The following is a 115,343-nucleotide window of genomic DNA, read 5'->3' on the forward strand; positions in this document are numbered from 1 at the left end:
TATTCCTATGGTTAAAGAGCAGATTAACATTCCTTTAATTGCTGCTGGTGGTATTGCCACAGGTCAAGCGATGCTTGCTGCTATGGTTTTAGGAGCCCACGGAGTTCAGGTTGGTAGCCGTTTTGTGGCTAGTAAAGAAAGTTCAGCTCATAATAATTTTAAACAAGTTGTTGTCGAGGCAAAAGAAGGTGATACCCAATTAACGTTAAAAGAATTAGCACCTGTAAGATTAATTAAAAATAAGTTTTATAACGATATTCAGGAATTGTACAAAACAGCTCCAACTCCAGAACAACTTAAAGAACTTTTAGGCAGAGCACGAGCAAAGCGCGGCATGTTTGAAGGCGATTTAGAAGAAGGTGAGCTTGAAATCGGTCAAATATCAGGCTTAATTCACGATATAAAACCTGTAGCTCGAATTGTAAAAGATATGCTAAAAGAGTTTCAAGAAGCCAAGCAAAATATCTTAAACATAGAAGACTACTACTTTTAGGGTTTAAGAATGTCTTATTATTCAGAGTTTCTTATTTAAGCGCCTGTCTATTAGTTCTTTATGTTTTGTTTTTAGCCATTTCCACTTGGGCTAAGCATCAACCTTAAATAAATTCAGAAGATAAAGTTTAAAAAACTAATACTAAAGTTTACTTTTGCGCCATGCAAATAAGAGATTACACCAAAGAGTTTAAATATAACTGGAAATTAGCAGCTCCAGTTATGCTTGGTATGTTGGGGCACACTTTAGTGAGTTTAGTCGATAATATTATGGTTGGACAGCTGGGTACTGCAGAACTTGCCGCGGTATCTCTGGGCAATAGTTTTATGTTTATTGCCATGTCTTTAGGGATTGGTTTTTCTACGGCCATTACACCTTTGGTAGCTGAGGCAGATGCCGAAAATGATTTTGCAAAAGGTAAATCGGCATTTAAACACGGTTTGTTTTTATGTACCGTAATGGGCGTTGTTTTATTTATTGTGGTCTTTTTTGCAAAACCTCTTATGTATTCTATGAAACAGCCCGTTGAAGTGGTAGAACTGGCTATTCCGTATTTAGATTTAGTGGCCTTTTCGTTAATACCTTTAATTGGTTTTCAGGCTTTTAAGCAGTTTAGTGATGGCTTATCTTTTACTAAATACCCGATGTATGCTAATGTTATTGCAAATTTAATAAACATACTTTTAAACTATATTTTAATTTTTGGAAAATTCGGATTTCCAGAGTTGGGTATTATTGGAGCGGCTTACGGTACCCTAATTTCCAGATTTATAATGGTGTGGTATTTATGGTACATCTTAAGAACAAAGAAAAAGTCGAAAGACTATGTTACCAATATTAAGTTTTTTGTGCTCAGTAAGTCTATGTTTAAAAAAATTATAAACCTTGGTATTCCTAGCGCCATGCAAATGTTTTTTGAAGTTGCTATTTTTACTGCTGCCATTTGGTTGAGTGGCATACTGGGCAAAAATCCTTTGGCTGCAAACCAAATTGCGTTAAACATGTCTTCCATGGCCTTTATGGTTGGTAGCGGTTTAAGCGTTGCTTGTATGATTAGAGTGGCTAATCAAAAAGGATTTAAAAATTATACAGAACTGAGACGAATTGCCTTTTCTTTCTTTTTTATGGGAACCTTATTAGCCATTTGTTTTGCTATTATTTTCTTTGTTTTTAATGAACAGCTACCTATGTTGTATTTAGATCTTGACGACGCAGAAAACTTTGCCGATAATACCGAAGTAATTGCCATTGCCTCTAAATTATTGATAGCAGCTGCTATTTTTCAAATAAGCGATACAATACAAATACTAGTATTGGGCGCTTTACGCGGATTACAAGATGTTAAAGTACCAACCATTATTACTTTTATATCTTATTGGTTAATTGGTTTTCCTATATGTTGGATTTTGGGAAAAGAAGAGGTTTATGGTAGTTTTGGCATATGGATTGGACTTATTGTAGGGCTAACCATAACATCTATTTTATTATCTTTTCGATTTAACTATTTAACTAAAAAATTAATTAGAATTAGTTAAAAGTGTCCAATTACAAGTTTGCAAGAACTTTAAAACACAACGGGTTTGGTGGGCTATTTAAAGATTTATCCCATTTACAAATTGAACTAAAACTATGAGAATTTTTACTGAAAGACATCAAATAATAGAGGTGCTACCGTGTGTTGGAGCAATTATAGATAAGCCTGACAGATTGAAGTGTTTAAGGTCTTTTAATTTTGAATTAGGTGATTAGTTAACCCCGCAATCTAATTGTTAGCGGTTTATTATTGAGTATGTAAAAGAGAATTATAAAATGGTTTTAAGTAATTTAAGAAATGAGACTATTGAACTTTTGGCTATTTTTGCATCTGTAGCTTACTAATTTAAAATATTTATGGTGTGTAACAAGCACTTTTAATTAAAATACGTATACATGACACTTCCAAAATTTATACTTGGCGACAATACCGAGTTTCCAAATGCTATTTATGTAATTCACACAGAGTTTCCTAGATTTATTATTAATCTTGAAGATGACGAAGTTGAATGGTTTGAAGATTTTGATGCCGAAGATGAAAAAGAGCTCGAAACCGAAACTGCAAATGCTATAAAATTGGCTACCGAGTTCTACGATAATGAGGTTGCCAAATACGAAGAATAATAGCGTAGGCATACTGTGGCATTCTTTTTTTAATTGAAGCGTAAAACAAAATAGCCTTCCAACTCCGCTTAAGACAAGCCGTAATTCCAAGACTTTTGGATAAGATTAAAAGACACAAAAATGATTGATAAACTTTTAGAATACGACACCAGCCTCTTCTTATTTTTAAATAATTTAGGAACCGAGCCTTGGGATAATTTTTGGTTAATTGTTACACACAAGCTCACTTTTGCTCCTTTGTATGCTTTTTTGTTGTATCTCTTATATAAAAAATTTGGAGCTAAAGCGCTCGTGGTTTTTATCATAATAATTACTTTAATGATAACCTTTACCGATCAAATCACTAATGTTTTTAAACGGGGTTTTGAGCGGCCAAGACCTTGTGGAGAGGCAGATTTAATCGATCAAATGCGTTTTATAGCCGTACGCTGTGGTAAGTATGGATTCTTTTCTGGGCACTCGTCAAACTCGATGGCAGCTGCCGTATTTGCTGGTTTAACCTTAAGGCCTTACTATAGAAATCTTATTTTTATTTTGTTGTTTTGGAGTGCTATTGTGGCTTACAGTAGAATTTATGTGGGAGTACACTATCCTTTAGATATTGTTTGCGGATTAACTTTTGGAGCTATTTCGGGATTTGTGTTTTACAAATTGGCACAATATATTTTGCATCGATTTGTAAACAATTAGTGTGCGAGCTTTAATAAATAATGCGCTGCAGCAAACGGTGTTGTTTTATTGTGTTCTATTAACTCTAGTTGTATTTCTAGCTCTTTTGCAATCTCAGGTTTGTTAAAAAAATCGAACTTTAATTGGTCTTCTATGGTTTGAATAAGCCAAAACTTATTTTGTTCGTTTCTATTTGTGTTGAAGTAATTATTTCGGGTAGTCAATTCTACGTAGTCCATAATAATTTGCCATATAGCTTCAATACCTTCATTGTTTAAAGCGCTACATAAGGTGACTTTGGGCTGCCATTTCGATTTTTTTTGAGGGTAGAGGTGGAGCGCTCTTTTAAAATTTTCTTGTGCGATTTTGGCTTGTTTTAGATTGTCGCCATCGGCCTTATTAATCGCAATGGTGTCTGCCATTTCTATAATACCGCGTTTCATGCCTTGTAGTTCGTCTCCCGCCCCTGCTAACTTTAGTAACAAGAAAAAATCTACCATGCTGTGTACAGTAGTCTCACTTTGCCCAACACCAACGGTTTCGATAATAATTACATCAAAACCAGCAGCCTCACATAAAATAATGCTTTCTCTAGTTTTCCTGGCAACCCCACCGAGTGATTTTCCAGAGGCCGACGGCCGTATATAAGCATTCGTGTCTTTAACCAAAGCTTCCATTCTAGTTTTGTCACCTAAAATACTACCTTTTGTAAGTGAGCTGCTCGGGTCTATGGCAAGAACGGCAACACGTTTTCCAAGACCTGTTAAATGCTTACCAAAGGTTTCGATAAAGGTGCTCTTACCAACACCAGGAACACCAGTAATACCAATTCTTATAGATTTATTAGCGTAAGGAAGGCACTGTTTTATAATGCTGTGGGCAATAGGGTAATGCTTTGTATTCTCACTTTCTACCAAAGTGATGGCTCTACTTAGTGCCGTTATGTCTTTTTGTAAGATCGATGATACTAAAGTGTCGGGGTTGATTTTAGTGCTGCGTTTCTTCTTTAGGTTTCTTATAGAAGTCTGATTGGTTATTTCTGATTGTGAAACCCCATTATTTTCTTTTGTAGATGTTTTTTTTTCTTTTCCCACGGGTTACTATCTTCTATTTAAGCGGAACAGAAACCTTTACATCATCCCACGCCATGGTTAAAAATAATTTATCTGTAGAATTATCAAAGGCTATAGTAAATTGTTCTACGGTGGTGTTTAGTTTTTCAACAGGAACATCCACATTTAAGACATCGTAATTAGGATCCCAATAGGGTTTCATCTCGTTTGTAACTCCCCAAGGGTACTGTTTAGAATTAAAAATTATGGTCCAAATGCTGTCTTTAGGAACGGTCCAAAGGGTATATTTTCCTTTTGGCAATGGCATGCCGTTTATATCGAGTGTTTTATTGGTTTCGAAGGTGGTTGCTTCGTTTGCACCTGTTCTCCAGACTTGGTTAAAAGGCACTAAAGCTCCAAAAATTTCACGTCCTTTTTTTGAGGGTCTGTTGTAAAAAACCTTTAATTTTAAATCATTTAGTTTAAATTCTACCGTGTCTTTTGGACTTAAACGTTTTGAGAAAATATTTTCTACAAAATAATTATAAGAAAATAAAGCTATAGCTATAAATAGTAATAAGAGTAATAGGCGTTTTAAAAAGGTGTTCATAAACGTGATGGTATTAAAGTATAAAGATACTTTAAATAATAATGATTAATAAAATTGAAACGTAGATTTATTTTGCTTTGTTGTAGGCTTATAAAAAATCCCAATAGTGATTATTGGGATTTTGAAAATTAGATTCATTTTAGGTGATGAGTTTTTGCTGTTGCCGTAATGTGTTTGTGGTATTTCACGATGAATTTCATGAGATTACCTGGATTCAACTGGTTTTAAGAACATCTAATTGCAGTATTTTAGTCCTCAACCAAAACCCATTCGCCTTTTGTAATTAAAGGTTCGGCTTGCTTGTATTTAAGAGTCTTGTTTTCCCCGCTCATAACATGTTTGATGGTAACCCGATCGTTACGACCAATTTTTGGTCGGTCGCGCACAATAGTTTCAACAACCTCTGGTTGGCGTTGGGTATTTCCAGCTGCTCTGTTTTGTGCAGAACGTTCATCAAGATTAGGAATTTCGTCTTTTTGAGTACTTAAATTTTCACGTTTTCGCGCTTTTGCTTCCTGAATAGTATCTTGAGTCTCTTGAGGTAATTCACCTTTAAATAAGAAAGAGATGACATCTTTATTGACTTGGTCTATCATGGCTTTAAACAATTCGAAGGCCTCAAACTTATAAATGAGCAAGGGATCTTTTTGCTCGTGAACAGCCAATTGAACAGATTGTTTAAGCTCGTCCATTTTTCGTAAATGGGTTTTCCAAGCATCGTCAATAATAGCCAGTGTAATGTTCTTTTCAAAATCGGTTACTAATTGTTTTCCGCCAGATTCATAAGCTTTTTCAAGATCGGTAACAACATTTAAAGTCTTTACACCATCGGTAAAGGGTACCACGATACGCTTAAATTTATCGCGTTGTGTTTCATATACATTTTTAATTACAGGGAAAGCAATATCGGCATTTCGCTCCATTTTTTCCTTATAGAAACTAAAAGCAGATTGGTATATTTTCGAGGTTATTTCTTGAGCAGATAGTTTAGCAAATTCTTCTTCAGAAATAGGCGAGCTCATAGAGAAGTATCGAATCAATTCAAACTCAAAATTCTTATAGTCGTTCGCACCTTTGTTAGTTTCCACAACACCTTCAGAAGTGTCAAAAATCATATTCGCTAAATCCACGCGCAAACGTTCGCCATTAAGGGCATTATAACGGCGTTTGTACACCACTTCACGTTGGGCGTTCATAACATCATCGTACTCCAGTAATCGCTTACGCACCCCAAAGTTATTTTCTTCAACTTTTTTCTGAGCACGCTCAATAGATTTTGAAATCATGGAATGCTGAATTACTTCGCCTTCCTTTAATCCCATGCGATCCATCATTTTTGCGATACGTTCGCTACCAAATAAGCGCATTAAATTGTCTTCTAGCGATACGTAAAACTGCGAGCTACCCACATCACCTTGACGACCAGCACGTCCACGCAACTGTCTATCTACACGACGCGAATCGTGACGCTCTGTACCCACGATGGCTAAACCCCCAGCGGCTTTCACCTCGTCTGATAATTTAATATCGGTACCACGACCAGCCATATTTGTGGCAATAGTTACCTGTCCTGGTTTGCCAGCCTGATCGACAATTTCGGCTTCTTTTTTATGTTGTTTCGCATTTAATACATTGTGCGGTATTTTACGAAGGCTTAACATTTTGCCCAGTAGCTCACTTATCTCTACCGAGGTTGTACCTATTAGCACCGGACGACCCGCTTGAGACAATTTGGTAACATCTTCAATAACAGCGTTGTATTTTTCGCGCTTTGTTTTATAAACTAAATCTTCTTTGTCGTCTCGAGCTATGGGTTTATTGGTTGGTATCTCAACAACATCTAATTTGTAAATCTCCCAAAACTCTCCAGCTTCTGTAACTGCAGTACCCGTCATACCCGCTAATTTGCGGTACATTCTAAAGTAATTTTGAAGGGTAACCGTGGCAAAAGTTTGGGTGGCGTCTTCAATTTTTACGTTTTCTTTGGCTTCAATGGCTTGATGAAGGCCGTCTGAATAGCGACGACCATCCATAATACGACCAGTTTGTTCATCGACAATCATGACCTTATTATCCATAACCACATACTGGGTGTCTTTTTCAAATAAAGCGTAGGCTTTTAGGAGTTGATTTAGGGTATGGATACGCTCGGATTTTACACCAAATTCCTTAAATAACTCTTCTTTAAGGGTGGCTTCTTCTTCTGCCGAGAGCCCTTGAGCTTCAATTTTGCCAATTTCAACACCAATTTCTGGCATGATAAAAAAGTCTGGATTATCGGCTCCAGAGATGTATTCAATACCTTTGTCTGTTAATTCTATCTGATTATTTTTCTCTTCAATAACGTAGTATAAGTCGGCATCAACCTTTGGCATTTCGCGGTTGTTGTCCTGCATATAAAAATTCTCTGTTTTTTGAAGCAATTGCTTAATGCCTTCTTCAGATAGAAATTTAATGAGTGCTTTGTTTTTAGGAATACCACGATACACTTGTAATAATTTAAAACCACCTTCTTTAGTATCGCCAGCCGAAATTAGTTTTTTAGCTTCGGCTAGTACGCCAGTTAAGTATTTTTGTTGCACCGAAACAATATCATCTACCTTAGGTTTTAACTCGTTAAATTCATGACGTTCTCCTTGCGGTATAGGTCCTGAAATAATTAATGGCGTACGTGCATCATCAATTAAAACCGAGTCGACCTCATCTACAATGGCGTAATGGTGCGGGCGTTGCACCAAGTCGTCTGGAGAGTGTGCCATATTATCACGTAAGTAATCGAAACCAAATTCGTTATTTGTACCGTAAGTAATATCGGCGTTGTAGGCTTTTTTTCTAGCATCGGAGTTTGGTTGATGGTAATCTACACAATCTACACTTAAGCCGTGAAACTCGAAAATTGGCGCCATCCAAGCGCTATCACGTTTGGCTAAATAATCGTTAACGGTAACCAAGTGAACGCCACGTCCTGCTAAAGCATTTAAATAAACTGGCAAGGTTGCTACTAGGGTTTTACCTTCACCAGTTTGCATTTCGGCAATTTTACCTTGGTGCATGGCAACTCCACCAATTAGCTGTACGTCGTAATGCACCATATCCCAAGTAATTGGTTTTCCTGCGGCATCCCAAGAGTTAGACCAGATGGCTTTCGTGTCGTCTAAAGTTACATAGGTTTTGTCGCCAGATAAGCCTCTGTCAAATTCGTTTGCAGTCACCGTAATACTGGTATTGTTTTTAAAACGTTTAGCTGTTTCTTTCACTACAGCAAAGGCTTCAGGCAGTATATCGTTTAAAGTTTTTTCTACGGCGAGGTAGGCTTCGTCTTCAATTTTATCAATTTCTAAATAAATATCTTCACGTTTATCAATATCCTCAGTAGCTTGAGCCTCTTTTAAAAGGGCTTCTTTTTTCTCGTAAAAAGGTTGACGCGTTTCGGATATTATAGCTTTAAATTCGGCTGTTTTTTCTCTTAATTGGTCGTGAGATAGAGCTTCTAAAGCTTTTTCAAAAGTCTTAACTTTTTCTACAATAGGCATTAACGCTTTCACGTCTTGTTTCGATTTGTCTCCAACAAATACTTTTAATACAGAATTTAAAAAACTCATGTGTATATATTTTATGTTTTTATTCTAAATGTTTTTATTAGCTATAAATGACTAAATACTTTTAAAAAAGTAGTGACTGTTATGAGTTGAAAAAACAGTAGATAAGGTCTTTATCTTAAGTGAATTATACTAATTATAAAACATCTAGCGGTTTATATTTTATTTTTCTATTCTCGAAAAGCACTCAAAGATACATTATGTTATGATTTTATAAAGATATAGACCGAAAAAAAAGCCTCAAATTGAGGCTTTTTAACTTTTTATTATTAATATTCGTCCTCGTTCCAGAGGTAATCTTCATCGGTTGGATAGTCAGACCAGATTTCTTCAATCGAATCATACGAGTCGCCTTCGTCTTCAATAGACTGCAAGTTTTCAACAACTTCCAACGGTGCACCAGTTCTAATAGCGTAATCTATCAATTCGTCTTTGGTAGCGGGCCACGGTGCATCACTTAAATACGATGCTAATTCTAAAGTCCAATACATGTTTTATGCGTTTTAATTTTTGCAAAAATAAAATTTTAGTTTATATGGGCAAGTAAAAAACAGATTATTTATTTTTTATTTTTCGAAAGTTATTTTTTACAAGTTTTAAATCGGTTCGTTTTTACTGTGTTGCATAAATATTTGCAATATTTTTATTCTTTTTTAGGGTGTTACCACAAGGGTCGGGCTTTCCGTTGCTAGTCCTCGCTCGTGCCTCGCTGTGGGCTTTTCTCTGCAATCCCTAACACAAATGGCATCTTATCAACTAATTTGGTCTTACTGTTAAAAAACGCAATATTTAAACAAGATGGTGTAAAAAGCACCAGAGCTTTTTAAACTGTATTTAGTTTAAGTTTTTTCTGGAATCCATTTAATTTCATTAGCTTCTAAATCGAATGCCAATTTTCTGGCTAGGACAAAAAGATAATCCGAGAGACGGTTTAAATACGTTAAGGCATTGGGTTCAAAAGGTTCATACTCGTATAATGCGGTTGCAATACGTTCTGCTCGGCGACATACACAACGCGCAATGTGGCAAAACGATACGGTTTGATGGCCTCCTGGTAGCACAAAATTCGTCATAGGTGGTAGTTCATCATTCATGGCGTCCATTTCTTGCTCTAAACGTTCGATATTAGCCAAGGATATTTTTTCGATATTTAAGCGTTCTTTGCCACTTTTTAGAACGGCTTTTTCAGGATCGGTTGCTAAAATGGCGCCAATAGTAAACAATCTATCTTGAATATGCATTAACAAGTTTTTATAGTGCGCATTAATGTCTTGATCGCGAATTAAACCTAAGTGCGAGTTTAATTCATCTACCGTTCCATAGCTTTCAATACGTATATGGTGTTTTGGTACGCGCGTACCGCCAAATAATGAAGTGGTGCCATTATCGCCTGTTCGAGTGTATATTTTCATGTTTTCAAAGTTATATAATTTCTAGCAAAGTTTGGCGCGCTTGTCCTGATGTTTTTTTGTGTTACTGCGTAAATAAATCTCAAACCATAGTCGTAAGCCATTCGTGAAAATTAGTGAAATTCGTGTCCAAAACAATTCCAAAAAAAAGCTATAAACCCATTTTAGTAATTTCAATTTCTAAAGGTAGTTAAGAACTATGAGATGTCTCAATCGTACTTCATTTCGACATGACAAATACGCATTGTTATAATTCGTGAAAATTCGAGAAATTCGTGTCCAAAACAATTCCAAAAAAAAGCTATAAACCCATTTTAGTAATTTCAATTTCTAAAGGTAGTTAAGAACTATGAGATGTCTCAATCGTACTTCATTTCGACATGACAAATACGCATTGGTATAATTCGTGAAAATTCGAGAAATTCGTGTCCAAAACAATTCTCTTATAATTCCAATAAGCAATCATATAACATTTAAACCTCTGCGAATCTCTGTGAACACTCTGAGAATCTCCGTGGAATAATTACTCGCCAAGGCGCAAAGGCGCAAAGTTTTAAAATTGGTATCAAAATAATTTTTAAGATATTGTAATCCTTCATAAAACCGCTGTGAAAGCTTGTATAATAGTTTCAATTTCTAAAGGCAGTTAAGAACTATGAGATGTCTCAATCGTACCTCATTTCGACATGACAAATACGCATTGGTATAATTCGTGAAAATTCGAGAAATTCGTGTCCAAAACAATTCTCTTATAATTCCAATAAGCAATCTTATCACATTCAAACCTCTGCGAATCTCTGTGTAAACTCCGTGAATCTCCGTGGAATAATTACTCGCCAAGGCGCAAAGTTTTAAAATTGGTGTCAAAATAATTTTTAAGATATTGTAATCCTTCATAAAACCGCTTTGAAAGCTTGTAAAATAGTTTCTATTTCTAAATGCAGTTAAGAACTATGAGATGTCTTAATCGTACCTCATTTCGACATGACAAATACGCATTGGTATAATTTGTAAAATTCGAGAAATTTGTGTTCAAAACAATTCTCTTATAATTCCAATAAACAATGATATAACATTCAAACCTCTGCGAATCTCTGTGTAAACTCCGTGAATCTCCGTGGAATAATTACTCGCAAAGGCGCAAAGTTTTAAAATTGGTGTCAAAATAATTTTTAAGATATTGTAATCCTTCATAAAACCGTTGTGAAAGCTTGTAAAATAGTTTCAATTTCTAAAGGCAGTTAAGAACTATGAGATGTCTTAATCGTACCTCATTTCGACATGACAAATATGCATTGGTATAATTTGTGAAAATTCGAGAAATTTGTGTTCAAAACAATTCTATTATAATTACAATAAGCAATCATATAACATTTAAACCTCTACGAATCTCTGTGGAATAACCCCTCAAACCCGAATAGTAAAATGCTCTTTAGCCTGCTCTTTTCTGAAAAAGACAAATCCCCAGAAAAAAGTATCGATAGTTACCTTAACTTTTGGATGTTGTTTTATGATTTCCCAAGCTTCTCGCATTTCCTTATTAGCATATATATTAGTAATAATAAAAACAGAATCGTTATGTGCTGTTTGGAAAAGGGTTTTAAAGTCGTTTAAAATGTTATTTTTATAAGGATTGTTGTTAAAGAAAATAAAATCGAACTGCTGTGAAGCTAATTTGGTAGCGAGGGCATCTAGATTCCCCGTGATTACATCGATATGGTCTAGATTGTTTTTTTTAAAATGGGCTCTTATAAATTGAGATGCAGTGGCACAGGTTTCTAGCGTAGTAATGTGTGCTTTTGGGTTTCCTAAATAAATAGCTTGAGTCGCAATACCACTTGATGTACCAACTTCTAGTACCGATTTAAATTTAAAATAGTTTGCAATTCGGTATAACAGTTTGGTTCTTTTGTAGCTTAGATGTGCATTCTTTAATGTTTGAGCGATAGGGTATTGTTTGTTTTTTAACACAAGATTACGATTGGGAAAAAGTGTTTTCTTGTAGTTTGCTATATTTTTATAGGCGGGATAATTGGTGTTGTTGTAAAAACACTGAGTCACCAAGCTGTACACAAAAGGGGAGTGCACACCATGTTGATTGGTGCTTTTTAATAAAAACTTGATATATTGGGTACTTGGGTAGCTCATTTTATGTCCATAAAGAATTATAAGATAGAGATGCATAACAATTTGAAAGCCATATGCCAGATTGGTCTCCAATTTGTTTTCTGTAGGTCAATGTGTAACATTTTTATAACATGTTGTTTAGTAAATGACAGGTATTTAGAGAACGAATACAAACGCATTCTTGTCAAGGCCTTATGTTTTGTATGTTAGTTTTTTTCGCTTAAACCTGATAGTTGTTAGCACTCTAAATTAATTTTTATCATGTGCTTATAATATTTTTAATAAAACGTTGTGACTTGAGCTCTTTGCTAGAAAATAAACTAGTCTTCTAATTTAGAAGATAACTCAAACCAGCGCTCTTCCTTAGCTTCAATAGTTTCAATAATTATTTGGAGTTCTTGAGACAGCGTGTTAATCTCATCTTGAGATAAATTTGGATTGTTAAATTTGTTTTCTAGTTCTTTTTTATCAAAAGTCAAGGATTTTATTTTGCTTTCAATATTATTGAGTTCTTTTTCTTCATTGTAAGACAATTTTTTGGTCTCATTTTGTTTCCAATCGCTTTTGTTTTTTTTCTCTTCAGTAACTTTTGGTGTTAGGGGCTGACTGTCTTCATAAATTCGATAATCGGTGTAATTACCTGGGAAATCTTCAACAATCCCTTCACCTTTAAAAACAAAAAGATGGTCGACCACTTTATCCATAAAGTACCTATCGTGAGATACCACAATAACACAACCCGGAAAATCTAATAAGAAACTTTCAAGTACGTTAAGCGTTACGATATCTAAATCGTTTGTGGGCTCATCGAGGATTAAAAAGTTGGGATTTTGTATTAAAACCGTGCATAAATACAAGCGCTTGCGTTCACCACCACTTAGTTTTTCTACAAAGTCGTATTGCTTTTTTCGGCTAAACAAAAAGCGTTCTAAAAGTTGTTGAGCACTAATCTGCCGTCCTTTTTTAAGCGGAATATAATCACCAAACTCTCTAATAACATCAATAACCTTTTGCTCGGGTTTAATGGTTATTCCATCTTGGGTATAATACCCAAACTTTACCGTTTCTCCTTTTGTGATTTTACCAGAATCTGGAGGTATGGTTTGCGTTAAAATATTTAAAAACGTGGTTTTCCCAGTACCATTTTTACCAATAATACCAACACGTTCGCCTTTTTCGAAGTTGTATTCAAATTGATCGAGAATCACTTTATCTTTAAAGGCTTTAGAAACCTTATGGAACTCTAAGATTTTAGTGCCTAAGCGTTCCATATTTAATTCTAATTGAACCTCGTGCTCCTTCCTGCGTTGATGCGCACGGTGTTTTATATCGGCAAAGTCATCAATTCTAGATTTCGATTTTGTGGTTCGCGCTTTGGGTTGGCGGCGCATCCAATTTAATTCTTTTTTGTAAAGCTGCTTGGCTTTTCCGGTTTCGATCGTTTCTTGTTCGATCCTAGCGTCTCTTTTTTCTAAATAATAGGAGTAATTGCCTTTGTAACTGTATAGTTTACCTTCGTCTAATTCTATAATTTCATTACACACGCGCTCTAAAAAATAACGATCGTGAGTAACCATAAACAAGGTGATATTTTCTTTGGCAAAAAAGGCCTCTAACCACTCGATCATTTCTAAATCTAAATGGTTGGTAGGCTCGTCTAAAATTAACAAATCGGGTTTATTAATAAGAGCAATGGCTAAAGCGAGCCGTTTTTTCTGTCCGCCAGAAAGTATATTTACCTTTTGATTTATATTTTTTAATTTAAGCTTAAAAAGAATTTGATTGTATAGCGTTTCGAAGTCCCAAGCTTGATGGCGCTCCATGGCATCAAAAGCGCTTTGATAGGCCTCGGAATCGTCTGGGTTTAAAAGGGCTTTCTCATAATTAGAAATCACTTTTAAAATGGGGTTATCACTTGTTAAAATGGTTTCTTCAATGGTTAAGGTGTCATCAAATTTAGGTTCTTGCGAGAGGAATGCCACCTCTATGTCCTTCCTGTAAATAATATGGCCAGAATCGGGTTGGTCATCACCCGCAAGGATATTTAAAATGGAGGTTTTTCCAGTTCCATTTTTAGCAACAAAAGCAATTTTTTGATCTTTATGGATACTAAAAGATAGGTTCTCGAAAAGCGTAAGCTCTCCGTAAGATTTCGATATGTTTTCTACAGTTAAATAATTCAAATTAGATGTTTTTTTACAAATAACGGACAAAAAACCATAACAACTTGTTTTCGGGTTATGGTTCGAATTTTAAAATTGTAATTATGGATGAGTTTTATGTTTATTAAAGTGTTTTATCAAATAGAGGTATCGAATAAATAAGGCGATTAAAAACGGTATTAATCCTATGGCAAATACTTGCACACCAATAAGCCAATGTAAAGTGAGTAGGCAGAGTAAAATAATTAATAGTTTTAAGTATTTAATAAACCATTGTGGTGTTTTCTGTTTTAAAAGTTGAGGTATCATGAATAAATTAAGAGCAAATGCCCAAAGTAAATTATAGTTTTGATGTGTTCCGGTGTGATCGGTAGCAAACCAAAGCAATAAAACAAGTACACCTGTAATACCCGTAAAAACAAATAGAGCAACATCTAACCATTGGGTTTGTTTTTTAGCTAAATGGTCTTTGTAAGTGATGTATAAGATGAAAAAGCCGAGAATGCCGAAAACAAATAACGGACTTAATATAAAAGCTCCAGAACTGGGGTTGTTTTTTTGTTTGTATAGCGTTCTACTTTCTTGAACTAGGGGTTCTTTATTGTTTTTAAAAGTGGCATTTTCAAAAAAAACATAAATGTTTTCGGGTAAAAACATATGTTCTTCCGGTGTTGCTTTTCTGTCTATTACAGACCCTAATGCTAAATCGATACCTAAGCTTCCCCAGGAGTTTTTGTTGAGGTTATCGTGAATTAGGTTGCGAAAGGTTTTTTGTTTAAAGTTTTCTGGTGTATTAAAAATAATACGGTCATTTGATGCTATAATGGCAACATCTCTAATTTTGGTTGCACAATTATCAAAAAAGAATTCATACAAATAGGCTCTGTTTTCTGGTTTGTAATTTTCGCTTAAAAAGTTGAAAAGCTTTTGTTTTTCAACTTGCGAAAAATTTAAATCTTGTTCTTTAATCGTTCGGTCAAAGTAGGTGTAAGCCGCAAGGAATCTATCAAAATTATCTTTGCTAATTAAATAGTTAAGTTGGCCTTTGGCGAATTTTAAGTAAAAATTTGGAGTGTTAAAATTATATTCTCCATAACCAAAAACCAAATCTATGTTGTTTACAGTGTCTTGAATCCTGAAAGCGCTATGGCCAAAGGCGTCGTTTAATGAGCTGCCGGGGCCAACAGTAAGCACACTAACTTTGGCTTGATTCGACAGAACAGGTTGTGCTAATAAAACTTTTGTAAATACAATAAAAAATAAAAAAAATACTGTTTTTTTCATTTGTTGTTTGGGTTTCTAGGCTGTTGTTTTTAAATTATGCTGGTTCTTAAAAATGCAAAATCCGAGAAATTAAGTAGGGAGTAACCATTTAAATATCACTGGATTGAATTTGTGTTTTAAGGCGAATTAAAACCGATTTGTCTAAGCGATTCATACACCGTTTTTTTATTTCGATAACCTTGCAAAAGTAAGATAATTGTAGTTGACAAGATTAATAAAGCCATTTAAAAATGTTGTTGAGTTTTAGAGTTCGTTAAGAAAGAGAATAATCTTAATCATTTTGGTTTTAGAATTTAGTGAATTATCAATTTTAGGGCATTTAATTGTTAAAATGAAGGTTTATTTTATTGGAATTTCTTTCAATTTGGTTAAAAAATCGTCTAATAATTGGTAAAATGAGGACATTATAGTTTCAACTTTGTTTTAAACCAAAATACTTTGTTTATTTACAGCACTAAATATAATTTAATGAAACAATATATTCCCAATGCGTTAACCTTGTTAAATTTATTTTGTGGTAGCGTTGCTGTAATTTTTGCAGTCAATGACAATTTTGTAGCGACGGCATTGTTTGTTTTTTTGGGTGTTTTTTTTGATTTTTTTGATGGCTTTGCAGCTAGAAAATTGAATATTCAAAGCGAATTGGGCGTGCAGTTAGATTCTCTAGCCGATATGGTAACTAGCGGATTGGTGCCCGGGATAATCATGTATAAGTTGTTAAATCTGTCTGGATTTAACTTGAGTTGCTTTACAATGGGTTTAACATCAGAACATGTTCTTAGTTCTTCTGAAATATCAGTTTTACCGCTTATTGGTTTGTTTGTTACATTAGCCTCCGCCTATCGATTAGCCAAGTTTAATATAGATACCGAACAGCAAAACTTTTTTAAAGGACTACCAACACCTGCAAATACGTTATTAATTGTTTCGCTTCCTTTGATTTTAGAGTTTCAAAATAACAACCTAATCAATACTATTATATTAAATCAATGGTTTTTAGTTGCCCTTACGGCTTTTAGTTGTTGGATATTAAATTCCAATATCAAATTATTTGCCTTAAAGTTTAAAGACTGGAGTTTTAAAAATAATGCCATTCGATATATTTTTATAATACTGTGTATTGTACTGTTAATTTTATTGCAATTTGCTGCGATTCCCATGGTTATTCTCTTGTATATTGCTATGTCGGTCGTAGATAATATAAGCTCAAAATAGAAGGTCATGGCATCAGGTTTTTTTGCTTTGTTCGACGATATTGCTGTTTTAATGGACGACGTGGTGGCTATGAGCAAGATAAGCACCAAAAAAACCGCAGGGATATTAGGCGACGATTTGGCTGTAAATGCCGAAAAGGCTACAGGCTTTGTTTCAGCAAGAGAATTACCTGTTTTATGGGAAATTACAAAGGGCTCGTTTCTTAATAAAGTTATTATACTACCTGTCGCCTTTTTACTTAGTGCTTTTCTCCCTTGGGCAATTACGCTAGTTTTAATTCTGGGTGCGGTGTATTTAGCTTACGAGGGGGCAGAAAAAATTATCGACTACGTTGTTTCAAACAAACCAGCTCCTGTTAAAGTTATAGATAAAGCTATTTCTAAGGAGCTTATATTAGAAAATGAGAAAGCCAAAATTAAGTCTGCCATTCTTACAGATTTTATATTATCTGTCGAAATTGTAATTATTGCTTTAGGCACTGTTTTAGATCGACCTTTATATTTTCAGGTGATGGTAGTTTCAATCGTTGCTATGGTGGCCACTGTGGGAGTTTATGGAACGGTAGCACTTATTGTTAGAATGGACGATTTTGGTTACAGACTCATAAAAATGAGTGGGAATAAAAAAAGCATTTCAAAATTTGTTGGAAATCTTTTAATTAAAGCATTGCCAAAAATTGTTAAAAGTCTATCTCTAATTGGCACCATCGCATTGCTTTTAGTGTCGGGAGGTATTATAACGCATAATATAAAAGGGTTTCATGATTTTTTAGAAATAATGCCCTCTTTTTTAAGAGATTTTTTAGTTGGTTTATTGGTTGGTTTGATAGCAGTTGTGGTCTTTAAAGTTTTCAAGGCTATTTTTGCTAAACGAAATAAATGATAATTCTATTTTTTATTTGTTGTAAAATGAATAAAGAATACGGGCTAAATAGGGTGACTTTTAATATTTGAAATAAGAATATAAATGACGTTGTGATTTTTTAAAAAGTTTGCTTTTTTTTGTTCGTAAAAAGGCTTTTCAAAGCACATTAATACCTTGTTTAATATGGGATTAAGACTTTGTTTTAGAGATTAAAAATTTCTTTGAAAAAAACTTTAAAAAAACACAAAACGGTGTGATGTATATTATATATATTATGTATATTTACGCCCGTAGAATACAAAATAATATCAGGTTGGGATTTTTAATTTATAACCTTAATTATTACAAGTGAAAATAACATAATAAATCAGGATGTCAATTTTATATTTTCATCCATTTTTTAAATCTAAAAATAATCTCTCGATTTGAAATTAAAACCATTTAAATCGAGTTAAAAAAGAAATTATAAATGAGGATTATATCAGAAATTATTGGCAATGCAAAAGGTAAGGATTTGTCTGATAAAAAAGTGGTTCATTTCGATTTAGAATGGTTTGAGACCACAAGAAAAGTATTACGAAAAACGGGAAGTGATGGACAAGAAATTGCTTTGCGTATTTTAAAAGAAAATTTTAGAATAAAGCACAACGATATATTCTTTGAAGACGACAATGAAATTATTGTAGCTAATGTGTTACCGGCCGATGCGGTAGTTTTACAACCCCAAACCATGTTAGAGATGGGTACCGTTTGCTACGAAATAGGCAATCAGCACATCCCAATTTTTATTGAGGATAACGAGGTTATTATTCCTTACGAAGACCCTATTTTTAATCTTCTAAATAAATCAGGTTACAAGCCTATAAAAGGAAAAAGAATTTTCGAAAATATGCTTAAAGCAACTCCAGAACACACCTTAACAAATGATACCTTAATAGACATGGATAGTCTATTTAGTAAAGTTTTATCCAATAAAAACTAAAATATATGAAAACAGATGCTCTTTTGAGTTTACTACACGTTGCAGACCCTAATTTACCAATTGGTGGTTATTCGCATTCTAATGGTCTAGAGACCTATGTTCAAAATGATATGGTAACTGACAAGGAAAGTGCCTTAGAATTTTTACAAAATATGCTTCATAATAATATTTTGCATAACGATGCTGCTTATGTGAAATTGGTTTATGATGCTATGCAAGCTAAGGATTTTAAGAAAGTTATGACACTAGACGCTGGATTAACAGCACTTAAAAGTCCGAGAGAAATTAGAGAAGGAAGCCATAAGTTAGGAGCGAGATTGCTTAAAATTTTCAAAACCAAAAATAATCATCCAGATTTATTAAAATTAGATAAGTATTTATCTGAAAACAAAGAGGTTGGTAATTATGCAATTGTTTATGGTGTTGTTTGTTTTGCCAGCAACATTTCGTTAAAGGAAGCCTTATCGGCATTTTATTTTTCTACTGCTGCTGGTATGATTACAAACGCAGTAAAATTAGTGCCTTTAGGTCAATTACAAGGTCAAGAAATTTTATTTACCATTCAAGAAGGTATTGGCGAGTTGGTAGATAAAACATTAAATCTAGATGAAAGCCTAATTGGTATAGCAAATGTTGGTTTTGATTTAAGATCAATGCAACACGAAAAGCTGCACTCAAGATTGTACATGAGCTAAACTAACATTATTATATAACTAAGAAATAATATCAGAAATGAGAAAATACGTAAAAATTGGAGTCTCTGGTCCGGTAGGATCAGGTAAAACAGCCTTGATAGAAACCCTATCAAGAAAAATGGCTAAAGATTATTACATAACAGTAATTACTAACGATGTTTACACCCGTGAAGATGAGAAATTCTTACAGCAAAACAGTCTTTTAGATGCAGATAGAATTGTTGGTGTAGAAACAGGTGGTTGTCCTCATACGGCCATTCGTGAAGACGCTAGTATGAATTTAGAAGCCGTAGATGAGTTGGCAGAAAGACATCCAGACATGGAGCTTTTATTTGTAGAAAGTGGTGGTGATAACCTGTCTGTAACTTTTAGTCCAGAATTGGTCGATTTAACAATTTTTGTTACAAGTACAGCTGCTGGTGAAGATATTCCTAGAAAAGGTGGACCAGGTAATACAAGATCTGATTTGTTATTAATTAATAAATTCGATTTAGCACCTTATGTTGGTGTAGATTTAGATAATATGAAGCGTGATGCCCTTGTAATGCGTAAAGGAAAACCTTTTGTGTTTACAAACTTAAAAACTGGTGAAGGCGTTGATGCTGTTATTGGTTGGATTAAAAAATATGCGCTTTTAGAAGACGTTGAAGAACCTGCAACAATTAAATAATATGGATAGGACAAATAAAAGACTTAGTGAGTTTAAATTATCCACAGAGATAGTTGATGGGTTTCACCGTTTAAAAGATCAATACTTCACTGTACCTTTTGGGTTATTGAGGTTTCATAAAAGATCGCATAATGACCCTTGGCAGCAATACATGATGAGAAGTTCATCGCCAGGAATTTTAAATAATGATTTTTATGATTATCAGATATCTGTAGCTAAAGACACCACTCTTGGCTTGGAAACACAAGCCTATCAGCGTATTTACACCATGCATGATGGGGGTAAAGCTGAGCAAGAAGTGCAAATTAATGTTGAAGAAAATGGTTTTTTACATTTTATTCCGCATCCTTTAGTGCCTCATAGAAATTCTAATTACGAAGCAAAGAACACCATACATTTAAAAGAATCATCAAAACTTATTTGGGGTGAGGTGATTACTTGCGGAAGAAAAGAACACGGTGAGATTTTTGAGTTTAAAAAATTATTGACCCACACAGAGATTTTTGTTGAAGATCAATTAATTTTTAACGATAAAGTATTGTTCGAGCCTGCTAAACTTGATGTAAATTCAATGGGACAACTTGAAGGATATACACATCAAGCTACTTTATTCTATTACAACAAAGGTGCCGATTTAGAGGCGCTTTATGATATGCTTTTAGAATTTACTGAAGGTGAGGACAACGTAGAATACGGTATGAGTACAACACTTTTAGATGCCGCAGTATTTAGACTTGTTGGTCAAAGTGGTGAGCAGCTATATAAAATTATCAAGAAAATTGAAGCTAAAATACTAAAAGCTGAAATAGAACAATATTAATTTTGTAGTTATCACAAATAAAAATGAGGTCTGTATCATGGTATGTGCATGATATCCTCTCATTTTAAATCGAATAATTTAGAAGAATAATTTTGATTTTTAAAAAAGTGGAATGCCTTTAGTGGTAATTCCACTTTTTTTTTCGAAGTCACTTGAAATAACTTCTTATTATCTCGTCTTTAATAGTTGTTTTTTGGTTTAGATTTGTACTTTTTTAATATTTTTACTTACTAAGAAAGCAAGCTAAAAATGAACTGGAATTTATGCTTCTCTAGGGGGAATATATTTTGCTTTCGAAAATACGGCATGGCATTAAGATGTACAATCATCTTTTTTAAACTGTGAGATGTTAAATAAAAATCTATAAAAGCTAAAAATAATGCTGACAAAAACTTTAAATCTAAGTGAAAAAGTATTCGATAAGTTAAGAGATGCTTACGAAAATCGAACGACTAATAAATACATTAGTTTCTTTTTAGTGATCCTTTTTTTATCGACCGCTTTTATGGGATTTTTGGTAAATTATGGTATTCTAGATTTAGGTGTTTTAAATACCTATTTAGCAAATCCATTATTTTCTATTGAAGTGCCTTTCGTGGCTTTATTGATGTTTGAGATTTTCAGCTTAATTTTCGTAATACCCAAATCGGTTTCAAAATCTGTTGGGAAACAGCTCGAATTACTTTCATTAATATTTATTAGAGGCGCCTTTAAAGAGTTTAGTCATATTAAAAATGTAAACCTAAGTGATTTAAATTTTGCCAACGCGCCAGAACCCATCTGGAATATGGTTTTTTATGCTTTCGGATCACTAATAATTTTTATTTTGTTGGGTTTTACCAACAGAATGCGAAAGCATACGCCTTTTGAAAATGCAGACGGCGATGCGCATACCTTCTATCAATCTAAAAAGCTATTGTCTATCTTTCTGATTATCGCTTTTATATTTATTATTATTGAAGATTTTGTTGTACTGATTACTACGGGATCCTATCAACCCTCATTTCAAACCTTTTATACTATGCTTATTTTTAGCGATATTTTAATACTTTTGATAGCTCTGCGGTACAGCATGGATTACTACAGGATTTTTAGGTATTCTGCGTTTGTAGTCGCAACTATTTTTATAAGGTTGGCATTATCTGTAGAGCCTTTTTACAATGTTCTTATCGGTATTTTTACAGCGGTTTTTGTAATGCTATTAACCTTGGTTTATAATTATTTTTTAAATCGGGAATCTAAAGAAACTAAAATGAGTTCTTAAAATCATCAAGAATGTAACGGGGCTGTCGTACTCGATATCTAATCGTTAAAAAGCAGGTTAAGATTAGTTTTAATCCCTTGTTTTAGCGTGTTTCTTGGAAAGCTAACCAAAAATTGAATAGATGTGGTGGCTTACCAAATAATCAGAGTGGTGATTGAGGGAGTTTTGCCGAAATAATTCAGGTTTAATAATGAGTAAATTCTAGTAAATGCTGATTGTTTTCGTGTTGTTACACCCCAGAATTTAAGCCGTTATACCAATTTAATTTTGAAATGTTGCATTGTTAATTTGGTGTAAAATGGTCTGTCATTTCAAAATCAAAACATTAAGAATACTAATAAAATTGATGTGCCATTTTAAAATGACACATCAATTTTACTGGGGTATTAAAAAAAACGAATTACACGTTTCTTTTTAGAGTTCTGTATTGATTAAGAAATAGTAGACTACCAGCGAGACTCATTAAACTCGCTAGAATAACGGCATAGTAAAACGTTCCTGAAAGGTCGTAAAGATAACCACCTGCAATAGGGCCTGTAATTCCGGCGATACCGTAGCCTATAAATACGTACGGATAAATTGTGCCCATTTTTTGTACACCAAACTCCTGAGCGGTTTCTTTGGCGAAAAGCACTAGATTTCCTCCAAAACCAAAACCTATAAGGACGGCAATAACAAGGTATGAATTATCTGATAATGGAAAAAGGTTAAGTGAAATAATCGCTGCACCTTGAAATAATAGCGCAAAGAATATACTTAAATTTGCGCCTATATGGTCGCTTACGAAGCCCCAAAAAACCCTTCCAAAAAAGTTTGCTATTGAAAATAAACCAACACCCACTAGAAGATTATGGTTCGAGATGGCGTGTTGCGCACCAAGAACTTTTAAGCTTCCAATAATAAGTAAACCACCAAAGCATCCCAAAAATAAGCCAATAAATAGTTTTTTGAAAATTATAGAATTTATAAAATCTGATACTCTAGCAGGTGCTTCGGTTTTTTCCGAAGCGCTTATAGCTTGATAAATAAGATTTGAAAAAACTAATATGAGCAAACCGTAAGCGATGCCAATAATTTTTAGTAATTCTAAAACATTATTTCCATCATTTAAAATCTTTTCTGCTAAGATAGACATAAGCACTGCGCCTAATCCAAAACCTGCAGCCGCTACACCAGTAATGAGTCCCTTTTTTTTGGGAAACCATTGCACGGGAGCGGTCAGTGCAACCCAATACCCAAAAGCTGTTGCCATTCCGGCTAAGACACCAATGCCCATAAGAATAAAAATGAAATTCCCTTGCGAGTAACTTGCTGTAACAAAGCCCAAACAGAATAGTAGGCCTGCTATATAGCCAATATATTTGTACTTAATTTTTTCTCCTAGTTTACCTACAAAAATCATGGTTACGGCGAATACACCAGTTAGCGTACCGAATATTATTTGGGACTGGCTTCCAGAGAAGCCAAAGTTTTCAATTAGTTCTGATGCTATAATACTCCATGCATAAGCACTACCTATACAGAGCATAATAATGAATGAGGCGGCTAAGGTTAAATATTTTTTCATTTTTTAAAGGTTTTGCCAAAAATACGGTAACGCTTAAAATTAATTTTACAGTTTTAATTTGTTCATTACTAGTAAGTTTATAAGCTCCCCACACTTGGCGATTTAGTCTGCAAATATATATTTATTCTTTTTTTACGATGTATAAATTAAATATTTTTTTAAAAGACTGTTTTTAAGATGATGTACACTTTTGCTATTTCATACCTGCGAACGTGCTCAAAAATATTTCGTTTAATCCTTAATATAGGAGTTCTAGATGTGTTGATCTGTTGTTTTGAGGATGACATTTTTGCATGCTTCACCGGGCAGCCATTAAAATAATAATCAATATTACTTAAGATGAAGTCTTCTTATAAATACTGTTATTTGTTTAAAAGCCATCCCAAAGCAGATTCAGTTACCAAGGTAATTAACTTGTTTTTAACAATTTTAGACCTTTAAAAACAGCTCAAAATTCAATACTTTTATAGCTTATTCAAAACAACTTAAAATGAAGAAAATAGTCCTTACAATTTTTGCCTTTATTATTTCAATATCATCAGCAATGGCTAATGAAGGCATGTGGTTTTTAATGCATATAGAGCGCTTAAATCATCGTGATATGCAAGCCATGGGTTTACAATTAACCCCAGAAGAAATTTACAGCATTAATAACCACAGTTTAAAAGATGGTATAGTACAGTTTAATGGCGGTTGTACTGCTAGTATCATTTCAGATAGTGGCTTGGTGTTAACAAATCATCATTGCGGCTACTCTGCTATTGCAGAACTCTCTACAGCAGAACAAAATCATTTAAAGAATGGTTTTTGGGCAAGTACTTTGGAAGAAGAAATGAAGCCAGAGAGTCTTTATGTTCGATTTTTTGTGAGAATGGACGATGTTTCCGAGCGTATTTTATCTCTAGTGAATGATGCGATGAGTGAAAAAGAACGCGAAGCCATCATAAACAAAGAAATTGCTAAAATCGAACAAGAAAATAACGAAGGTGGTAAATACACCGTATCGGTACGTCCGTTTTATCAAGGTAATGAGTATTACTACTTCGTGTATCAAGATTATAAAGATGTGCGCTTAGTAGGAACACCAGCCGAAAGCGTTGGAAAATTTGGAGGCGACACCGATAATTGGGAATGGCCTAGACATACTGGTGACTTTGCGTTGTTTAGAGTTTATGCCGATCAAGATGGAGAACCAGCCGATTATTCACCAGATAACATCCCTTTAAAGGCTAAATATCACCTTCCCGTTAATATCGATGGGGTAAAAGAAAACGATTTTGCAATGATTTTAGGCTATCCAGGCAGAACAAACCGTTGGATGCCCGCTCAAGGTGTGGAGCAGAATGTAAAATATGCTTATCCAGCTTGGGTTGAAGGCTCTAAACTAAGTATGGATATCATGAAAAAGTACATGGATAAGGATGAGTCGGTGAACTTGATGTATGCATCGTCTTACGCTGGTATCGCAAACTATTGGAAAAATAGAGGTGGAATGATTGAAGCCCTAACACAGCATAAAACAGTTGAAAAAAAGCGTAAAACTGAAGCTAAATTTAAAAAATGGGCCAGTAAAAAAGCAAATAGAGCGACCTATGGAAATGTAATTGAGAACATTAATAATTACTATAGCTTGACTAACGAAAAAGCAAAACAGCGCAATTATTTATTGGGTATGTTACGATCTAGCAAGTTTGCGGTACTACCATATAGATTGGGGTCTTCATTAAAACAGTATGCCAATGCTAATGATGCCGAACGAGAAAATCTTTTACCGCGAATTCAAGATTTGATAGAAAAATCTTATAAGGATTTTCACTTACCTTTAGAAGAGGAGATTTTGGCAAAGCAACTCGGGTTATTAGCCACAAAATCCAATTATCCGCTACCCGAAATGGTTTCCGTAATCGGGCAAAAAAACAATAATGATTTTGCAGAATATGTAAACTCAAGTTTTAAAGAAAGTATGTTTACTTCCAAAGAAAAAGTAAATACTTTTTTAGAAAACCCAAATGCAGATGTTTTAGCAGAAGATCCGTTGTATGTACTTTCTACGCAATTACTTAATAAATATAGAGAAAGTCCTGAGTTTTTAGAGCAGCCCGAAAACGATTTTAGAGCATCTTACAGATTATTAGTTCGTGGATTACGCGAATCGGGATTAAGCAATATTCGCTATCCAGATGCGAACTCTACTTTGCGTTTATCTTACGGAAAAGTTAGAGCCTTACCAGCAGATAGCAGAAACGATGCTAATGCTAATTACTACACGACATTTAAAGGGATGATTAATAAGTATAAGCCTAATGATAGTGAGTTCGATTTGGAGCAAAAAATGTTAGATAGCTACGAAAACAAGGATTTTGGACCTTATGCGAACGAATACGGACAGCTCTCTATAAACTTTTTAACCGATAACGATATTACGGGAGGTAATTCTGGTTCGCCTGTAATTAATGGCAATGGTGAAGTTATAGGCTTAGCTTTTGATGGTAATATTGAGGCCATGGCTGGCGATGTTATTTTTGATGCTGAGTTGCAACGTACCATTAACGTCGATATTAGATATGTACTCTGGTTAATAGATAAATATGCGAATGCTAAACACATTGTTGACGAGCTTACCATTATCGATAACTAGTTTTAAGACACCATATAACACTTAAAAAAAAGCGATCTGAAATTCAGGTCGCTTTTTTTATGACCTACTATTTTGGGAAATAATTTCCATAAAAAGAACATCATAATACCCCTGTAAACTAATCAATTTACAGGGGTATTTATTAAAATATTACGCTATAAAATTCTATTCTAACTAGTCTTCTTATTGTACTAGAATAAAGAGGGCTCATAAATCACTAAAAATGGGGATTGTAAACCTTACCATATACCATAACAGATTAGTAATCGTGCTCTAAGAATATAAGTTAATCAACCTCTTACTTCTATGGTTTCAGGACCTTGGTTTTAGTGGCTTACCATATATACTTAAACGTCTATATTTTTCTTAAAGAAGACAGGGGTAAGGTTTAAGGGAGTTCGTATTACTTTCAATAGTGCCTCTATTTTTTTAATAAGCGCTCGATTTTATTCAATATTTGTAATTCTACTTTATTTATTTCACCAAAGACTTGAGCGAAGGCTTCGGCAGTGCGTAAAATTTTAGATTTACCACTTAAAATTGTTAACATTATTATAAAGTCTATTTAGCTGACCTAGGTCATTTCCAGGACTTTAGTTTAATTCTAATTTAGCAATAAATAAATTGTTTAACTTAATACTATAAAATTATGTCACTAGTAAAATTTAGAAGAAGACCTTTTGGAACTCTTATCCCATCAGATATTTTTGAGACCAGTAATCTTCTTAGAAACGAGCTTTGGAATACGCAATTAAATGAACCAGCTCTAAACATTAAAGAGACTGATAAAGCTTTTGAAGTGGAATTGGCAGCACCTGGGTTCTCTAAAAAAGATTTTGAAGTTACCATTGATGAAGGTTGCTTAAATATTTCTGCAGAGAACACGCATTCTGAAGAGGAGAAAGAAGAAAATTACATGCGAAAAGAATTCAGTTACAATTCTTTTGAAAAAAGTTTACAGCTTCCAGACTCTGTAAAAGAAGAAGACATTAAAGCGAAGTATCAAGATGGTATATTGCGTTTTAACCTCACTAAAAAAGAACCGTCTAAACAGCAAAAACCAAAAAAAATTGAAATTGCTTAGTTCTTGAAATTTAGTTTTTTAGCACCGCCCTCTTAGCCTAAACTTTTAACTTAAGTTTGTGCTAAGAGGGTTTTTAATTCTATTCGTTTTAAGCTTGTTATCCGTTAAAAATCCAAATTCATACAAATATGTTAGAGCCTTTTTCTAGTTCCATAAAATCTATTGTAAAGTCCTTAAACAGTAACATTAATAATGGTTTAACCGAAAGTGAGGTAAAGCAACGCATAAAAAAATATGGTAAAAATGAAATAGCTGTTAAACGATCTAAATCTACCTGGAAAATTTTTATCGACCAATGTAACGATCCAATCATATTTATTCTCGCTGTAGCAGCCGTTCTTACCTTCCTTTTTAATGATGATCTGCCAGAGACCATTGCCATAGTTACCGTTATACTCATTACTATAACGATTGGTTTTATCATGGAATTACAGGGTATTCGTTCTCTTGAAGCCCTTCGTGAAATGGGTTTTACTGAGAGCAGGGTTTTGCGCGATGGAAAAATTAAAACCGTAAAATCTACACTATTAGTACCTGGAGATATTGTTTTAATAGAGGCAGGAGATGTTGTTTCTGCAGATGCTAGACTCATTTCAGTCGAAAATTTAGCCGTTAAAGAAGCATCTTTAACAGGAGAAAGTGACACCGTATATAAGGAGGTGCTTCCACTGTCTGAACAGACCATATTATCCGATAGAAAAAATATGGTATTCAAGGGAACCGCTATAGAGCAAGGTTCTGCTAAAGCAATAATTGTTTACACAGGACAAAATACTCAACTTGGTAAAATTCAGCAAATGGGAAGTACTGTTGAAGAACAACACACACCCTTAGAAAAAAAACTGAACATATTAAGCAAACGTCTTATTTACATTACATTATTTTTTGCAATCCTCATTATTTTTACGGGCTATTTAAGAGGATTAGACATGCTCTTGATTATAGAAACAGCAGTCGCATTAGCGGTAGCTGCAATACCAGAAGGGCTTCCTGTTATTGCAACTATTGCTTTGGCAAGAGGTATGATGAAACTCTCTAAGCGACAAGTTATTATTAAAAAAATGGAGGCTGTTGAAGCCTTGGGAGCTACAAATATTATCTGTACAGATAAAACAGGCACGCTTACCGAAGATAAAATGCAAGTACACACACTAGCTCTTGAAGGAGAAACTTTAAGCGAGATTCATAATAAAGACCATACTTACTTTCAGCAGATAGAAAATTCGAAAGCTTTTAATGCTATGCTAACCACTGGTGTTTTGTGCAACAATGTTATTCTAAATGCTGAAGAAAGGCGAGGCGATAGTATTGAATTAGCGCTCATTCAATTTGCTGAAAAATTACACTTTAATCCAAAATTAATAAAAGATAAGAATTCTGAAGTATTAGAGATACCTTTTAATACGACTAGTAAACTAATGGCAACAGTAAATACCACAGAAAATGGTTTTACAGTTTACGTAAAAGGTGCTTTTGAAAGTGTGATAAATTATTGCGATACTCTTATTAAAGATGGAACAACTCAGGCGTTTAAAAACAAAAAACAATGGCATGATCGTGTTAATAATATGGCTTCTCAAGGCTTAAGAGTTTTGGCTTTTGCTTATAAAAATCATGATGTCATACCAAATAAAGAGAAAGTGTTATCGCAGCTAACCTTTATTGGCGTTATTGGGTTTCTAGATCCAGCTAGAGAAGATGTAAAAAAGACCATAAAGGTGTATAAAGAAGCAGGCATAAAAGTGGTAATGATGACTGGGGATCATCCCGGAACGGCAAAAAAAATTGCTGAAGAAATAGGTTTATTATCTCAAACTTCAGATTCAAGAAGTATTATACACGGAAAAGACTTAGAATTTGAAACCGAGGCAAACCATACCATAGAAACAAAATTATTAGACGCTTCCGTTTTTGCAAGAGTGACACCAGAGCAAAAATTAAAACTCGTTTCTCTCTATCAAGCCAATAATAATATTGTAGGGATGTTTGGCGATGGTATTAACGATATTCCTGCACTACGAAAAGCAGATATTGGCATTGCAATGGGTGTTAGGGGCACACAAGCCGCAAGAGAGGTAGCAGATGTTATTCTTAAAAACGACAAATTCACCACTATGGAATTGGCCATAAAGCAGGGGCGAGCTATTTTTGATCATATAAGGCAATTTGTGGTGTATTTACTTTCTTGCAATCTGGCAGAAGTCGTGTCGGTGGGTTTAGCCGCATTACTGGCTTTGCCTGCTCCACTTTTACCCTTACAAATTTTATTTCTAAACTTAATTACCGATATCTTCCCAGCTTTGGCATTGGGCATGGGAAAAGGCGAAGCCAATATAATGAAACGTCCACCTCGAGCAGCAAACGAACCTATTTTGTCTGCAAAACGATGGAAATCTACTATTGTCTTTGGGCTTTGTATTACTACTGCGGTTTTAGGAATTACCGCCTATGCGCACTTCGTACTGCAGTTATCGGCTAAAATTATAAATAACATGGCCTTCTATACCTTGGTTTTAGCACAACTGTTAAACGTATTTAATATGGCAGAAAATAAGGTGTCGTTTTTTAATAATGAGATTATAAAAAACCCTTGGGTTTGGTCGGCTATTATGCTATCCTTATTTATTACAGTTGGAGCCTATTATATTCCACCTGTTGCAAAGGCTCTTTTTTTAACCAGTTTATCACTAGAACAAATAGGCTGGATTGTTGTTTTTGCTTTAGGATCGTTAGTTTTATCTCAGCTATTTAAGCGTTTAGGCTATACGTTTTAATAGCAATTAGGATATGTAGCATTTGTATTAAGAAATTGAATTGTTATGGAGATTAAATTTAGATGCACTAGACTTAGGATGTAAGACTAAAACACTTGTGATAATGGATCTTTTTTGGGATTAATCGATGTATCGAATTTTCATCAATCGAGAGTCTTAGGTTCTTTCGTCCTAAGTCAAATTCAAAAAAAAATTTCTAACTAAAGAAATAATGTAGAACTAGATTTTTAATTCGTTTTAGTTGCATTTTTAATCTTTACATCTGTTAATTTTAAAGACGTACTCATTTTTGGTTTTTGAAGTTGAATTAATTTTCCTGATGAAACAGCTTTTTGTTGCTCCATAATTATGCGCCCCATCAAATAACAAATTGTAGATTCTGCACCTTGGTTTAAGTTTGCATTGGTTTCCTCTAAACCATCATAGCACCCACCAGTTAACGGATTATACATAATTTGATTTAAATGATTTTCACCTAAAAACCAGTTAAATGCCGTTTGCATCATCGTTTTATACATGGGATCTTTAAAAGTTTTATAAAAAAGATCTAAAGTCTGTATGGTGTACGAAACGTCAATAGGTTGTTCGCCATATTTATTTGGTTGCGTATCTTTTTTATACCACCCTTGGTTAGAAATTACTTTAAAATGCCCATTTACAAACATTTTGGATAGCAGAAAGTCAAAAGATTCTAAAGCCACTCTTTTATAAGATTCTTTAGTTGTTACCAAATAACTATAAAGCATCGCTTCTGGAAGAACACTATTGGCATAAGTTAAATAGTTTTCAAACCATTTCCAATTTTTCATAGCATGGACATCGTAATTTGTAATAAGATTTTTTGATAGTTTTTCAATAATTAGTATTGCTTTGTTGTCTTGTGTTGCAGTATTGTATAAATACAATCCTTTTATTACAAAACCAATAGCTCTGGGAGACAGTATGTTTTGCATCCATTTTAAGCTTTCTAAAAAAGACAATCTAGCTCTATTAACCATAGTTTTTGGCAAATCATCTTTTAGGGAAATAACGGTTCCCAAAGCCCAAATTGCTCGCGCATTCGAATCTTCCAGATTTACATAATCATTTTTTATATGGGCGTTATTGTGCTTATCCACATAATTAATAAAAGTGCCAGAATCTGTCTGGCAACGCTCTATAAAAGACAGATAGGTATCTATATAAAATAAGTTTCCAGCGTTTTTAAAGTGTTTATAATGCATGCACATAGTAATAAGTGCGCGTGCGTTATCATCCAGAGTATATCCAGAATTAATATCTGGCTCCGATATTTTACTAAACTGTATCATGCCCAACTCGTTAGTCATATTTTTTAAATGATCTAGTTTTATTGGTGGATAATTGTATGTTATTTTAAACGACTTATCTATAATCCTTTTATAGAAATTAACTTGTTTTAAAGCCACATTTTCCCAAGATGTTGCTCTGGTCTTTTCAAAGGCAGCGAGAGCCATAGAGTTACGCAATTTGTCATCAGAAAGCAATTTTTCTATTCCCTGTGCCATTTGTTTGGAGTTCTCAATATCAACCAGTATGCCTTCATGAGGTGATAGTACTTCATTGGTATGCGGAATTGCTGTTGCCACTATAGGGCAGGCACAACTCATAGCATAAGCAAACGTGCCACTTACAGCTTGATTACCATCTTTTGAAGTGAATAAATAAACATCTGTTGCTTTTAAATAGTCTAAAAGCTCATCTATTTCTAAATAGCGATTTATAAAGTCGACATGATTTTCTAGATTGAGTTCTTCAACAAGTGTTTCTAGAGAATCTCTATAGTTATCTTCATTATTTTTTATGGTGTGGGGATGTGTTTTTCCTAAAATTAAATATAAAACATTAGGAGTGTGTTTAATAATTTTTGGCATAGCTTTTAGTGCCGTTTCAATACTTTTTCCAGAACTTAAAAGACCAAAGGTTGATAAAACCGTACGGTGTTCTAAACTAAATTTGCGCTTAGCTGTTTGTGTTGTTTCATAATTAACACCATGAGTGCCGTGTGGGATGTAGGCTATCGTATTTTCATTAATGCCATAATCTTTCATCAATATCTTTTTAGATTGCTGCGTCATAACAATAACAGAATTGCTATAAGAGATTAATAGTTTAACAAAAGCCCTTAATTTTTTGTCAGGATTTGGAATAATGCTATGAAAAGTAAAAGTTATAGGCTTTTCTAGTACATCAAGAAAATCTAAAATATAGTTACCATAAGTGCCGCCAAACAAGCCAAACTCATGTTGTATGTGTACCAATTTTATAGTGTCGTCATCATTTATTTCTCTGGCAATCCTACTATAATCTTCTTTTAGCTTAGGATGTATGGTAAAGCGTGCATTTAGATTTGGTTCTGTTCTTTCTGAAATATCACAAATTTCGCAAGTTAAGGTCTCGCCAAACACATTGGTTATAGCAGAAATAGTATCTTGAGTGTAGGTAGCGATGCCACATTGCGTTGGCGGAAATGTGGATAAAAATAGTATTTTGGGTAACGTATTTAAGGTCATGATTATAAATTTTTTAGTGCGCTTAATAGTGAGTTAATATTAACTGATGCTACTGCCACACAACAATCTGCAGCGCCATAATAGATATAAAGCTCGTCGTTAAAAAGAGCTGTTCCTGTTGGGAAAACCACATTATTTACATAGCCTTCAATTTCATAGGGCTCTGTAGGAGAAAATAGTGGTTTTTTAAGTCTGCCAATCACTTTTGTGGGATCATGCAAATCCAATAAAGCTGCCGAAGCGTGGTATATTAATTTCTTAGAATTACTCTGTACGCTGTGATATATAAATAACCAACCACTATCGGTCTCAATCGGCGGACAACCACCTCCAATATGGCTAGTTTCGTGCATATATTCTGATTGTAATACAATGTGTTGGCTTAAATCTGAAATATAGGCTTCCCAAAATTCTTCGGTCAACTCAGAAGGATCATTAAAATAAAGGATTTGAATAGAGGGAAAAAGTCTATGTAAAACCGCGAATTTTCCGTTTATTTTCTTCGGAAAAAAAATAATGTTCTTATCCCACACATATATTTTACCCAGCATTAATCGTTGAAGCTTATAGCGCCCAAAAAGATCATAGAATAAGGAGTGAAGAATACTAATTTTATCATAATTATGTTTTATAAGTTCTGAGTATTCTTCAAAAGTAAACCTGGGCGTAATAATGCCTTGTCGTTCAAATGTTTTTAAATCTTTTGAAGTTGCGTAGGCACCAAATACATTAATCCCATCGTAGGCAGCATAAGAGAGGTAATAAGTATCGTCTATTTTGGTAATTCTAGGGTCTTCAACACCTTGAAATTCTTCTGGAATCTCAGGAAAAAACAGAGGTTCTTTACAACGCGCGACTACTTTTAAAGGACCTGCTAGTTTACAATATCCTATTGTGGAAAAGTTACCATCCCGTACAGCACGATAAAACATATGTACTGTGTTTCGTTCTTGCATGACTGCGGGATTAAAAACGCCTAAATTTTCAAAACTGTTGTTGGTTTTGTCGAGAATAACCCCGTGTTTGGTCACTAATTCCATAGTTTGTTTTTGTCTAAATTAAGGGTATTTAAAGCCCAACAAAATGACCTGAGTCATTCTACTATCGAGTGACCTAGGTCATTTGATTCCCAATAGATCTACAGTATATTTATTGGTCTATTTTAAACATAAGAAAGATGAAAGATATTAGCATAGCTGAGCAACTAATGGATAAAGGCATAAGAAACACATTACTTATAAAAGCCTTCCAAGATATTCCAAAAGCCTTTATTTTATCTGAAAATCTGCACCCTTATTTTTATGAAAACATTAGTATTGAAAAAGCCATAAAAAAAACAGAGCCTAGAGTTATTGTTATAGCCAAAATGTTAGAGCAATTGCAAGTTAAAAAAGAAGAGCGTATTCTAATTATAGGTGTAGATTCTGTTTATATTTTGGCTGCACTTTCTAAAATATATAAAGAGGTTTATGCCATTGAAACTAACGAAACATATTCAAAATGGGCCTTAGAAGTTTTAAAAAATTCAGAAATTACCAATGTACATATAAAAACAGGGAAACTTGAAAATGGATGGGACGCAGAAGCCCCATTTAATGCTATTTTAAGTGCTTTAGAATTCGAAGAAATCCCAGATACCCTAAAGCAACAATTAAAAATAGGCGCTAAGTTATTGTCGCCAGTGGGACCTGATTGGGCTCATGTTATGCTAGAAACTATTGAGCGAATCTCTGAAAACGAATATGAGACTAAAGCCTTGCGAGATAATTATTTCATTCCAAAACCAAAGGTAATTCCAGAAGTAGGAACCGAAATCTACCCCGAAAATGAAATTATAGACGAAATTGGAATGAGTTCCATCCCTTTTAAAACAATTAAAACTTTTCCAATTGAAGGCTTGTTAGAGCGCATTGGCGATGCCAAAGTGGTATTGTTAGGTGAGGCTTCGCACGGCACTTCAGAGTTTTATGCGATGCGGCAAGAAATTACCAAAGCACTTATAGAAAAAAAAGGATTCAACCTTGTTTGTGCAGAAGCAGATTGGTCTGATGCAGAGCAAATTAACAATTATGTAAGAGGCCAACATACAGCGCAGGATTGGATGCCTTTTTCACGTTTCCCAGAATGGATGTGGAAAAATAAAGACGTTTTAAATTTTGTAGAATGGCAAAAGAAATACAATACCAAACACCATAATAGTGTCGGATTTTATGGGCTGGATTTATACGGTTTAGAAAACTCCATTGATTTGGTGATTAAATATTTACAGGATATTGATCCGGACTTGGCAACATTAGCAAAATTGCGTTATTCTAGTATGATGCCTTATATGTCAAATCCCACATTATATGGAAAACTAGTAACCAGTAATAAATTGCAAAGTTGCGAAAAAGAAGTGCTAAAAATGCTGTTTGATTTGTTGAAAAATAAAAGTAAACTCAATCATTCTCAAGCCTACTTTAACGCCTACCAAAATGCCACAGTTGTGGTTAATGCAGAGCGGTATTATAAAGCCATGTATTACGGTAGCGCAGAATCTTGGAATTTACGAGATTTTCATATGTTTAGCACCTTAAAATCTTTATTGTCTTATCATGGCAAAGACTCTAAAGCGGTTGTTTGGGCGCACAATTCCCATATTGGTAATGCCTTGGCAACCGAAATGTATGCTCGAGGCGAAATAAATATAGGTCATTTATGCAAGGAGCATTTTGGTTCTAAATCTTATAATATTGGTTTTGGAACACATACAGGAACTGTGGCTGCGGCCAAAAACTGGGACGAAACCATGCAAGTGATGCCTGTAAATAATTCTTTACCAGAAAGCTATGAGTATTTGTGCCACAAAACAAACGTTCCTAATTTTACACTGCCCTTACGAGCAGAACATTCAGAAAAAAATTTAAGAGTATTTTTAAGTACACCTAGACTACAACGTGCAATTGGTGTGGTGTATAGGCCTGAAACAGAATTGAATAGTCATTATTTTAGAACCGCCTTACCTTCTCAATTTGACGAGTATATTTGGTTTAATAAAACAAAAGCCATTACCCCTCTTATAACCAAAACGGAAAAGACTAAACTTGGAAGTCCGCATCCTTTTGGGTTAATTGATAGGTAATACCAATTTAGTTTTGAAATGTCGTATTATTAATTTAAATTATTTTTTGTTCAGATGAGATAGAAATCGCCGATTCACGAACTCGTTATTTTACTATAATATGGGCGTGAGCTGAAATCAAAGCATAGCCTGAGTTATGGTTTTGTTTTATACCGAAATATGGGCGAAAAAGAACTGCGAAGCACATCACGAACACCTAATTTATAACATAGAAAAATGTGAGTAAACAAATTATATGCGGCATGACATGGCTAATTTGGTATAAAACCAATTCCTATGCTTTTAGTATCAAACTAAAGAAAACCCTGCAATTGGATTGCAGTTCGTTTAGTTTATATAAACTTTTTAAGGGCATGATATCACTCGAACAGCCCGCTAAATAAGAGATGATAAGTTTTATAATAATAAGATTCCTCTTCATACCTTACTTAGTGAGATAAAGCATTAACTCAAAAGAATGTTATTATTTTCTAAAACCTACCTATGGACTAGAAATCTACAGTTACTTGTTTAATAAGAATTTAACTTCTGTATCGTTAACTTGATCGAAGTTTTTATAAAATTGGCCAACAGACTGAAAATTACTTGGGGCTGAAAGACAGATAACCTCATCAATAAAGGATAAGTTTTTCAGCTTTTGCAAAGTGCTTTTTGGAGATACAGGAATAGCAACCACAATTTTTTCAGGCTGTTCTTTGTACAACATTTCTATGGTAGACATCATGGTGTTACCTGTAGCAATCCCATCGTCTACAATAATTAAAATCTTATCTTTTAGTACAAGAGGTGATTTTTCACCATAATATTCTTGGTAGCGTTTTTTGAGTAGGGCTCTAATTTTTTCGGTTTCTTCCGCAACATAGCTTTTAGAAACTTGGGAAGCAGCATCGCTTAAAATCTGGGTTTTTAAGGTTACTGCACCAATGGCAAATTCTTTATGCATTGGATGCCCTATTTTCTTAGAAAGCACCACCTCTAAAGGTAAATTTAGCTCTTTTGCAATAACATAGCCTAAAGGTACACCACCTCTAGGAATGGCTAAAATTACAGCGTTCTTGTCTTTGTAAGTTTTTAGTTTTTCTGCTAACAAATTAGCGGCTTCCATTCTATCTTTAAATACCATGATTTTTATTATTTTAAATAGTTATTAAACCAATCGCAGGTTAATTTTGCTACTATTTCTAACTTTCCTGGTTCGGAAAATAAGTGAGAAGCACCTTCGACAATTTCAATTTTTTTAATACCAGAAAGTTCGTCGTATGCTTTTTTGTTTAAATCAATAACAACGCCATCATTACCGCCAACAATTAAAAGTGTTGGAATGTTTATTTCATCTAAAACCAGTGCTGCCAAATCTGGTCTGCCACCTCGAGAAACAATAGCTTTTATTTTAGTGTTTAAAGCAGGTGTTGCCATTAATGCAGAGGCAGCACCAGTACTTGCACCAAAAAAACCAATAGGCACATTTTGCATTTCTTTTTGTTTATAAAGCCATTGGGTAGCTGCAACTAATCTTTCAGCAAGTAAATGGATGTTAAACCTGTTTTTATACACGCTGTCTTCAGTTTCTGTTAATAAATCGAATAATAAAGATGAGAATCCTTCTTTTAAAAGAAAATCTGCAACATAGTTATTTCTACTACTCAGGTGACTGCTGCCACTGCCGTGAGAGAAAATAACTAGACCTTTTTGTTTTTCGGCGATACGTAATCGTCCCTTTAAGCTTACGTTTTTTATAGGAATATTAACTGCTTTGTAATTCATTTTATTCGTATAGGGTTAAGGTTTTATGGGTATTTTTATAACCACATCCACATCTGGCCAAAGTTTAGACACGCCATCTTCACCTTTATAAAGTTCGTAACAGTCTGTATTTAGCATTGTAAGGGCTTCTTCGCCTTTAAAATCTATTAAATTTATGTTAGTAAAAAGTCTAATCATATTATGTTTACTAATGGTATCGTTTAGTATTGAATATGTAAATGGAATTCTCTTGGAAATACTATTCATTTTTAATCTAAAAACACCTTCACCTTCTTTCGCTTTTAAAATAGTACCTACAATTTCTGAAGTATTAAAGGCTTCAAAAAAACAGTGAAACAATTTAAAATCTCGTATTGGATGTTTAGAGTTTACAGATGCAGTTGGTATGGATAGTGTCGATTTATTCAATATTTTTTCAACCGTACCAGAAGTGCTTTTTGCTTCAAACGTACATGAATCAAAACTGCCTTGAACAGCTACTTTATTGGTAAACTTATAGGCTGTCCATTCAACGGATAGGCCTAATGTATCTAAATTATACGGCTTAGATTTTGAAACTTGGTTTTTAACAGAGATCTTATTTGATGTTTTTTCAACTGAATCCTTACAAGAACTCAATAAAAAAAGTAGCATCCAGTAAAAAGCATGTTTAAAATAATATTTCATTGGCATTTCGAGTTAATTTTCAAACTTAATGAGTAATTAGGTGATTACAAATGACTTGGGTCAGCTAAACTGATTAATATCATTTGAATTGAAAACTAACTAGATTAATTTCGGCTAATGGAAACCATGTTATCTAAATTAGGCGTTACCGATTTTTGGCTACAAATCGCAATAACCTTTGCGGTCTGTATCTTTCTGGGTTTACTTGTTAAATGGCTAGTGTTTTTTGTTTTAAGGACTTTTAATAAAAAAAAACCAACCGTTTTAAAATCTCAATTATTAAAACACTTAGAAACACCAGCTAAATTTCTGTTGCCTATTTTATTTATATACAGCGCTTTTAGCATATTTGATATAGGGGTCTTTTGGCGCAAATTTATTGAAGCTTTAATTATTCTTAATATTTCTTGGATATTGGTTGAAACCTTAAAAGCCATAGAAGAAATTGTAAAACAAAAGTTTGTAGCCAGCAATACGCATAAAGCTAAAGAGCGTAAGGCCATTACCCAAATGCGATTTTTAAAGAGTGTCTCTATAGCGGTTATTACGACCTTAGCTATGGCTACAATTTTATGGAATATCCCAACGGTAAAAACCATTGGTACCACCATACTCACTTCTGCTGGTATAATTGGTATAATTGCCGGTATTGCTGCTCAAAAATCTATTGCAAACCTTATTACTGGAATGCAAATAGCATTTACACAGCCTATAAAAATCGATGACGAAGTTGTTATTGAAGGCGAATTTGGCACTGTAGAAGACATCACCCTTACTTATGTGGTGGTAAAAACTTGGGATTGGCGGCGTTTGGTATTACCCTTAAACTATTTTAACGATCATCCTTTTATTAACAGAAGCTTTACTTCAGCCGAATTAATCGGGACTGTTTTTTTGTACTTAGATTATACATTTCCTGTTAATGCGCTACGAGAAAAATATATGATTATGATTGAAAAAAATAAATTATGGGACAAAAAAATAGCCCAACTTTTAGTGACTAATACCAATGCTAGTAGTGTAGAAATAAGAGTGAGCTTTAGTGCAAAAAATGCCGACCATGTTTGGGATTTAAGCTGCCAAATTAGAGAGCAACTTATAGCATTTATACAAGAGGAATTCCCAGAATCGCTACCAAAATTACGAACCAGAGCGAGTTGAAATTAAAAACGTTTAAAACCACTAAATACGGTATTTTAATGAGTGATAAACTAAAAAATGAAGCCCTTTTTCAAAGTCTGTTTCAATTAACTACAGAAGCAATTTTAGTGGCAGATCTTAACGCTGTTATTTTAATGGCTAACCCTTCTTGTGAAAATTTGTTTAATTATAGTCCAGATGCATTAACAGGCGAAAATTTAGACATTCTTTTATCTAAAAAATCTATAGCACAACTTAAAAAGTATTTGGGTAATCCTGGAAAAACACGGGCTAATAATGTTCTCGATGTATTCGGAATTAAAAAAGAGGGAACAGCATTTAGCTTAAATGCTAGGTTGGGCACTACAAGACTTAAGGGTGAAAATTTAACAATAATTTTTTTAAAAGATGTAAGCCATAAAATTGAGAACCTTCTAAAAACGAAGCAAATTCATAATAAGTTATTAGAGAATAATCATAAATTCGACGCTTTAGTTAATAATGTAAATGGCATTTTGTTTCGTTGTGAAAACAATCGAGATTACACCATGCACTATATCAGCAAAGGCTGCTTAGAACTTACAGGATATCCCTTCGAAGATTTTAAAAACAAAACCATAAATTTTGGTCAGCTCATTGTAGAAGCAGATCGCAATATGGTCTGGGAACACATTCAAACAGCTGTAAAACAGAGAATACCTTATAATTTTGAGTGCCGTATTCGGCATAAAAATGGCGATATAAAATATATTTGGAAAAAAGGAGCAGCCCTTTATAACAGTCAAAATAAAGTTATCGCTCTAGAAGGTTTTATAACAGATATAACGACATACAAAGAACAAGAATTGGCCTTAAAAGCTAACGAAGCTAAAATGAAAGCCCTGTTAGAAGTTATGCCAGATATGATGTTTATACAAGATCTTCAAGGGAATTATATAGACTATTATACCGACACTCAAGATAAATTATTTATGCCACCCAACAAATTTATAGGTATGAATATGAGTAAAGTACTACCTCCAGATATATATCAAATAATTAAAACCTCTCACAATAAGGTTATAGAAACTGGAAAAATGCAAGTGGCTCAATATAGCGTTCAAGGTGAAAAAAATATAGAATACTATGAGGCTCGTGTGGTGCTTATGAATAACCACAAGCTTTTAACTATTGTTAGAGATATAACAGAAAAAAAAGTAAAGGATTCTCAACTTAAAATAAAAAATAATGCGCTAGCATCTGCAAGTAATGGTATTCTTATTGTCGATGCAAAAAAACCAAATATGCCCATAATTTATTGTAACGCTGCTTTTGAAAAAACAACTGGTTATAAACAGGAAGAAATATACGGTAGAAATTGTAATTTTTTGCAAGACGATGACAGGGACCAAAAAGCCATAAGTATTATGAAGCACGCCATCTTACATGGTGAAAATTGTAACGTGGTGTTACGTAATTACAAAAAAGATGGCACGCTTTTCTGGAACGAAATTACGATTACACCTGTGCTTGATAATCAGAACCAGTTAACGCATTTTATTGCCGTACAAAACGATGTTACTAACAAGGTTAAAGCAGAAGATTTAAAAGATAAAAAACAACTAATCTTAGAGTTAATAGCACAAAACAAACCTTTAAAAACCATTGTTAAAAAAATTATTAATACGGCAGAAACACATATTAAAGATTGTTTTGGCTCTATTTCTTTATTAAATAAGAACACTAAAACATTACACTTTTTGGCCGCACCAAACTTACCAAAAGCATTCTACAATTATGCTAATAATATGGCTATTGGTGCTAATGCAGGCTCATGTGGTACGGCGGCATATTTAAAAAAAGAAGTTATAGTCGCTAATATAGAAACCCATATGCTTTGGGAAGATTATAAAGACATGGCTTTAAAGAATGGCTTAAAAGCCTGTTGGGCATTTCCAATAATGTCTTCCACCAAAGCGGTACTTGGCGTGTTTAGTATTTATAGTCTTTTGGCAAGGCAGCCATCTACAGCTGAAAAAGAAATGCTTCTAGATATGAGCTATCTAGCCAGTATTGCCATAGAAAATCACAATAATAAAATAGAACTACAACAAAGTAAAAAACAACAAGAAATCTATACCCTTAATTTAGAGGATAAAGTACAAAAGCGCACACAAGAAGTAATGGCAACCGTACAAGAATTGGTTACCGTTAATATGGATTTAGAAGACCAAATACGTATTACAAAAAAGGCTGAGAATGAAGCGCTTTTAAGAAAAAATATTATCTCGGCAGTAGCAAAAAATTTCCCTAAAGGCTTTATTGCCGTGGTAAACAAAAAATTTCAACTCGTTTTAGCAGAAGGAGAAGCATTAGAGCAATTAGGCCTAAAACCTCACATTTTTAAAGGAATGACCATCGATGATCTTTCTATTTTCTCTGAAGAACGGAAATCACGAATAATGAACGATATTAAGAAAACACTCTCTAAAACCCATCTCTCTTTTGAAATTGAATACAAAAACAGGTACTTCTCTGTAAATACAGCCCCGTTATATGGTGATAATAATCAAATATCTCATGCCTTAATGGTGTATACCGAGGTTACAAGACAAAAAGAAATTGAGTTTACCATGCAAAAAGCCTTAAAGAAAGAGCAAGAATTAAACGAACTAAAATCGCGATTTATATCTATGGCATCCCATGAGTTTAGAACGCCTTTAAGTGCTATTCTTACCTCTGCAATATTAATAGCTAAGCAAAATGAACCAGGAAAAGAGAAGAAACGAGAAAAGTACGTAACTCAAATAGAAAATAATGTAAAACACCTTGTAAATGTGTTAAACGACTTTCTTTCATTAAGTAAAATTGGAGAAGGAGAGGTTAAGCCAACATTAAAACGTATCGACCTAGTTTCTTTTTCAAAATTAATAATTAAAGAGATTAAACCAACTTTAAAAAACGGACAAACAATAAGTTTAACGACTAATAATAAAGCCGTCACTTTAGGTTCAGATGAAAAACTATTACGGCATATAATTATCAATTTGTTGTCTAATGCCTCAAAATATTCAGATGAAAAAAGCCATATAGATTTTATAATATCTATAAGCGAAAATCAGGTCATTATTCAAATTACAGATCAAGGTATAGGTATTCCGAAAGAGGAACAACAACATTTATTTACACGGTTTTTTCGAGCTAAAAACGCTGCCAATATTGAAGGCACAGGGTTGGGTTTAAATATCGTAAAAAGTTATACCGAATTATTAGGCGGCACAATCGCTTTTAAAAGTAGTTTAAATAAAGGATCAACGTTTAAGATTGAATTCCCGATGCTTAAGGAGACGCAATAAGAAATAAAACAACAATACTTCCAAGGGCTTGGGATAAACAAAATAATTTGTGATGAAAAAAGTACTGATAATTGAAGACAATGATGATGTTCGCGAAAACACTGCCGATATTCTTGAGCTTGCAAATTATGCCGTAAATACTGCTCAAAATGGTAAAGCTGGTGTAGAAAAGGCTATAGAACTGCTTCCTGATGTGATTATTTGCGATATTATGATGCCAGAACTCGATGGTTATGAAGTTTTACAAGAATTAAATAAACATTCGAAAACCGCTAGCATTCCTTTTATTTTTTTAACGGCAAAAACAGACAAATCGGACGTGCGAAAAGGGATGAATTTGGGAGCAGACGATTATTTAACCAAACCCTTTACAGAAAACGAATTGTTAGACGCTTTAAACAGCCGTTTAAAAAAACATGATTTTTTAAAAAGAGAATATTCTCAAACCATAGAGGGGGTTTCTCAGTTTATTGAAGCGGCCTCTAATTATTTAAATATAGACCATTTGTCTAAAAAATATGTGCCACAAAAATTTAAAAAAAAGACGATACTTTTTAGAGAGGGAAATACCGCAAATGCCTTATATTATATACAAAGTGGTACAGTAAAGACTTATAAAACCACAGAAAAAGGGAAAGAATTTATAACCGGCTTGTTTAGTGCAGGCCATTTTGTGGGGCAATTATCATTGTTGTCGGATTACGGAAGTTATATAGAATCTGCGGCAACCCTCGATGATGTCGAACTTTACGAAATACCAAAATCAGATTTTACAAGCCTAATTCAAACCAATAAAGATGTTGCTAACAAGTTTGTGAGTCTCATTTCTAATACTTTGGTAGATGTGCAAAAACACATGGTGAATGTGGCGTATGCTTCAGTTAGGCAGCGTGCTGCAAAAGCGCTGTTGGATATTCATAATAAGCGCATTTTGCTCAATAACGAAGCCGTAGGTATAAGCATAACAAGAGAAGATTTTGCTTGTCTTATTGGTACAGCCACAGAAACTGCTATAAGAATGTTAACCGAATTTAAAGAAGAAGGTTTAATATCTATTGGTAGTGCTAGAAAAATAATAATTGAGGATATAGAGACGCTTGAGAATTTGGCTTTATTCGGATAACACTAATTTTTTTTATGACACATATTAAACCTAAAATAATCCGTCAGATTTTTGTGTTATTATTAATAATACTCACGGGCAGTTTAATTTTTATCGAAATAAGACCTTACTTAACTGGGGTTTTAGGCGCGCTTACATTTTATATTTTGCTAAGAAATTTAATGAAAAAGTTGACGTCTAATTACAAATGGAAACGGTCGTTGGCAGCGATAACGCTATTGCTTGGTTCTTTTGTTATTATACTAATTCCGCTGGGTGGTTTTGGATTAATTTTAGGAAACAAAATCTCAGACGTCGCTCGCAATAGTGCCAAGGTTATTCATGCTCTTAAAGACCTTATTGAAAATTTAGAAACCAAAATAGGGGTCGATATTAATGCTCAAATCGACACCCAAGCGGTGACCACTTTTTTATCAGGACGTTTACAAAATGTGGCAGGTAGCACCTTTAATATGTTTATAGCCATAGGTTTAATGTATTTTATATTATACTTTATGCTTATAAACCGTGAAAAAATAAGACAATCTTTCACAGATTATATTCCAATGAGCGCAAAGAATATAGACGATATTGGTAGGGAAGTGCAGTCTATGGTCAAATCTAACGCAATAGGTATTCCGTTAGTTGCCTTAGCTCAAGGGATAGTGGCGCTTATCGGATTTATAATTTTTAGTATCGAAGACCCCATTTTTTGGTTTGCTATTACAACCATTGGCTCATTAATTCCCTTTGTTGGTATATCGATTGGTATTGTACCTGTTTTTTTACTCACTTTATCTCAAGGCGACACTTTTCAAGCTTGGGGTATTTTAATTTACGGCACGGCCATAGTTGGCGCTACCGATAATCTTTTAAGGTTATATATACTTAAAAAGATAGATAATGTACATCCGCTAATTACACTTATTGGGGTGCTTGTTGGTGTTCCCTTATTTGGATTTATTGGCGTAATATTCGGGCCTTTATTAGTTAGTGTTTTTATCGTATTACTTAAAATTTACAAAGCAGAATATGGTAATTAATTTATAAATTATTCGAAGATTATGTCTTTAAGTTTACACTGTTATACCAATATAGTTTTGAATTGTCGTTTTGTTAATTTGGTATGAGATTCCCTTGGGGAGGCCGAACTCATTTTTACTATTTTAGGTGGGCAGAACATAGAATTTTGGGTTTTAACCCGAAAAGGTTAAAATGAAGTCTACCGAATACTTTAATGACCCTGCCCAAAGAATAGTTGTTTATAAAACCCTCTGTTTAAATCAGTAATCTGACATCTATTGGTGCACCGTTACTAATGTTTTTAAATCACTAGTGTCCGATTAAAAATATTATAATGCTGTCCATCCTTTTAAAATTAAGAACTTTGCACGTTTTTTAAAATGTCACCTTGCTTATTTGAAATAATTATTAAGATTTAAAGGAACTATTTTGTTAATTTAAAGTACTTCTGTTTATCAGTAAGTTAGAATCAAGTCTTGGTTCTTATGTCTATTAGCGAAGCGGTCTTATGTCTTTTGTCGGACATTAATGTTTTTAAATTTTATCTGAATAAAAAATAGATCAAATTCAGGGCTTAACTTTTAATAACTACTGTAGTGTATTTTGATTAAAAATGAATTATTAAGAGCTTCTCAATCACAGAACTTGTTGGTTTGTTTTCGCGAGAATAACAATAGTATTAACAATAATAATACAAAAGACCTCTCAGGTTTTTAACACACCTGAGAGGTCTGAGTAATGCTTAAGATTTAAGATGATTAAAACATGGTGTATGATTTAAAAATTTATGGCAATCTAAAGGTATTGTTTTAAGACTATTTTAGATTTAAACAAAAACCACCAACCTCGTATTTACTTTAAAGGAAAGCAAAAATCGCTATGGCTTGAACAAAATAACAATTTGAGCTAAACTCCAATAAACGTTTTTTTACATGTGAAAGGGCCAAAATGTAATCTAGAAACTATTTTTGAAATTGCGCATTTTTCTTTTTGAGATCTTCTAGCTTAGCTTCCAGAGAGGTAATAATATCTTCTGCTTTATAGCTCATGCTAGAAATGGTCTCATCTAGTTTTTTATCAAAATCCTCTTTTTTTTCGTTTGCAGATCTGGTAAGTTCGTCTTTAGCTTGTTTTAATCTATCAGAAATTTCCTGTGTAGTATCTGTTACCGTATGTTTTATTTTATTTCTAGTTTCACTCCCTTTGTTTGGCGCAAATAAAATACCTAGTCCAGATCCAATGGCTGCGCCTGCTAAAAATGATACAAATAAATTTCCTTTATTGTTTTCCATGGTATTAATTATTTAAGTTAAAAATATTTTATTAGCGTAAAGATACCGAGAGATTTTACGTTTTAAAATGATGTAGATCAGTTGGTCTTGGTTTGTTATTTTTTTTATTATGCAAAGTACTTTTATGTTTGACCTAGGTCATTTACAATGTTTATGGATTGGATTATCTTGGATTACATTTGATTTTTTAATAATTTTTTAAACCATGCCAACCAGTCAAAATACAAAGCGAAAACAAGTTTATCTTAATAGTTTTAAAAGCCTTTCTCAATTAGAGAGCGCTGTAAAACGTTTAAAAAAAGATTATACCGACGACTTTCAGATTTCAATTCTTGGAAAAGTTGCCCAATTTTGTAACGATAAAAACTTGGTGGTGTTAAAAGATATCTCTGTTTTAAAGACCTATTGGAAAGATTTGATGGGTACTAAGAAATTTGGAGACTTCTATAGCCCCGAAATAGGATATGTTTTTATTGTAGGGTCTTTAGTACCCACGTTTCTTCATAAAATAAACGGAAAACCTTTGGCGGCACTTTCTTCTGGATCTTACGGAATTTTTCGGGGCATTGGCTTATCGGAAACTCAAGCAGCGTCTTATATGGAACTATTAAATACTGGTCATTATTTATTAATTTTAAGAGGATTTGAAGCTACTATACAAGAATTAAAAAAATACAGTAGTACTATCGAAAATTCTTAATTTTAAACGATTAAACCTGAGGTCTTGATAAAATTAATTTTAAAAAAAATCTTGTAAACAACGGCTTTTGTGGTCGTGTATTATTTTAGGTTGTCAATTAGCTTATCAAATCTACTATCCAAACCAACACTAAAATCTGTTGTTATAGATTTTTCATTTAAAAACAGGCTAAAAATGCTTGCAGACTCGCGAATTTTGAGCTTCTTCCATGGTTGTTTTTCAGGGTTTTAATCGTTTTATATCGCGAATGAAAATCCATACCATAAATATTGTTGTGATTTCTGCTTTATTTTTCAATTATCCATTCAGATTTGATGTTTAAACTGTCATTTGAGATTACCCTAACGATGGCATTGTATGTATATGCAGACACCCAATCTTTGCCTCGCATAGGTTGCCAACATTTTTTTGGTTCGAACTTTATTAAAATGTTCTCATTTTCCTTTTTTACAGTATATTCTCCACCAATAATGCCCTCAATATTATCGACGCCAAGACTAAATTTACCGTTTACTTCTGTATTATTTTTCATTGCTGATATTAAAGGGAAAGATGGTGAAAAACGGTAGGTAGATTTATGGTTGTTTGCATTATATGTGATTGATTTTATTTCTTGAAAGCCGGAATTGTCAAAGAGTTCATAGACAATATCATCAGTTTTATGCTCAATTTTAAAGTTAGCATTTCGTTCTTCATTCCAAAAAAACGCTAAAGGATTTAATGAGTAAACCACTTTAAAGCACTTTTCACCCTCTACTTTTATTGGAACTTTTGTAATCTGCATTGGTTTATCGTCTATCTTAAAATCAATTTCTGTGTTTTCAATAGGAATAAAACCAGCATTACTCAAGAATATAAACGGAAACCTTTTAACTTCATTCAAGTCGGCACCTATTGTAGCAAGAAATGCATATCGCTTTAAAGTTGTCTGATTTTCTTTTAACTTAATTTTTATGTGTTCGCCTGTTTTAATCTTAACATCAAAAGTAACAGCTAAGCCTTGTTTAGTATCCTCAAAAGTGAAATCAAAATCTTGAGTCTCTGCTATTACCCAGTCAAAATTGGGTTTTAAATACTTCTTATCGAGTGTTACATCAGGATTGATGTAGTTTTCAACTTTCCCATTGTGATAAAAGACAACAACAAATGCACCTTTTTTATCTTTTTGAACAACCAATTCTACCGTTTTAATTGTTGGGTGGTTATTGATATGAATAAGTATGAGTTTTCCAAAGTCTGTATGTCCAAAATTAAATGGACTAATAAAAATCTTTTCTGCATTAGTATCATAAATATCAGACGAGGTTATGCCTTGGTTTAAATACGTATTTGTATCCACAGCACTGGACTCTAATTCAATATTACATCCTGTAAAGCTTATAATTATAGAAATAAGGATTGGTATTAGTAATTTAGAGTTTTTCATAATCGTCATTAATTAATCATATTCATGATGTTTGTAACTACGGGGCACAACTACGATTTATATTTTTAAAATAGCTATAAAAAAAGAAACGAGAAGTTTAAACTTCTCGTTTCTTGAAGCGTTTGTAGCATTTACTGCTTCTTAATTGTTTGGAGTGAACTATTTCCACACCATATAAAATTAAATTTTAGGTCTATGCTAACCGCTTCATACTAGTTACACTTGTTAAACTGCGAATAACAAATGTTTTAAGATAGTCTGGGACGTTATTATGTCCCAGACTAAGGTTGCAAACTATTCTTTTAGTAGGATTAGGGATTACATACACTTATAAAAAGTCAACGTAGAAACGCTTAAACCTTATTAAGAATGTTTTGCTATTTAGGGCTGGTGCTTGTTCTCACACCCAGAACCTATGTTTTTTTCAAAGAACACTAGTGTCTTTATTTATAGTGCTAACTTACAGTGTTTTATAGTTTTTAGAAATGACCTAGGTCAGTTTAAGTACTTTTTTTTACTAAAAACAATTTTTAATATAAATAAGAGCAAATTTGTCTGATGAAAAGGCTTGTTTCATCCATTTAAAGTCAGAAATTATTTAAAACTATAGTTGTAAAAAAGTCTTTTAAGTTGTTTTGGTAGTTGACCTATTACGTCTTCCATTTGACCGCTACTTACATAATTGCGCAGCATTTTAAATGTAGAAAATACATCGTCTTCGGCAATTTCGTTAGAGTAAAAATCTGCTGAAGCTGTGGTTCCACTAATAGATCTTAGTAGTTCGATAAAATCGTCCATGTTTTTCACTTTTTCCTTTTTTGTTTTTATGGTCCAGCCGTTAACATAAACAGCTTTTAAAAACATAGGAAGTTGTGCGATTAATTGTAGAGACTCTTCCGTGGTTATCATTTCACGTAAACCGTGAAGAACGGTACTTAAAATTCTGCCAGCTTTGTCGTAATCTCCTGTAAGACGTAATTCTTTAGCGTAGGCTTTCATGAATGTATTTCCTTCTGCTGCGTATTGATTAAAATTTAGAGCCATGGTATATGTTTTTTAAATTAAACGTTTGTTTTAAGTGTTTTTACAAATTATTTTTAATTGGTAAACTGTTTAGAAAAGCAACTGGAAGACGAAACTTCTAGGGTCTTTATGCATTCAATTACCTGTAATAGATTAACTAACCATAAGTTCTGTAAAACGCGGTTCTAAAGCTAATTAATTGTATTAGACATACTGATTACCTTCTTTTTTTAGCTTTTTTATGGTATGGTGACATCGAAAAGCTTATCTCATCAATAGCTAATTTTAATGATATTTAGGCGAGCCCAACCTTAGAGCAAATCTCCTGATTTGGTTTAGCGCGTATTTGTACTCGTTATTAAAACTATTAGATTATTCTTATTGTATTTTCAATTTTATTTGGTTGTGGTTGGTGGCTCCAATAGCTCAAAAAACTGATCTAATTTAGGAAGAATGACAATCTCGGTTCTACGGTTTATGGCACGTCCTTGAGCAGTTTCGTTGGTTGTTTTTGGGACATATTCTGATCGTCCTCCAGCAGTCATTCTGCTTGGGTCTACAGCAAATTTTGTTTGCATTAATCGCACAACTGATGTCGCCCTTTTTGCACTTAAATCCCAATTGTCTGCCATACATTCTGTAGAAATAGGAACGGTATCGGTATGCCCTTCCACAAGAATATCTAGGTCTTTGTGGTCGTTAATTATTTGAGCTATTTTTCCTAATACCTCTTCAGCTCGTGTACTTATTCTATAACTTCCAGATCTAAAAAGCATTTTATCTGAAATAGAAACATAAACCACACCTTTTTTAACTTCAATAGCAATGTCTTCATCATCAAAATTATCTAAAGACCGTTTTAAGTTCATAACCAAAGCTAGGTTAATAGAATCTTTTCTTTGCATTGAGCTGGTTAAATCTTTTATGTATTTGTTTTGTTCGTTTAATGCTTCTAAAGATTTTTTAATACTTTCTGCACCAGATTTACTAACCACAGAAAGATCAGATAAGCGCTCTAATAAATTGGTATTAGTACTCTTAAAGTATTCCATCTGTTGGCTCAGGTTTTTGGTTTTATTTTTTTCGTTTGCCAAATTAGATTCTAGTATCAAACGTTCGTTATTACAAGCTTTTAGCTCGGTTTCGTACGATTCAGATTTATTTTGAAGTTCGGTGTATTTTTTCTGACTTACACAGGATGATAACAAAACTACAAATAGTAGTAAGGTTATTAATTTTAAGTTTTTCATCTTTTTTAATTTTTAAGTTTGTAATTAATGGTCTAATTGAATTGTTAATATGCCGAAATCGAATTTTTATTCAATGGACTAGATTTTTATCCCTCATTTGTTTTTCAGCTTTATTGATATGCGCTATGCCTGGTAATAGGGCGTCTGGATTAAAGGATATTTTGCATCTAAAAATTTCAATTTATTTGAATTATTTAAGGCCAGTATTCATGCTTTTAGTCTTTTATCAAAACCAAAGATACTTAGATGTTCTATGTGTTAAAATGATGTGGGTCAGTACATTATTGTTTTTAAGACTGATTTAAATCATTTTGAGAGATGTTAATATGGCGTAACTTTGGGTTATATTCATTTTAAATAAACAAAATTATGTCAGTATTAAAAGTAATAGAAGTACTAGGAAATTCTCCCGTAAGTTTTGATGATGCGGTTAAAAATGTGGTAAAAGAAGCCTCTAAAACCGTAAAAAACATCAAATCTGTGTATGTGAAAGATATGCAGGCAAAAGTTGAAGACAATAAGGTTACCCAGTTTAGGGTAACAACCAAAGTTTGTTTTCTAATTGAGGATTAGTGATAATGGAAAGGTAATCTAGGAAAAGGATTCACAAAAAATAAAGTAGCGACATTTTATTTTCTGTGAATCCTTTTCCTGTTTCCAATAGTTTTATTCCCACTTAAAAAAAATCAATAATAAGCGATTAGTAATATTGATACATTTTATCTAAAAATGAAAACCGACATAAACCTATCAGAATTTATTAGCTCTAGAAACGAATTCAAAAAAAGGTTCAGTTTATGGGAAATGTACCGCGCTTTTATGTACATCCCAAGAGCTGTGGTAAAACTAATGGGTAATGCTAAAAGTAAATTAGTAGATAACGATTTATTAAAGCGTTTGCAATTGGCCGTTACCGAAGTAAATGGCTGTCCAGCCTGTTCGTATGCACATACTAAAATGGCTTTGCACCAAGGAATGAGTGGCGAAGAAATAAGTAGTTTTTTAAGTGGCGAAGATCATTTAATAAAACCAGAAGAAGCTAAGGCAATTATGTTTGCCCAGCATTTTGCAGATGCCAGAGGTTATCCTAAAAAATATGCCTACGATGCGCTTGTAAAAGCATATGGCACAAAAGAAGCACGCATCATGCTCTCTTCCATCCAAATCATGATTGCGGGCAATATGTATGGCATTCCGTATAGTGCCTTTCAGGCAAGGCTTAAAGGGAATCCGTATAAAGATAGTTCACTGTTTTTTGAATTGGGTATACTAATAACAGGTCTTATTTTATTGCCCATGGCATGTGTTCATGGTGTTTTAAGAGCTTTGGTTGGGTTGTCGAATATAAGATTAGATGAAAGCCATACTGATGAGAATGCGGGTTTTAGTGTTAAATAAATTCAATTTGTTGATATGAAATCATAGAACTTAAAAAGTTAAAAAATGAAAGACAAAAAAAACATTTCCGTTAAATGGACAGAGAAATTACAGTTTATAGCAACAAACGATAGAACAGATGCTAAAATTGACATTGGAATAAAAGGCGAAGGACAAAAAGAAGAAATCCAAGGTACAGAACCAAAACATGTGTTCCTGCAAGGATTGGCAGGATGTTCAGCAGGAGCAATTATTTTCCTGTTACAAAAAATGAGAGCAGAAGCACCAACTGGTTTTAAAATGGATGTATCAGGAACATTAACAACAGAGCACCCCATGGTTTTTGAAACCATTGATATCACCTATCATTTTGAAGGAAATACAGATGTAGAAATGATTAAGAAAGTAATAACTATGAGTGAAGAAAAATATTGTGGTTTAACCTATATGTTAGCCCAAATAGCTAAAGTAAATATTATGATAACGCTTAATGGTAAAGCTATTAAGAGGTAATTTCATTTTAATTAAAAACAAGAAACATGTACATCTTACTCTTATATTTTACGCTTTTAACGGGTTTTATTTCAAACAAAAATCCGCAATTAACTATTAAAATTGAAAACATCGAGGTGCTTGAAGGCGATATTAGAATTGGTATGTTTAATGCAAGCGAAAAGTTTTTAAAACAAGGTTTATCCTTTAAAAATTATATAATAGCTGTAGAAAACACTACCGAAACCATAATTATTGACGATTTACCAGAAGGAGATTACGCATTTATACTGTACCATGGAATGTCTAGTTTTGTTGGTACGTTTTTAAGTGAATAAATTAACTTAGCAAAATGGGTAGAATAGTTTATGATCAAAGTTTTAAAAAAACCTTAGTAGAATTGTTAAATTCAGGTAAATCTGTAAAGGATCTCACGAAAGAGTTTGGGGTTAGTCAAGCTTCCATCCATAGATGGGACAAAGAGTTTAATACAACAACTTCACAAGATAACAGCCAATCAGAAATGCTTAAAATTAAGGCCTTAGAAAAGGAATTAAAGGATGTAAAGTTAGAGCGTGATATATTAAAAAAGGCGGTAAGCATCTTTTCCAAGAGCGACAAGTAATATACCGGTTTATTAAACTTAATACTGGTCTATTTCCTGTTGAAAAGATGTGTAAGTGCATGAGAGTTAGTAAAAATAGCTATTACACTTGGCTACGTGTTGGACAATATAAAGGTCAGAAAAGTTCTGTTTCTCATTTAAAATCAAGGGTTATAGCTATTTTTAACGATAGCAAACAAATTTATGGCAGTTTACGTATCCAAAAATCATTGGAACGTGAGGGCATTGTTTACTCAAGGTCCTATATCGCTTTAATTATGAAATCACTGGGTTTAAGGAGCGTACTAAGCAAAAAGTTTAGAGTTTGTACAACCGACTCTAATCATACTTTTGCTCTAGCAGACAATATGCTAAACAGAAACTTTAAAAGCACAAAGTTAGGCGAAAAATGGGTTTCAGACATTACCTACATAAAAGTTGGTGGTCAATGGAATTACCTTACAACTATTTTAGATTTAGCAGATAGAAAAATAGTATCCTGGGTATTGACTGAAAATATGGATACTGAAAACACCGTTTACAAAGCTTGGTTACAAGCTAGAAAGAATAGGGATATAACTAACAATCATATTTTTCATTCCGATAGAGGCGTACAATATGCGTCGAATAAAATGACCAGCGTTTTAAACTCTAGTAAGAAAATAACGCAAAGTATGAGCAGGAAAGGGAACTGCTGGGATAACGCTGTTGCAGAGAGCCTATTTAAAACAATAAAATACGAATGTACAAATAGATATGTTTTCAATTACTATTTAGACGCTTACAAAGTTATTGAACAGTACATTAAATGGTATAATTGTAAAAGACTTCATTCCGCTTTAGACTATAAATCTCCAATGGAAATGGAAGCAGAATTAATAATGAAAAACAATAAAAATGTAGCTTAAAAAATAGTACCAAATTTATTAGGTAGTCCACCACGATAAAAACGCCGATGGTAAAATGAATCGGAATTTAATTGGAATCCCCAAAGAACCTTTTGGGTTTTCAAATAATATGAAACCCAAATTTGCAAAACCTACTTTCGAGGAATGTAAATTTTCATTGACAGAGAATATTGAGCTACAAATTAAGCTAGGTTATTATTAATAGATAATACAAACCAAAGATAACGACCAATAAAAGATTTTTAAATTTAGGTAATCGAGTATGTTTTTTACTTATAAACAAATTACAATGAAAAACAAAATAAAGGTTTTTGACGAAAATGCATTGGATTATGATAATTGGTTCGAACGGCATAACACTGCTTTTCAAACGGAATTATTAGCCATTAAGCAAGCCATTCCACTTCATAAAAAGGGAATTGAAATTGGCGTGGGCACAGGGCGGTTTGCAGAATATTTTGGTATAACAGATGGTGTAGAACCTTCTGAAAATATGACACAGATAGCTGAGCAACGAGGCATTAAAGTAATAAAAGCTGTTGCCGAAGACTTGCCTATAAAAAGCGAGTCGTTCGATTTTGCATTATTAGTAACCACGGTTTGTTTTCTGAATGATATACCCAAAGCATTTTCTGAAATTCGTAGGATATTAAAACCAAAAGGAGAAATTATTGTCGCAATTATAGATAAAAATAGTGCTTTGGGAAAAAAGTATGAAGCAAAAAAAGCCAAAAATAAATTCTACAAAGATGCCCATTTTCATTCTACAGAAGACATAACAGCATGGCTAACTCAAGCTGGCTTTCATAAATTCGAATATTGGCAAACACTTTTTAAGGAAAATAGCGAGCAAATTGAAGAGCCAAAAGAAGGTTTTGGCAAAGGGAGTTTTGTGGTTATAAAAGCACAAAAATAATGTAATTAATAGGTTTAAATTTTGGTCTTAACGTTGTTTACTGTTTTATACCAATTTAACCATATAAAGTCGTAATAAATAGCTTCTTTTTTGCTTACTTTTCATCAAAAATAATTATCGTAACGATGCTATGCTATTTATTTTTCATTTCAATTAATCAAAAAATAATTCAATTTATTTACACGACATTACAAAGTTAAATTGGTATTAGTAGGGGTGAATCTGTGAGAACCATAGGGTTTAATAGTTGGTTTTAGCTATGTTTATCTTAATTTAACACGATGGATTTTTTACTACAAATAGCCAATTACTTTTTATTTGCCTTTCATACCGTATTAATTTTTTTTAATCTGTTTGGTTGGCTTCATCCTAGACTGCGAAAGCTGAATCTAATATCTTTACTCGTTACCTTTGGATCTTGGTTTTTACTGGGTCTATGGCAAGGCTGGGGATACTGTTTTTTAACCGATTGGCATTATCAAATACTTCGAGCTTTGGGAGAAACAAATCTTCCGTCAAGTTATATCGCGTTTTTAGTAGAAAAATTAACTGGTGTAATGCCCAATGCAAAACTGGTAGAGGTTTTCACCTTGGTATTAGCAATAATGGCGTTGTTGTGTTCGCTCGTGGTAAATAGTCGAAATCGGAATCAAAAAAAGGGGAGTTCGCATAATATTTGAATACAGATTCCTGTTAGATATAAACATGAATAGCAGCAAGAAACATTTTATTAGCAATTGCTAATTATATGCATAATTTCGGCTTTCAAAATAGATTTCTAGTAGTGGAGTGCTCACATTATAACGCCATTAACAACACAATAAATCAATTAAACATTTTATTTTTAAGCTTTAATCACAGCTAAGGGTTGAAGTGTGATTTGCACCTCCACCAAATCGGTTTGATTAGCCATAACTTCATCAATGTCTTTGTACGAACTTGGAGCTTCATCCAAATCGCTACGGTTGCGAATGGCGTGAAGTATGCCTTGATCTGATAGAAGGCTTATTTCTTCTTTAAGATTTAAAGTTCTACGAGCCTGGGCTCTGCTCATAACTCTTCCTGCGCCATGCGAACAAGATTCGAAAGACTCAGCATTTCCTTTTCCTTTAACTAAAAACGATTGAGTACCTTGAGAACCAGGAATCATGCCCCATTCGCCTTTACGTGCGCGTGTGGCTCCTTTGCGATGCACGATAACCAATTCACCAAAATGCTCTTCTAAAGCGGCAAAATTGTGAGGTTTATTAATGAAATCGGAAAATTCAACCTCGGGTATAATGTCCATAAAGGCCTGTTTTGTTCGCTCCATCATTAGTTTTCGGTTAGCCAGTGCAAAATGGATACAATAGATCATCTCATTCCAGTAAAGATCGAAATACTCGGAATCTTTAGGAATAAATGCCAAGTCTTTGGGTACGTTTTCATTAAGAGCTTTGTTTTTTTCTTTTGCAATATCGTTATAATGATTTGCTACGGTAAAGCCTATGTTTCTAGATCCCGAATGGATCATAATCCAAATGTAGCCATCCGATCCTTTTTGAATTTCAATAAAATGGTTTCCGCCGCCTAATGTGCCAACTTGATAAAGAGCACTTTCATATTCTTGTTCCACTATGGGCAAATTTCCTTTTTTTATAGGCATCCAAGATTCATCTTGTGGCATTTCATGGTGATTAAAACCAAGTGGGATTGTCTTTCTTATCTCCGACATTATTTTTTTTAGCTCAGGTTTTTCTATATGTGTCAAGTTGGTACGTAACGAGCACATTCCGCAGCCAATATCTACCCCAACTGCATTTGGAACAACAACCGCTTTGGTAGCTAGTATAGCGCCAATTGGCATGCCATAACCTACATGGGTGTCGGGCATTATAGCAATATGCTTAAAGGCAAAAGGTAAATTGGCGAGATTACGTGCTTGTTCTAAGGCTTCTGCTTCTATTTGATCTTCTTCTAACCATAATTTTATAGGTATGCGCTCTGTGGTAATAACAGTTTTCATAGTCTTTCGATTTTTTAGACACTTGTTGGTTGTGTCGAGTTGTAAAACTATGGCTTTGTTTCTATATTTAAAATGATTAGGATCAGCTTAATACGTGCAGCTAATTAACGAATTGGACAATAAGGCTTAAGCTATCATTTGGTCAATAGAATATGTTAAAGAAATAGGAGAGGGGCAGCTTTGGTTTTGATCTTTTTCAGAGATTTCGGCTTATTAAAAATAAATATCATTTTAATACCAGAAAAATTCATTCAAACAGCAAGGTAATAGAACAAAAAAAGTGCTAAACAAGACTTGAATGTTTTATTACAAAATTATTCCAAGGCTTAGCATAATTCCTTTTAGTTGACACCAACTTTCAGATCTTCGTATGGACAAACCGTTGCTGCTTATTGTTTTAAAACTATAACTTAAGTCTGTAACAATTGTAAATCGCTTTTTATTTAGAAGTATTTTATATCCCAATCCAATGTTGAAAATTGTCCCATTATTTTTTCCGTTTTCGATTTTTGCTAACGTTCCGTAGTTTGTAAATACATACGGACTTTAAATGCCATCGTTAAAATAAACTCTTAAGTCCAGGAATCAAAGCAGTAATGAACAAGGAAAAGTAAGTGCTGAATCTGCCATGTTCTTTTAATATTCCAAAGAAAGGGAGGCCAAAAACTCCCAAAACAGAAAAAACCAACCCCTAAAAATCCAATACAAAACAGACCATTCCCCATAAGGGCGAACCGACAAACACCGGTTCAGTCAACACGGCATTCATGTTGGGTCGTACCGACCACACGAATGCTTAGTTATTGTAAGTAGTTTTTTCATTCCGCAAGATTTGATTCTGCGATTCGTTTTTTTGCGTTATTCAAATCGGATTCACTTTCCCAAATATCCACTTTACTATTTTCCACGTAATAGTTTTCAATGAATAAATCAGCAAATTGGTCAGCATTTAATTCAGTTCCGTCATTTTTTGCGATTTCAGAATTCCGTAGCCATAAGTCCTTAATGGCAATTTCAATAGTGTCTGATAAATTCAGCATTTTTTTTATTGTTTTTTTCCAGTCATTAAAGTCAGTCGAAAAAACATTGTCAAGATTCATATTTACAATTAAATCACTTTTTTCAGTCGGCAATTCTTTCAGAGTATCCAATATGAACGCTTTAAAAAACACATTGATATTCAAATCGGTTTTTGGTGGTTCAGGTTTCTTTTTCCAACTGAAAAGTTTCATTGATTATCGTTTTCTTAAATTACTTACAACGTTTTTGTATAAGGAAAGTTGCGTGTTTGTGTGCGAGGATTTTCCGAAGGTAAATCAGAAGCTAGCAAACGAGCAACTAACATTGGTTTAGCTAAAACTAGCAATTTTTTTTATACATTGTTGAACTAAACCTAAAGGTAGCTTCACGAGACAGTTACATCACGATTCACTACCTTTAGGATCAAGGTTTAATCTAATACTCAATATTATGAAAAAAAAAATGACACTCTCATTGAAAGAGCCATTATTTCCGTTCCAGAGTTTGCAATACTCTACCACAAACTCAAGCGCTCCGTTGAGCTCGCTGGCAAAAGCCAGAGCACACTTACCAACTATGCGCGCTGTCTGGCGCACATCGCACTCCATTTTAACTGTAGTCCACTTGAGCTCGATGAGGAACAGATCCTGGACTATCTACACGTTTTAAAGTCACAACATAAGACCCCCTCAGATAGTTTTTTCAAGCATACCGTTTATGGGCTTCGCTATGCTTATCGTGTCTTTGGGATGAAAGAAATGCGGGTCATACTTCCTTCTATTGAACGCCCCAAGAAGCTCCCCGTGGTATTAAACCAAAGGGAGGTAAAAAAACTGCTTCGCACTCCAAGACTGCTCAAGCACCGATTGGTACTTGCCATGCTCTATGGCTGTGGGCTCCGCAATTTTGAACTTCGCAACCTACAACGCAGGGATCTAGATTTTGACAGGAAGTTGCTGCACGTGCGCCAGGGCAAGGGGCGCAAGGATCGCTATGTTCCCTTATCCGAGATACAGATCCGTGGCCTTAAGAAGTACCTACAGGCAGAGAATCCGGTCACTTGGTGCTTTACCGGCAATGATAGAACAGGCAGTCCGGCGCAGCTTTCCTCGCAAGGGATACAGTGGATCGTGCGTGAGGCCCGCAAGCAAAGCGGTATTACAAAGGAGATTACCGCCCATATCCTGCGCCATAGCTATGCCACCCATCTTTTGGAAATGGGTCTGGACATTATGAGCGTGAAGGACCTCTTGGGACACGCAGATATTCAGACCACTCTTATCTACCTCCATGTGGCACAATCAGGTAGGCAAAAGCCGTTCAGTCCGCTGGATAGGCTTTATGGTCAATAGGGATGTGCTGTCCCGATCATGAAGTAGCGCACGTATTGGAGCGCAACAGGGAGCACCTTGCCAATCATTGTGCCAACAGTTGGCAAGTCCGCACCCTGCATGCCCTGCGCAAGTGCCGCACCGCGGCCCTTGGCGGCCACATTGATTGTTGTAATAATCCTGCCTGTTATAAGCTCCATCTTAGCTACAACAGTTGCCGTAACCGTCATTGCCCCAAGTGCCAGGGACACAAGAAGGAAGCATGGATCCAGGCAAGGGAGGCAGATTTATTAAAGGTTTCTTACTTCCACGTGGTCTTTACCCTGCCCTGTGAGCTGAACAGGTTATCTCTGTACGAGCCAAAATTGGTGTACAACCTTTTGTTCACAACGGCCTGGGGCATCGTTAAGGATTTTGGCGCTAATCCCAAGTTCCTGGGTGGCAGGATGGGAATGGTCGCTATACTGCACACTTGGGGGCAGAACCTCTCGTTGCACCCACACCTGCACTGCATTGTCCCGGGAGGTGGGATTACCAAGACTGGCAAATGGAAGAACACCAAGAGCAAGGGAAAGTACCTGTTTCCGGTAAAGGCGATGAGCATAGTTTTTAGGGCTCGGTTTGTTGCTGGGCTGCGCAAAGAGCTGGGAAAATCACAACCCGCTTCATTTTACGAAAGCCTGTTCAAGAACCAGTGGGTGGTCTATTGCAAACGCCCATTCTTTGGGCCTTCACAGGTAGTGGAATATCTAGGGCGCTATACCCATAAAATTGCGATAAGCAACCATCGTATAAAAAGTCTTGAAAGTGGAAACGTACGGTTTATGGTAAAGGATTATCGCCAAGGGGGTAAGAAGTCGGTACTTGCACTATCCGATGCCGAGTTTATCAGGCGTTTTTCATTGCATATCCTGCCCAAAGGGTTTACCCGCATCAGGCACTATGGTATCTTGAGCAGCTATTATAAAAGAACCATAATCCCAGAACTACAAAAAGATCTGGGCAGGCCAGAACTAGCGGAAAAAGTACTTTTAAAGCACCGCAAGTGTCCCAGCTGTAAAAAAGGAAACCTGGTTACCATTGCAACCTTCCCCGCTCGTGGACCACCGAATGGTTGGCGCGAAGAGATCGAGAAACACCTAAACAGACCAATATGAAAAAAACGCAAAACCGACGTAACGGGACTGCTATGGCCAAAACTGAAGAAAACACATCAAAGCAGTAATGAACAAGGAAAAGTAAGTCTTAAATCTGCCATATTCTTTTAATATTCCAAAGAAAGGGAGGTCAAAAACTCCCAAAACAGAAAAAACCAACTCCTAAAAATCCAATCCAAAACAGACCATTCCCCATAAGGGCGAACCGACAAACACCGGTTCAGTCAACACGGCATTCATGTTGGGTCGTACCGACCACACGAATGCTTAGTTATTGTAAAACGTATTTATAGCACGTATTTTCTAAATAATTCAGCACGTGTTACTCTTGAAGTTCTATTATTTGTACCACTATACATACAAGAGTAATAGAGACTAAAATCATTATCTTCTCTTGAACCAGATTTGTTCGCAATAATATTCGATTCAAATTCTATAAGTTTTCTTTTTATTGTATCCATATTTGTTTCATCCAAAATATTCAAGGATTCTATAAATAAAGTAAAAAAGTTACTTTTTCTAAACCATATTGAATCTGCAGGAAGCCTCATTTTATTAATGAAAATAAAGTTTTCTACGAATAAGTTTAAAACTTCTTCACTTCTTTCAAAATGGTCATTGTACTTAATAATCGAGTTTTCAACTTCACCATCAAGTGCAAAGTACCCTTCATTGATATAAGTTGACATTAGTAATAAAATATAGTGTAAATCAGCCATTCTTGATAACTCTGATTCACTAAAAATTGGAAATTCATCCTCTTCAATTCTATTTAAAATCTCTTTTCCTGTACTTATAAATTCTCCATCATAAAGAGCTTGTTGAATTTCAATTTGTTCTAACGAAAACTTCGTTAAATTAATTCTTCTGAAAATTTCTCGTATGGTTTCTGAATCAATATCTCCAATATCTCTAAAAACTACATTATAATTTAAAAAGTCTCTTCTATCTTCTTCATCTAGAGTTTTATATTTCGGTACTTTTTTTCCAAAAGTTTTAGACTTTTCCTCCTCATCTATGTATTCAATTATGGTTGACAGTCTTTGTTGTCCATCTACGATTACTTCAGATGTTAAAATTATTTCCATATCAATACCTTTTTGAGCAATGTATATTTCAGGAAAAGGATAGCCATTTAGAATTGTATCAATAAATTCCTCCTTGTGCTCACTAGTCCAAACGAATTTTCGTTGAAATTCCGGTTGAAGGATGAGCGATTTGTCTTTAACTCTTCTGTAAATTTCCGATATTTTCTTGACGCTTGGCGTACTTGGTATCTGTCTAGCCATCTTGTAAGGTTATTTTTTCATACAATCTTGTAATAGATTGTAAATGATATTTTTTAAAATAATGAATGTTTTTAAATAAGCCTGCACTTACTTTATAGTTTCCTACTTCAGATTTTCCGTTTGAAAGCGTCTTAAAATATTGAAACCAATTTTCTCGTAGTATATCAATATCGAAAGATGAAGGTATTAAGTCTGGTCTCATCCATCCTTTTATGAAGTATGCTAAAAATCGATTGTATTGTTCTAATTCTCCAACAGTGATGTTTTTTTTCAACCTATCAATTTGATATTGATATTCACAAATTGCTTGCTGATATTCTTCATAAAGATTTTCATTAACTATCACTACGTCTATGTCACTTTCTAATGAAAATTTTGTGTTTTTCTCGTAACTGAATCCAAGCTTGCTAGACCCAACTATAGAAATGTCGTTTATTTGAACATTAAATTTTTTCGCGATTTTTTCTCGGAAAGAGTAGTAATTTCCTTCGTTGCCATTAAAAACAAAAGGGATACCGTGGACTAAATTTTTTTCAATAAATCTGGACTTTAGCTCATTTGTTGAGCAAGTCTTTAATTCTTCATTGAATTCTTCTATAGTCATTTGTTTTTTTATATGTTTTACAACGGTTTTGTATATGGCTCGTAGCGTGTAAATTAGTAATTATTTTCGGATTAAGTGCAAGCCAGATTTTTAAATTTTACTATTTATCTTTTTTATTAGAAATCGTCAAATTTAAAAATTTGGCGACTTTGCAAATATGCCTCAACTATGTTCAAGCAACTGATTAGCTATGAGCTATATACGTTGTTGAACTAAACCTAAAGGTAGCTTCACGAGACAGTTACATCACGATTCACTACCTTTAGGATCAAGGTTTAATCTAATACTCAATATTATGAAAAAAAAATGACACTCTCATTGAAAGAGCCATTATTTCCGTTCCAGAGTTTGCAATACTCTACCACAAACTCAAGCGCTCCGTTGAGCTCGCTGGTAAAAGCCAGAGCACACTTACCAACTATGCTCGCTGTCTGGCGCACATCGCACTCCATTTTAACTGTAGTCCACTTGAGCTCGATGAGGAACAGATCCTGGACTATCTACACGTTTTAAAGTCACAACACAAGACCCCCTCAGATAGTTTTTTCAAGCATACCGTTTATGGGCTTCGCTATGCTTATCGTGTCTTTGGGATGAAAGAAATGCGGGTCATACTTCCTTCTATTGAACGCCCCAAGAAGCTCCCCGTGGTATTAAACCAAAGGGAGGTAAAAAAACTGCTTCGCACTCCAAGACTGCTCAAGCACCGATTGGTACTTGCCATGCTCTATGGCTGTGGGCTCCGCAATTTTGAACTTCGCAACCTACAACGCAGGGATCTAGATTTTGACAGGAAGTTGCTGCACGTGCGCCAGGGCAAGGGGCGCAAGGATCGCTATGTTCCCTTATCCGAGATACAGATCCGTGGCCTTAAGAAGTACCTACAGGCAGAGAATCCGGTCACTTGGTGCTTTACTGGCAATGATAGAACAGGCAGTCCGGCGCAGCTTTCCTCGCAAGGGATACAGTGGATCGTGCGTGAGGCCCGCAAGCAAAGCGGTATTACAAAGGAGATTACCGCCCATATCCTGCGCCATAGCTATGCCACCCATCTTTTGGAAATGGGTCTGGACATTATGAGCGTGAAGGACCTCTTGGGACACGCAGATATTCAGACCACTCTTATCTACCTCCATGTGGCACAATCAGGTAGGCAAAAGCCGTTCAGTCCGCTGGATAGGCTTTATGGTCAATAGGGATGTGCTGTCCCGATCATGAAGTAGCGCACGTATTGGAGCGCAACAGGGAGCACCTTGCCAATCATTGTGCCAACAGTTGGCAAGTCCGCACCCTGCATGCCCTGCGCAAGTGCCGCACCGCGGCCCTTGGCGGCCACATTGATTGTTGTAATAATCCTGCCTGTTATAAGCTCCATCTTAGCTACAACAGTTGCCGTAACCGTCATTGCCCCAAGTGCCAGGGACACAAGAAGGAAGCATGGATCCAGGCAAGGGAGGCAGATTTATTAAAGGTTTCTTACTTCCACGTGGTCTTTACCCTGCCCTGTGAGCTGAACAGGTTATCTCTGTACGAGCCAAAATTGGTGTACAACCTTTTGTTCACAACGGCCTGGGGCATCGTTAAGGATTTTGGCGCTAATCCCAAGTTCTTGGGTGGCAGGATGGGAATGGTCGCTATACTGCACACTTGGGGGCAGAACCTCTCGTTGCACCCACACCTGCACTGCATTGTCCCGGGAGGTGGGATTACCAAGACTGGCAAATGGAAGAACACCAAGAGCAAGGGAAAGTACCTGTTTCCGGTAAAGGCGATGAGCATAGTTTTTAGGGCTCGGTTTGTTGCTGGGCTGCGCAAAGAGCTTGGAAAATCACAACCCGCTTCATTTTACGAAAGCCTGTTCAAAAACCAGTGGGTGGTCTATTGCAAACGCCCATTCTTTGGGCCTTCACAGGTAGTGGAATATCTAGGGCGCTATACCCATAAAATTGCGATAAGCAACCATCGTATAAAAAGTCTTGAAAGTGGAAACGTACGGTTTATGGTAAAGGATTATCGCCAAGGGGGTAAGAAGTCGGTACTTGCACTATCCGATGCCGAGTTCATCAGGCGTTTTTCATTGCATATCCTGCCCAAAGGGTTTACCCGCATCCGGCACTATGGTATCTTGAGCAGCTATTATAAAAGAACCTTAATCCCAGAACTACAAAAAGATCTGGGTAGGCCAGAACTAGCGGAAAAAGTACCTTTAAAGCACCGCAAGTGTCCCAGCTGTAAAAAAGGAAACCTGGTTACCATTGCAACCTTCCCCGCTCGTGGACCACCGAATGGTTGGCGCGAACAGATCGAGAAACACCTAAACAGACCAATATGAAAAAAACGCAAAACCGACGTAACGGGACTGCTATGGCCAAAACTGAAGAAAACACATCAAAACAGTAATGAACAAGGAAAAGTAAGTCCTAAATCTGCCATGTTCTTTTAATATTCCAAAGAAAGGGAGGCCAAAACTCCCAAAAACAGAAAAAACCAACTCCTAAAAATCCAATCCAAAACAGACCATTCCCCATAAGGGCGAACCGACAAACACCGGTTCAGTCAACACGGCATTCATGTTGGGTCGTACCGACCACACGAATGCTTAGTTATTGTGGGCAGTGTTATTCAGCATTAACTTGGTCCAATGTTTTCTCAATATTTTTTATATACTTGCCATAGAGATGATTTGTCCACCAGTTTGTAATATACATAATTAAAATTGAGATTAATAAATAGCCAACTATATATAATATTAAGTGATTTGAACTAATATTAAAAGTGATAATATCATATAACAACGATTCCTCAAATTTAGCTTTCCCTGTAAAAACTACGAAAGCCAAAAGTGGTAATATTAAACTTCCAGATACTATGGCCGTTTTGTAAACTTCTAATGTTAAATTAAGTTCGTGAATTATATTTATTAGAACCTGTTTAGAGTTTGTTGATATATCTGAATTACGTTTAAGGAAAACACTCATTTTTAATAAATAAGTAACAGTAATCAATGTAATTATAAATAATAATACGAAATATAAGCCTTTTGCAATTTCATTTATTTTCAAAAAACTCGGAATAATAAATAAACAAATAAAAACTAAGATTTGGGTTAAAATTTCATTTCTTAAGTTCCGTCTCACTTTTTGAAGTGGTAATTGAGTTGTTTTTAATTCTTTAATGTTCTGTGGAATTGTCTGGTCATCCATAATGTCAGATTCCATTTTACTTTTTATATTATCTAAATTCATATCCTTGATTTTTTACGATTTCTTGTAATTTACTTTTTGTTCTATTTATTTTGACACGAACATTTACTTCAGAAAGCCCTAAATTCTCAGCTATTTCTTGACCTGAAAACCCTTCAATATATTGAAGTATTAACGCTTTTTCAATTTTGTTCAACTTCTTTACAGCTTTATAAAAATGAACTAATTGCTGGTCTTTTTCAGTATTATAACCTTCAGGCTCAATTGGTTCAATTTTTATTGATGTGTATTTATCAGGTTTCCGTTTCTCTTTTTTAAAGAATACAATTGCTGTGTTTAAAGCTACTCTATACATCCACGAAGAAAACTCACTATTCCCTTTAAAAGAATTTAAGGACTTCCATAATTGTAAAATGATTTCTTGAAATAAATCCTGCTGGTCCTCAAGTTGATCAAAGTACATTCTGGAAACTTTGTATAGAATACCTTTGTGTTGATGGATTAAATCTAAAAACTCCTGTTCTGTTATTTTCATCAATAAAATTCTATTTAAAAAACTGGCGTTACTGTATAGCCCTTTTCTCTTAAAAGATGGATAATACCATAGTCATTTACTAAGTGTGCTGCACCTATTGCAAAAAGATTACTTCTCTCTTTCATCATAACTGGCATCTTTTTAACCCAACTTTTATTTCTATCTATTTGCATTATTTTTGTGGCATTTTCATCCATATATTGCTCTTTAGAAATTAAATTAACAGTTTTGGTAATTTCTTCTTTATTGTAAAACAAAATAGCATCATTGAAATCCTTTTTGTAAGAATCGAATAGCATAAGCTGTTCAAGAGCAAATTCTGTTGGATAGGCGTTTTTTATAATCTCAATTTGTTCCGAGACTTTTTCTAAACTGAATATCGGTTTTTCGCTTTGAGTTGCTAATAACGTGATTTCATTTTCTAAATATTTGAATGTAGTGCAAGGCAACATTTTAGATATTAAAATAGAATTTAAAACTGAAAGACCATACGAATCAAAATTTTTTAAATCTACACCTGTGACCTTCGTAACAAGCTCATTTAATTCATTGTATTTTTCAACCGATATTTCATCCGATATTTTTTTCGGATTACTCATTGATTCTTGAAGTTCCTGCATCTCCTTTGGGTCGGATAAATTGACTTCTAATACTAATGCGTCAACGTTTTGAAGTGTTTTAATTACTTTTTCAGGAATTTTGAAGTCATTTTCACACATTATGTGTAGAGTTCCAAATAAATAGGAAGGTTCATTTAAGTCTGCGTGTTCTACTTTCCATAAAACAGAATTCTCCTGTTTTATTTTTTCTTGTGCTTTTGAAAAATTGATAAATAAGACGATTGCAAAGAATGCAGTAATAAATTTTGAATGTTTCATTTTTATGTTTTTTTAGAATTCGCTTGGTAAGTATTGGAATCTAAAATTTGTTACAAAAAAATAAAAATTGCTCTTAATTGTAGAAGTATTTGAATGTGGTCTTATTTTTTTTCCATTGCCCACAACGGTCTCGTATAAGAATAGTAGCGGATTTTTACGCACTTACTTTTCAGTTTAACGTAGACTTTTTTTTATTTACTTACTTTCGTTTTAGCGATTAAACCGCTATTATTTTTATACATTGTTGCCACCAGTACTTTATTCAGCAACTCTATCAATGATAGATTCAGACCATTCCAATTTAGTTATCTGCTTAACTAATTCATCTATTTTGCCATCTATTAATTCTGGTGTCTTGCAAATTTTCTCTGAAAAATATCTTGCAGTTAATGGCTTACTATCGCTACTATATAAGTCTTTAGCTTCTGCCTTAATTTCGTCATAATTTTCTATTGTTTTATGAAACTCCTCCTCAAAATCTTGTTCCCAAATAGAATAGTTTGAATTTATACTTGTTGGTGGAAAAAAGAATAAATCCTTTGTTGTTTCGTGTCCAAGCATTTGAAGAATCTCTTTATTCCTTTTGGATTTGTTAATAGCATTTTTTCGATAATCACCTGTTAATTCTTCAACAGGATTGGTTGGTTTGTCTCCATCAAAAATCACATAGCAAGGAATTCTAAACTCATTAAACATTAGTAATAAATATGAAATTGTATCAACTGAACCAGCATTTATGAGTGAAATACGATTCGTATCAATATCAAAACCTTTTGTTTTAAAATAATTAGGCAATGAATATTTCTCAGTTTCTCCTTCAATTAAGATTATTTTCTTTGCGAAAAAACCTTCATTTTTTGTTTCATCAATAAGATGATGAAATCTGTGTCTAATACTTAATTCATCAATTTCAATTCCGTAAATGTTATAATAATGATTTATGATTTGTTGAACACTTAATTCGTGAGAAACTGTTTTGGGATTTTCTTCGGAAGACTTTCTAAATAGTCTTATTTGGTCAAAATTGTCTACTGATATAAACAGACTATCGTGCGTTGTATAAACTACTTGGTCATTTCCCTCTGAAATTTCTTTTAAAAGGTTGTAAGTAGCTCTTTTTAATGGTGGATGTAAATATATTTCAGGTTCTTCAATACCGATAATGATATTACTTTCATTAGTTTTCTTTCCAAAATCGAATGTATTGTAAGTTCTTAATAATGAAAATAGTGCTAGTCTTTGAATTCCGTGTCCTTTTTCTGTAAGTTCTGAATCATAGCCATCATTGGCGAATACTTTCGGTTGGGGAAAAACTACGTCTTGGATCTCTGGCGAACCAAATTTTAATTCAAGCGAACAGCCAATATCAAAACCTATATTGTCGTTAAGGGCTTTATTTATTCTTTCAATTTTCGATTCTCCTTCCTCTGTCGTGTCAATTTTTTCAATTAACTCTTTTACTAGAGCATCAGTCTTTGTTTTAAATTCTTGTTTGATTTCTGTCGAAACTGAACTTGAAAGCCAATTAATTAATTCACCTAAAGCACTTGTTTTAGTTACTTTTAAGTCTTCTGATAAATTTTTGATTGCTGGTATATAAAAGAATTTTGGAAGATTAGCTTTTAACTTACTTTTCCATCCTAAAACTTTCTCGCCTCCAGTTATTTGTTCTTTAGGAATTTCATCATAACGCTCTTCATTTAATTGAATTAGTTTATTCAGAAATTCTTCTTGTGTTGGTTCTTCTTCACTTTCAAAGAGTGTTTTGAAGTCAAAATCACCAATCTTTAAGTCCGATTTCCACCATTTTTTTAAGTTGGCTTTTGTTGGCTTTTTGTCCGCAACTGTCCAAAGATACTCTTCTGTAGGGATTTGCTTTGTTCCGTGTTTTGATTCTATATAATCAATATCTTCAATTGTGGCATCTTTTAACTCAACTCCTTCTTCCTTTGAAATTGCTTCAATATATTGAGTTATTGTCAATTCGCCTTGGTCGTCTAAGTGTGTCTTGAATGTTGTAAGTTCATCTTCGTTCAAGTTTATAAACTTTACTGTTATGACTATCGGTTGTAAATAGTCATTATGATGAAAACTTTTTGTAGAAATTTTTGTCTTTGTAAAATTAAAAAACAGGTCTAACGCTTCGAGAACATTTGATTTGCCTACACTATTTTCTCCTATTAAAGATGTTAAGTCATTGAATGAAAATTCAATTTTTTCAAGTCCAAATGTTTTGAAATTTTGTATGCTGATATTCTCAATTTTCATTCAAGCGTGATTTTTTTCGTATTGGTGGCAACGTGTTTGTGTATGATTAGTTGCGTGTTTTGAGCACTAAAGTTAGTAAATAAATACAGATAGAAAGTCCGCGAGGACTTTCGCAAATTGGCTAAAACCAGCAATTAATTATACACGGTGTTGCCAACCGTTATTTATTTTAATTCAAGTTTGTCAATTCTATTTCCGATTGTAAATTGGACTACCTAATAAATTTGGTACTATTTTTTAAGCTACATTTTTATTGTTTTTCATTATTAATTCTGCTTCCATTTCCATTGGAGATTTATAGTCTAAAGCGGAATGAAGTCTTTTACAATTATACCATTTAATGTACTGTTCAATAACTTTGTAAGCGTCTAAATAGTAATTGAAAACATATCTATTTGTACATTCGTATTTTATTGTTTTAAATAGGCTCTCTGCAACAGCGTTATCCCAGCAGTTCCCTTTCCTGCTCATACTTTGCGTTATTTTCTTACTAGAGTTTAAAACGCTGGTCATTTTATTCGACGCATATTGTACGCCTCTATCGGAATGAAAAATATGATTGTTAGTTATATCCCTATTCTTTCTAGCTTGTAACCAAGCTTTGTAAACGGTGTTTTCAGTATCCATATTTTCAGTCAATACCCAGGATACTATTTTTCTATCTGCTAAATCTAAAATAGTTGTAAGGTAATTCCATTGACCACCAACTTTTATGTAGGTAATGTCTGAAACCCATTTTTCGCCTAACTTTGTGCTTTTAAAGTTTCTGTTTAGCATATTGTCTGCTAGAGCAAAAGTATGATTAGAGTCGGTTGTACAAACTCTAAACTTTTTGCTTAGTACGCTCCTTAAACCCAGTGATTTCATAATTAAAGCGATATAGGACCTTGAGTAAACAATGCCCTCACGTTCCAATGATTTTTGGATACGTAAACTGCCATAAATTTGTTTGCTATCGTTAAAAATAGCTATAACCCTTGATTTTAAATGAGAAACAGAACTTTTCTGACCTTTATATTGTCCAACACGTAGCCAAGTGTAATAGCTATTTTTACTAACTCTCATGCACTTACACATCTTTTCAACAGGAAATAGACCAGTATTAAGTTTAATAAACCGGTATATTACTTGTCGCTCTTGGAAAAGATGCTTACCGCCTTTTTTAATATATCACGCTCTAACTTTACATCCTTTAATTCCTTTTCTAAGGCCTTAATTTTAAGCATTTCTGATTGGCTGTTATCTTGTGAAGTTGTTGTATTAAACTCTTTGTCCCATCTATGGATGGAAGCTTGACTAACCCCAAACTCTTTCGTGAGATCCTTTACAGATTTACCTGAATTTAACAATTCTACTAAGGTTTTTTTAAAACTTTGATCATAAACTATTCTACCCATTTTGCTAAGTTAATTTATTCACTTAAAAACGTACCAACAAAACTAGACATTCCATATTCTTTCATTTCCTTTTCCAGAATATTAAAATCATCTTGATCTACTTTCTTTAGAATTTTTCCGTTTTTCATTAAAAAAATTTCATCACAAGTATTCGCTAAAGTTGAAAAAATATGAGATGAAATAATTACTGTTTTCTCTAATTTTTTAAATCTTTTTATTATTTCAGTTATTATTAAATTACTTTGTATATCGATACCATTGAAAGGCTCGTCAAGAATAAATACATTATTTTCCTGTAAAAGTATGGCAGTTAAAGCCAATTTCTTTTTCATTCCAGTCGAGTATGTTGAAGCATATTGATTTAGCGGTAAATCAAATATGTTTTTGTCCTCAATATTTGTTAGTTCCGTTTGTCTTGCATTGGCAAGTAATTGTATATACTCTTTTCCGGTAATTTTTGAGAAAAAGTATGGTTCTGTTAATAAAAGTCCTAAATGGTCTTTTAATTTAGCATAGTCGGATGAGATATTTCCTTTAAAGTTTTCAAGTCCTGAAATACATCTAAATAGAGTTGTTTTTCCTGCTCCATTTTCTCCAACAATTCCATATACTTTACCTTTTTTAAATTCTAAATCTATTGAATTTAAAACTTGTTTTTTACCATAAAACTTAGATAGTTTTTCAATTTTAATCATTTAAAATGGTATTTAACTTTTTAATTGATTGGGAATAAAAGAGAGGAATAAATATTAAAAGTATTGGTGGAAACATAAAACTTATTGCAATTAAAATTCCTTGAGACATATTCATTTCGTTCGGGAAAGACGAATATTTAGCAAAAATTATTGTCGTGAGATAAGCATAGCACAACAGAAGAAGTACAATTAAAATATCGATTTCTCTAAAGAATGAAATACTTAAAGCTATTATGATTGGTAAGCTTAAAAATGTAAAATATATTAAGCACGTTTTCGTTTTTTCTATTAAAAATTCTTTAGACGATAAATTGTAATTCCAGACAAAATATTCGTTTTCTATTTTTGAATAATATGAAAAGCAAGTTAATCCAATCAATAGCATAGAAAAAACACCAAGATTAAAATTTCCAACTGATACAGAAATATATGTTAAGAAATAAGCTATTGGAAAAACATAAAAAGTCTTTCTAAAGCCAACTGTAAATTCAAATGGTTTTTTGTTAAATGGTGTTGGTATTGTTACATTTAGATTTGTACTAAAATTGAACAGCGTGATAAATATTATAAACAAATTTAATATAGCAGAAAAGATAAATTGTTTTTGATAAATTAAATAAAGAGTAAAAGGCAAACAATAGATAAGATTTTCTGTTATTCTTAACTTTCTATACTTGTCTTTATTGAAGATAGATTTTAAAAAATCATTTCTTTTAGGTTCACTTAATTTTGAAACGAAACTTATTGCCAATAATCCATAAGCATAATTTGCAAACTCTGTTTTTTCAAATAGATAATTAGTCAGCAAAATAAAAATAAATGGTAAAAGTGTATATCCAATCAAAAGTGGCATTCCGAAATCAATCATTTTTCTGTTTAGCATTTTAAATTGAAGTTGGAAATATTCTTTCATTCGCAATTTTTGTATAATGGTTGGCAACGGTTTTGTGTATGATTAGTGGCGTGTTTAAGCACCTAATTTAGCAAATAAAAACCGAATAGAAAATCCGCGAGGATTTTCGTAAGTAGGCGAGAACCAGCCATTAATTATACACGGTGTTGAACTAAACCTAAAGGTAGCTTCACGAGACAGTTACATCACGATTCACTACCTTTAGGATCAAGGTTTAATCTAATACTCAATATTATGAAAAAAAAATGACACTCTCATTGAAAGAGCCATTATTTCCGTTCCAGAGTTTGCAATACTCTACCACAAACTCAAGCGCTCCGTTGAGCTCGCTGGTAAAAGCCAGAGCACACTTACCAACTATGCCCGCTGTCTAGCGCACATCGCACTCCATTTTAACTGTAGTCCACTTGAGCTCGATGAGGAACAGATCTTAGATTATCTACACGTTTTAAAGTCACAACATAAGACCCCTTCAGATAGTTTTTTCAAGCACACGGTTTATGGGCTTCGCTATGCTTATCGTGTCTTTGGGATGAAAGAAATGCGGGTCATACTTCCTTCTATTGAACGCCCCAAGAAGCTCCCCGTGGTATTAAACCAAAGGGAGGTAAAAAAACTGCTTCGCACTCCAAGACTGCTCAAGCACCGATTGGTACTTGCCATGCTCTATGGCTGTGGGCTCCGCAATTTTGAACTTCGCAACCTACAACGCAGGGATCTAGATTTTGACAGGAAGTTGCTGCACGTGCGCCAGGGCAAGGGGCGCAAGGATCGCTATGTTCCCTTATCCGAGATACAGATCCGTGGCCTTAAGAAGTACCTACAGGCAGAGAATCCGGTCACTTGGTGCTTTACCGGCAATGATAGAACAGGCAGTCCGGCGCAGCTTTCCTCGCAAGGGATACAGTGGATCGTGCGTGAGGCCCGCAAGCAAAGCGGTATTACAAAGGAGATTACCGCCCATATCCTGCGCCATAGCTATGCCACCCATCTTTTGGAAATGGGTCTGGACATTATGGAATGTCTAGTTTTGTTGGTACGTTTTTAAGTGAATAAATTAACTTAGCAAAATGGGTAGAATAGTTTATGATCAAAGTTTTAAAAAAACCTTAGTAGAATTGTTAAATTCAGGTAAATCTGTAAAGGATCTCACGAAAGAGTTTGGGGTTAGTCAAGCTTCCATCCATAGATGGGACAAAGAGTTTAATACAACAACTTCACAAGATAACAGCCAATCAGAAATGCTTAAAATTAAGGCCTTAGAAAAGGAATTAAAGGATGTAAAGTTAGAGCGTGATATATTAAAAAAGGCGGTAAGCATCTTTTCCAAGAGCGACAAGTAATATACCGGTTTATTAAACTTAATACTGGTCTATTTCCTGTTGAAAAGATGTGTAAGTGCATGAGAGTTAGTAAAAATAGCTATTACACTTGGCTACGTGTTGGACAATATAAAGGTCAGAAAAGTTCTGTTTCTCATTTAAAATCAAGGGTTATAGCTATTTTTAACGATAGCAAACAAATTTATGGCAGTTTACGTATCCAAAAATCATTGGAACGTGAGGGCATTGTTTACTCAAGGTCCTATATCGCTTTAATTATGAAATCACTGGGTTTAAGGAGCGTACTAAGCAAAAAGTTTAGAGTTTGTACAACCGACTCTAATCATACTTTTGCTCTAGCAGACAATATGCTAAACAGAAACTTTAAAAGCACAAAGTTAGGCGAAAAATGGGTTTCAGACATTACCTACATAAAAGTTGGTGGTCAATGGAATTACCTTACAACTATTTTAGATTTAGCAGATAGAAAAATAGTATCCTGGGTATTGACTGAAAATATGGATACTGAAAACACCGTTTACAAAGCTTGGTTACAAGCTAGAAAGAATAGGGATATAACTAACAATCATATTTTTCATTCCGATAGAGGCGTACAATATGCGTCGAATAAAATGACCAGCGTTTTAAACTCTAGTAAGAAAATAACGCAAAGTATGAGCAGGAAAGGGAACTGCTGGGATAACGCTGTTGCAGAGAGCCTATTTAAAACAATAAAATACGAATGTACAAATAGATATGTTTTCAATTACTATTTAGACGCTTACAAAGTTATTGAACAGTACATTAAATGGTATAATTGTAAAAGACTTCATTCCGCTTTAGACTATAAATCTCCAATGGAAATGGAAGCAGAATTAATAATGAAAAACAATAAAAATGTAGCTTAAAAAATAGTACCAAATTTATTAGGTAGTCCATTATGAGCGTGAAGGACCTCTTGGGACACGCAGATATTCAGACCACTCTTATCTACCTCCATGTGGCACAATCAGGTAGGCAAAAGCCGTTCAGTCCGCTGGATAGGCTTTATGGTCAATAGGGATGTGCTGTCCCGATCATGAAGTAGCGCACGTATTGGAGCGCAACAGGGAGCACCTTGCCAATCATTGTGCCAACAGTTGGCAAGTCCGCACCCTGCATGCCCTGCGCAAGTGCCGCACCGCGGCCCTTGGCGGCCACATTGATTGTTGTAATAATCCTGCCTGTTATAAGCTCCATCTTAGCTACAACAGTTGCCGTAACCGTCATTGCCCCAAGTGCCAGGGACACAAGAAGGAAGCATGGATCCAGGCAAGGGAGGCAGATTTATTAAAGGTTTCTTACTTCCACGTGGTCTTTACCCTGCCCTGTGAGCTGAACAGGTTATCTCTGTACGAGCCAAAATTGGTGTACAACCTTTTGTTCACAACGGCCTGGGGCATCGTTAAGGATTTTGGCGCTAATCCCAAGTTCTTGGGTGGCAGGATGGGAATGGTCGCTATACTGCACACTTGGGGGCAGAACCTCTCGTTGCACCCACACCTGCACTGCATTGTCCCGGGAGGTGGGATTACCAAGACTGGCAAATGGAAGAACACCAAGAGCAAGGGAAAGTACCTGTTTCCGGTAAAGGCGATGAGCATAGTTTTTAGGGCTCGGTTTGTTGCTGGGCTGCGCAAAGAGCTTGGAAAATCACAACCCGCTTCATTTTACGAAAGCCTGTTCAAGAACCAGTGGGTGGTCTATTGCAAACGCCCATTCTTTGGGCCTTCACAGGTAGTGGAATATCTAGGGCGCTATACCCATAAAATTGCGATAAGCAACCATCGTATAAAAAGTCTTGAAAGTGGAAACGTACGGTTTATGGTAAAGGATTATCGCCAAGGGGGTAAGAAGTCGGTACTTGCACTATCCGATGCCGAGTTCATCAGGCGTTTTTCATTGCATATCCTGCCCAAAGGGTTTACCCGCATCCGGCACTATGGTATCTTGAGCAGCTATTATAAAAGAACCATAATCCCAGAACTACAAAAAGATCTGGGCAGGCCAGAACTAGCGGAAAAAGTACTTTTAAAGCACCGCAAGTGTCCCAGCTGTAAAAAAGGAAACCTGGTTACCATTGCAACCTTCCCCGCTCGTGGACCACCGAATGGTTGGCGCGAAGAGATCGAGAAACACCTAAACAGACCAATATGAAAAAAACGCAAAACCGACGTAACGGGACTGCTATGGCCAAAACTGAAGAAAACACATCAAAGCAGTAATGAACAAGGAAAAGTAAGTCCTAAATCTGCCATATTCTTTTAATATTCCAAAGAAAGGGAGGTCAAAAACTCCCAAAACAGACACTATCCCATTAAGTGTGTAAACTTAATTTATCGAGGGTTTGACTTTCTTAAAGTTGAACCCTTTTTTCAAATATAGTTAAAAATTGGTTTAAAATAATGCCCCAATTCCTAATAGGCATTGACCATTTCTTGGTAGCCTCCCTTAATGCTAAAAATGTGGATTTCATTACAGCTTCATCGGTTGGGAATGAGAGCTTGTTTTTGGTGTATTTCCTAATTTTTCCATTGAGATTTTCAATAAGGTTTGTAGTGTAAATGATTTTTCTGATTTCAACCGGAAACTCATAAAAAGCAGTAAGCTCTTCCCAGTTATCCCTCCAACTTTTGATGGCATAAGAATACTTGTGTTCCCATTTTTCAGCAAAGTCCTCCAGGGCGGCCTTAGCGGCGCTTTTGGTAGGTGCATCGTAGATGTTTTTCATGTCTTTTGTAAACTCCTTTTTATCCTTCCAGACCACATAGCGACAAGCATTCCTAATTTGGTGTACCACACATATTTGAGTCTTGGATTCAGGGAACACGTTTTTAATGGTGTCGGTAAAGCCATTAAGGTTATCGGTGGCGGTAATAAGCAAATCTTGAACGCCTCTGGCTTTCATATCGGTCAAGACGCTCATCCAGAAGGCTGCCGATTCGTTCTTGCCCAACCAAAGCCCCAAGACTTCCTTTTTGCCGTCTCTACGAAGCCCTACGGCAATGTACATGGTTTTGTTGATGACTTTGGAGTTTTCTCGTACCTTGAAAACGATGCCATCCATCCAGGTTATTAAATATACAGGTTCTAGGGGGCGGTTCTGCCAAGCCACAATATCGTTGGTAACTTTATCTGTGATGCGTGATATGGTGGATGTTGATACATCAAAACCGTAGACCTCTCGGATTTGTTCTTCGATATCAGAATTACTCATACCTTTGGCGTATAGACTGATAATTACGTTTTCTATGCCATCGACCATATTGGTTCGCTTAGGGACAAGCATGGGGTTAAAGGAGGCTTCCCTGTCCCTAGGTACTTGAATGATACTTTCACCTAAAGCGGTTTTTACCTTTTTGGAAGCATAACCGTTGCGTGAGTTCGGATTGGGCGATTGTTCGTGTCTGCTGTAATCTAAATGAGCATCCAGCTCGCCTTCCAGCATCTTTTCAATGCCTCGTTTTTGAATGGACTTTAGAAAAGAGGTTAGTTCTTCTCCTGTTTTAAACTGTTTTAAAAAGTCGTCGTTTAATAAATCGTCTTTGTTCATCGTGTATAAAATTTAAATTAATAAAAAAATATCGAGGGTTGCAACCCTCGATATTTTTAAACTTTACACACTTTGTGAGATACTACCCCAAAACAGAAAAAACCAACTCCTAAAAATCCAATCCAAAACAGACCATTCCCCATAAGGGCGAACCGACAAACACCGGTTCAGTCAACACGGCATTCATGTTGGGTCGTACCGACCACACGAATGCTTAGTTATTGGCTACAGTTTTTTTTAAATATTCCAATTCGTTCGGTATTTCATTTGTCAGGTGTTCATTCCATTTATACCAACTAAAATATTGGCTAGTATGTTTGATGAAATGTAATTCTATTTCTTTTTTATTTAATGAGATTATAGCTTTCCTCGGATAAGTATTTCCTATTTTTTTTAGCCATTTAAGCTCTTTTAGTTCAATGTTGTTTTTTTCAGACTGATAACTTAAAAAATTAGATGAACTTGTGCCTATAAAAATACATAAATCAGGATTTAATTTTTTTGCAACATTAAAGAATACTTGCCAAGCAATTTCAAAATCATTTTCGGTTGGTCTCGATTTATTTGATTCCATAGGTCTCTGAATAAAATTATAAAACGAAAAATAGCTCCATAATAATTCAGCGTTGAAAGAGTCATTTCCAATTAGGGCTCTGTGAAAATTCGGAAATATTTTTGTATTCCAATAATATCGATTAATTGCTAATTCGTTTATTACAATTTGAGTAAATAATGGATTGTTGTGTTTTTCAATAGAATTCTCATCGTTACCTAGATAGTGGCTTTCTCCAACTATTAATACTTTTCTCCCATTAACGCCTTTTTGATAATTTAATCCAACATAAGGTTGCCATTTAAGGTTTTTAATATCCATTTTTAAGAGAAGATAATGTGATTAGTTTTAGTTTGATTATACTCTATTAATTTTTCTCTTAATACCCGTAAATCTTTTTTTGGTAAAAATCTTGCAGAAACAGAACCACCTATTGCTCTAATAGTAATATCAGAACCAAATAAATGTTCGTTAATTTCAATTTTTCGGATATATTTAAAGGAAATTGTATTGGTGTCAGTTCCTATATAATAAAGGTTTCTTTTTAGAATTGTAATCGTTTCTTTGTTTAAGTCGAGTTCTAAAGTCCAAGGACTTAAAATATGCTCAATTTTCCCATTAATAATTAATGTAAATATATTTGATTTGGTGTTAAACAATTTATGCATCCTTAATTAATATTTATCATAATTACTGTAATCAACTATTGGTGGTTCAGGATATTTGTTTTTGAATATGAATTTACCAGCCAGATATTTACATATATAAAATACAATTAATGAAACGATAGCAGAAATGCTTAATGCATAGATTGTGTGTAACTCCCAATTTTCTTTAAGTGCTAAAAAATATTCTGTCCTTTCGGTAAAAATTTTATCGTAGATTTCAAAAACTGAAAGTAATGGTTTCTTAAAAAAATATTTAAGCGAATAATAGAAAGCAACAAACCAAAACAAAAGAGCATATATTGCTCCGTAGTATGAAACAAAATAATCCTTAAGATAATTCCATTTGTCATTTGGTTTTTCTCTTAAATAAAATAAACGCCTTTTACTTTTGTCATAGATATCGTTTTCAAAATTCAGTTGATTATTAATTTCTTTTCCTCTATTACGTCGATTAGAAATTGAGCCATCTTGGTTTCTTGGTAACCCTTCGTTGTCAGCGGTTGCCCATAAATCATCTATGTTGCTTTTTGATGTTCTAAAATCATTTAGGGATTCCAAAAACTCAATTTTTTCTTGATTGTCTAACCAAAAATCAGAAATATCCTGATTTGGATAATATTTTTGGTTTTTTTTCCATTTGTAGAGTTTTATTAGAGTGTATATTATCCAAGCGATTGGAACTATGGGTAGGATTATTAATAATCCAACAAGCATCCAAAAAAAGATTCCTCCAGCATTATCATTCTTTTTTGCCATATTTTTAGGTTAAGTTAATTAGTTTGTCGGTCAAAATTGTAGCCAACGGTCTTGTATATGAAAAGTAGCGGATTTTAAGCACTAACTTTTCGGATTATAACAGACCTTTAATTTATTCATTTTCTTTGGATTAAGCGATATTAAACCGCTATTTTTTATATACGTTGTTGTACACTGGCTTTTTTCCATTCAGATTGTCATTCAGCGTTGGGAAAGACATACTCTTTTGCAATTTTTGGCTTGTGTGTTGGCTTTAGCGAATTGCAAATGTGTATGGCTCTATGTATTGGCTATTCAGCAATTAATTCAAGTAATTCAGTTGATTCTTCTTCGCTGATAATACTTTTCTTCAATAATATTTCAATATGCTTGGTTTTTAACATATTTAGTTTAGTATGTATTTCTTTAAATTGATCTAATGTTATAGCATTAGTTTCTCTAAGTCTTGAGTAAAATTGCTCAACAATATCTATTCTTGCAAAATGAATTCTTGAATGACAATTTGGACATAACACTAATAAGTTTTGCAAAATATCGGGACCTTCTTCTTTAGTATTATATTCAATAATATGATGGGATTCAACAAAATTGTTACCATTTTTATCTATAAAGGTTTCTTGATTACAACCTTGACAAACGTATAGTGCTTTCTGTTTTGATATTTCTCTAATTAACTCGTCTCTTCTTAATCTTTCGGACTGAGAAGAAATTTGAACTGTTCCTGACTTGGCACTTGCTTTTTTATTCGCTTCATTTAAAAAGTCTTGATCAGCTTCAAGCAATTCAGCTATTAATTCTGCTCTATTTTTTGTTACCTTACTTGCTATATCGTCATTTATGTCTAATTGCTCTACTTCATTTAACAACGATTCTAATTCTACTGTCTCAGGTAATGTCTCGCTTGAAAATAATGATGATGAAAACTCTGTTAATGAGACTAAACTGTCATTAACATTATAATCTATTAATCCTACTGCATCCATCAAAATGAAAAATGCATTGAATTTAAAATAGGGTTGTTGTGATGCAGAATATTTATAGTAATTACCTTGTTCATCTTTCCATCCCATTCTTTCGAAAAAAAGCTCAATTTGATTTTCTCTATTAGATGGAAAATCACGTCCTATTGAAATTGCATTCTCAATAATTTCATCTTCAGAATTTAAAGAGTAGTCTGGTCTACCAAAGAAGATTGATAATTCAAATCTTGTACAAGGTCTATTTAGAATATAGAGGTATTTCAAAATGGCCATTGCTGGCCTGAAATTCAAATTACGATATAATTCAAAACTATTTAAGTTGCTTAATCCAGAACTATTTAATGTGTTTATGGAAAGTATCTTATCTCTGAGAAATGTTTTTAATATGGAGTTAGGAATTAGGAAAATTTCTTCGGTAAAACTTGACAAAACTCTTCGACTTCTATTATTTCCGAATTCTGTGTTTGATAGGAGCTCAAGTAAACTTGCAAGCTCCATCCAATGACGAAATTTTCTTCCTTGATTATCCCTATAATTACCTTTTATATCATTTATTTCGGTTAGTTCAAAATCAAACAATGCTTCAAAATCTGCATTAGGATTTTCTATTGTGTTATTCTGTAGAAAAAAATGAAGTTCGACATATATTTCTGAGAGAGATAATCCTTCTATTGGGAAAGAACTTTTTACCGAATAAAGATATTCACCCAGTGATTTTACTTTTATAATATCAAAGTTAGAAAAACTGTCTCTTGGCAGGTTGAATACTTCATTATGAAATCTATTAAAACTTTGTAAATTCATTCTATTCTTCGATAACTTTTCTAAAGTTTATAATATTTTGATGATGATGATTAATTTTATAGGCATATGGATAACCAAATGGATAAAGAGGTTTATTATTTTGAAGTAATGCAATTGTTCCAACAAATTCAAATCCGATTTCTTGCATTAATCGAACAATATCACCTTGTACGCATATTTCTTTTTTGTCAACTGTAAAATCACTGATTACAATTGAACAATATTTTTTATTGTTCAACGCATTAAAGCATTTAGACATTATCAACTGAAATGATTGAAGAAAATCATCATAGGATTCTTTGTTACCCAAGTCATTTGGCAAATCAGAGTAATAATCAACTCCGATTCTCGAACCATTTCTAAAACCTTTTTTGTTTTTTTTACGTATTCCTGAACCTTTATTTTTTAAAATATTGTGGTAAGGTGGAGAGGTAACTACATAATCTATATTATTCAAATTTTCAAGAACATCATTTGAATCTCCTAAAAAATATTCATAATCGTTAAACTCTTGAAACTCTTTTTTAGAAAGCCTTTCTATAGCTAAATCTCGATATTCAGAATTTAAGTCAATACCTATTCCATATCTGTTTAAAATTGAGGATGCAAGTAGAGTAGTTCCACTACCACAAAATGGATCTAAAACACGCATTTCCTTTTTTGTAAACATACTTATAAGCTTTCGTATGTCCTTTACAAGAAAAGGTGCAGGATGGTTATATGCATCTCTATCATCAGCACATTTTTCACTCATCCAAAAGCTGGCTGTAAGTTTTAGCCACTCTTTTCCTGTTAGATCATTGAGTTTATTTCGCTTATCGTATTTTCCTTTATTTTCTTTTTTTACTTCCATTAATTAAGTTCTTTTGAAAACAAATCAATTGTTTCCATACTTGCTTTTGATTTAAGGATCTTATCTACATCACTATATAAAATATATTTCCAATTATGAGATTTAAAACTTTCTTTAAATAAAGGATCTGAAATTCTATTTAGCTCATTTTCTCGATGATCTGGGATAATCATAATTTTTAATACATCATTTGGTAAATTTGAACCACGTTGAATCCCAGAAGTGAAATTAGTAGAATTCTCAACCTCAATAATAACCTTAAATTTATCGTTTTGCATCCAAATTAAATCAATCATTTCGATTCTTTTTCTGGCAGTTGTATCTTTAATATGACTTTTTAAAGAAGTTAAATCACAAAAATCTGAAAGCCTTTTATTTTTAATTGGTTCAGGTTGTTCTCTTTTACCAACAAAACTTTGATACTTTAGTTTTTTTCCAACTCCAATAAGCTTATGGATAATTTCTGTATGTTTTGTGAATTCTTTTTCTACCTCAAGAGCATTGTATAGCCATCTTCCTCCTGACTTTGTTGCATATTTTTGAAGAACGCTCGTAATTGATTTTACATCAGGTGTTAATCCATTAGGATATTTTTTATAAATAACAGCTAAAGCATCATCTAAAGTAACACTTGTTTTTCTTCTTAAAAGTGAAATGATACTTTCTTCAACACGTTCTGTAAGCTGTCTGTCAGGATATTTAATGTACTCTGATGGATTAATAAACCACCAAAATTTACCTGCTTTATTGGAACCATTTTCTGTTAGCTCAAATATTTTACCAATGTTCTTATCAAGAATTTGTTTGACATTTTCGTCAAAATCTTCTAAATCAAATCCTGCACTCGAAATTTCAGCTAATAAACCATTAAAAAGAAAAAGAAAAGGTGTTGGTTCATTTCTCAATGCCAAAATTTCAACTGCTTTGTTAATTACAAAATGTTCAAATTCATCTTTTTCCGTTTTTAATTTAACATTTGGTGATTTTATACATCTTATATAAAAATCAGTACCTGAAGTGCCATATGGATTGGCAACATTTGCCTCTCCAGTTCTTCTGTTTTGTTGGTGAATTACCTTTTCAATTTTGAAACCTGCTAAAGTAATTGACTTCAAAAATGCATTCCAAATAGGAATTTCTTTATTATGAAAAGTAAAGACTATTTTCCCATTATCTTTTAAAACTGTACGAAGATTTTTTAAAGCGTTAGTGAATCTTTGTTGATATAAATTGATATCTATAATGCCATTTTTGATTGTGATTTCAGCATTGTAATTTGGAGTGTATTTTGAATCTATATTTTTAAGCCAATTCAACCAAATTGAAGATAAATCTAAATATTGAACCAAACCACCATAAGGAGGATCAGTCATTATAAAGTCAATGGATTTTTCAGGAATGTAATCTGTTATTGTATTAATGTCGACAACACCATATTTTAAATCAAAACCGCTTAACTTGTCTTTATTTTTAAGACTCTCACTAACTTTTAGAGTTTTAGGAATTTTACCTAAATAATCTTCCACATCTTTCAAACAACTTTCTACGGATTGTTTTCCTAAACAACTTCCTTCAAATACAAATAGTGGATTCATTTCCATTTTCCTACTTGCACAGATGTATGCTGATCTTCCCCAACTTGTTGAAAATGGACGATTTGCACTTGCTCTTCTTGGAACACTCATTTTGGTTGTCAAATGTAAAGTCTGAATAAAACCGAACAGTAACTGAATTTGAAGATCTTTGTCTTTAACCTTTTTTATTAAATCATATATTTTAGAAAGAACGTAAAGGTTTCTTCTTGTCCATAAGTTTGAAAAATTGTTTCCACCAACACAGTTAATAAAATTAGCATTAAATGATGGAGAGTTTATAAAAGGTTCATCTGGAAACCAAGTGTTAATTTTAATTTTAGATTGTTCTTTGGCTAATTTTTGATCTTTTTCATTTGGTTCAGTTACATAACGAAATTTTCTTCGAGTTGGTCGTCCTTTTGTTTCATCAAGAATTTCAGTGTCAGTGTAATTAATGCCTAATTCATATAGTTCATCATCTTCCCATTTAAAACTCTGAACAATAGCTCTTTCGTTTGTTTTTCTTGAATCGGTTGAATAGTATTTTAAAAAAGTTTTGTCATTTTTTAGTTCTTCAACTATTTTCTCAACAGCAGCCTTAAATTTTTCAACATCAAATTTTGAGGAATAAACTTCAATGATAAAGGATGTCAAAGGATTCAAGTCAAATGCAATGGCTTTTCTATTTGCTTTTATTGCTTCAAAACTGCTAATTGCACTGCCAGAAAAAGGATCTAAATAGATGCCATCTTCTGGAGTATAGTTTTCGATATATTCTCTCCAGATATTATGAGGTTTTTTTCCCCAATACTTCATTGCAGTATAAATTGGTGGACGCGTGTCCTCTACGAGTGCAAAATTAATATCTGACATTATAGTTTTAATTTTCCTTGTTTGACATTTTTACTTTTAACATACCTTGACTGTTCTTCGGCAACAGAGAAAACGTTATCAGAACAATTGTATTTGTGAACTTCATCAACTAAAATATCAGCAACAAATAAAGTTTTTAGTTCTTCGATATCTTTTTCGATAAATTTTGCAAGCTTTTCAAGGTTTGTAAAAGGGAATTTTTTACGACCGTTCTCAATTTTACTTATATCAGTCATTATGATTCCAATTTCTTGACCAAATTCACTTTGATTCAGACCTTTATTTTCCCGTTCTTTTCTTAAAAACTCACCAAATGTTGCCATTTTTAGACTTGCTATTTATTAACTTGCTAATATTTAGCAAATATAATAAACTAATTCAGATATCAAAACTTAATTTTCAGTAAGCGTAGGAAAAAGGCAAGCTCTTTTTATTTTGTGAGGCACGAGCAAAATGAAATGTGCTTGACTGTGCTGTTGGCTTTTCAGAGCTTGTGTACAACGGTTACGTATATGAAACGTTTGGCATTTCGAAGCGATTCCCTGTCAATATACAACGAATTTTGATACGAGCTATACTGCTCCATAAACCACTGACCGCCAAATGTTTTATATACGATGTTACAGGTAGGCGTTCTTTCTGTTCTCTTGTCATACCGTCAATATTTTTAGTCCTTTCTCGTCAATAATTATTTTTTCGTTTTCTAATGTAGTCACTAAAGCAAACCCGTTATAAAATGGTTCTACTGTCAAGTAACGTTCTTTGTATAGTTCGTTTCCGTTTTTGTCTATGTGAAACCAACCATCTTTGTCTTTGGCTGTTGCAAAGTTTTTGTGGAAGATTCCTAAATCAATAAATGATTTATCATTGATGAACTTTCCTTTGTTGTCAATGTGTCGGTACAAACTATCTTCCGATTTTACACAAGCAATTCCGTCTTTGTAGTCACCTGCATAAATGTAACTCTGTTTATAAATGCGATTTCCGTTTAGGTCAATATGAAAATATTGGTTGTCTGCATTGCGAACCGTGCAAATATTTTCCTGATAGTTTCCTGTCCACAAGTAATTAGCAGAATAAACCTTGTTGCCTTTTTCATTGATGTGAAACCAAAGGTTGTTGTCAATTACAGAAGCACGATTGCAGTAAAAACCGAATGTCCGTGAATATCTATTTTGGTATAGTCCTTTCCCACTTTTATCAATGTGGTAAGCACCTGAACCGTCTAATACTGGTGCAAGTCCTGGCGAATGAAATTTCAATACTTCAATAAAAGTCTTGTCGAAAATTGGTTTTCCGTCAAAGACAAAATGTGTGCTGTCGTCTGAAACTTGTATGTCTTTCCAATTCATTTTTTGAAAATCAAAATGGTTTGTAATTCATTTAATTTTTTTTCGCTTTCAAATTGAAAACCTACATTTTCACAAAGCGAAATGTATTGAATTGATGTTCTTTCGTAGCTTTCACACATTGCAGACATATTGAGCGAAAGCAAAGACAAATCAATTTTGATTTTATCTGAACAGTTTTCAATTACATATAATTTTCCATTATTTGGCAATGCTTCAAAGCAATTTTTCAAAATGATGCTTGCTTTTTTATCATTCCAATCGTGAAGAACCCTTGAAAGTATTATTGATTCTGTTTCGTTTGGAATTTTGTCAAAGAAACTACCGCCTATTTTCTTGATGTTAGGAATAGCTACTTTATCAATGACTTTTGGAAGGTCAAACAAAATACAATCTAAGTTTGGATTTTTTTTTTTGATGTTTTCTAAAACTGCTCCGTAACCACCGCCAACGTCCATTACAGATTTGTGTTTGCTGAAATCAATTACATCAGACAATCTTTTGTAATCATCTTTTGCGTATTGATACATTGCTTTATGGTAAGCGTGAAGCTTTTCGGGGTTGTCGTTTAGAAAATCGAAAAACGGCTTATTGTAAATTTCTTCAAACGAACTTTTTCCTGTCTTTATTGAAAAATCCAAATTCTGCCAGGCGATTAAATGCTCACTACTCCAATTCAAACAAGCATATTTTAAACTTTCGGGGTTGTTTTCTGTAAGAATTTCAGACAAAGAATTGACCTTGTAAAAATCAGAGGTTTTTTCTAAAAAATCAGCACTATGCAACGCATTCAGCAAAAGCAATAATTTCTCTTCATTCAAAGAAAGTTCCATTGCCAATTGCTCTGCAGTTTTTGCTACAAGTAAACTTTCAAACAAGTTGAGTTTACAAGCTGTACTAACAGCCATATATTTCCAATGTTCCGTAAAAAACGATTTGAGGCTATATCTCATAAATTTTTCCATCTATAAAAGTTAACCCCGTCATATAGTTTATCCAATTGTCTTTTGTATATACTTTCTTGTTTATACTGAAATGAAAAAAGGCAATTAGCATATCGTGGGTAATGAAAATAGTAGTTCCGTTCTCTGTTGAGTTTTCTTTTATGAAACTTGTAATTCTATAATTCAACTCATCAATGTTAGTCATACCGGGAATTTCTTCGCCTTTCATAAATCGTTGATACATTTCATCAAAACCGTATTGAAGATAAAATTCCCCTGCAATTTTTTCGTCTGTAATATGAAGACCGGGTGCGCCTAATGCCGTTGTTTCAATAATTTCAATACTACTTCCATAACCTTTGGTCAGAAATTCAGCTGTTTGAACACAACGACCAACGGGACTTGTGAAAATTCTATTGATTTTTCTTTCTGTAAGGCTTTCGCCAAACCTTTGTGCGTTTTGTTTTCCTTTTTCGTTCAATAAAATTTCATTTCCGAAAGAACCTTGCGGAATGTCATCTCTGTCAGCGTGGCGAAGTAAAAGTGATATTTTTCCGTTTTCCTTCATTTAGTTCGGTTTACGCATATTGCAGGTTTTACACAAATCAATTGTCTTGTAATTTTTTACAAGAGTTTGATAAGTGTTGCTCTGCAACACTTCTTCAATACTTGTATTTTCTATGTTGCCAAAATCACCAAGAGTATTTCGCTGTTCATCTGGTGCACAACAAGGCGAAATTTTACCCGTGGCAGAAACCCAAAGCTCCTTTTCTAAAAATGGACATTCGTAGCTTTCGGAGATTTCTTTGCTTTCGTTTTGATGCAACGCAATGATATTTTCCAAAATCACTTTTTCGCCATCTGGCTTGCGGAATTTTTCTTGCGCATCATTCGCTTGTTTTACATATTCATTCCATTGCAAAATACTTTCAGGCGTTGCTTTCATTGACAAATGTTTAATTTCGTCAAAGTGTGCCCAAAGCTGATGTCCTTTTACTCTATCAACACCCAACTCTGCCGCCAACTTCACAATGTCCGCCAATTCGTGCATATTGTTTTGCATAAACGTAAGTTGAAACGTTACACGGCAGTAATTACCTGTTTTTGCAAAGTGTTCATCACGAATTAGGATAAACTCTTTCACGTTTGCAACTGCTTCTTCAAAGTTTATTTTCAACATTACTTTTTGCGAAGTTTCGGCAGTTGCACCGTTCCAACTTATTTTTACGTCCGTTGTAATTGGAACAATTAGTTTCGCCCATTCTGTAACGGTTTTCTCGGTTGTTCTCGGAAATGTTCCGTTAGTTGTTAAATTCATCTTGATGTTGTATTTGTAACACAACTCAATAAAGTGGGCAAAATGCTTGTAGATTAACGGTTCGCCCATTGTGGACGGTATCATTTCCGTAACACCGATTTTTTTCGCTTGCTCAAAAATTGGTTCTAACCATTCTTTCGGCATTCTGCGATGTTTACCGTTTAGTTTTTCTTTGATGTAAGTTGAAAACGGACTGTGTTCTTCGCACATTGTGCAACTCAAATTACAATCTTCAGGATTTGTGTCAAGCGTAATACGCCAAAGTTTGTAAATAAATTTGCTGTAAATATTTTCTAATTCTTTGCAATGGTCTTTAATATTTGGAACGCTTCCGTCTGCGGAATACAAATAACCTTTTTCACCTAACGTTTTCATTTTGTCAGGATTTGAAACAGCAAATTTCATTTGCTCTGCTAAAGAATTTGCGTTGCGATGTTCAAACAAAAGTCCGTTTACATTGTGTTGAACATATTCTTTCATTCCGCCAAAATCGGCTGTGATTACAGGAACTTTACACGATTGCGCTTCGTGAATTACAAGAGGCGAATTTTCGCCCCAAATACTCGGAACCACAATGCAGTCAACAATTGAAAAAACATCATTCGCCAAATTATGATTGATGTATTCTCCCGAAAACTCAATCTTGTTTTTTGAATTTTCGGCTAATGATTTTAAAGCATTTGTACTTTGTCCGTTTGCTCTGCCAAATATTTTAAGCGTTGCAGTTTCTTCAATTTGCTTAAATGCTTTAATCAATAGATTTACTCCTTTTGCAGGGATGTGAGTTCCGATATAAGCAAAAGTGTAATTCGTTTTCTCTTTTGATTTTTCTGTTTGTGTTAAGTATTCCGTAGGGAAACCATAATCCAAATAAATAATTTTGTTTTCTGGAACGGCAAATTCGTTGATAAATCTATTACGCAAATAATTTGAAGGTGCGATAAGCAAATCAACTTTGTTGATGATAGCTTTTGTTTCAATCATTCGTTGATGTATCCAACTACTCCAATTTTCAATGTCTGCGTTTTCGTTTTCTTCTCGTCCGCTGAAATAAACTTTGTAGCAATCAGTTGCACATTTTTTGTCGCCTTGCTTTTCGCACAATTGAAAGTTGTTTGCATTTCCAATGCTTCGTGTCATAAATTGTCCACGTGGACACATTAACCAAAAGTCGTGAAGCGTGTAAACAATAGGGATTTTGAGCTTGTTCAGTTCGTCAATCAAGCCTGTTGAAAGATGATTAAGATGTCCGATGTGAGCAATGTCGGGTTTGATTTGCTTTACCAATTCAGCAAAGTTGTCGTCCATAAGTTTGTGGCGATAACCGTCCTTGCCCTGCGGATTGTTTACGAAGTAAAGCGTTAAGTTGTCGTTTACTTTTTGCTCACGAATACTGAAACAAGACGAATACGGATTTTCTTCTCTCGTAAAAACAGAAACTTTGTGATATTTTGAAAGTTCGTTACAGATTGATTGGCTGTAAACTTCTGAACCTGCATTGTAATTTGGCGGATAGCCGTGAATAATTTTTAAAATGTGCATTTTACTTTATTTTCAATTAATATAAGCAAGCGGGCTTCGCCCGCTTGCAGAATGCACAGCTATCTCTTACCTTTTTGGTTCGGATTAAGCTGTTTTCCACGATTCCCTTGATTTTTGTCATGAGTCGTGTTGCTGCCCTTAGTGCCTTTGTTGGCATTTTTGATGTCAGCCTGATGATTAGATTTCTTTGTCATAATCACAACAGTTTATTGTTACGCCTACTCTTTAATTGCTTTTCGGCATCCGCACCGTCAGTTTTGAATGGACTTCAGAATAACCATTTTATTTTCACCGTTGTCGGTTTGTAGTGTCTTTCTTTCGCTTACCTGTAACGTGATTGTGTATGGTTAGTTGCGTGGTTAAGCCACTAATTTAGTAAACAAAAACGAACGCAAGAAAATTCCGAAGGAATTTTCCAAATAAGCACTTGCCAAAGCAATTAATTATACACGGTGTTGCCAGTAGTGTTTTTATTATTTTATTCGTTTTCTATTCACGTTATACATATCAAAATTTGGATGTTTCCAAAATTTTTCAAGTCCGTTTTTGTCAATGTATTCCATTTCAGATGCGTAAATCGGATATAGTCCTGCAATATTGATTTTGTAATTCAAACCAATGTCAATATTCGCAAAATCTTTTTTGTCCAAAATCGATGGTGCAAACACAAGAAATGCATCCATTTCAGATTCGTCCGATATTTTTTCTCTGAAGTTAATTGTATTGCTATAACTAAATGGACAATTTCCTCTCAAACTATTGGCTAAATATCCAGCAACTTGAGCCCAAGAAGCGTCTTTTGAATCAACCGTTATTATTAATTCAGGTCGTCCTAATTTCCAATCAGGATGGTTTCCGAGTGAAAGTCCGTATGTAATTCCAGTTATCATTCCTTTTTCTGGAATATCTTTATAAACTATGCTCGTAACTCCAGCAATTCCATTCGTTTCCGATTCCTCTTTGTAATATTCAGGTTCGGTTTGGAAAATTCTGTCCAAATGAGTCATAAACTTTTCGACTGGTGTTTTCTTCTTAAATAATCCTTTCAGCATAAAGATTGGTTTACATTACTGGCAACGGTCTAGTATAAGAATAGTAGCGGATTAAAAATCACTAACTTTTCGGTTAAACACAGACCTTTTTTATATTTACTTACTTTCGTTTTAGCGATCAAACCGCTATTATTTTTATACATTGTTGGCAACTGGCTTTATTTCCACCATTCATTTAGTTCTTCCTTTTTCGCTGTTTCATTTCCATAAAGCCAAGCCTTTTGGTAATTCTCCCAGCCTTTATCATAATATTTTTCACTTGGCGAAAACTCTCCAGCTCCAATGTCAAAATCTCGATTCGTAATTGGAATTCTATAATCCGCCCAATTGCATATTTTTTCTTTACCTGTTGAATAGCTTTTCCAAATTCCAACAAACGCATTATTCAAATATCCGTCAGATATGAATTCAATTTTGTCGTATTCGATTTTGTTTTCGGAATTCAGATACCATTTAGAATGTAATTTGCCTTTAAAAATTCCGCTATGTTTTTGTTCCGAATTTTCTTTGAATTCGTAATCTGCAACTAAAATTCCTTGCGATTTAATTCCTTTGTCAGCATATTCATCGTCAACTCCAAAATGTAGTTCTTTAAGTTCTTTTATTTCGGTCAGTTTTATAATTCCAGAAAAGTCACAAATCGTTCCTTTTACACAAGATTTTCCGGTTACAGAATATTCATTCGGATTGTTAGAATCTTTCTTTACTGAAATTAACTTGATTTTTAGTCTTTGATGGTCATCGCCAATTATTCCAAGAACATTGTTGTTTTGAGAAAATGTCCAAATTTTTGAAAAGTCAAATTGGTTGTATTCTGTTACTAAATTTTTTTCTTTCAATTCTTCATTTCTTGGAAAGTTCCATTCAATTCTGTTTACTGTTTGAGCAAACGAAATTTGACTTAAAAGAAGTAATATTATAATTATTCGATTCATTTTTCAGCTTGTTGCCAACGGTCTCGGCTATGAGTAGTTGCGTTGGTTAGCATTTAACTTTGCAAGTACACACCAAACTGAAAATCCGCAAGGATTTTCAGAAGTAGGCGAGAACAAGCAATTACTTATAGCCATTGTTGGCAAATCGTTTTTATTTTTTATAAATCAGTGAGTTTTCAATTCCTTTCACGGTTTGTAACCAACCTTCGTCATTCAACATAAACATTTCAAGAGGTAATTCCAGTTTCTCTCCTTCCATTGAATTTTGAACTGTTCCAATACAAGCTGCTCTTGAATTGTCTGAATAAGTGTCGAGCACAAATCCAAGCATTAAGATGCTTTCATTATTCCTTACCATTGCATAATGATAAACTTCTCTAATCACACTTACTTTTGAAAAATTAGATTGAAATTTTTTCAATAAGTTTCCTGAAATCGGTTTCATTGGTGTTCCAACTGTAACTTGCGTTTCTTCTTGAATTGTTTCCGTTTGAATATTTTCTCTGTTTCGCTCAAGTACAAACATTGTCGGCATATCAGTGTCAATAACAATTCTATCAATTCCGTGTGCTTGACAAAAGTCAATCACGTCTTTAGATTTCATTGCAGTATATTCAGTTTCTTTTTTAGTCCATTCAACAAGTTTTTCTGGTGAAGTAAATGCTCCCAAAACTTTAAGTCCATCTTGGTCAAAAACTGAAGTTAATTTTAAGGTAGAATCTTTTTGTAAAGTAGTCCAATTATCTTTTGGCTCTCCGTCATTTACTGAAGGTAAAACTAACATAGCGTTGCCTTCCATAATTTCATTGAATGCTTTTTGATAATTCTCTTGACTTTGGTTCTTACCATATTTTTCTAATAAACCAACCAATTTGGTATTATCAGGATTCTCATTATTTTCAGCAACTTTCTTTTTCGTTCCAAAAAGTTTGTCAAATATTCCCATTCAGTTTTCGTTTCGTTTAAATGTTTGCCAACGGTTACGTATATGAAACGTTTGGCATTTCGAAGTACTTATCTGTCAAGTTACAACAAACTTTGATACGGGCTGAAATGCTCGATAACCCATTGACTGCCAAATGTTTTATATACGATGTTAGCGGTTCGGCTTTTGTTTTCATGGTGCTTGCTTAATAATCTTTGAAAATGTTTCTCTAAATTTTATGGTATAATCAACAAGCCAATTCAAAGACTCATCCAGTTTCCTTTCGTCCTCAAAATCAGTCGTATGTTGCAAGATAATTACTTTATCTCGATTGTCTGGATTCGGATTCCATATTAGTTTTTGTCCGATTGAGGATTCAATTTCGTCTTTTTTACTCTCCAAAAATGGCAACATTGTATCAGCAATCTTATTTCCTATATAAATCCGCACACCAACAGTATTGTCGTCCGTGTTACAAGTATTTGAAATATGAATATATGATTTACCCAAAGTCACGTCAAACCAGTATTGAGGTCTTGGAGTTTGAAGCGAAGGAATCTTTTTTGTCTTCGCTAATTTTTCTTTGAACTTACTCCAAAAGTCAAATTGGAATTTTCGCTTATCAGATAGGTCCTCATTTGCTTTCGACCTTGCTGCTTGTCTAACAGCTTGATTTGGTTTACTAATCACATTGAATCTCAAAGCAGCTTTACTTTCGTCAATTTGCCACAATTCTAATTGCACTCCATAAAATGAAATTTCATCATTTGTATGGTCATTAAGCCAATCCAATGATTTTTTATGTTCTTCTGTAAATTCAGTAGCAATCCAAATAATCATGGAAGCATCTAACACAGAAGCGTATGTAATTGCTTTACCCAAATGGTCATGATTTGTTTTTTCTAATTGATTTTCAATGACAACATAATTATCTGTGCCAGTATCCTTTGCCAAAATATCTGCGGAATAAGGACCAACACTAACCTCTGTATTTTCAACTTCAAGTTCAAGTCCAAGAGCTTTGTTCAATTCTGAAATGTTATTCGCAAGCCAAGGAGTAAAATCTCTTGCCTCGTTATTCCATTTTTGTCTTGGTGTTACTGTTTTTAATATTCCTAATTCCATGTTATTAATTATTTGCTGTGTCGTCTTTTAAGCTGACCGCTAACGGATTGGCGGTATGTTTTTGTTGCCGATTTCGAAGCACTGTCCTGTCAAGTTACACGAAAGTTTATTAGATGTAGAAACGCTGAAACCCGCACTATCTCGGCAATAAAATATACCGCCTGTTGTGCGTACGGCTTTTATTTTTTTCATTTTTTTTTGCAAATTAAAACAAAGTTACTAATTTTGCATTCAATTATTTAATTTTTTTTTCATTATGTATTACAGCAGACCTTGGACGACTATCTAAGTGATAGACAGTCCCAAATAAAATTCCTATAATCTTTTTGGTAAGACAAACAGTCTATGCCTTAGTGTGTCGTCATTTTTAATGAATGCATTGCTTTGTCATAGTTGCGCTGTCAGGTAATACTGTCTTTCACTTCGCTGTGATTTGAATTCAAGTATTCACCTGTAAGAAGTCATAATGAATAAAAATAAATTACCTGTAAGAAGTCATAATGAATAAAAATAAATTACCTGTAAGATTTACGGGTCAGCACTTTACAATTGACAAAGTGCTAATTGAAGATGCAATAAAACAATCAAGAATTAATCAAAACGATACGGTCTTAGATATTGGTGCAGGAAAAGGATTTCTAACTGTACATCTACTACAAAAGGCAAAATTAGTCATTGCGATTGAGAATGATTTTGAGTTAATAACATATCTAAAACACAAGTTTAAACAAACTCAAAACATTCAAGTTTTTGGATGTGATTTCAGAAATTATAAAATTCCTAATTTTTCGTTTAAGGTTGTTTCTAATATACCATTTGGTATAACATCAGAAATTTTAAAAATATTGATGTTTGAAAATATGGAAAATTTTCAGGGCGGTTCAATTTTCCTGCAATTAGAACCTGCTAAAAAGTTATTTGCAGACAAAATCTTCAATCCTTACACTATCCTATATCATACATTTTATAGTTTGAAGATAGTTTACGAAATAAATCCTAATAGTTTTATACCTCCTCCAACTGTTAAGTCTGCTTTTCTTAAAATTGAACGAAAACCTTTACATATTGATTTTAATCAGAAAGTCAAATATTTAAATTTCCTATCCTTTCTGTTACAAAAACCTAATTTATCTGTCAGAACGGCTTTAAAATTAATATTCAGAAAAAGTCAGGTTAATGAGATTTCCGAAAAATTTGGAATTAATTTGAACTTAAAAATCGTGAATCTATTTCCAAGTCAATGGGAAGAATGTTTTATTGAAATGCTGAAAGTTGTTCCTGAAAAGTTCCACCCTTCATAATCAATTCTTTTTTGTCAGGGAGTATTTCCATCGTGGGTGTCTTCTTTTTAGCTGACGCACAACGGTTTTGTGTATGGTTAGTTGCGTGTTTCAACAACTAATTTAGTAAACAAAAACGAACGCGAGAAAATTCCGAAGGAATTTTCCAAGTAGGCAACGACCAAAGCAATTAATTATACACGTTGTTGTAAGTAGTGCTTTTTCATACAGCTCTGTTTTCCAATGTTTAATTTAGTTCAAACGTGAACGTTTGATAGCCGTACTCTTTTTACATTTTTAGGTTTATCGTTGGCTTAGTTTAGATTATACCTAAAGTTTTCAAAAGTATCTTTAATGTATTTAGTCGTATCTTGAAAATTCCTTTTCTCCTCTTATAAGTAAAGATTTCAGTTACTGTCATCTTTTTTGAGATTCAGATTTGCTTAGTTAATTAATTTTTATAAAGACTTTTAATTAAAGACTCCATCCGTGTTGCAAACAGTCTCGCCTATATTGTCGGCTTCCCATACAATTCGATTATTAAATGCTCCGACGTTTGAATTAGGGCAATCAACTTCTACCATATAAGTTTGCCTCCCATCAGCACTGAGACCGCTTTCTTCTAAAGTCTGTTTGCCTGTTATTATGCAATTATCGCAATCTTCTTCTTTATCACATGAGGTGAACAATAATGCCACTACTAATATTAATAATACTTTTCTCATAATTTAACTTTTTTACAAAATTAGTTTAAATGTTGAATTGTAGCACGATTTTCGCATTACTTACAACGTTTAGTATATGAAAAGTAGGCGATTACGAAGCACCAAACATTCGGTTAAGCACGAACTTTGAAATGAGATACAAGCCTTGATTTTAGCACTAATTCGCCTATTTTTTATATACATTGTTAGCGGTTCGTTGTTTTCATTTCAGTTACATTCTGTCATAGATTTGTCTTGGTACTCGTTTTAAAATTGACGCAATTATTCGCCAACGTTTGGTGACATAAGCTATTTTCTTTTTCTGTTTAATAGCTTCAAAAATTTGTCGAGTTGCTTTTTCAACTGGCGCAACCCAAAATTGTCCTTCTCCTTTAGCCATATCAGTATCAACAAACCCTGGTCTTATATCTGTTACAAAAATTGATTCATTTATTTTTTTTGCTTTTTGTCTTAACCCTTCCAAGTAATTGATCTGATACGATTTTGTTGCATTGTATGCAGGTGCAATTCCACTTCCACGAAGTCCACCAACTGAACTGATAGCAACTAAATGTCCTGACTTCTGATTCTCAAAATAATTAAAAGCCCAATTTGCGATACAAGTAAATCCCATTACATTGGTTTCAACTGTCCGCTTTTCAATTTCAAAGTCAAGTTTCTCATTTAAGTCGCCCGTTCCTGAACTAATTATTAGTAAGTCAAGGCCACCAAGTACAGTTGTTAAAGCTTCTAAATTTTCAACAATTATTTTCGTGTCGGTTATGTCAAAAGACCGTGTATAATATGAGTTTGGATTTTGCGATTTCAATTCTTCAAGTAATTCAGTCCGTCTGCCTGTAATGCCAACTTTATAATCATTGTCAACCAAAATTTTAGCAATTCCTTTTCCAATTCCTGATGTCGCACCGATAATTATTGCTTTTTTCATAAAGTGATTTTTAGGGCAAAAATAATGATGTTTAGAATTTAAAATCTTGGTGCTGACCAACATTTTAAATCTTGACACGGTTTAGCAATTTACTGAAATTTGTAGAGTCTATTCTCAAATAAGAAGCCAAATCTTTATTGGAAACCATATTAATAAGAAAAGGATATTTTTTAGTTAATAGAACAAAACGTGATTCAATATCGTGTGACATTAATTGATAATGTCTTTCTACCATTTCTACTAAAAAGAATTCAGTTATCTTTCGGAATAAAGTTTCAATTTCGCGATATTCTAACATCAATTGTTGATGTTTTTTGTAGGAAATTCTTAAGAAACGGCTATCTGTTATCGTTTCTAAATAGCATTTTGAAGGTGTTTGTGTTAGAAAAGATTCTGGTATTGTAGAAAAGGAAGGTGCGAATGAAAAAGAAATTATATGTTCTTTATCATCTTTTAAATAATAGGATTTCTGTACACCTTCTAAGACAAAATAAAGGTACTTTTGAGTTTCTCCTTGCGCAGTCATTGTAGTTTTTTTGGGAACTGATATTTCCTTCCAATGCGAAATATACTCGTTTAATACTACATTCTTTATCTTGTGTATGTTTAGTAAAAATTCTTTCATTTATTATTTCAATAGTTCTACTAAATAGTTGAACTTGTTATTTGTATAAGTATTTTTTAGATAAGTTCGATTTTTTTTTCAATGACCGCTAACAATCTAGTATAAGAATAGTAGCGGATTTTCACTCACTAACTTTTCGGTTAAACACAGACCTTTTTTATATTTACTTTGTTTCGTTTTAGCGATTAGACCGCTATTATTTTTATACATTGTTGTAAGCTGGCTTTTTTTCAGTTCAGCTTGGTTTTCAGCATTGGCAAAGACATACTCTTTTGCAATTTTTGACTTGTGTCGTGGCTGAAGCGAATTGCAAATGTGTATGGCTTTAAGCGTTGGCTTTTAATAATTCAATTTTATATTTATCAACTTGTTTTTCCCAAATATCATCTTTTAATATTGATTCATATGGATTCTGTTTCATTATTGGTTCATAGTTTTTATTGTTCATTTCTTTTCGATTTACAAGATATATCCAATATTCCTCTTGCTTTCTTTTTGCTGTAAGATATTCGTTTCTTGACCAAAAGAAATAAGGAGTGTCACCATCATAAGATTTTACTTCTATAAATCTATTTGGGGTATTGTCGTTTTCATTATTATAGGAAGCAACATCATAACCTTCATTAACTATATATTCGGCAACCCAATCAATTTCTTTTTTATGATTAAGTCTTTTTGATTCAAAATCCACAACAAACCTTTCAGCTTCTTCACCATAAATTTGTTGAAGCTCCATTGATTTTCGAAATTCTTCAATTCCAATTTTTCGCTTTTTGATTTCAGGTAAAACAGTTTTGTCAAATAGTTTTTTGTATCTCGAATTTATAATAAAGTAATTAATCTCTGGTGTTGGGTGGTTCGTTATTGCTCTAAAATCAATTAATAATTGTTTAAAATTTGAGTGTTTTAAACCAAAAGCAGCATTGTTAATTTGAAGTGATTTGTAAATTATATCGTGAGACAAATGTTCTGAGCAAAAGATATTATGAAATTCATCATCATTTTTCAATGCAAGGAATAGAAATTCATTGAATTTATCTATCATTTGGTTGACACTATTTAAAGAATTTGTAATCCCTTCATTTAATGTAACAATATTATCAGAAGTTTGAAGAATATCTATATTTAATGCTAATTCTAAACAACCATCAAACACGCCTCTACCATCAATGATTTTGTTGTAAAATAACTTTTCAATATCACTTCTTAAATAACTTACTTCTTGTTTGCTTTTAAGAGTGGTAAGTAATTCAAAGAAATAATTAGGAGTTCCGAAATTGCTATAATGTCTAAGTTCTTTGAGCATAATTGGCAATTAATTCTTTAATTATGTCAGTTTCGTCATTATCATCAATTTGTCTAAACAAAGGAATGTCATCATTTATTATTTCTTCCATTCGTTGGATTTTCAAATGAAGTCTTGAATTTATGACTTCATCAATCGAATTGGTTGATACGAAATAATAGTATTTCGTAATTTGATTATCCTTTAACCCAACCCTATGGATTCGATCCTTAGATTGCAAAAAATTAGAACAGTTGTAATCTCTTTCTAGATAAATTGCATTATGACAGCCTTTGTGAAGAGAAATAGATTCTGCAACAGAGAAAGGATTTGCAATAACTACATTAAAATCATTATTGTTTGGGTCATTAAATGCTTTTATAGTTATTTCCCTTTCTTCTTGTGGAATTTGACCGATAAGAAGTTTAGATTCAATATTGTTAGTTTTTAAATAATCTTGTAGCTCAAGTGCATTTTGAATGAATATTGTCCAAATAATTACTTTTCCGTTTTCAGGAAAAATATCATTTTGTATTGTGTGTAAGATTGTATTAAATTTTCTTGGAACTTCAAGTTTAGAGTAATTAGTTATTTTATTAAAAAATTCAGAATCATTTATAAATTCGTCAGTATCTGTTGTGAAAATTGCATTTGGGTCAAACTCTCCTGTTAATTCGTTGTTCTCCAATGAATCTGGAATGTCTAGTTTTGTTGGTACGTTTTTAAGTGAATAAATTAACTTAGCAAAATGGGTAGAATAGTTTATGATCAAAGTTTTAAAAAAACCTTAGTAGAATTGTTAAATTCAGGTAAATCTGTAAAGGATCTCACGAAAGAGTTTGGGGTTAGTCAAGCTTCCATCCATAGATGGGACAAAGAGTTTAATACAACAACTTCACAAGATAACAGCCAATCAGAAATGCTTAAAATTAAGGCCTTAGAAAAGGAATTAAAGGATGTAAAGTTAGAGCGTGATATATTAAAAAAGGCGGTAAGCATCTTTTCCAAGAGCGACAAGTAATATACCGGTTTATTAAACTTAATACTGGTCTATTTCCTGTTGAAAAGATGTGTAAGTGCATGAGAGTTAGTAAAAATAGCTATTACACTTGGCTACGTGTTGGACAATATAAAGGTCAGAAAAGTTCTGTTTCTCATTTAAAATCAAGGGTTATAGCTATTTTTAACGATAGCAAACAAATTTATGGCAGTTTACGTATCCAAAAATCATTGGAACGTGAGGGCATTGTTTACTCAAGGTCCTATATCGCTTTAATTATGAAATCACTGGGTTTAAGGAGCGTACTAAGCAAAAAGTTTAGAGTTTGTACAACCGACTCTAATCATACTTTTGCTCTAGCAGACAATATGCTAAACAGAAACTTTAAAAGCACAAAGTTAGGCGAAAAATGGGTTTCAGACATTACCTACATAAAAGTTGGTGGTCAATGGAATTACCTTACAACTATTTTAGATTTAGCAGATAGAAAAATAGTATCCTGGGTATTGACTGAAAATATGGATACTGAAAACACCGTTTACAAAGCTTGGTTACAAGCTAGAAAGAATAGGGATATAACTAACAATCATATTTTTCATTCCGATAGAGGCGTACAATATGCGTCGAATAAAATGACCAGCGTTTTAAACTCTAGTAAGAAAATAACGCAAAGTATGAGCAGGAAAGGGAACTGCTGGGATAACGCTGTTGCAGAGAGCCTATTTAAAACAATAAAATACGAATGTACAAATAGATATGTTTTCAATTACTATTTAGACGCTTACAAAGTTATTGAACAGTACATTAAATGGTATAATTGTAAAAGACTTCATTCCGCTTTAGACTATAAATCTCCAATGGAAATGGAAGCAGAATTAATAATGAAAAACAATAAAAATGTAGCTTAAAAAATAGTACCAAATTTATTAGGTAGTCCAATCCTTTAGTGTTTTGGCGAGAAGCGAAGGATTGGTAGCAGCTTGTCTTAGTCTTATTAATTTTGCTTTATTTAATATATCTTTCACTGTTGCTGAACTATCTTCCTTAAAATGTTCGATATATTGAGATTCTATAAAGTCATAAATTTCTCTTTGATAAGTTTCCATTTCAATTTGAACATAAGTTTCTTCCACTGGTGGTAGATTCAAATCTTCTTTTTTTATTCGTATAAAATATGGGGAAATATTTTCCTTTAACTCTTGTACACGATTAGAATCTAATGAACTGTTAGCTGTCATATCCTCCAAATTGTGGTAATGAAACTTTAATATTTCTTTGAACTTGAATGGATAAATAAATTTATATAGATTAAAAATATCTTGATACCCGTTTGGTACTGGCGTTCCAGTAAGTATAACTCTAGAGATTGCTTCTTTAGAAATTTCAGTAACACTTCTTCCCCAAACACCTTCAGGATTTTTAATTCTGTGAGCTTCATCAACAACAACCATAGTTTTGTTTCGTTTCAAAAAGTCAATAATGTCAGTTTGAAATCGATCTACTCCTCCGTGAAAAATTAGTGATAATTCTGGTGCGTTTGGCGAATAGAGGTGTTCCAATTTCTTTTCAATAGAAATGTTTGGGTCTCCAGACATTCTGAAAGAATTTGGTTTTACGCCAAAACATTCTTCATATTCATTTTCCCAAGGAGCAAACGAGGAAAGAGGACCAATAACCATAAGTTTATCAACGTGTTTTGAATCTTCCTCTGGCAAACTTTTCAAATAAGCATAAGCACCATAAACAATGGAGGTTTTTCCTGCTCCCGGAACAGCAAAATTACACGAGTTTTGAGCAAAAGCCATATGAAAAGACGAAAGTAATTGAAGTGGATAAAGTCTTCTTTCCATTTGCTGTTTTAGAACATTTTGAAACGTATCAAATTGTTGAACTAATTTGTCATTTTCTTCAAACTTATTGTTTCTTATTGCTCTAGCGTTTTCACTAAAAAATTCAAAATTTTCTTCTTCCTTATGGTAAGATTCTAATTCAGTTTCTATGTTTTCAGATAAAGTATATTCTAAACTAAATTTTGTAAATAGATTACGAATTTCATCAAGAATTTTTATTTGAGTTTTTGTTTGGTAAGGAATTAAAATCGTATCATTTTTAATACTAAAATCTAAACGCTTTAAAGTTAAAAGAAGTCTTTTGTTTTTGACAATTGGATTAATGATACCAGAAATAACAAAAGCATTAATTTCACTGTTTATGTCAATTGTGAAAGTAGCCATTATAAGCTTTTATTAATTTGATATCCTATTTTCTGTATTTGCTTTGTTTTGTTTTGAACCTCTTCTGTTTCATTTTCAGGAATCTTTTCAACCTCTATTGCCTCCATTAATTCAATAATATGTGATAAAACTCTTAAAGGTGATTTTTGGTTTAAAGATTGAAACACTTTATCCCCAAACTCTTTAACCATATCTTGAATTTCAGGCTCCGAAAAAGCAGAATGTCCTGTTTTAATTGCATCAAAGGTTTGAGAAGCACGTTTTATTAACTTACCAGGAGCATCTGCGGCTTTATTATAACCAATATTATATTTATGATCGTTTAAGTTTTCTATAAACGCACTTGTGTCATTATCAAACTTTGAACTATCAAAGAATAACTTATCTCTAGAGTTTAAATGTTTTTCAAGATTGTTAGAATTGAAATCAATTTGTGGTTCTTCTGGTAATTTTAGTATTATTTCATTGTGTTTAGAACTAAAACTTGACCAAATCTCTTTGTCTCCAAAAAAATGTTTATCTCGATTTCCTTCTGCTAAATTTCTGAATTCCTTACCATCATACTCATTCCTAAATCGCAAATAGTCAAATGCTATTGATTTTAATTCATCAACATCACTATCTGAATATCCATCAAATGCTTTCTTGCTAGTTTCTCCGTAAAAATTATTTAACCATTTTGTTAGGAACAAAAATTGATCTTCTCTACTGTCAAGTTGAGTGTAAATACCATCATATTCTAAATATTCAAGATATTCATCCATAACAGCCATAGTATCAAGATATTTTTTTACTTCACTTTCTTTTTCACCCATCCAATCAGATATACTTTTTATGGCTTCTGTTTCGGTGATTTTAGGAGTTAGTTTATCAAATATTTGTTTTGCTTTTAGGTATTTTTCAATTGGGTTATAGCCTAATTTTTCATCTTCACCCATTTGATAAGTTGTTTCCAACCTCTCTATTTCAATTGGATTTTCTTCTAATGTAACAGGAAGTACAATGGCTTTAAAGTATCCAGTTCTATCTATTTTATTTAAGAGCATTGCTCTACGATTACCATCAATAATTACTCCATCTTTGGTAATAATTCCAACTTTTTGCTGACCAAAATCACGAATACTTTGCAATGTTTTTTTATTACGATCAATTTTAGATTCCCAAAGTAATTTTTCAATTAAATCTCTACCAAGATCTGTTTCAACATCTATAATCTGATTTTGTTTTTCTAATGATTTAGTTCTGCTAAGAATTCTACCATTGTATTTGTTGTAGATTAAATAAGAAAGAGGAATATTATAAACTTTTTCAGTTTTTAATTGTCCTTCCCACATTATTTCGTGGTTTAATAAATCAGTTCTGTCTTTACAGCTATTTATTACTTCTTGTATTTTTTCTTTTCTAACTTCTTTATTCATATTTATTTCTGATTGGCAATAGTAGATATTTTGTTTACAGCATATAATGAGAAAAGCTGTTTTAAAGGGATTTTATCCTTTTCTGTAAAAACAACAGTTTCGTTTTGTTCAAAAAGCATATCAGGACATTTTACTTTATCTAATATTTCTTGGATTTGATCAACTAGCTCAGTTGGTTGTTCTAAATTATTAATTGGAATTTGCTTTTCATACATTTCTTGCAGTTCATATTTAGTTCCAATTTTCTCAGTAAAACCGTTATTGATTATATTTAAAAATTTCTTACCACTTTTGAACTCCTTAATTAGCTCTTCTATTTTTTCAAAATATCCATCTTTTACTTTTTGTATTGGAAAGCCTTCTCCAGTACCGTATTGAATTGAAGTAAACCATTTATTTTTAGTTTTACTATTTTGATCAATATCATAGTTAGAAAGTGTTACAGTAAGATTTCCGTCTTTTATTGGGTGTCTTCTAAATCTTGCACCTTTTTTCTTAACAGGTGGCTTATCAAATCCCTTTCTATTGTAATTGTTCAAATTTTTCACATTTACAAGATTTGGTTTTGCAGCAACAATTAATTCTTTCGGTTTTTCTAATTTTAGTGTTTCAATAACTGTTTTTGCTAAAGCCCTGCTCACTGGACAACATACTGCATTACCTACTAAACGCCACTTGGTGTTTTCGCTCCCTAAAAATTGGTAAGTTATTGGGAATCCCATAATTAAAGCTGCTTCTCGAACTGTTGGCAACCTATATTCACCATTTCCTTTTCTTCTTATCTCAGATTTATATATTATGGATTCTCTAGAGTTCGCAATTTTCGTTGCCGTAATTGTTCTGCTTGGATTATTGTTGTTTTCAGGGAATGACATTCTTCCCATATAAGGGTGATTCTGTTTCCAAAATTTAGAAAATTTCCATTCAACTTCATATATTCCAGTATCATAGAAATGATCAGATATTTCATTTTTAGGTATAGAAATATTGTAATTTATATCACTAATCTGATTTGTTGATTTTTGCTCGTAAGGATTTGGAAAATTTTCCTTTATTTCTTTTATAGATCTATAACTAGGTAAACCACCTTTATCTTTTGGACTCTTGTGAGTTTTTTTCGGAATAATAAGTTTTTTCTTTTTTATAATTTCACCAGAAACAACTCTTTTTCGAGCCTGTATTGATCCGTAATCAGCAGAGTTTACAATTGTTGTATTTTCATATAAATTAATTGCAACTTTATTAGGACTTATCTTGTGAGAATTAGCCCAGTCCGACAACCCCAAATCTTTAAAAGTATATTCGGTTTGGAGATAGCGCTTAGAGTTTACAACATTTTCCATAAACCAAGCTTTAAGTGTAGAGTTTGGCTTATGTTTTTTTACAGCAACAATTCTTAAAAATGTTTCTGTAAGTTTTACTCCAAGAGATTTATCTGCTTTTCCAGATTTATTTGAACTTGAAAAACTTACACAAGGTGGGCTACCGAGAATAATGTCCGTATCAGGAATTTGTTCGATTTCCTCAATTGAGTTTTCAAAATCAAGAATGTTTTTAGGATTACAATTAAGGCCGAAATTATGATTGTATGTTTCAACAGCTGGTTTCCACTGGTCATAACCGTATAATAGCTCAATTCCCATTTGCCTAAAACCTTCTGAAAAGCCACCAGCTCCACAAAAAAAATCAATGGCTGTTATTTTATTCATAATTGGTTAATAATTTTCATTTCACAAAGGTATTAAAATCATTTCGTAGCGTTGGCAAAAAACAGCTCTTTTGGTTTTTCTACGTTGGATTTCGTGTCGGCAAAAACCAAATGTGCTGTTTGTGCGGTTGGCTTTTCAGCTTGCTTACAACGTAAAAGTATATGAGCCTGTACTTGTATGGCTTATATACATTGTTACCCATCCGTATTTTTAAAAAGGGCAATTAGTGAGGAACGAACTAAAATTAAAGAGAATGAGTAAGAAAATAGATTTAGATAAATATTACACAACAACTGAAATAGCTAAAAAATGTATAAAGAAAACATACGATATTATAGGTATAAACAACATAAAAGAAATAATTGAACCGAGTGCAGGAAATGGGTCTTTTAGCAATCTAATTAATGGTTTTTCAAATGATTCTAAAGCGTGCACAGCTTATGATATTGAACCTGAACATCAAAGCATTATACAACAAGATTTCCTTGAATTAGATTTACCTTATAAAAAAGGAAGATTGTTTATAGGAAACCCTCCTTTTGGCGAAAAGAATTTACTTGCAATGAAATTTTTTAAACACTCTGTCTTAATGGGTGATTATATATCATTTATTCTACCAATAAGCCAGTACAATAATAACCAACAAATGTTTGAGTTTGATTTAATTCATAGTGAGGATTTAGGTAAAAGCCCTTATAGTGGGGTTGATGTTCATTGCTGCTTAAACATATATAAAAGACCTACAAACGGAGTTAATAAAAAACCTAATAAACATAAACTTAATGATGTAACTATTAAGGAAGTTAGAAAAGCAAGAAATCAATTTTTACCTAAAGATTTTGAGTATGATTATTCTTTATGCACTTGGGGCGATTTAGGTAAAAAACCAAATTATCAAGGCGAATTTAATCAAGAAGCGTATATAAGGATAAACAATGATAAGGTTAGGTTAGAAATTTTAAATTGCTTGAATAACGCTAATTGGATTGAAATTTATAAAATGGAGAGAAGTCCAAGACTAAAGCAATGGCAAATATTAAAACATTTAAAAGATTCAATTATTGGGATTGAGTAAGCACGTATGAGTGGTTGCCCTTTTTAAAAATATTGTGGGTAACAATTGGATATAGACAATTGTCTATATCCGCATTATGTGGACTAAGATAATAAATCTTTTATTTCCATGAACGATCTATTGGCGACGTGTGTGTATATTTCTGTTGTTTTAGTTGAGCTATGGCCTAATAAAATTTGAATGTGTCTAATGTCAGTACCATTTTCTAATAAATGAGTAGCAAAGCTATGTCTTAATATGTGAGGTGTCACTTTTTTAGAAACACCTGCTTTTTTTGCAGCGTCGGCAATAATATTTATAACGCTAGTAACACTGTATTTACCACCATTTTGTCCTTCAAAAAGATATGTTTTAGGTCGGTATATTTTATAATAGAGTCGCAGATCTTTTAAAATACTTGGACTTAATACAGATATTCGATCCTTATTGCCTTTAGCATTGTTAATCTTTACAACCATTCTGTTACTGTCTATATCAGTCACAAGAAGATTTAATAACTCACCTCTTCGAAGTCCAGAAGAGTATAGCAACCCTACAATACACTTGTGTTTAATATTATTAGTGTTATTTATAATTTTTATAATATCTTCTTTGGATAAAACCTCAGGCAAATGTCTCTCTTTTCTTGGCCTTTCAATAGAATAAAATCTGTTAGGCATTTCATGTACAATCTCGTAAAAGAATTTTATACTATTAATGGCCAGATTTAAATAAGAATTCGATTTTCCTTGTTGTATTAGTAATTGTAAATAGGCTCTAACGTCTGTCTCATTCAGATTAATAGGGTCTTTGTTGTAGTAGTGATTAATAAAAGCTTCAAAACAAGACACATAATTACGTACTGTATTAGCAGAATATCTTTTGAGTTCTAATTTTAGTAAATAAGACTCTGGGCAGTATTTTGTTCCGTTTTTACTTTTTCTATTTCTATAACGTTCTAAATTTAATTTTGGTTTATCCTCGTTTATTATTTTTTTCGAAAAGAAATAATTGCCGTTAATCCAGGCAAATCCTCGAAAAGTTTTAAATATTAATTCTAAATTTGTTTTACTGTTTTTAATATAGAACAAACCAAACTCTTCGCTCCAAGTAACCCCAGGTAAGGTTTCTACAAGTCTTTGTATAACTCGGTCTGAATTAAATTGCATACCAATTTGTTTCTTTTGGTTAATAAGTAAATGTTTTAAAGTGATGCTTTTAGATGTTTTCACAGTTTTTTGTTTACCAAAATAATGGATATAAATTATTTAAACGTATCTTATTCGAATAACATACGTATAATATACGGCTAATTATTATGTTCATGAACGATCAAAAAGAGTGCTTATATTGCAAGTTACCTTTAGTAGGCAGAGCAGATAAAAAATTTTGCGACCCGCAATGCAAAAGTGCTTATCAATATCAAAAGTTTAAAACAGCACCACAAAAGTTTTACAACAAAGTATCTACTCAGTTAAAGCTTAATAGAAAGCTTTTAAAAGCCTATAATAAAGGCGGTAAAGTAATTGTAAGAGCCGAGGTTTTACAAGAAAAAGGCTTTAATTCTAGATTTTTTACCCATTACTGGAAAAATAAAAAAGGTCATGTTTATCTTTTTGTATTCGAATATGGCTATTTAAAAAAGAAAGAGCATAATATTGAAAAATATATTCTTATCACTTGGCAAGATTATATGCAGTAAAAATAACGTAAATATTAGCCTTGAATTAATACCAATGTAGTTTTGATCTGTTGCATTATTAATTTGAATTATTTGTTGTTCAGATGAGATAGAAAATCAAAGCATAGCCATAGTTTTATGCTATACCGAAATATGAGCGAAAAACAAGCGAACCATCGCTCTTAGTCTTAGAAAAAGATCGACTTATTAAACGCAAGCACATCTATGTATAGCAGGGCATGGATTTCAAAAAAGTGAAAAACTTAAGGTGTTGCAACCAAAATAAAGCCAAAACAACACCTAATAAAAAAAACCTTGTAAACACTGGTGTTTACAAGGTTTTTAGTGGAGTCGGAGAGAATCGAACTCTCGTCCAAACAAGTAACCAAAGAGCTTTCTACACGTTTATTCTTTTCTTGGGTTTTCGACTAAAAGCTGGTTAAAGACAACCCACTTTTAGCTTAGCTTCTTTAGTTTCGAAAAGGCATCAAAGCACTACCTTATCTATATTGACATTTACGATGCCTCAAAATGGAACGCCGCCAATCAAGGCTTTCCGGAGACATAAAGCTTGTACACCTGGTGTACCTAGGCCAATCTTACTATAATTCAGATTATGCAGCTAAAGCGTAGTTATTCTCGCCGTTTAAAATTTGGTCTAGCCTTTAACGTGTTTCAATGCCATTACACGACGTGCTTACCGTTCAATTAATCTCGCTGTCAAAACCAGTCGACCCCTTAATTAATTGTTTTTTTAAATGCGTTTTAATCAAAAAAAGCATCGGTTTTTGGGCGTTACCCACTTTTGCTTTTAGTGGCAAAACTGGGTCGGGCTTTCGGCAGTCGCTTTTTTTGAGAAAAACAAAAAAGAGCTTCAACAAATGCCTCAATCCCTAACGCGGGCAGCAAAGATACCAAAAAAAATTCAATAACGAAGCAAAACCCAGACTACCATCTACAAAAACTATACCAAAAAAATAAGTTGTCAGATTATAAAAAAATCATGAAATTAGCCCAAATTATAAAACCCATGCGCACAACATTCGCTTTAATCAAAGAACGGAAAACCCCACCAGACAGACGTGTCGTGTTTTCACCAGAAAAATATGCAGAAACGAAGTCGAAATTCCCAGAAGGGATATATAAAGTAGAATTTTCCGATATTCGAGTTTTTCCTGATAAACAATATCAAGATCAAGGGTTTGAAGTGACTAACGATGTGTCCGATTGTGACGTTTTAATTGGTGTTAAAGAAGTACCTATCGAAAATTTAGTGCCTAACAAAAGCTATTTTTTCTTTTCGCACACCATAAAAAAACAGCCTTATAACCGTGATTTATTACGTGCAATATTAGATAAAAACATCACACTTTACGATCACGAAACCATAGTTAATAAAGAAGGCTTTAGGTTAATAGGTTTTGGGCGTTACGCCGGTTTAGTGGGCGCTTACAATGGTTTTCGTGCTTTGGGTTTGCGCGATAATTTATTTAATTTGCCTAAGGTAGAAACCCTAGCCGATTTAAATGCCGTGAAAGCAGAATTAGACAAAATCACGCTGCCAAACATAAAAATACTACTGTCCGGATCCGGAAAAGTGGCCCATGGCGCCAAAGAAATATTAGACCATCTGCAAATAAAACAAGTTACAGATGCCATGTATTTAACCTCGCAATTTACCGAGCCCGTGTATTGTATGGTCGATGTTATGGAATACAACAAACGAACCGATGGTAAAGTAGGCGATAAGTGGGCCTTTATTAACGACCCAACGGGCTACGAAAGTAACTTTATGCCTTATGCTAAAGAAACCGACTTTTTTATAGCTGGGCACTTTTATGGTAATAATGCTCCCTATTTATTTACCAGAGCCGATGCCAAACACCCAGATTTTAGAATTAATTTGGTGGCCGATATTTCTTGCGATGTCGACGGGCCAGTCGCTTCAACATTGCGCGCCTCAACCATTGCAGAGCCCTTTTACGGATACGATGCACAATCTGAGAGCGAAGTCGCTTTTAATGCTCCAAACGCCATTACCGTGATGGCCGTAGATAATTTACCATGCGAACTCCCAAAAGATGCCAGCGAAGGTTTTGGCGATATGTTTTTAGAACACGTCATCCCCGCATTTTTTAACAACGATGCCGATGGTGTGTTACAACGTGCCAAAATTACCGAAAACGGAAAACTCACAGAAGCATTTGCCTACTTACAACGTTTTGTTGATGGGGAAGAATAAAACTTAAATAATAGTGAAAATTTGGTTTTTTAATGGAGTTTTATAATTGAATACAGAACAACTCAGCTTTCTACGTGTAAACCTGGGTGGCATCATTGATGAAAATCATTCTTATGTACTCATGGGTGTTATTATTTAGTGGTTGGCAATCCAAAAGATCCCATTAATTAATGAGACTCGTTATTAAAGCAATCAAATCCAATTAAAAAAGAGGCGTTAATTTTAAACTTATCGTACAAAAACAGAGGGTTTCGAAATGGAAAATCCCAAGTCGTGCCACAGCTCAGATGCATTTGGGTTAAAAGACAATCTATTGGATTGTGAGATACAATTTCAAAATCATTAGGCACTCTGCCAATCCTCATTTAATTTATCGATATTAAAGCAGACCAAACGAGAACCTATTATATGGCATCGTTTAATAAAACAGACCTTCTTGTAATTATGATGTTATAGAAGCTAAACTCCGCTAAGCTCAGCTCAATAAGTGCGTTTAAAAATATTGGCTTTTTCTGAAAAACAGAGGCTTCTAAAAAATTAAACTTAATTAAAGCGAGCTCAGAGTTTTTATAATTTATTACTAATCGTATTATTTTAGAAGCAACACCTCATATCTTAAATAACATAGTTGGTTTTAAACGAAATCAAAAACAAATTTCCTTTTTTTTTTGTTTTTATTGATATAATTTTGTGTTAAATAAAACTGCTTTTCATTGAAAATCAATATCTTATAGGGTGAATTTTAAATATAAATAAAGCGTCATGAATCTGTTATTACTATTTGCGATATTTTTAAGCGTATTCTTACTTTCGGGAATACGAGTAATTTTTGAATACAAACGAGCTTTAAAATTTAGGTTTGGGAAATATATTAAAACATTACAGCCAGGGTTTAGATGGATTATACCTCTAGTAGAAACCATACAGGTTGTCGATATTAGGGTAATTACCATTAATATAGTTTCTCAGGAGGTTATGACAGAAGATAATGTACCCTGTAGTATTGACGGTGTTGTTTTTTTTAAGGTTATCGATCCAGAAATGGCGGTATTAGAAGTAGAAGAATATACTTTCGCCATCACACAATTGTCGCAAGCGGCCTTACGAGATGTTTGTGGAAAAGTCGAGTTAGATACCATTTTGTCTAAACGTGAAGAAATGGGGAATAATATTAAAAAAATAGTAGAGGTTGAAACCAAAGATTGGGGTATCGATATAATCGATGTAAAAATAAAAGACATTCAGCTACCCGAAAATATGAAACGGATGATGGCTAATCAAGCAGAAGCAGAACATTCTAGACGGGCACGAATTATTTTGGCCTTGGCAGAAGAACAGGCAGCAGGTAAATTATTAGAAGCTGGTAAATTAATAGACCAATCACCATCGGCGATAAAGTTAAGGTTATATCAAACCTTGTCTAATATAGCGGCAGAAAAGAACTCAACCATTTTGTTCCCCTTCCCTGAAGAAGTATTACCAAAAAAATCGAAGTAAAAAAAAATTAGATGCCTTTTTAGGTGCACTACTTCCATAAAATTTAAATAAAATAAAGCGGATTTTAATAAAAGTATTTACACTAAACATAGACCACTTTATTTAGTGTATTCGCTTAAATTATTAAATTAGCATGGTAAATCCAGCCGAACATTACATATTAAATCAACCCGAACCCTATCGCTCTATTTTAATGCACATTCAAGTGATTATAGAGCACACTATTCCTGAGGCTGAATTAAAATATAAATGGCGAATGCCTTGTTATTACTTAGGTAAAACTCCTGTTTGCTACTTAAACGCTAGCCATAAAAATCAATTTGTAGATGTAGGTTTTTGGCGCTCGGCATACCTTTTAGAATTTGATGAACATCTGGTTAGCGAGAACCGCAAAGTGGTTAAATCGCTTCGTTATTATTCTTTAGAAGATATAGACGAGGCCATCTTTATAGCCATTTTAAAGGAAGCCGAAAAGCAAAAAGGAAAATCGTTTTATAATAAGTAAATTTTAAAACAAAATTCTAGTGGTGAGACCCATCACAGTATGGCGGATTTTTAGTTTGTTTGCAGGTACAGAGGTAAACTGTTTTAGCCGCTTCAACAGAAAAAACTATTGGTGTTGTTGCTTTTGCTGCTTTGTGAGATCCATTGCAAAAAGGATGATTTTCGCTATGCCCGCATGTACACCACGCGTAATTTTTGTTAGCTTCTAATTCACATTGTATGGGCGTGTCTCCGCCTCGTTTATTATTAACCATAATATCAGTTTTTACTTTTTACAAAACCAAATTACGACTATTTATAATTTATTTATCGTTTTTCTAATAGAAACTAGGTTAGTTAATAACGGTTCTAAATTATCTAAATGCAACATATTAGCACCATCACTTTTGGCATTTGCTGGATCAAAATGGGTTTCTATAAAGAGCCCGTCCACATGGTTTACAATTCCTGCTCTGGCGATGGTTTCAATCATATCTGGTCTACCACCAGTAACACCTGCACTTTGATTAGGTTGTTGTAAGGAATGTGTGACATCTAAAATAGTGGGAGCATACTCTCGCATGGTTGGAATACCGCGAAAATCTACAATCATGTCTTGGTAGCCAAACATGGTGCCTCTATCGGTTATCCATACTTTGTCACTGCCCGTATCTTTAACTTTTTGTACGGCGTGTTTCATGGCCTCCGGACTCATAAATTGACCTTTTTTTAAGTTCACCACTTTATCTGTTTTGGCGGCGGCAACAACCAAATCGGTCTGGCGAACCAAAAAAGCTGGAATTTGTAGCACATCAACATATTGCGCTGCCATTGCAGCATCAGAAACCTCATGGATATCGGTAACCGTAGGAACGTCAAATTTCTCTGATACTTTTGCTAAAATCTCTAAAGCTTTTTCGTCTCCTATACCAGTAAAACTATCTATCCTGCTACGATTTGCTTTTTTGAAACTGCCTTTAAAAATATAGGGAATTTCTAATTTGTTAGTAATGTTTACCACCCTTTCTGCTATTCTAAACGCCATGTCTTCACCTTCTATGGCGCAAGGGCCTGCCAGAAGAAAAAAATTGTTGGAGTACGTATGTTTTATTTTAGGGATATCTTGAAGTTTCATAAAATGTAAGCTATAAATTAAAGATGCAAAGTTACTATTTGTAAACGAAAGTTTTTAATTATTTAAGCCCTAGTCTAATTAATAGTGCTATTATCTTTCTAAATCAGGCATTAATCAGCCAAAAAAATAAAATCCCATATATTCCAAACAGCGATTATAAAGTAGGATTTAACTGATTTAAAGTTGTTTTTTTGATGTTTTTTGTAAAAAGGAAATACCCAAAAGTTATTTTTATATAATTTATGAGTACATTTGCAGGCTTAAAAAAAGGGAGCACACATTATGGCTAACATTAAAAATATCGCAATTATTGCACACGTAGATCATGGTAAAACCACCTTGGTTGACAAAATTATGTACCACTGTCGGTTATTCAGAGAAACCGAAAACACGGGTGATTTAATTCTAGATAACAACGATTTGGAGCGTGAAAGAGGTATAACCATTACTTCTAAAAACGTTTCAGTAATTTATAAAGACACTAAAATCAACGTTATTGATACACCAGGTCACGCCGATTTTGGAGGTGAGGTAGAGCGGGTTTTAAATATGGCCGACGGTGTATTGTTACTGGTAGATGCCTTTGAAGGGCCTATGCCGCAAACACGTTTTGTATTGCAAAAAGCAATCGATTTAGGTTTAAAACCTTGCGTGGTAATTAATAAAGTAGATAAAGATAACTGTACACCAGATGAGGTGCACGAAAAAGTATTCGATTTAATGTTTGAATTGGGTGCTGAAGAGTGGCAATTAGATTTCCCAACCGTTTATGGCTCGGCCAAAAATAATTGGATGAGCACCGATTGGAAAAATGAAACCGATAGTCTCGAGCCTTTATTAGACATGGTAGTCGAGCACATTCCAAATTTAAAAATTGAAGAGGGTAACACCCAAATGCTCATAACATCACTAGATTTTTCGTCGTTTACAGGACGAATTGCTATTGGACGCTTAACACGTGGCGAATTAAAGGTGGGACAAAATATTTCTTTAGTTAAAAGAGATGGCAGCGTTGTTAAAAATAGAATAAAAGAATTACACGTTTTTGAAGGGGTTGGCCGTAAAAAGGTAGACGAAGTTCAAACCGGAGATATCTGTGCTATTGTTGGATTAGAAGGTTTTGATATTGGCGATACAGTGGCCGACTTCGAGAATCCAGAAGGGCTAGAAACCATTGCTATCGACGAGCCTACAATGAGTATGTTATTTACTATTAACGACTCACCGTTTTTTGGTAAAGATGGTAAGTTTGTAACCTCAAGGCATATTAAAGAGCGATTAACCAGAGAACTAGAAAAAAACCTAGCTTTACGTGTCGAAGAAACCGATAGTGCAGATAAGTTTATGGTGTTTGGTCGTGGTGTACTGCATTTATCTGTTTTAATCGAAACCATGCGTCGTGAAGGCTACGAATTGCAAATTGGACAACCTCAAGTTATTATAAAAGAAATTGATGGTGTTAAATGTGAGCCTGTTGAAGAAATGACCATTGATTTACCAGAAGCAGTTTCAGGTAAGGCCATCGAAATGGTTACACTACGTAAAGGAGAAATGCTTAGTATGGAAGCAAAAGGCGAAAGAATGGTTTGTCAATTTTTAATTCCATCGAGAGGTATAATTGGACTGCGTAACCAACTGTTAACAGCAACTGCAGGTGAGGCTATTATGGCACACCGTTTTAAAGAATATCAACCGTTAAAAGGTGGTATTCCAGAACGTCAAAACGGTAGTTTAGTGTCTATGGAAACAGGCCAAGCCATCCCATATTCTATTGATAAGTTACAAGATAGAGGGAAGTTTTTTGTAGATCCCGGAGAAGATATCTACGAAGGTCAAGTTATTGGAGAAAATTCTCGAGGCGACGATATGACGGTAAACGTTACCAAAACCAAAAAATTAAGTAACGTGCGTTCTTCGGGAGCCGATGACAAAGCTAAAATTGTGCCTGCAATTAAATTTAGTTTGGAAGAGGCTTTAGAATATATTCAAAAAGATGAGTATGTGGAGGTAACTCCAAATTTCTTAAGAATACGTAAAATTCATTTAACTGAAGTCGAGCGTAAACGAAATAAATAGTAAGAAACACTAAAGTGTATAAAAGAGAGGGTCTGTTAAGGTCTCTCTTTTTTTTTGCTTTAATTTCTTACCAATATTATAAAAATATGGTGTAGATTAAAAAAAAACCAATGCTTGGTATTGGTGGTTTTTTAATTTTTCAGAGATATGCTTTTTTCTACATTTAAAGAAGGCGAAAAGCTATAAATGGATAGTAAAAGCTTAAGCACGCGGTCTTAAAAGTTACAGTGGTTCTAATGTGGTATTTTTAATAGCAATAGTATTAAAAATGCACATTAGGCTTCGTATTATGGGGTGCCATAGTTGTACAAAAAAAAAGCTGAGATGGGGTGTAAAATGTATTAACTTTTTCGTTGTACGACCTCAAAGACGGCGTTATTATCGCATTTTAAGGTTTTACTGGGGTACTTAAGTAAAAGCGCATAATCGTGAGTAGCCATTAAAATGGTGTTGCCGTTTTTGTTTATTTCTTGTAAAACCTCCATAACTTCAACACTTGTTTGCGGGTCTAGATTTCCTGTCGGCTCGTCGGCAAGTATCAGTTCAGGATTGTTTAGTAAAGCCCTAGCAATAGCAATGCGCTGTTGCTCGCCACCAGAAAGCTCATGCGGATATTTAAACCCTTTGGTTTTCATGTCTACTTTACTTAAAACCTCTTCAACACGAGTTTCCATTTTAGATTTGTCTTTCCAGCCAGTAGCCTTTA

101 protein-coding genes, 1 other RNA gene and 1 pseudogene (2 of these 103 only partly in view) are annotated in these 115,343 nt (G+C 33.7%); 43 read left to right on the forward strand and 60 right to left on the reverse strand.

Translation table 11 applies throughout. The features are described 5' to 3' along the window. The 4 genes from FEZ18_RS10975 to FEZ18_RS10990 all read left to right on the forward strand — a co-directional run. Positions 1–493, forward strand: the 3' portion of a protein-coding gene (locus FEZ18_RS10975) for an NAD(P)H-dependent flavin oxidoreductase (protein ID WP_153268359.1). The gene continues 464 nt to the left of window position 1, outside the view; only the last 493 of its 957 coding nucleotides appear in the window; the start codon falls outside the window, past its left edge; the stop codon is at positions 491–493. A gap of 161 nt (positions 494–654) precedes the next feature. Beyond that, positions 655–2,028: an MATE family efflux transporter gene (locus FEZ18_RS10980; protein ID WP_153268360.1), complete on the forward strand. Its 1,374-nt coding sequence runs from the start codon at positions 655–657 to the stop codon at positions 2,026–2,028. A gap of 394 nt (positions 2,029–2,422) precedes the next feature. Further along, positions 2,423–2,650, forward strand: coding sequence for a hypothetical protein (locus FEZ18_RS10985; RefSeq protein WP_153268361.1), 228 nt, complete (start codon positions 2,423–2,425; stop codon positions 2,648–2,650). A gap of 120 nt (positions 2,651–2,770) precedes the next feature. Then, on the forward strand, positions 2,771–3,340 hold the full coding sequence (locus tag FEZ18_RS10990; protein WP_153268362.1) for a phosphatase PAP2 family protein: 570 nt from the start codon (positions 2,771–2,773) through the stop codon (positions 3,338–3,340). Here the strand turns inward: FEZ18_RS10990 and meaB are convergent. From meaB to FEZ18_RS11030, 8 genes are all read right to left on the reverse strand, one after another. Next, complete coding sequence (meaB, locus tag FEZ18_RS10995) at positions 3,337–4,413, reverse strand: methylmalonyl Co-A mutase-associated GTPase MeaB (protein WP_153268363.1); 1,077 nt, start codon at positions 4,411–4,413, stop codon at positions 3,337–3,339. The two genes, FEZ18_RS10990 and meaB, sit on opposite strands and share 4 nt — an antisense overlap. Before the next feature lie 13 nt (positions 4,414–4,426). Further along, positions 4,427–4,981: a DUF2911 domain-containing protein gene (locus tag FEZ18_RS11000; protein WP_153268364.1), complete on the reverse strand. Its 555-nt coding sequence runs from the start codon at positions 4,979–4,981 to the stop codon at positions 4,427–4,429. A gap of 248 nt (positions 4,982–5,229) precedes the next feature. Beyond that, positions 5,230–8,583: a preprotein translocase subunit SecA gene (gene secA / locus FEZ18_RS11005; protein WP_153268365.1), complete on the reverse strand. Its 3,354-nt coding sequence runs from the start codon at positions 8,581–8,583 to the stop codon at positions 5,230–5,232. Positions 8,584–8,849: 266 nt separating this feature from the next. Next, on the reverse strand, positions 8,850–9,071 hold the full coding sequence (locus tag FEZ18_RS11010) for a DUF2795 domain-containing protein (RefSeq protein ID WP_019387375.1): 222 nt from the start codon (positions 9,069–9,071) through the stop codon (positions 8,850–8,852). A 348-nt stretch (positions 9,072–9,419) separates the two neighbouring features. Next, positions 9,420–9,992, reverse strand: a complete 573-nt coding sequence (locus FEZ18_RS11015) for a cob(I)yrinic acid a,c-diamide adenosyltransferase (RefSeq protein WP_153268366.1) — start codon at positions 9,990–9,992, stop codon at positions 9,420–9,422. A 1,404-nt stretch (positions 9,993–11,396) separates the two neighbouring features. Next, the gene (locus FEZ18_RS11020) at positions 11,397–12,137 is read right to left on the reverse strand and encodes an O-methyltransferase (protein ID WP_153268367.1); all 741 of its coding nucleotides are present in this window, start codon (positions 12,135–12,137) and stop codon (positions 11,397–11,399) included. 299 nt (positions 12,138–12,436) lie between these two features. Then, a complete protein-coding gene (locus tag FEZ18_RS11025; protein ID WP_153268368.1) occupies positions 12,437–14,299 on the reverse strand; it encodes an ABC-F family ATP-binding cassette domain-containing protein in 1,863 nt (620 codons plus the stop codon). Between the two features lie 81 nt (positions 14,300–14,380). Beyond that, the gene (locus tag FEZ18_RS11030) at positions 14,381–15,562 is read right to left on the reverse strand and encodes a DUF4105 domain-containing protein (protein ID WP_153268369.1); all 1,182 of its coding nucleotides are present in this window, start codon (positions 15,560–15,562) and stop codon (positions 14,381–14,383) included. Between the two features lie 468 nt (positions 15,563–16,030). Between FEZ18_RS11030 and FEZ18_RS11035 the strand changes: the two genes are divergently transcribed. From FEZ18_RS11035 to FEZ18_RS11065, 7 genes are all read left to right on the forward strand, one after another. After that, positions 16,031–16,777 carry a CDP-alcohol phosphatidyltransferase family protein gene (locus tag FEZ18_RS11035; protein ID WP_153268370.1) on the forward strand — a complete coding sequence of 249 codons (747 nt, stop codon included), beginning with the start codon at positions 16,031–16,033 and terminating at the stop codon, positions 16,775–16,777. 6 nt (positions 16,778–16,783) lie between these two features. Then, entirely contained in the window at positions 16,784–17,659 is an 876-nt protein-coding gene (locus tag FEZ18_RS11040) for a DUF808 domain-containing protein (RefSeq protein ID WP_153268371.1), read from the forward strand. 451 nt (positions 17,660–18,110) lie between these two features. Further along, complete coding sequence (locus tag FEZ18_RS11045) at positions 18,111–18,623, forward strand: urease accessory protein UreE (RefSeq protein WP_153268372.1); 513 nt, start codon at positions 18,111–18,113, stop codon at positions 18,621–18,623. A 5-nt stretch (positions 18,624–18,628) separates the two neighbouring features. After that, complete coding sequence (locus FEZ18_RS11050) at positions 18,629–19,318, forward strand: urease accessory protein UreF (RefSeq protein ID WP_153268373.1); 690 nt, start codon at positions 18,629–18,631, stop codon at positions 19,316–19,318. Positions 19,319–19,355: 37 nt separating this feature from the next. Further along, positions 19,356–19,988 (forward strand): urease accessory protein UreG, encoded by a 633-nt coding sequence (ureG, locus tag FEZ18_RS11055; protein WP_153268374.1) that lies wholly within the window; start codon positions 19,356–19,358, stop codon positions 19,986–19,988. A 1-nt stretch (position 19,989) separates the two neighbouring features. Then, on the forward strand, positions 19,990–20,808 hold the full coding sequence (locus FEZ18_RS11060) for an urease accessory protein UreD (protein ID WP_153268375.1): 819 nt from the start codon (positions 19,990–19,992) through the stop codon (positions 20,806–20,808). A 379-nt stretch (positions 20,809–21,187) separates the two neighbouring features. Next, positions 21,188–22,072, forward strand: a complete 885-nt coding sequence (locus FEZ18_RS11065) for a hypothetical protein (RefSeq protein WP_153268376.1) — start codon at positions 21,188–21,190, stop codon at positions 22,070–22,072. Positions 22,073–22,472: 400 nt separating this feature from the next. Here FEZ18_RS11065 and FEZ18_RS11070 read toward each other — a convergent pair whose 3' ends face one another. After that, positions 22,473–23,639, reverse strand: a complete 1,167-nt coding sequence (locus FEZ18_RS11070) for an MFS transporter (RefSeq protein WP_153268377.1) — start codon at positions 23,637–23,639, stop codon at positions 22,473–22,475. A 490-nt stretch (positions 23,640–24,129) separates the two neighbouring features. Here FEZ18_RS11070 and FEZ18_RS11075 point away from each other — a divergent pair, with 490 nt between their 5' ends. After that, the gene (locus FEZ18_RS11075; protein ID WP_153268378.1) at positions 24,130–26,277 is read left to right on the forward strand and encodes a S46 family peptidase; all 2,148 of its coding nucleotides are present in this window, start codon (positions 24,130–24,132) and stop codon (positions 26,275–26,277) included. Positions 26,278–26,698: 421 nt separating this feature from the next. On the opposite strand, the gene FEZ18_RS14875 is transcribed toward FEZ18_RS11075, so the two are convergent. Next, positions 26,699–26,827 carry a hypothetical protein gene (locus FEZ18_RS14875; protein WP_255473301.1) on the reverse strand — a complete coding sequence of 43 codons (129 nt, stop codon included), beginning with the start codon at positions 26,825–26,827 and terminating at the stop codon, positions 26,699–26,701. Between the two features lie 99 nt (positions 26,828–26,926). Here FEZ18_RS14875 and FEZ18_RS11080 point away from each other — a divergent pair, with 99 nt between their 5' ends. After that, positions 26,927–27,361, forward strand: a complete 435-nt coding sequence (locus tag FEZ18_RS11080; protein WP_153268379.1) for an Hsp20/alpha crystallin family protein — start codon at positions 26,927–26,929, stop codon at positions 27,359–27,361. Positions 27,362–27,489: 128 nt separating this feature from the next. Further along, positions 27,490–30,135, forward strand: a complete 2,646-nt coding sequence (locus FEZ18_RS11085; protein ID WP_153268380.1) for a cation-translocating P-type ATPase — start codon at positions 27,490–27,492, stop codon at positions 30,133–30,135. Positions 30,136–30,362: 227 nt separating this feature from the next. Here the strand turns inward: FEZ18_RS11085 and FEZ18_RS11090 are convergent, their stop codons facing one another. Further along, complete coding sequence (locus tag FEZ18_RS11090) at positions 30,363–32,666, reverse strand: glycosyltransferase (protein ID WP_153268381.1); 2,304 nt, start codon at positions 32,664–32,666, stop codon at positions 30,363–30,365. 2 nt (positions 32,667–32,668) lie between these two features. After that, positions 32,669–33,706 (reverse strand): pesticidal protein Cry7Aa, encoded by a 1,038-nt coding sequence (locus FEZ18_RS11095; protein ID WP_153268382.1) that lies wholly within the window; start codon positions 33,704–33,706, stop codon positions 32,669–32,671. 137 nt (positions 33,707–33,843) lie between these two features. On the opposite strand from FEZ18_RS11095, the gene FEZ18_RS11100 reads away from it, so the two are divergent. Beyond that, positions 33,844–35,787 (forward strand): erythromycin esterase family protein, encoded by a 1,944-nt coding sequence (locus tag FEZ18_RS11100; protein ID WP_153268383.1) that lies wholly within the window; start codon positions 33,844–33,846, stop codon positions 35,785–35,787. A gap of 502 nt (positions 35,788–36,289) precedes the next feature. On the opposite strand, the gene FEZ18_RS11105 is transcribed toward FEZ18_RS11100, so the two are convergent. Genes FEZ18_RS11105 through FEZ18_RS11115 form a run of 3 tightly spaced genes read right to left on the reverse strand, consistent with a single transcriptional unit; the run spans position 36,290 to position 38,217 of the window. Then, positions 36,290–36,910 carry a phosphoribosyltransferase gene (locus FEZ18_RS11105; RefSeq protein ID WP_153268384.1) on the reverse strand — a complete coding sequence of 207 codons (621 nt, stop codon included), beginning with the start codon at positions 36,908–36,910 and terminating at the stop codon, positions 36,290–36,292. Between the two features lie 8 nt (positions 36,911–36,918). After that, entirely contained in the window at positions 36,919–37,551 is a 633-nt protein-coding gene (locus tag FEZ18_RS11110) for a dienelactone hydrolase family protein (protein ID WP_153268385.1), read from the reverse strand. Positions 37,552–37,566: 15 nt separating this feature from the next. After that, positions 37,567–38,217 carry a YceI family protein gene (locus tag FEZ18_RS11115; RefSeq protein ID WP_194269473.1) on the reverse strand — a complete coding sequence of 217 codons (651 nt, stop codon included), beginning with the start codon at positions 38,215–38,217 and terminating at the stop codon, positions 37,567–37,569. A 117-nt stretch (positions 38,218–38,334) separates the two neighbouring features. Here FEZ18_RS11115 and FEZ18_RS11120 point away from each other — a divergent pair, with 117 nt between their 5' ends. The 4 genes from FEZ18_RS11120 to FEZ18_RS11135 are packed head-to-tail and all read left to right on the forward strand — an operon-like array spanning position 38,335 to position 44,837. Continuing rightward, on the forward strand, positions 38,335–39,378 hold the full coding sequence (locus FEZ18_RS11120; protein ID WP_153268387.1) for a mechanosensitive ion channel family protein: 1,044 nt from the start codon (positions 38,335–38,337) through the stop codon (positions 39,376–39,378). 38 nt (positions 39,379–39,416) lie between these two features. Next, a complete protein-coding gene (locus tag FEZ18_RS11125) occupies positions 39,417–42,692 on the forward strand; it encodes a PAS domain S-box protein (RefSeq protein ID WP_194269474.1) in 3,276 nt (1,091 codons plus the stop codon). A gap of 52 nt (positions 42,693–42,744) precedes the next feature. Continuing rightward, a complete protein-coding gene (locus tag FEZ18_RS11130) occupies positions 42,745–43,815 on the forward strand; it encodes a response regulator (RefSeq protein WP_153268389.1) in 1,071 nt (356 codons plus the stop codon). Between the two features lie 14 nt (positions 43,816–43,829). Further along, the gene (locus FEZ18_RS11135) at positions 43,830–44,837 is read left to right on the forward strand and encodes an AI-2E family transporter (RefSeq protein ID WP_153268390.1); all 1,008 of its coding nucleotides are present in this window, start codon (positions 43,830–43,832) and stop codon (positions 44,835–44,837) included. A gap of 942 nt (positions 44,838–45,779) precedes the next feature. Here FEZ18_RS11135 and FEZ18_RS11140 read toward each other — a convergent pair. Further along, complete coding sequence (locus tag FEZ18_RS11140) at positions 45,780–46,109, reverse strand: YtxH domain-containing protein (RefSeq protein ID WP_153268391.1); 330 nt, start codon at positions 46,107–46,109, stop codon at positions 45,780–45,782. 205 nt (positions 46,110–46,314) lie between these two features. On the opposite strand from FEZ18_RS11140, the gene FEZ18_RS11145 reads away from it, so the two are divergent. Next, complete coding sequence (locus FEZ18_RS11145; RefSeq protein WP_153268392.1) at positions 46,315–46,809, forward strand: hypothetical protein; 495 nt, start codon at positions 46,315–46,317, stop codon at positions 46,807–46,809. A gap of 286 nt (positions 46,810–47,095) precedes the next feature. On the opposite strand, the gene FEZ18_RS11150 is transcribed toward FEZ18_RS11145, so the two are convergent. The 3 genes from FEZ18_RS11150 to FEZ18_RS11160 form a co-directional block, all read right to left on the reverse strand. Next, on the reverse strand, positions 47,096–48,235 hold the full coding sequence (locus FEZ18_RS11150) for a hypothetical protein (RefSeq protein ID WP_153268393.1): 1,140 nt from the start codon (positions 48,233–48,235) through the stop codon (positions 47,096–47,098). Between the two features lie 594 nt (positions 48,236–48,829). Further along, on the reverse strand, positions 48,830–49,279 hold the full coding sequence (locus FEZ18_RS11155; RefSeq protein ID WP_153268394.1) for a DUF2267 domain-containing protein: 450 nt from the start codon (positions 49,277–49,279) through the stop codon (positions 48,830–48,832). 374 nt (positions 49,280–49,653) lie between these two features. Next, the gene (locus tag FEZ18_RS11160; RefSeq protein WP_153268395.1) at positions 49,654–50,508 is read right to left on the reverse strand and encodes a flagellar motor protein MotB; all 855 of its coding nucleotides are present in this window, start codon (positions 50,506–50,508) and stop codon (positions 49,654–49,656) included. A 369-nt stretch (positions 50,509–50,877) separates the two neighbouring features. Here FEZ18_RS11160 and FEZ18_RS11165 point away from each other — a divergent pair, with 369 nt between their 5' ends. From FEZ18_RS11165 to FEZ18_RS11200, 8 genes and pseudogenes are all read left to right on the forward strand, one after another. After that, complete coding sequence (locus tag FEZ18_RS11165; protein ID WP_153268396.1) at positions 50,878–51,081, forward strand: dodecin family protein; 204 nt, start codon at positions 50,878–50,880, stop codon at positions 51,079–51,081. Positions 51,082–51,237: 156 nt separating this feature from the next. Beyond that, positions 51,238–51,906, forward strand: coding sequence for a carboxymuconolactone decarboxylase family protein (locus FEZ18_RS11170; protein ID WP_153268397.1), 669 nt, complete (start codon positions 51,238–51,240; stop codon positions 51,904–51,906). Positions 51,907–51,951: 45 nt separating this feature from the next. Next, a complete protein-coding gene (locus tag FEZ18_RS11175; RefSeq protein ID WP_153268398.1) occupies positions 51,952–52,398 on the forward strand; it encodes an OsmC family protein in 447 nt (148 codons plus the stop codon). Positions 52,399–52,424: 26 nt separating this feature from the next. Then, on the forward strand, positions 52,425–52,715 hold the full coding sequence (locus FEZ18_RS11180; RefSeq protein WP_153268399.1) for a DUF2141 domain-containing protein: 291 nt from the start codon (positions 52,425–52,427) through the stop codon (positions 52,713–52,715). Between the two features lie 14 nt (positions 52,716–52,729). Further along, positions 52,730–53,889, forward strand: a protein-coding gene (locus tag FEZ18_RS11185) for an IS3 family transposase (RefSeq protein WP_410505112.1) whose coding sequence is annotated in 2 segments (ribosomal slippage) — positions 52,730–52,961 and positions 52,961–53,889 — 1,161 coding nt in all. Because the reading frame shifts where the segments join, the coding sequence is not laid out codon by codon here. A 37-nt stretch (positions 53,890–53,926) separates the two neighbouring features. Then, positions 53,927–54,091, forward strand: a pseudogene (locus FEZ18_RS14995) (DUF2141 domain-containing protein); the annotation flags it as partial. An 87-nt stretch (positions 54,092–54,178) separates the two neighbouring features. Further along, positions 54,179–54,805, forward strand: coding sequence for a class I SAM-dependent methyltransferase (locus tag FEZ18_RS11195; RefSeq protein WP_153268401.1), 627 nt, complete (start codon positions 54,179–54,181; stop codon positions 54,803–54,805). Positions 54,806–55,086: 281 nt separating this feature from the next. Then, positions 55,087–55,485 carry a DUF2784 domain-containing protein gene (locus tag FEZ18_RS11200; RefSeq protein WP_153268402.1) on the forward strand — a complete coding sequence of 133 codons (399 nt, stop codon included), beginning with the start codon at positions 55,087–55,089 and terminating at the stop codon, positions 55,483–55,485. Positions 55,486–55,649: 164 nt separating this feature from the next. Here FEZ18_RS11200 and FEZ18_RS11205 read toward each other — a convergent pair whose 3' ends face one another. Further along, positions 55,650–56,810, reverse strand: coding sequence for an RtcB family protein (locus FEZ18_RS11205; RefSeq protein ID WP_153268403.1), 1,161 nt, complete (start codon positions 56,808–56,810; stop codon positions 55,650–55,652). An 818-nt stretch (positions 56,811–57,628) separates the two neighbouring features. Next, on the reverse strand, positions 57,629–58,042 hold the full coding sequence (locus FEZ18_RS11210) for a hypothetical protein (protein WP_153268404.1): 414 nt from the start codon (positions 58,040–58,042) through the stop codon (positions 57,629–57,631). Between the two features lie 537 nt (positions 58,043–58,579). On the opposite strand from FEZ18_RS11210, the gene FEZ18_RS11215 reads away from it, so the two are divergent. Both FEZ18_RS11215 and FEZ18_RS11220 read left to right on the forward strand, forming a co-directional pair. Next, positions 58,580–59,182, forward strand: a complete 603-nt coding sequence (locus FEZ18_RS11215; RefSeq protein WP_228122749.1) for a tyrosine-type recombinase/integrase — start codon at positions 58,580–58,582, stop codon at positions 59,180–59,182. A gap of 2 nt (positions 59,183–59,184) precedes the next feature. Continuing rightward, a complete protein-coding gene (locus FEZ18_RS11220; protein ID WP_153268406.1) occupies positions 59,185–60,318 on the forward strand; it encodes an IS91 family transposase in 1,134 nt (377 codons plus the stop codon). 287 nt (positions 60,319–60,605) lie between these two features. Here the strand turns inward: FEZ18_RS11220 and FEZ18_RS11225 are convergent, their stop codons facing one another. Further along, on the reverse strand, positions 60,606–61,607 hold the full coding sequence (locus FEZ18_RS11225) for a DUF262 domain-containing protein (protein ID WP_153268407.1): 1,002 nt from the start codon (positions 61,605–61,607) through the stop codon (positions 60,606–60,608). After that, positions 61,600–62,211 carry a hypothetical protein gene (locus tag FEZ18_RS11230; protein WP_153268408.1) on the reverse strand — a complete coding sequence of 204 codons (612 nt, stop codon included), beginning with the start codon at positions 62,209–62,211 and terminating at the stop codon, positions 61,600–61,602. Before FEZ18_RS11230 ends, FEZ18_RS11225 begins: the two co-directional genes overlap by 8 nt. A gap of 593 nt (positions 62,212–62,804) precedes the next feature. Here FEZ18_RS11230 and FEZ18_RS11235 point away from each other — a divergent pair. Together FEZ18_RS11235 and FEZ18_RS11240 are read left to right on the forward strand one after the other, a co-directional pair. Further along, positions 62,805–63,407, forward strand: a complete 603-nt coding sequence (locus FEZ18_RS11235) for a tyrosine-type recombinase/integrase (protein ID WP_228122749.1) — start codon at positions 62,805–62,807, stop codon at positions 63,405–63,407. Between the two features lie 2 nt (positions 63,408–63,409). Beyond that, the gene (locus tag FEZ18_RS11240) at positions 63,410–64,543 is read left to right on the forward strand and encodes an IS91 family transposase (RefSeq protein ID WP_153268409.1); all 1,134 of its coding nucleotides are present in this window, start codon (positions 63,410–63,412) and stop codon (positions 64,541–64,543) included. A gap of 286 nt (positions 64,544–64,829) precedes the next feature. Here the strand turns inward: FEZ18_RS11240 and FEZ18_RS11245 are convergent, their stop codons facing one another. The 7 genes from FEZ18_RS11245 to FEZ18_RS11275 all read right to left on the reverse strand — a co-directional run bounded on the left by FEZ18_RS11245 (position 64,830) and on the right by FEZ18_RS11275 (position 72,100). Beyond that, complete coding sequence (locus FEZ18_RS11245; RefSeq protein WP_153268410.1) at positions 64,830–65,456, reverse strand: hypothetical protein; 627 nt, start codon at positions 65,454–65,456, stop codon at positions 64,830–64,832. Next, complete coding sequence (locus FEZ18_RS11250) at positions 65,443–65,877, reverse strand: RNA polymerase sigma factor (protein ID WP_410505152.1); 435 nt, start codon at positions 65,875–65,877, stop codon at positions 65,443–65,445. The genes FEZ18_RS11245 and FEZ18_RS11250 overlap by 14 nt, the downstream gene beginning before the upstream one ends. An 86-nt stretch (positions 65,878–65,963) precedes the next feature. Then, the gene (locus tag FEZ18_RS11255; RefSeq protein WP_153268412.1) at positions 65,964–66,827 is read right to left on the reverse strand and encodes a TraB/GumN family protein; all 864 of its coding nucleotides are present in this window, start codon (positions 66,825–66,827) and stop codon (positions 65,964–65,966) included. A 258-nt stretch (positions 66,828–67,085) separates the two neighbouring features. Beyond that, complete coding sequence (locus FEZ18_RS11260; RefSeq protein WP_153268413.1) at positions 67,086–69,095, reverse strand: ATP-dependent nuclease; 2,010 nt, start codon at positions 69,093–69,095, stop codon at positions 67,086–67,088. 237 nt (positions 69,096–69,332) lie between these two features. Further along, positions 69,333–70,492 (reverse strand): IS3 family transposase gene (locus FEZ18_RS11265; protein ID WP_410505112.1). Its coding sequence is split into 2 segments (ribosomal slippage): positions 69,333–70,261 and positions 70,261–70,492, totalling 1,161 coding nucleotides; the frame shifts between segments, so codons are not numbered across the junction. A gap of 14 nt (positions 70,493–70,506) precedes the next feature. Then, complete coding sequence (locus FEZ18_RS11270; protein ID WP_153268414.1) at positions 70,507–71,187, reverse strand: ATP-binding cassette domain-containing protein; 681 nt, start codon at positions 71,185–71,187, stop codon at positions 70,507–70,509. Beyond that, complete coding sequence (locus FEZ18_RS11275; protein ID WP_228122726.1) at positions 71,180–72,100, reverse strand: ABC transporter permease; 921 nt, start codon at positions 72,098–72,100, stop codon at positions 71,180–71,182. The genes FEZ18_RS11270 and FEZ18_RS11275 overlap by 8 nt, the downstream gene beginning before the upstream one ends. Positions 72,101–72,632: 532 nt before the next feature. Here FEZ18_RS11275 and FEZ18_RS11280 point away from each other — a divergent pair. The 3 genes from FEZ18_RS11280 to FEZ18_RS11290 all read left to right on the forward strand — a co-directional run bounded on the left by FEZ18_RS11280 (position 72,633) and on the right by FEZ18_RS11290 (position 75,618). After that, positions 72,633–73,148 carry a tyrosine-type recombinase/integrase gene (locus FEZ18_RS11280; RefSeq protein ID WP_228122728.1) on the forward strand — a complete coding sequence of 172 codons (516 nt, stop codon included), beginning with the start codon at positions 72,633–72,635 and terminating at the stop codon, positions 73,146–73,148. Between the two features lie 22 nt (positions 73,149–73,170). Next, positions 73,171–74,330, forward strand: a protein-coding gene (locus FEZ18_RS11285; RefSeq protein WP_410505112.1) for an IS3 family transposase whose coding sequence is annotated in 2 segments (ribosomal slippage) — positions 73,171–73,402 and positions 73,402–74,330 — 1,161 coding nt in all. Because the reading frame shifts where the segments join, the coding sequence is not laid out codon by codon here. A gap of 154 nt (positions 74,331–74,484) precedes the next feature. Then, complete coding sequence (locus tag FEZ18_RS11290; RefSeq protein ID WP_153268406.1) at positions 74,485–75,618, forward strand: IS91 family transposase; 1,134 nt, start codon at positions 74,485–74,487, stop codon at positions 75,616–75,618. A gap of 199 nt (positions 75,619–75,817) precedes the next feature. Here FEZ18_RS11290 and FEZ18_RS11295 read toward each other — a convergent pair whose 3' ends face one another. The 17 genes from FEZ18_RS11295 to FEZ18_RS11370 all read right to left on the reverse strand — a co-directional run bounded on the left by FEZ18_RS11295 (position 75,818) and on the right by FEZ18_RS11370 (position 93,265). Then, positions 75,818–77,014: an IS256 family transposase gene (locus FEZ18_RS11295; protein WP_153267032.1), complete on the reverse strand. Its 1,197-nt coding sequence runs from the start codon at positions 77,012–77,014 to the stop codon at positions 75,818–75,820. Positions 77,015–77,228: 214 nt separating this feature from the next. After that, positions 77,229–77,888: a hypothetical protein gene (locus tag FEZ18_RS11300; protein WP_153268416.1), complete on the reverse strand. Its 660-nt coding sequence runs from the start codon at positions 77,886–77,888 to the stop codon at positions 77,229–77,231. A 2-nt stretch (positions 77,889–77,890) separates the two neighbouring features. Beyond that, positions 77,891–78,235, reverse strand: a complete 345-nt coding sequence (locus tag FEZ18_RS11305) for a hypothetical protein (protein WP_153268417.1) — start codon at positions 78,233–78,235, stop codon at positions 77,891–77,893. Between the two features lie 6 nt (positions 78,236–78,241). Further along, complete coding sequence (locus tag FEZ18_RS11310) at positions 78,242–78,991, reverse strand: hypothetical protein (protein WP_153268418.1); 750 nt, start codon at positions 78,989–78,991, stop codon at positions 78,242–78,244. A 290-nt stretch (positions 78,992–79,281) separates the two neighbouring features. Continuing rightward, entirely contained in the window at positions 79,282–80,775 is a 1,494-nt protein-coding gene (locus FEZ18_RS11315) for an HNH endonuclease signature motif containing protein (protein WP_153268419.1), read from the reverse strand. A gap of 1 nt (position 80,776) precedes the next feature. Next, the gene (locus FEZ18_RS11320) at positions 80,777–81,628 is read right to left on the reverse strand and encodes a DNA methyltransferase (protein WP_153268420.1); all 852 of its coding nucleotides are present in this window, start codon (positions 81,626–81,628) and stop codon (positions 80,777–80,779) included. Then, on the reverse strand, positions 81,628–84,075 hold the full coding sequence (locus tag FEZ18_RS11325; RefSeq protein ID WP_153268421.1) for a DNA methyltransferase: 2,448 nt from the start codon (positions 84,073–84,075) through the stop codon (positions 81,628–81,630). The genes FEZ18_RS11320 and FEZ18_RS11325 overlap by 1 nt, the downstream gene beginning before the upstream one ends. Further along, positions 84,075–84,398, reverse strand: coding sequence for a helix-turn-helix domain-containing protein (locus FEZ18_RS11330; RefSeq protein WP_153268422.1), 324 nt, complete (start codon positions 84,396–84,398; stop codon positions 84,075–84,077). The genes FEZ18_RS11325 and FEZ18_RS11330 overlap by 1 nt, the downstream gene beginning before the upstream one ends. Positions 84,399–84,725: 327 nt before the next feature. Then, entirely contained in the window at positions 84,726–85,427 is a 702-nt protein-coding gene (locus FEZ18_RS11335) for a WG repeat-containing protein (RefSeq protein ID WP_153268423.1), read from the reverse strand. After that, on the reverse strand, positions 85,424–86,389 hold the full coding sequence (locus tag FEZ18_RS11340) for a methyltransferase (RefSeq protein ID WP_153268424.1): 966 nt from the start codon (positions 86,387–86,389) through the stop codon (positions 85,424–85,426). The genes FEZ18_RS11335 and FEZ18_RS11340 overlap by 4 nt, the downstream gene beginning before the upstream one ends. Continuing rightward, the gene (locus FEZ18_RS11345) at positions 86,367–86,936 is read right to left on the reverse strand and encodes a histidine phosphatase family protein (RefSeq protein ID WP_153268425.1); all 570 of its coding nucleotides are present in this window, start codon (positions 86,934–86,936) and stop codon (positions 86,367–86,369) included. The genes FEZ18_RS11340 and FEZ18_RS11345 overlap by 23 nt, the downstream gene beginning before the upstream one ends. After that, positions 86,937–89,228: a glycosyltransferase gene (locus tag FEZ18_RS11350; RefSeq protein ID WP_153268426.1), complete on the reverse strand. Its 2,292-nt coding sequence runs from the start codon at positions 89,226–89,228 to the stop codon at positions 86,937–86,939. It abuts the gene before it with no gap. A 59-nt stretch (positions 89,229–89,287) separates the two neighbouring features. Further along, entirely contained in the window at positions 89,288–89,422 is a 135-nt protein-coding gene (locus tag FEZ18_RS14880; protein ID WP_255473305.1) for a hypothetical protein, read from the reverse strand. Between the two features lie 279 nt (positions 89,423–89,701). Continuing rightward, positions 89,702–90,280 carry a suppressor of fused domain protein gene (locus tag FEZ18_RS11355; protein ID WP_228122730.1) on the reverse strand — a complete coding sequence of 193 codons (579 nt, stop codon included), beginning with the start codon at positions 90,278–90,280 and terminating at the stop codon, positions 89,702–89,704. 158 nt (positions 90,281–90,438) lie between these two features. Beyond that, the gene (locus tag FEZ18_RS11360; protein ID WP_153268427.1) at positions 90,439–91,215 is read right to left on the reverse strand and encodes a hypothetical protein; all 777 of its coding nucleotides are present in this window, start codon (positions 91,213–91,215) and stop codon (positions 90,439–90,441) included. A gap of 151 nt (positions 91,216–91,366) precedes the next feature. Next, on the reverse strand, positions 91,367–92,161 hold the full coding sequence (locus FEZ18_RS11365) for an SseB family protein (RefSeq protein ID WP_153268428.1): 795 nt from the start codon (positions 92,159–92,161) through the stop codon (positions 91,367–91,369). A gap of 171 nt (positions 92,162–92,332) precedes the next feature. Then, positions 92,333–93,265, reverse strand: a complete 933-nt coding sequence (locus FEZ18_RS11370) for a DUF4268 domain-containing protein (RefSeq protein WP_153268429.1) — start codon at positions 93,263–93,265, stop codon at positions 92,333–92,335. 500 nt (positions 93,266–93,765) lie between these two features. Between FEZ18_RS11370 and erm the strand changes: the two genes are divergently transcribed. Continuing rightward, entirely contained in the window at positions 93,766–94,566 is an 801-nt protein-coding gene (erm, locus tag FEZ18_RS11375) for a 23S ribosomal RNA methyltransferase Erm (RefSeq protein WP_088653487.1), read from the forward strand. 449 nt (positions 94,567–95,015) lie between these two features. Here erm and FEZ18_RS11380 read toward each other — a convergent pair whose 3' ends face one another. The 5 genes from FEZ18_RS11380 to FEZ18_RS11400 all read right to left on the reverse strand — a co-directional run bounded on the left by FEZ18_RS11380 (position 95,016) and on the right by FEZ18_RS11400 (position 98,796). Continuing rightward, on the reverse strand, positions 95,016–95,270 hold the full coding sequence (locus FEZ18_RS11380; protein ID WP_153268430.1) for a hypothetical protein: 255 nt from the start codon (positions 95,268–95,270) through the stop codon (positions 95,016–95,018). A gap of 211 nt (positions 95,271–95,481) precedes the next feature. Further along, positions 95,482–96,198, reverse strand: coding sequence for an SDR family NAD(P)-dependent oxidoreductase (locus FEZ18_RS11385; RefSeq protein ID WP_026811303.1), 717 nt, complete (start codon positions 96,196–96,198; stop codon positions 95,482–95,484). Positions 96,199–96,262: 64 nt separating this feature from the next. Continuing rightward, positions 96,263–96,823 carry a Crp/Fnr family transcriptional regulator gene (locus tag FEZ18_RS11390; RefSeq protein WP_026811302.1) on the reverse strand — a complete coding sequence of 187 codons (561 nt, stop codon included), beginning with the start codon at positions 96,821–96,823 and terminating at the stop codon, positions 96,263–96,265. Between the two features lie 325 nt (positions 96,824–97,148). Next, the gene (locus tag FEZ18_RS11395; protein ID WP_153268431.1) at positions 97,149–98,129 is read right to left on the reverse strand and encodes a DUF3883 domain-containing protein; all 981 of its coding nucleotides are present in this window, start codon (positions 98,127–98,129) and stop codon (positions 97,149–97,151) included. Then, positions 98,113–98,796: a helicase-related protein gene (locus FEZ18_RS11400; RefSeq protein ID WP_194269475.1), complete on the reverse strand. Its 684-nt coding sequence runs from the start codon at positions 98,794–98,796 to the stop codon at positions 98,113–98,115. Before FEZ18_RS11400 ends, FEZ18_RS11395 begins: the two co-directional genes overlap by 17 nt. A 60-nt stretch (positions 98,797–98,856) precedes the next feature. On the opposite strand from FEZ18_RS11400, the gene FEZ18_RS11405 reads away from it, so the two are divergent. After that, a protein-coding gene (locus FEZ18_RS11405) for an IS3 family transposase (RefSeq protein WP_410505112.1) occupies positions 98,857–100,016 on the forward strand; the annotation gives its coding sequence in 2 pieces (ribosomal slippage) (positions 98,857–99,088 and positions 99,088–100,016; 1,161 coding nt in all). 18 nt (positions 100,017–100,034) lie between these two features. Here FEZ18_RS11405 and FEZ18_RS11410 read toward each other — a convergent pair. The 3 genes from FEZ18_RS11410 to FEZ18_RS11420 are packed head-to-tail and all read right to left on the reverse strand — an operon-like array spanning position 100,035 to position 104,469. Beyond that, entirely contained in the window at positions 100,035–101,342 is a 1,308-nt protein-coding gene (locus FEZ18_RS11410) for an SNF2-related protein (protein ID WP_153268433.1), read from the reverse strand. Next, positions 101,342–102,760 (reverse strand): hypothetical protein, encoded by a 1,419-nt coding sequence (locus FEZ18_RS11415; RefSeq protein ID WP_153268434.1) that lies wholly within the window; start codon positions 102,758–102,760, stop codon positions 101,342–101,344. The genes FEZ18_RS11410 and FEZ18_RS11415 overlap by 1 nt, the downstream gene beginning before the upstream one ends. A gap of 2 nt (positions 102,761–102,762) precedes the next feature. Further along, positions 102,763–104,469, reverse strand: coding sequence for a DNA cytosine methyltransferase (locus tag FEZ18_RS11420; protein ID WP_153268435.1), 1,707 nt, complete (start codon positions 104,467–104,469; stop codon positions 102,763–102,765). Between the two features lie 253 nt (positions 104,470–104,722). Between FEZ18_RS11420 and FEZ18_RS11425 the strand changes: the two genes are divergently transcribed. Further along, positions 104,723–105,544 carry a hypothetical protein gene (locus FEZ18_RS11425; RefSeq protein WP_153268436.1) on the forward strand — a complete coding sequence of 274 codons (822 nt, stop codon included), beginning with the start codon at positions 104,723–104,725 and terminating at the stop codon, positions 105,542–105,544. Positions 105,545–105,627: 83 nt separating this feature from the next. On the opposite strand, the gene xerA is transcribed toward FEZ18_RS11425, so the two are convergent. Continuing rightward, positions 105,628–106,755, reverse strand: a complete 1,128-nt coding sequence (gene xerA, locus FEZ18_RS11430) for a site-specific tyrosine recombinase/integron integrase (protein WP_228122738.1) — start codon at positions 106,753–106,755, stop codon at positions 105,628–105,630. Positions 106,756–106,847: 92 nt separating this feature from the next. Between xerA and FEZ18_RS11435 the strand changes: the two genes are divergently transcribed. Beyond that, a complete protein-coding gene (locus FEZ18_RS11435) occupies positions 106,848–107,225 on the forward strand; it encodes a hypothetical protein (protein ID WP_153268437.1) in 378 nt (125 codons plus the stop codon). A 322-nt stretch (positions 107,226–107,547) separates the two neighbouring features. On the opposite strand, the gene ssrA is transcribed toward FEZ18_RS11435, so the two are convergent. Next, positions 107,548–107,942, reverse strand: a transfer-messenger RNA (tmRNA) gene (gene ssrA, locus FEZ18_RS11440). 265 nt (positions 107,943–108,207) lie between these two features. Here ssrA and FEZ18_RS11445 point away from each other — a divergent pair. The 3 genes from FEZ18_RS11445 (at position 108,208) to FEZ18_RS11455 (ending at position 111,448) form a co-directional block, all read left to right on the forward strand. After that, on the forward strand, positions 108,208–109,446 hold the full coding sequence (locus tag FEZ18_RS11445; RefSeq protein ID WP_228122740.1) for an NAD(P)-dependent oxidoreductase: 1,239 nt from the start codon (positions 108,208–108,210) through the stop codon (positions 109,444–109,446). 762 nt (positions 109,447–110,208) lie between these two features. Further along, a complete protein-coding gene (locus FEZ18_RS11450) occupies positions 110,209–110,943 on the forward strand; it encodes a slipin family protein (protein ID WP_153268438.1) in 735 nt (244 codons plus the stop codon). 133 nt (positions 110,944–111,076) lie between these two features. Then, positions 111,077–111,448, forward strand: a complete 372-nt coding sequence (locus FEZ18_RS11455; RefSeq protein ID WP_153268439.1) for a DUF1801 domain-containing protein — start codon at positions 111,077–111,079, stop codon at positions 111,446–111,448. Between the two features lie 16 nt (positions 111,449–111,464). Here FEZ18_RS11455 and FEZ18_RS11460 read toward each other — a convergent pair whose 3' ends face one another. Continuing rightward, complete coding sequence (locus FEZ18_RS11460) at positions 111,465–111,701, reverse strand: CDGSH iron-sulfur domain-containing protein (RefSeq protein WP_153268440.1); 237 nt, start codon at positions 111,699–111,701, stop codon at positions 111,465–111,467. 41 nt (positions 111,702–111,742) lie between these two features. Further along, entirely contained in the window at positions 111,743–112,561 is an 819-nt protein-coding gene (gene kdsA, locus FEZ18_RS11465; RefSeq protein ID WP_153268441.1) for a 3-deoxy-8-phosphooctulonate synthase, read from the reverse strand. 282 nt (positions 112,562–112,843) lie between these two features. On the opposite strand from kdsA, the gene typA reads away from it, so the two are divergent. Next, positions 112,844–114,637, forward strand: a complete 1,794-nt coding sequence (gene typA, locus FEZ18_RS11470; RefSeq protein ID WP_153268442.1) for a translational GTPase TypA — start codon at positions 112,844–112,846, stop codon at positions 114,635–114,637. Positions 114,638–114,978: 341 nt separating this feature from the next. Here the strand turns inward: typA and FEZ18_RS11475 are convergent, their stop codons facing one another. Continuing rightward, positions 114,979–115,343, reverse strand: the 3' portion of a protein-coding gene (locus FEZ18_RS11475; protein ID WP_153268443.1) for a cell division ATP-binding protein FtsE. 319 nt of this gene lie beyond the right edge of the window; only the last 365 of its 684 coding nucleotides appear in the window; its start codon lies beyond the right edge, outside the window — the gene reads right to left on this strand; it ends in the stop codon at positions 114,979–114,981.

Origin of the sequence: Oceanihabitans sp. IOP_32 (genome assembly GCF_009498295.1) — a bacterium.
GTDB classification, from domain to species: domain Bacteria; phylum Bacteroidota; class Bacteroidia; order Flavobacteriales; family Flavobacteriaceae; genus Wocania; species Wocania indica.

Coding starts and splice junctions, on each gene's coding strand:
- FEZ18_RS11020 (WP_153268367.1), bottom strand. CDS start 12,137: ATGAGCTACCCAAGTACCCAATATATCAAGTTTTTATTAAAAAGCACC.
- FEZ18_RS11035 (WP_153268370.1), top strand. CDS start 16,031: ATGAAACAATATATTCCCAATGCGTTAACCTTGTTAAATTTATTTTGT.
- FEZ18_RS11180 (WP_153268399.1), top strand. CDS start 52,425: ATGTACATCTTACTCTTATATTTTACGCTTTTAACGGGTTTTATTTCA.
- FEZ18_RS11460 (WP_153268440.1), bottom strand. CDS start 111,701: ATGGTTAATAATAAACGAGGCGGAGACACGCCCATACAATGTGAATTA.
- FEZ18_RS11270 (WP_153268414.1), bottom strand. CDS start 71,187: ATGATTAAAATTGAAAAACTATCTAAGTTTTATGGTAAAAAACAAGTT.
- FEZ18_RS11415 (WP_153268434.1), bottom strand. CDS start 102,760: ATGAATAAAGAAGTTAGAAAAGAAAAAATACAAGAAGTAATAAATAGC.
- FEZ18_RS11250 (WP_410505152.1), bottom strand. CDS start 65,877: ATGTACTTTGATCAACTTGAGGACCAGCAGGATTTATTTCAAGAAATC.
- FEZ18_RS11100 (WP_153268383.1), top strand. CDS start 33,844: ATGAAAGATATTAGCATAGCTGAGCAACTAATGGATAAAGGCATAAGA.
- FEZ18_RS11325 (WP_153268421.1), bottom strand. CDS start 84,075: ATGTCAGATATTAATTTTGCACTCGTAGAGGACACGCGTCCACCAATT.
- FEZ18_RS11175 (WP_153268398.1), top strand. CDS start 51,952: ATGAAAGACAAAAAAAACATTTCCGTTAAATGGACAGAGAAATTACAG.
- FEZ18_RS11260 (WP_153268413.1), bottom strand. CDS start 69,095: ATGAAAATTGAGAATATCAGCATACAAAATTTCAAAACATTTGGACTT.
- FEZ18_RS11120 (WP_153268387.1), top strand. CDS start 38,335: ATGGAAACCATGTTATCTAAATTAGGCGTTACCGATTTTTGGCTACAA.
- FEZ18_RS11455 (WP_153268439.1), top strand. CDS start 111,077: ATGGTAAATCCAGCCGAACATTACATATTAAATCAACCCGAACCCTAT.
- FEZ18_RS14880 (WP_255473305.1), bottom strand. CDS start 89,422: ATGACAAAGAAATCTAATCATCAGGCTGACATCAAAAATGCCAACAAA.
- FEZ18_RS11105 (WP_153268384.1), bottom strand. CDS start 36,910: ATGGTATTTAAAGATAGAATGGAAGCCGCTAATTTGTTAGCAGAAAAA.
- FEZ18_RS11110 (WP_153268385.1), bottom strand. CDS start 37,551: ATGAATTACAAAGCAGTTAATATTCCTATAAAAAACGTAAGCTTAAAG.
- FEZ18_RS11060 (WP_153268375.1), top strand. CDS start 19,990: ATGGATAGGACAAATAAAAGACTTAGTGAGTTTAAATTATCCACAGAG.
- FEZ18_RS11420 (WP_153268435.1), bottom strand. CDS start 104,469: ATGAATAAAATAACAGCCATTGATTTTTTTTGTGGAGCTGGTGGCTTT.
- FEZ18_RS11310 (WP_153268418.1), bottom strand. CDS start 78,991: ATGGCAAAAAAGAATGATAATGCTGGAGGAATCTTTTTTTGGATGCTT.
- FEZ18_RS11210 (WP_153268404.1), bottom strand. CDS start 58,042: ATGAAACTTTTCAGTTGGAAAAAGAAACCTGAACCACCAAAAACCGAT.
- FEZ18_RS11305 (WP_153268417.1), bottom strand. CDS start 78,235: ATGCATAAATTGTTTAACACCAAATCAAATATATTTACATTAATTATT.
- FEZ18_RS11130 (WP_153268389.1), top strand. CDS start 42,745: ATGAAAAAAGTACTGATAATTGAAGACAATGATGATGTTCGCGAAAAC.
- FEZ18_RS11125 (WP_194269474.1), top strand. CDS start 39,417: ATGAGTGATAAACTAAAAAATGAAGCCCTTTTTCAAAGTCTGTTTCAA.
- FEZ18_RS11000 (WP_153268364.1), bottom strand. CDS start 4,981: ATGAACACCTTTTTAAAACGCCTATTACTCTTATTACTATTTATAGCT.
- FEZ18_RS11030 (WP_153268369.1), bottom strand. CDS start 15,562: ATGAAAAAAACAGTATTTTTTTTATTTTTTATTGTATTTACAAAAGTT.
- FEZ18_RS11015 (WP_153268366.1), bottom strand. CDS start 9,992: ATGAAAATATACACTCGAACAGGCGATAATGGCACCACTTCATTATTT.
- FEZ18_RS11275 (WP_228122726.1), bottom strand. CDS start 72,100: ATGAAAGAATATTTCCAACTTCAATTTAAAATGCTAAACAGAAAAATG.
- FEZ18_RS11425 (WP_153268436.1), top strand. CDS start 104,723: ATGAGTAAGAAAATAGATTTAGATAAATATTACACAACAACTGAAATA.
- FEZ18_RS11230 (WP_153268408.1), bottom strand. CDS start 62,211: ATGACTATAGAAGAATTCAATGAAGAATTAAAGACTTGCTCAACAAAT.
- FEZ18_RS11360 (WP_153268427.1), bottom strand. CDS start 91,215: ATGAATCGAATAATTATAATATTACTTCTTTTAAGTCAAATTTCGTTT.
- FEZ18_RS11095 (WP_153268382.1), bottom strand. CDS start 33,706: ATGGAATTAGTGACCAAACACGGGGTTATTCTCGACAAAACCAACAAC.
- ureG (WP_153268374.1), top strand. CDS start 19,356: ATGAGAAAATACGTAAAAATTGGAGTCTCTGGTCCGGTAGGATCAGGT.
- FEZ18_RS11365 (WP_153268428.1), bottom strand. CDS start 92,161: ATGGGAATATTTGACAAACTTTTTGGAACGAAAAAGAAAGTTGCTGAA.
- FEZ18_RS11255 (WP_153268412.1), bottom strand. CDS start 66,827: ATGAAACATTCAAAATTTATTACTGCATTCTTTGCAATCGTCTTATTT.
- FEZ18_RS11080 (WP_153268379.1), top strand. CDS start 26,927: ATGTCACTAGTAAAATTTAGAAGAAGACCTTTTGGAACTCTTATCCCA.
- FEZ18_RS11240 (WP_153268409.1), top strand. CDS start 63,410: ATGTGCTGTCCCGATCATGAAGTAGCGCACGTATTGGAGCGCAACAGG.
- FEZ18_RS11395 (WP_153268431.1), bottom strand. CDS start 98,129: ATGCTCAAAGAACTTAGACATTATAGCAATTTCGGAACTCCTAATTAT.
- FEZ18_RS11355 (WP_228122730.1), bottom strand. CDS start 90,280: ATGCTGAAAGGATTATTTAAGAAGAAAACACCAGTCGAAAAGTTTATG.
- FEZ18_RS11200 (WP_153268402.1), top strand. CDS start 55,087: ATGGATTTTTTACTACAAATAGCCAATTACTTTTTATTTGCCTTTCAT.
- erm (WP_088653487.1), top strand. CDS start 93,766: ATGAATAAAAATAAATTACCTGTAAGATTTACGGGTCAGCACTTTACA.
- FEZ18_RS11010 (WP_019387375.1), bottom strand. CDS start 9,071: ATGTATTGGACTTTAGAATTAGCATCGTATTTAAGTGATGCACCGTGG.
- FEZ18_RS11140 (WP_153268391.1), bottom strand. CDS start 46,109: ATGGAAAACAATAAAGGAAATTTATTTGTATCATTTTTAGCAGGCGCA.
- FEZ18_RS11155 (WP_153268394.1), bottom strand. CDS start 49,279: ATGGCTCTAAATTTTAATCAATACGCAGCAGAAGGAAATACATTCATG.
- FEZ18_RS11445 (WP_228122740.1), top strand. CDS start 108,208: ATGAAATTAGCCCAAATTATAAAACCCATGCGCACAACATTCGCTTTA.
- FEZ18_RS11160 (WP_153268395.1), bottom strand. CDS start 50,508: ATGAAAAACTTAAAATTAATAACCTTACTACTATTTGTAGTTTTGTTA.
- typA (WP_153268442.1), top strand. CDS start 112,844: ATGGCTAACATTAAAAATATCGCAATTATTGCACACGTAGATCATGGT.
- FEZ18_RS11075 (WP_153268378.1), top strand. CDS start 24,130: ATGAAGAAAATAGTCCTTACAATTTTTGCCTTTATTATTTCAATATCA.
- FEZ18_RS11235 (WP_228122749.1), top strand. CDS start 62,805: ATGAAAGAAATGCGGGTCATACTTCCTTCTATTGAACGCCCCAAGAAG.
- FEZ18_RS10985 (WP_153268361.1), top strand. CDS start 2,423: ATGACACTTCCAAAATTTATACTTGGCGACAATACCGAGTTTCCAAAT.
- FEZ18_RS11065 (WP_153268376.1), top strand. CDS start 21,188: ATGCTGACAAAAACTTTAAATCTAAGTGAAAAAGTATTCGATAAGTTA.
- FEZ18_RS11450 (WP_153268438.1), top strand. CDS start 110,209: ATGAATCTGTTATTACTATTTGCGATATTTTTAAGCGTATTCTTACTT.
- FEZ18_RS11135 (WP_153268390.1), top strand. CDS start 43,830: ATGACACATATTAAACCTAAAATAATCCGTCAGATTTTTGTGTTATTA.
- FEZ18_RS11245 (WP_153268410.1), bottom strand. CDS start 65,456: ATGAATTTAGATAATATAAAAAGTAAAATGGAATCTGACATTATGGAT.
- FEZ18_RS11085 (WP_153268380.1), top strand. CDS start 27,490: ATGTTAGAGCCTTTTTCTAGTTCCATAAAATCTATTGTAAAGTCCTTA.
- FEZ18_RS11350 (WP_153268426.1), bottom strand. CDS start 89,228: ATGCACATTTTAAAAATTATTCACGGCTATCCGCCAAATTACAATGCA.
- FEZ18_RS11280 (WP_228122728.1), top strand. CDS start 72,633: ATGAAAGAAATGCGGGTCATACTTCCTTCTATTGAACGCCCCAAGAAG.
- FEZ18_RS11040 (WP_153268371.1), top strand. CDS start 16,784: ATGGCATCAGGTTTTTTTGCTTTGTTCGACGATATTGCTGTTTTAATG.
- FEZ18_RS11315 (WP_153268419.1), bottom strand. CDS start 80,775: ATGAATTTACAAAGTTTTAATAGATTTCATAATGAAGTATTCAACCTG.
- FEZ18_RS11385 (WP_026811303.1), bottom strand. CDS start 96,198: ATGAAAAAAGCAATAATTATCGGTGCGACATCAGGAATTGGAAAAGGA.
- FEZ18_RS11215 (WP_228122749.1), top strand. CDS start 58,580: ATGAAAGAAATGCGGGTCATACTTCCTTCTATTGAACGCCCCAAGAAG.
- FEZ18_RS11295 (WP_153267032.1), bottom strand. CDS start 77,014: ATGAACAAAGACGATTTATTAAACGACGACTTTTTAAAACAGTTTAAA.
- FEZ18_RS11335 (WP_153268423.1), bottom strand. CDS start 85,427: ATGAATTGGAAAGACATACAAGTTTCAGACGACAGCACACATTTTGTC.
- FEZ18_RS11045 (WP_153268372.1), top strand. CDS start 18,111: ATGAGGATTATATCAGAAATTATTGGCAATGCAAAAGGTAAGGATTTG.
- FEZ18_RS11435 (WP_153268437.1), top strand. CDS start 106,848: ATGAACGATCAAAAAGAGTGCTTATATTGCAAGTTACCTTTAGTAGGC.
- FEZ18_RS11345 (WP_153268425.1), bottom strand. CDS start 86,936: ATGAAGGAAAACGGAAAAATATCACTTTTACTTCGCCACGCTGACAGA.
- FEZ18_RS11170 (WP_153268397.1), top strand. CDS start 51,238: ATGAAAACCGACATAAACCTATCAGAATTTATTAGCTCTAGAAACGAA.
- FEZ18_RS11165 (WP_153268396.1), top strand. CDS start 50,878: ATGTCAGTATTAAAAGTAATAGAAGTACTAGGAAATTCTCCCGTAAGT.
- FEZ18_RS10990 (WP_153268362.1), top strand. CDS start 2,771: ATGATTGATAAACTTTTAGAATACGACACCAGCCTCTTCTTATTTTTA.
- kdsA (WP_153268441.1), bottom strand. CDS start 112,561: ATGAAACTTCAAGATATCCCTAAAATAAAACATACGTACTCCAACAAT.
- FEZ18_RS11320 (WP_153268420.1), bottom strand. CDS start 81,628: ATGGAAGTAAAAAAAGAAAATAAAGGAAAATACGATAAGCGAAATAAA.
- FEZ18_RS11145 (WP_153268392.1), top strand. CDS start 46,315: ATGCCAACCAGTCAAAATACAAAGCGAAAACAAGTTTATCTTAATAGT.
- FEZ18_RS14875 (WP_255473301.1), bottom strand. CDS start 26,827: ATGTTAACAATTTTAAGTGGTAAATCTAAAATTTTACGCACTGCCGAA.
- FEZ18_RS11290 (WP_153268406.1), top strand. CDS start 74,485: ATGTGCTGTCCCGATCATGAAGTAGCGCACGTATTGGAGCGCAACAGG.
- FEZ18_RS11115 (WP_194269473.1), bottom strand. CDS start 38,217: ATGAAATATTATTTTAAACATGCTTTTTACTGGATGCTACTTTTTTTA.
- FEZ18_RS11300 (WP_153268416.1), bottom strand. CDS start 77,888: ATGGATATTAAAAACCTTAAATGGCAACCTTATGTTGGATTAAATTAT.
- FEZ18_RS11410 (WP_153268433.1), bottom strand. CDS start 101,342: ATGGCTACTTTCACAATTGACATAAACAGTGAAATTAATGCTTTTGTT.
- FEZ18_RS11330 (WP_153268422.1), bottom strand. CDS start 84,398: ATGGCAACATTTGGTGAGTTTTTAAGAAAAGAACGGGAAAATAAAGGT.
- FEZ18_RS11225 (WP_153268407.1), bottom strand. CDS start 61,607: ATGGCTAGACAGATACCAAGTACGCCAAGCGTCAAGAAAATATCGGAA.
- FEZ18_RS11195 (WP_153268401.1), top strand. CDS start 54,179: ATGAAAAACAAAATAAAGGTTTTTGACGAAAATGCATTGGATTATGAT.
- FEZ18_RS11340 (WP_153268424.1), bottom strand. CDS start 86,389: ATGGAAAAATTTATGAGATATAGCCTCAAATCGTTTTTTACGGAACAT.
- FEZ18_RS11090 (WP_153268381.1), bottom strand. CDS start 32,666: ATGACCTTAAATACGTTACCCAAAATACTATTTTTATCCACATTTCCG.
- FEZ18_RS11390 (WP_026811302.1), bottom strand. CDS start 96,823: ATGAAAGAATTTTTACTAAACATACACAAGATAAAGAATGTAGTATTA.
- FEZ18_RS11370 (WP_153268429.1), bottom strand. CDS start 93,265: ATGGAATTAGGAATATTAAAAACAGTAACACCAAGACAAAAATGGAAT.
- FEZ18_RS11220 (WP_153268406.1), top strand. CDS start 59,185: ATGTGCTGTCCCGATCATGAAGTAGCGCACGTATTGGAGCGCAACAGG.
- FEZ18_RS11050 (WP_153268373.1), top strand. CDS start 18,629: ATGAAAACAGATGCTCTTTTGAGTTTACTACACGTTGCAGACCCTAAT.
- FEZ18_RS10980 (WP_153268360.1), top strand. CDS start 655: ATGCAAATAAGAGATTACACCAAAGAGTTTAAATATAACTGGAAATTA.
- FEZ18_RS11070 (WP_153268377.1), bottom strand. CDS start 23,639: ATGAAAAAATATTTAACCTTAGCCGCCTCATTCATTATTATGCTCTGT.
- FEZ18_RS11380 (WP_153268430.1), bottom strand. CDS start 95,270: ATGAGAAAAGTATTATTAATATTAGTAGTGGCATTATTGTTCACCTCA.
- FEZ18_RS11205 (WP_153268403.1), bottom strand. CDS start 56,810: ATGAAAACTGTTATTACCACAGAGCGCATACCTATAAAATTATGGTTA.
- secA (WP_153268365.1), bottom strand. CDS start 8,583: ATGAGTTTTTTAAATTCTGTATTAAAAGTATTTGTTGGAGACAAATCG.
- FEZ18_RS11150 (WP_153268393.1), bottom strand. CDS start 48,235: ATGAAAAACTCTAAATTACTAATACCAATCCTTATTTCTATAATTATA.